This window comes from Hymenobacter sp. (assembly GCF_036387835.1).
Classification (GTDB): Bacteria; Bacteroidota; Bacteroidia; order Cytophagales; family Hymenobacteraceae; genus Hymenobacter.
Genome location: NZ_DASVSY010000030.1, coordinates 1 through 90,603 on the forward strand (window position 1 = coordinate 1; position 90,603 = coordinate 90,603).

The 90,603-nt window shown below is 53.6% G+C and carries 76 protein-coding genes; 32 read left to right on the top strand and 44 right to left on the bottom strand.

Features of this window, described 5'->3' with window-relative positions; all coding sequences use genetic code 11:
* Positions 1 to 431: 431 nt before the first annotated feature.
* Complete coding sequence (locus tag VF639_RS05915; protein WP_331144964.1) at positions 432 to 1,412, bottom strand: hypothetical protein; 981 nt, start codon at positions 1,410 to 1,412, stop codon at positions 432 to 434.
* A 403-nt stretch (positions 1,413 to 1,815) separates the two neighbouring features.
* On the opposite strand from VF639_RS05915, the gene VF639_RS05920 reads away from it, so the two are divergent.
* Entirely contained in the window at positions 1,816 to 3,300 is a 1,485-nt protein-coding gene (locus VF639_RS05920; protein ID WP_331144965.1) for an energy transducer TonB, read from the top strand.
* A 27-nt stretch (positions 3,301 to 3,327) separates the two neighbouring features.
* Here the strand turns inward: VF639_RS05920 and VF639_RS05925 are convergent, their stop codons facing one another.
* A complete protein-coding gene (locus tag VF639_RS05925) occupies positions 3,328 to 4,770 on the bottom strand; it encodes an aldehyde dehydrogenase (RefSeq protein ID WP_331144966.1) in 1,443 nt (480 codons plus the stop codon).
* A 125-nt stretch (positions 4,771 to 4,895) separates the two neighbouring features.
* Between VF639_RS05925 and VF639_RS05930 the strand changes: the two genes are divergently transcribed.
* The gene (locus VF639_RS05930) at positions 4,896 to 6,641 is read left to right on the top strand and encodes a hypothetical protein (RefSeq protein WP_331144967.1); all 1,746 of its coding nucleotides are present in this window, start codon (positions 4,896 to 4,898) and stop codon (positions 6,639 to 6,641) included.
* A gap of 36 nt (positions 6,642 to 6,677) precedes the next feature.
* Here VF639_RS05930 and VF639_RS05935 read toward each other — a convergent pair whose 3' ends face one another.
* From VF639_RS05935 to VF639_RS05945, 3 genes are all read right to left on the bottom strand, one after another.
* Positions 6,678 to 7,637: a glycosyltransferase family 2 protein gene (locus VF639_RS05935; RefSeq protein ID WP_331144968.1), complete on the bottom strand. Its 960-nt coding sequence runs from the start codon at positions 7,635 to 7,637 to the stop codon at positions 6,678 to 6,680.
* 228 nt (positions 7,638 to 7,865) lie between these two features.
* On the bottom strand, positions 7,866 to 8,606 hold the full coding sequence (locus VF639_RS05940; protein WP_331144969.1) for a class I SAM-dependent methyltransferase: 741 nt from the start codon (positions 8,604 to 8,606) through the stop codon (positions 7,866 to 7,868).
* A 385-nt stretch (positions 8,607 to 8,991) separates the two neighbouring features.
* On the bottom strand, positions 8,992 to 10,491 hold the full coding sequence (locus tag VF639_RS05945; RefSeq protein WP_331144970.1) for an ArnT family glycosyltransferase: 1,500 nt from the start codon (positions 10,489 to 10,491) through the stop codon (positions 8,992 to 8,994).
* 744 nt (positions 10,492 to 11,235) lie between these two features.
* Between VF639_RS05945 and VF639_RS05950 the strand changes: the two genes are divergently transcribed.
* From VF639_RS05950 to VF639_RS05970, 5 genes are all read left to right on the top strand, one after another.
* A complete protein-coding gene (locus VF639_RS05950) occupies positions 11,236 to 11,772 on the top strand; it encodes a carbohydrate binding domain-containing protein (protein ID WP_331144971.1) in 537 nt (178 codons plus the stop codon).
* A 470-nt stretch (positions 11,773 to 12,242) separates the two neighbouring features.
* Positions 12,243 to 12,782 (top strand): hypothetical protein, encoded by a 540-nt coding sequence (locus VF639_RS05955; protein WP_331144972.1) that lies wholly within the window; start codon positions 12,243 to 12,245, stop codon positions 12,780 to 12,782.
* 300 nt (positions 12,783 to 13,082) lie between these two features.
* Complete coding sequence (locus tag VF639_RS05960) at positions 13,083 to 13,667, top strand: carbohydrate binding domain-containing protein (protein ID WP_331144973.1); 585 nt, start codon at positions 13,083 to 13,085, stop codon at positions 13,665 to 13,667.
* Positions 13,668 to 13,882: 215 nt separating this feature from the next.
* The gene (locus VF639_RS05965) at positions 13,883 to 15,019 is read left to right on the top strand and encodes a hypothetical protein (RefSeq protein WP_331144974.1); all 1,137 of its coding nucleotides are present in this window, start codon (positions 13,883 to 13,885) and stop codon (positions 15,017 to 15,019) included.
* Between the two features lie 19 nt (positions 15,020 to 15,038).
* A complete protein-coding gene (locus VF639_RS05970) occupies positions 15,039 to 16,907 on the top strand; it encodes a hypothetical protein (protein WP_331144975.1) in 1,869 nt (622 codons plus the stop codon).
* A gap of 199 nt (positions 16,908 to 17,106) precedes the next feature.
* Here the strand turns inward: VF639_RS05970 and VF639_RS05975 are convergent, their stop codons facing one another.
* On the bottom strand, positions 17,107 to 17,829 hold the full coding sequence (locus tag VF639_RS05975) for a glycosyltransferase family 2 protein (protein WP_331144976.1): 723 nt from the start codon (positions 17,827 to 17,829) through the stop codon (positions 17,107 to 17,109).
* Between the two features lie 129 nt (positions 17,830 to 17,958).
* Positions 17,959 to 18,750 (bottom strand): SDR family oxidoreductase, encoded by a 792-nt coding sequence (locus tag VF639_RS05980; RefSeq protein WP_331144977.1) that lies wholly within the window; start codon positions 18,748 to 18,750, stop codon positions 17,959 to 17,961.
* A 330-nt stretch (positions 18,751 to 19,080) separates the two neighbouring features.
* On the opposite strand from VF639_RS05980, the gene VF639_RS05985 reads away from it, so the two are divergent.
* The 5 genes from VF639_RS05985 to VF639_RS06005 all read left to right on the top strand — a co-directional run bounded on the left by VF639_RS05985 (position 19,081) and on the right by VF639_RS06005 (position 23,557).
* Positions 19,081 to 19,620: a 3-hydroxyanthranilate 3,4-dioxygenase gene (locus VF639_RS05985; RefSeq protein ID WP_331144978.1), complete on the top strand. Its 540-nt coding sequence runs from the start codon at positions 19,081 to 19,083 to the stop codon at positions 19,618 to 19,620.
* A gap of 37 nt (positions 19,621 to 19,657) precedes the next feature.
* Positions 19,658 to 20,734: an amidohydrolase family protein gene (locus VF639_RS05990; protein WP_331144979.1), complete on the top strand. Its 1,077-nt coding sequence runs from the start codon at positions 19,658 to 19,660 to the stop codon at positions 20,732 to 20,734.
* A 27-nt stretch (positions 20,735 to 20,761) separates the two neighbouring features.
* Positions 20,762 to 22,054, top strand: coding sequence for a kynureninase (gene kynU / locus VF639_RS05995; protein WP_331144980.1), 1,293 nt, complete (start codon positions 20,762 to 20,764; stop codon positions 22,052 to 22,054).
* A 191-nt stretch (positions 22,055 to 22,245) separates the two neighbouring features.
* Complete coding sequence (locus VF639_RS06000; protein ID WP_331144981.1) at positions 22,246 to 22,896, top strand: hypothetical protein; 651 nt, start codon at positions 22,246 to 22,248, stop codon at positions 22,894 to 22,896.
* Positions 22,897 to 22,939: 43 nt separating this feature from the next.
* The gene (locus VF639_RS06005) at positions 22,940 to 23,557 is read left to right on the top strand and encodes an alpha-ketoglutarate-dependent dioxygenase AlkB family protein (RefSeq protein ID WP_331144982.1); all 618 of its coding nucleotides are present in this window, start codon (positions 22,940 to 22,942) and stop codon (positions 23,555 to 23,557) included.
* 104 nt (positions 23,558 to 23,661) lie between these two features.
* Here the strand turns inward: VF639_RS06005 and VF639_RS06010 are convergent, their stop codons facing one another.
* Both VF639_RS06010 and VF639_RS06015 read right to left on the bottom strand, forming a co-directional pair.
* Entirely contained in the window at positions 23,662 to 26,406 is a 2,745-nt protein-coding gene (locus VF639_RS06010) for a TonB-dependent receptor (RefSeq protein WP_331144983.1), read from the bottom strand.
* A gap of 474 nt (positions 26,407 to 26,880) precedes the next feature.
* Positions 26,881 to 27,042: a hypothetical protein gene (locus VF639_RS06015; RefSeq protein WP_331144984.1), complete on the bottom strand. Its 162-nt coding sequence runs from the start codon at positions 27,040 to 27,042 to the stop codon at positions 26,881 to 26,883.
* A 302-nt stretch (positions 27,043 to 27,344) separates the two neighbouring features.
* Between VF639_RS06015 and VF639_RS06020 the strand changes: the two genes are divergently transcribed.
* A complete protein-coding gene (locus tag VF639_RS06020; RefSeq protein WP_331144985.1) occupies positions 27,345 to 28,745 on the top strand; it encodes an FAD-dependent oxidoreductase in 1,401 nt (466 codons plus the stop codon).
* 74 nt (positions 28,746 to 28,819) lie between these two features.
* On the opposite strand, the gene VF639_RS06025 is transcribed toward VF639_RS06020, so the two are convergent.
* Entirely contained in the window at positions 28,820 to 29,314 is a 495-nt protein-coding gene (locus VF639_RS06025) for a hypothetical protein (protein WP_331144986.1), read from the bottom strand.
* 417 nt (positions 29,315 to 29,731) lie between these two features.
* On the opposite strand from VF639_RS06025, the gene VF639_RS06030 reads away from it, so the two are divergent.
* Positions 29,732 to 32,263, top strand: coding sequence for a T9SS type A sorting domain-containing protein (locus tag VF639_RS06030; protein WP_331144987.1), 2,532 nt, complete (start codon positions 29,732 to 29,734; stop codon positions 32,261 to 32,263).
* 110 nt (positions 32,264 to 32,373) lie between these two features.
* Here the strand turns inward: VF639_RS06030 and rpoN are convergent, their stop codons facing one another.
* The gene (rpoN, locus tag VF639_RS06035; protein WP_331144988.1) at positions 32,374 to 33,960 is read right to left on the bottom strand and encodes an RNA polymerase factor sigma-54; all 1,587 of its coding nucleotides are present in this window, start codon (positions 33,958 to 33,960) and stop codon (positions 32,374 to 32,376) included.
* A gap of 352 nt (positions 33,961 to 34,312) precedes the next feature.
* Here rpoN and asnS point away from each other — a divergent pair, with 352 nt between their 5' ends.
* Together asnS and VF639_RS06045 are read left to right on the top strand one after the other, a co-directional pair.
* Positions 34,313 to 35,725, top strand: coding sequence for an asparagine--tRNA ligase (gene asnS, locus VF639_RS06040; protein ID WP_331144989.1), 1,413 nt, complete (start codon positions 34,313 to 34,315; stop codon positions 35,723 to 35,725).
* A gap of 78 nt (positions 35,726 to 35,803) precedes the next feature.
* On the top strand, positions 35,804 to 36,478 hold the full coding sequence (locus VF639_RS06045; protein WP_331144990.1) for a hypothetical protein: 675 nt from the start codon (positions 35,804 to 35,806) through the stop codon (positions 36,476 to 36,478).
* Between the two features lie 43 nt (positions 36,479 to 36,521).
* Here VF639_RS06045 and VF639_RS06050 read toward each other — a convergent pair whose 3' ends face one another.
* The 6 genes from VF639_RS06050 to VF639_RS06075 all read right to left on the bottom strand — a co-directional run bounded on the left by VF639_RS06050 (position 36,522) and on the right by VF639_RS06075 (position 42,694).
* Positions 36,522 to 36,770, bottom strand: a complete 249-nt coding sequence (locus tag VF639_RS06050) for a hypothetical protein (RefSeq protein ID WP_331144991.1) — start codon at positions 36,768 to 36,770, stop codon at positions 36,522 to 36,524.
* A 274-nt stretch (positions 36,771 to 37,044) separates the two neighbouring features.
* Complete coding sequence (locus VF639_RS06055; protein ID WP_331144992.1) at positions 37,045 to 38,346, bottom strand: alginate O-acetyltransferase AlgX-related protein; 1,302 nt, start codon at positions 38,344 to 38,346, stop codon at positions 37,045 to 37,047.
* Positions 38,347 to 38,403: 57 nt separating this feature from the next.
* Positions 38,404 to 39,726, bottom strand: a complete 1,323-nt coding sequence (locus tag VF639_RS06060) for an alginate O-acetyltransferase AlgX-related protein (protein ID WP_331144993.1) — start codon at positions 39,724 to 39,726, stop codon at positions 38,404 to 38,406.
* A gap of 96 nt (positions 39,727 to 39,822) precedes the next feature.
* Positions 39,823 to 41,241: an MBOAT family O-acyltransferase gene (locus VF639_RS06065; protein WP_331144994.1), complete on the bottom strand. Its 1,419-nt coding sequence runs from the start codon at positions 41,239 to 41,241 to the stop codon at positions 39,823 to 39,825.
* Between the two features lie 122 nt (positions 41,242 to 41,363).
* The gene (locus tag VF639_RS06070) at positions 41,364 to 41,840 is read right to left on the bottom strand and encodes a hypothetical protein (RefSeq protein ID WP_331144995.1); all 477 of its coding nucleotides are present in this window, start codon (positions 41,838 to 41,840) and stop codon (positions 41,364 to 41,366) included.
* Between the two features lie 179 nt (positions 41,841 to 42,019).
* Positions 42,020 to 42,694: a hypothetical protein gene (locus VF639_RS06075; RefSeq protein ID WP_331144996.1), complete on the bottom strand. Its 675-nt coding sequence runs from the start codon at positions 42,692 to 42,694 to the stop codon at positions 42,020 to 42,022.
* 280 nt (positions 42,695 to 42,974) lie between these two features.
* Here VF639_RS06075 and uvrA point away from each other — a divergent pair, with 280 nt between their 5' ends.
* A complete protein-coding gene (uvrA, locus tag VF639_RS06080; RefSeq protein ID WP_331144997.1) occupies positions 42,975 to 45,995 on the top strand; it encodes an excinuclease ABC subunit UvrA in 3,021 nt (1,006 codons plus the stop codon).
* Positions 45,996 to 46,069: 74 nt separating this feature from the next.
* Here uvrA and VF639_RS06085 read toward each other — a convergent pair whose 3' ends face one another.
* From VF639_RS06085 to queA, 9 genes are all read right to left on the bottom strand, one after another.
* Positions 46,070 to 46,507 carry a hypothetical protein gene (locus VF639_RS06085; RefSeq protein WP_331144998.1) on the bottom strand — a complete coding sequence of 146 codons (438 nt, stop codon included), beginning with the start codon at positions 46,505 to 46,507 and terminating at the stop codon, positions 46,070 to 46,072.
* Between the two features lie 107 nt (positions 46,508 to 46,614).
* Entirely contained in the window at positions 46,615 to 47,214 is a 600-nt protein-coding gene (locus tag VF639_RS06090; protein ID WP_331144999.1) for a DUF4142 domain-containing protein, read from the bottom strand.
* 148 nt (positions 47,215 to 47,362) lie between these two features.
* Entirely contained in the window at positions 47,363 to 48,046 is a 684-nt protein-coding gene (locus tag VF639_RS06095) for a TMEM175 family protein (protein WP_331145000.1), read from the bottom strand.
* 134 nt (positions 48,047 to 48,180) lie between these two features.
* Positions 48,181 to 48,837, bottom strand: coding sequence for a DUF4142 domain-containing protein (locus VF639_RS06100; RefSeq protein WP_331145001.1), 657 nt, complete (start codon positions 48,835 to 48,837; stop codon positions 48,181 to 48,183).
* A 56-nt stretch (positions 48,838 to 48,893) separates the two neighbouring features.
* On the bottom strand, positions 48,894 to 49,136 hold the full coding sequence (locus VF639_RS06105; protein WP_331145002.1) for a hypothetical protein: 243 nt from the start codon (positions 49,134 to 49,136) through the stop codon (positions 48,894 to 48,896).
* Positions 49,137 to 49,171: 35 nt separating this feature from the next.
* A complete protein-coding gene (locus VF639_RS06110; protein ID WP_331145003.1) occupies positions 49,172 to 49,747 on the bottom strand; it encodes a DUF4142 domain-containing protein in 576 nt (191 codons plus the stop codon).
* A 318-nt stretch (positions 49,748 to 50,065) separates the two neighbouring features.
* Positions 50,066 to 50,788 (bottom strand): TapB family protein, encoded by a 723-nt coding sequence (locus tag VF639_RS06115; RefSeq protein WP_331145004.1) that lies wholly within the window; start codon positions 50,786 to 50,788, stop codon positions 50,066 to 50,068.
* Positions 50,789 to 50,929: 141 nt separating this feature from the next.
* Positions 50,930 to 51,640 carry a 2-C-methyl-D-erythritol 4-phosphate cytidylyltransferase gene (locus VF639_RS06120; RefSeq protein WP_331145005.1) on the bottom strand — a complete coding sequence of 237 codons (711 nt, stop codon included), beginning with the start codon at positions 51,638 to 51,640 and terminating at the stop codon, positions 50,930 to 50,932.
* 139 nt (positions 51,641 to 51,779) lie between these two features.
* Entirely contained in the window at positions 51,780 to 52,832 is a 1,053-nt protein-coding gene (gene queA / locus VF639_RS06125) for a tRNA preQ1(34) S-adenosylmethionine ribosyltransferase-isomerase QueA (protein WP_331145006.1), read from the bottom strand.
* A 208-nt stretch (positions 52,833 to 53,040) separates the two neighbouring features.
* Here queA and VF639_RS06130 point away from each other — a divergent pair, with 208 nt between their 5' ends.
* The 4 genes from VF639_RS06130 to VF639_RS06145 all read left to right on the top strand — a co-directional run bounded on the left by VF639_RS06130 (position 53,041) and on the right by VF639_RS06145 (position 57,577).
* Positions 53,041 to 54,303: an ABC transporter permease gene (locus VF639_RS06130; protein ID WP_331145007.1), complete on the top strand. Its 1,263-nt coding sequence runs from the start codon at positions 53,041 to 53,043 to the stop codon at positions 54,301 to 54,303.
* A gap of 357 nt (positions 54,304 to 54,660) precedes the next feature.
* Positions 54,661 to 55,524: an LOG family protein gene (locus tag VF639_RS06135; protein ID WP_331145008.1), complete on the top strand. Its 864-nt coding sequence runs from the start codon at positions 54,661 to 54,663 to the stop codon at positions 55,522 to 55,524.
* 164 nt (positions 55,525 to 55,688) lie between these two features.
* A complete protein-coding gene (locus tag VF639_RS06140; RefSeq protein ID WP_331145009.1) occupies positions 55,689 to 56,333 on the top strand; it encodes an RBBP9/YdeN family alpha/beta hydrolase in 645 nt (214 codons plus the stop codon).
* Positions 56,334 to 56,398: 65 nt separating this feature from the next.
* Complete coding sequence (locus tag VF639_RS06145) at positions 56,399 to 57,577, top strand: lycopene cyclase family protein (protein ID WP_331145010.1); 1,179 nt, start codon at positions 56,399 to 56,401, stop codon at positions 57,575 to 57,577.
* A gap of 49 nt (positions 57,578 to 57,626) precedes the next feature.
* On the opposite strand, the gene VF639_RS06150 is transcribed toward VF639_RS06145, so the two are convergent.
* The 4 genes from VF639_RS06150 to VF639_RS06165 form a co-directional block, all read right to left on the bottom strand.
* A complete protein-coding gene (locus tag VF639_RS06150) occupies positions 57,627 to 59,492 on the bottom strand; it encodes a PAS domain-containing sensor histidine kinase (protein ID WP_331145011.1) in 1,866 nt (621 codons plus the stop codon).
* Between the two features lie 85 nt (positions 59,493 to 59,577).
* Positions 59,578 to 60,027, bottom strand: coding sequence for a BLUF domain-containing protein (locus VF639_RS06155; RefSeq protein ID WP_331145012.1), 450 nt, complete (start codon positions 60,025 to 60,027; stop codon positions 59,578 to 59,580).
* A gap of 888 nt (positions 60,028 to 60,915) precedes the next feature.
* Complete coding sequence (locus tag VF639_RS06160) at positions 60,916 to 61,137, bottom strand: DUF2795 domain-containing protein (protein WP_022821757.1); 222 nt, start codon at positions 61,135 to 61,137, stop codon at positions 60,916 to 60,918.
* A 143-nt stretch (positions 61,138 to 61,280) separates the two neighbouring features.
* Complete coding sequence (locus tag VF639_RS06165; RefSeq protein WP_331145013.1) at positions 61,281 to 62,579, bottom strand: DUF349 domain-containing protein; 1,299 nt, start codon at positions 62,577 to 62,579, stop codon at positions 61,281 to 61,283.
* 444 nt (positions 62,580 to 63,023) lie between these two features.
* On the opposite strand from VF639_RS06165, the gene ettA reads away from it, so the two are divergent.
* Positions 63,024 to 64,691 carry an energy-dependent translational throttle protein EttA gene (gene ettA / locus VF639_RS06170; protein WP_331145014.1) on the top strand — a complete coding sequence of 556 codons (1,668 nt, stop codon included), beginning with the start codon at positions 63,024 to 63,026 and terminating at the stop codon, positions 64,689 to 64,691.
* A 95-nt stretch (positions 64,692 to 64,786) separates the two neighbouring features.
* On the opposite strand, the gene VF639_RS06175 is transcribed toward ettA, so the two are convergent.
* The 4 genes from VF639_RS06175 to VF639_RS06190 form a co-directional block, all read right to left on the bottom strand.
* Complete coding sequence (locus VF639_RS06175; RefSeq protein ID WP_331145015.1) at positions 64,787 to 66,409, bottom strand: Na+/H+ antiporter; 1,623 nt, start codon at positions 66,407 to 66,409, stop codon at positions 64,787 to 64,789.
* A gap of 357 nt (positions 66,410 to 66,766) precedes the next feature.
* Positions 66,767 to 67,153, bottom strand: coding sequence for a hypothetical protein (locus tag VF639_RS06180; RefSeq protein WP_331145016.1), 387 nt, complete (start codon positions 67,151 to 67,153; stop codon positions 66,767 to 66,769).
* Between the two features lie 270 nt (positions 67,154 to 67,423).
* Positions 67,424 to 67,951, bottom strand: coding sequence for an inorganic diphosphatase (locus VF639_RS06185; RefSeq protein WP_331145017.1), 528 nt, complete (start codon positions 67,949 to 67,951; stop codon positions 67,424 to 67,426).
* A gap of 93 nt (positions 67,952 to 68,044) precedes the next feature.
* Positions 68,045 to 68,983 carry an SMP-30/gluconolactonase/LRE family protein gene (locus tag VF639_RS06190; RefSeq protein WP_331145018.1) on the bottom strand — a complete coding sequence of 313 codons (939 nt, stop codon included), beginning with the start codon at positions 68,981 to 68,983 and terminating at the stop codon, positions 68,045 to 68,047.
* A 412-nt stretch (positions 68,984 to 69,395) separates the two neighbouring features.
* On the opposite strand from VF639_RS06190, the gene VF639_RS06195 reads away from it, so the two are divergent.
* Positions 69,396 to 70,307 (top strand): bestrophin family protein, encoded by a 912-nt coding sequence (locus VF639_RS06195; protein ID WP_331145019.1) that lies wholly within the window; start codon positions 69,396 to 69,398, stop codon positions 70,305 to 70,307.
* Between the two features lie 438 nt (positions 70,308 to 70,745).
* Positions 70,746 to 71,174 carry a carboxypeptidase-like regulatory domain-containing protein gene (locus tag VF639_RS06200; RefSeq protein ID WP_331145020.1) on the top strand — a complete coding sequence of 143 codons (429 nt, stop codon included), beginning with the start codon at positions 70,746 to 70,748 and terminating at the stop codon, positions 71,172 to 71,174.
* Between the two features lie 293 nt (positions 71,175 to 71,467).
* Here VF639_RS06200 and VF639_RS06205 read toward each other — a convergent pair whose 3' ends face one another.
* Positions 71,468 to 72,118, bottom strand: coding sequence for a response regulator transcription factor (locus VF639_RS06205; RefSeq protein WP_331145021.1), 651 nt, complete (start codon positions 72,116 to 72,118; stop codon positions 71,468 to 71,470).
* Between the two features lie 479 nt (positions 72,119 to 72,597).
* Between VF639_RS06205 and VF639_RS06210 the strand changes: the two genes are divergently transcribed.
* The 4 genes from VF639_RS06210 (at position 72,598) to VF639_RS06225 (ending at position 76,191) form a co-directional block, all read left to right on the top strand.
* Positions 72,598 to 73,032 (top strand): hypothetical protein, encoded by a 435-nt coding sequence (locus VF639_RS06210; RefSeq protein WP_331145022.1) that lies wholly within the window; start codon positions 72,598 to 72,600, stop codon positions 73,030 to 73,032.
* 184 nt (positions 73,033 to 73,216) lie between these two features.
* Positions 73,217 to 74,305 (top strand): PAS domain-containing sensor histidine kinase, encoded by a 1,089-nt coding sequence (locus VF639_RS06215; RefSeq protein ID WP_331145038.1) that lies wholly within the window; start codon positions 73,217 to 73,219, stop codon positions 74,303 to 74,305.
* Between the two features lie 165 nt (positions 74,306 to 74,470).
* The gene (locus VF639_RS06220) at positions 74,471 to 74,974 is read left to right on the top strand and encodes a cupin domain-containing protein (RefSeq protein WP_331145023.1); all 504 of its coding nucleotides are present in this window, start codon (positions 74,471 to 74,473) and stop codon (positions 74,972 to 74,974) included.
* Positions 74,975 to 75,228: 254 nt separating this feature from the next.
* Positions 75,229 to 76,191, top strand: a complete 963-nt coding sequence (locus VF639_RS06225; protein ID WP_331145024.1) for a cation diffusion facilitator family transporter — start codon at positions 75,229 to 75,231, stop codon at positions 76,189 to 76,191.
* Positions 76,192 to 76,209: 18 nt separating this feature from the next.
* On the opposite strand, the gene VF639_RS06230 is transcribed toward VF639_RS06225, so the two are convergent.
* Entirely contained in the window at positions 76,210 to 77,544 is a 1,335-nt protein-coding gene (locus VF639_RS06230) for an NAD(P)/FAD-dependent oxidoreductase (protein WP_331145025.1), read from the bottom strand.
* A gap of 221 nt (positions 77,545 to 77,765) precedes the next feature.
* Here VF639_RS06230 and VF639_RS06235 point away from each other — a divergent pair, with 221 nt between their 5' ends.
* Positions 77,766 to 78,173: a hypothetical protein gene (locus tag VF639_RS06235; RefSeq protein WP_331145026.1), complete on the top strand. Its 408-nt coding sequence runs from the start codon at positions 77,766 to 77,768 to the stop codon at positions 78,171 to 78,173.
* A 135-nt stretch (positions 78,174 to 78,308) separates the two neighbouring features.
* Here the strand turns inward: VF639_RS06235 and VF639_RS06240 are convergent, their stop codons facing one another.
* A complete protein-coding gene (locus VF639_RS06240; protein WP_331145027.1) occupies positions 78,309 to 78,440 on the bottom strand; it encodes a hypothetical protein in 132 nt (43 codons plus the stop codon).
* Positions 78,441 to 78,488: 48 nt separating this feature from the next.
* A complete protein-coding gene (locus tag VF639_RS06245; protein WP_331145028.1) occupies positions 78,489 to 78,860 on the bottom strand; it encodes a DMT family protein in 372 nt (123 codons plus the stop codon).
* A gap of 260 nt (positions 78,861 to 79,120) precedes the next feature.
* Between VF639_RS06245 and treF the strand changes: the two genes are divergently transcribed.
* Both treF and eutC read left to right on the top strand, forming a co-directional pair.
* On the top strand, positions 79,121 to 80,707 hold the full coding sequence (gene treF, locus VF639_RS06250; RefSeq protein WP_331145029.1) for an alpha,alpha-trehalase TreF: 1,587 nt from the start codon (positions 79,121 to 79,123) through the stop codon (positions 80,705 to 80,707).
* A 151-nt stretch (positions 80,708 to 80,858) separates the two neighbouring features.
* On the top strand, positions 80,859 to 81,632 hold the full coding sequence (gene eutC / locus VF639_RS06255; protein ID WP_331145030.1) for an ethanolamine ammonia-lyase subunit EutC: 774 nt from the start codon (positions 80,859 to 80,861) through the stop codon (positions 81,630 to 81,632).
* Positions 81,633 to 81,796: 164 nt separating this feature from the next.
* On the opposite strand, the gene VF639_RS06260 is transcribed toward eutC, so the two are convergent.
* Positions 81,797 to 82,642 (bottom strand): hypothetical protein, encoded by an 846-nt coding sequence (locus VF639_RS06260; protein WP_331145031.1) that lies wholly within the window; start codon positions 82,640 to 82,642, stop codon positions 81,797 to 81,799.
* Between the two features lie 465 nt (positions 82,643 to 83,107).
* On the opposite strand from VF639_RS06260, the gene VF639_RS06265 reads away from it, so the two are divergent.
* Positions 83,108 to 84,580, top strand: coding sequence for a pectate lyase family protein (locus tag VF639_RS06265; RefSeq protein WP_331145032.1), 1,473 nt, complete (start codon positions 83,108 to 83,110; stop codon positions 84,578 to 84,580).
* Between the two features lie 62 nt (positions 84,581 to 84,642).
* Here VF639_RS06265 and VF639_RS06270 read toward each other — a convergent pair whose 3' ends face one another.
* The 5 genes from VF639_RS06270 to VF639_RS06290 form a co-directional block, all read right to left on the bottom strand.
* Complete coding sequence (locus VF639_RS06270; RefSeq protein WP_331145033.1) at positions 84,643 to 85,212, bottom strand: pseudouridine synthase; 570 nt, start codon at positions 85,210 to 85,212, stop codon at positions 84,643 to 84,645.
* A 210-nt stretch (positions 85,213 to 85,422) separates the two neighbouring features.
* The gene (locus VF639_RS06275) at positions 85,423 to 86,760 is read right to left on the bottom strand and encodes a serine hydrolase domain-containing protein (RefSeq protein ID WP_331145034.1); all 1,338 of its coding nucleotides are present in this window, start codon (positions 86,758 to 86,760) and stop codon (positions 85,423 to 85,425) included.
* A 388-nt stretch (positions 86,761 to 87,148) separates the two neighbouring features.
* The gene (locus VF639_RS06280) at positions 87,149 to 87,955 is read right to left on the bottom strand and encodes a hypothetical protein (RefSeq protein WP_331145035.1); all 807 of its coding nucleotides are present in this window, start codon (positions 87,953 to 87,955) and stop codon (positions 87,149 to 87,151) included.
* 79 nt (positions 87,956 to 88,034) lie between these two features.
* Positions 88,035 to 88,694, bottom strand: a complete 660-nt coding sequence (locus VF639_RS06285) for a head GIN domain-containing protein (protein WP_331145036.1) — start codon at positions 88,692 to 88,694, stop codon at positions 88,035 to 88,037.
* 567 nt (positions 88,695 to 89,261) lie between these two features.
* Positions 89,262 to 90,434, bottom strand: a complete 1,173-nt coding sequence (locus VF639_RS06290; RefSeq protein WP_331145037.1) for an MFS transporter — start codon at positions 90,432 to 90,434, stop codon at positions 89,262 to 89,264.
* Between the last annotated feature and the right edge of the window lie 169 nt (positions 90,435 to 90,603).

Below are 90,603 nucleotides of genomic sequence, written 5' to 3' on the forward strand. Positions count from 1 at the left end.
AAGAAACTGGCCCTGATTGCCGTCTGCAACAAGCTGCTCAAACAAGCCTGCGCCATTGTTAAGTCCGGCGTGGCTTATCAGCCTGATTTCGCCCAAAAAACCGTGCCCATGACTTGACTTTTAACACAGTTCATGTTTGAGCTACGTTTTCGAGAAATCACCGAACGGTGTAGAGACGCCTCTTTGCGTCTCATCGTTCACGCCGCCTGCCTAACCATCGTTCAACGACGAGACGCAAAGAGGCGTCTCTACACCGTTCGAACCGGTTTTTGGCTAATTCAAACAGCTTCTTAAGCGTGCCAGCAATCTGGTTTACATGAAGTAAGCTACCAAAAGCAAAGCCCGCTTTCATTTGAAAGCGGGCTTTGCTTTTGGTAACTCTATTTGTAGTTGGTTGATTCCTCTCTGCCAGTTGTATAGATGGATCCGCTCTACTTCATGATGCGTACCTGCATCTTGATGGCGGCTGTGGGTACGGTGGGGAAAGATTGAATAAAAATGAGCCCATACTTTTCATCAGCAGTCCGGAAGGCGAACACGCGTTGGGTGGTTCCTCTAGCAACCAATGGGTCAGTGCGAGTAGGTACTACTGGAAGCACACCACCATTGAATGCCTGTTGAAAGGCTTCTGTGGTAGTAGAAGTAGCAAAACCAGCAGAATCCAAGGTGGAGCGGCGTAGCTGAGTGACCCGGCGGCTCGGCCAGTTACCTGCACTGAACAAAGAGTTGACTCTTATGAGTTGCTCGTCGTTAGGGGAAGCTAGCGCACGGTCTCCATTAGCCAATGGCAAATACGCCAGATCAACAAGCGCTTGGTTTTCGGGCCGGCTGCGCAAGGCATTTGGGGGGAAGGTCAGACCAGGCAACAGTGCTAAGCTGCTGCGTGAATACCGAGTGGTAGGAGCAGGCAGCAGTACGCTGTAACGATGATAAGTAAGGGTGGAGTCGATGTTACGCAGCTTTAACTGAAAGCTGCGGCTATTCTGTTTGCCCTCCGCATCGAAGGCAGTGAAAGTCCATCTCTCCCGCCCCGAGGTGGTGCGCGTATTAGTCGTAAACTGAAATGCTACCGACTGGCGTTGTTTGCCAGTAAGCACTGTATCTAAATAAATTAGAGTGGTGTTTTCTTTGTACCGCTCCACGGGGTCGTACCCTGTAGCAGGATAGATGAAGGGATTAGGGGGCGGCGTATAGTTCACCTCAATGCGCAAGCGATTCAATTCGGCTTCATCATCATTCTTTTCGGCGAAAATGCGGGTAGAGAAGGTATCACCCGGAACACTAATAATACGATCAGAACTAATCAAACGCGAACTGCCTACGAAGTCGATTCGCGGGCCAGACCCAGGGCCAAGCTCGCACGAAGAAAGTAGCACAAACGCTAGTAGAAACAGAAGCAGAGAAAGACGCATAGTAACAGCAAAGATCGGTATTCGCAGTGACGCTAAGTGGAGCGCGCTAAAAAAGTGAGTTGCAAGCTTTCAGTCCACAGTTGTGGAAGGAGCTCTAGTAGAGGCACGTTTCGGTGCTGCTTTATAAACGTGCAACTCTAGGTTTTAACATTTATTCCCGGTCATAATATTTTAGGTAAAGCGTTACCTGCATAATTAAACAAGGCACAACGAAAATACCTGCTGCTTATAACGCCCGGTTTGTGCCCACAGGCACCAGCTTGCAGTAGTACATAGGATAGCAATATCCCTAAGGAGTAGAAATCTTGGTTGAAATATGTTGGTAAAATTATTTTTCGCAGAATAGTATAAGAAAGATGCAAAAAAGAAGCAGGTCTTGTGAAATTTTGCCGTAGTTCGCGGTATGCCCACGTTTCGGACACCCTGTTTCTTTTTCCTAAGCACCTGCCTGCTAGCTGCGCTTAGCAGTTGCCAACCTGATAAACCGGTCCGCACCGAGCAAACTGCTCCCGCCCTCGCCGACACACTCGACTTGGATTCCTTAGCAAATCCCGTCGGCGCTCTTAATGCTACCCCTATTCGGCGTGATTGGCACCGCCTTACCAAACGCACCAATTCAAGGGAGCCGCTCATCGTGTATCGAAGCGTGCGGCGGGCGCCAGTTGAGCTAAACACTAGTCCACCTCTTGGCGAGGCTACCTTGCTCGATCTGACTCGCAAGGCCAGCGAGTATTTCCAAATCGACCCAAGCAAAGCGGCGGAAGTACGGGGGCGCACCGGGACGGTGCTGCGGTTAGCTGCTGGCACTCTAGTGGATGCCAACCAGCGCCCAGCAACCGGCCCTGTGTGGGTGGAGATGAAAGAGTGCTATACTCTGGCCGAAATGGTGCTTACCAATCTTACTACGCTTACCACCGATGACGAACCATTGCAAACAGCTGGCATGGTGTTCGTACGGGCTACTGCAGCCGGGCAGCCCCTGCAGGTAGCTGCCGGCCGCACCTTGCGCCTGGAAATCCCCATTGATCAAGGGCTGCCGCTTCCTGATATGCGCCTCTACTACGGCCAAGGCACCGCACCCGTACGGTGGATGGCCGCTCCCGAAGCGGCAGCGCCTGCGGCCGTCGAAACCATTTACACCGAGGCTAGCCGGATGCCTGCTTACGGCAGTGGGCCGGCCGACATCAACCGCTTGATCCGTTACCCGCACGAAGCATTAGTTAGTCAGACCCAGGGTGTTGTATTTGCTTCCTTTGTGGTCGATGAAAGCGGCCGGGTGCAGAAGCCCCACATCCTTCGCGGGCTCGGACACGGCTGCGACGAAGAGGTATTGCGGGTGTTGCGCCAAACGTCGGGTCACTGGACTCCTGGCCAGCGTGACGGAGAATTTGTGAAAGTGAAGATGGTACTCCCGATCCGTTTCTCGTTTCAGCCCGGCCAACTCACCACCGATACCAGCCGCGCAAGTTTATCAGCTCACGCAGAACCAGCACCCGAGCCAGTCGCCACCGAAGAACTTACCGAAGCAATTCCCACCGACCGGTACGTGTTTCATTGCTCACAACTAGGTTGGTTGAACGTAGACCGCCCTTTGACTGGAAGTAGCACCACGCTTGTAGCCCCCACCACTCCCGACGAGGCCACCACGGTGCGGCTGGTACTGCTAGGCGCCACGCCTACCGTGCTGGCGGGTGACGCAGGTGAAGGAGGCTATCAGTTCAAGAGTCTTCCCACGGGTCGCCGGGCAGTAGTAGTCGGGCTGCGTTATCAGGGAGGGGTGCCGTACTTGGCCTGGCAGGAAACCACTACGGGCCAAGATGCCACTGCCCCATTAGAGTTCAATGAAACCACTTTGGAAGAGCTAGAGCGACGGCTGGAACGGCTCTAGCAGAAGAACAAGCGGGTTTTTCTGCCCTTACAGCTTCATCGTAATACTTTGTGGCTCTGTGAAGAAGCGTAAAGCTTCCAAACCACCTTCGCGGCCAACTCCGGAGTTTTTCATGCCGCCGAACGGAGTGCGTAAGTCACGGTGCAGCCAGGTATTTACCCACACAATACCGCTGTGCAAAGCATGGCTTACGCGGTGAGCCCGATTCAGGTCGCTGGTCCAGATGGTGGCGGCCAAACCGTACTCGGTACTGTTCGCCCAACCAAGCACTTCTTCTTCGCTGTCAAATGGCGTGAGTGTAACTACAGGACCAAAGATTTCTTCTTGATTTACGCGGCAGTCAGGACGCAAGCCCTCAAACACAGTAGGCTGCACAAAGTAGCCGCCCGCGCACCGGCCCTCTACCTGTACGCGCTGCCCGCCGGCCAGTAGAGTACCGCCTTCTTCATGCGCTAAAGCTATGTAGCCCAATACTTTTTGCAAGTGAGCCTCACTTACCAAAGCTCCCTGCTGACTACCTGCGTCTTGTGGGTCGCCGATGGTGAGGCCCGCTACTCCTTTCAAAAAACTTTCTTTGAACTGCTCGTAAATCGACCTTTCAACGAAAATTCGCGAACCGCACAAACAAATCTGCCCCTGATTGGAGAAGCTACTGCGCAAGCTGGTGCGTACGGCTTCGGTTAGGTTGCAGTCGGCGAAGATAATGTTCGGGTTTTTACCGCCTAGCTCTAGTGAGATTTTCTTGAACAGCGGCGCGGCCGTGCGGGCAATGTGTCGGCCGGTGGCGGTTCCACCAGTAAAACTGATTGCCTTGATGGTGGGATGCTCTATTATAGCTTGTCCTGCACTCAAACCAGTGCCGTGCACAATGTTGAGGACACCCGCTGGCAATCCGGCTTCTATGCACAACTTGCTCAGCAAGAAGGCGGTATACGGCGTGAGTTCCGAGGGCTTAGCCACCACGCAACAGCCGACTGCCAAGGCCGGTGCTATCTTCCAGGTAAATAAGTACAGCGGTAGGTTCCAGGGAGAAATGCAGCCGACTACACCCAACGGGTGCCGCACAGTATAATTAAGTGCTATGCCTTCTTGAAAGTGCGTCTCCGAAGAAAAATGCTGCGCTGCTGTACCGAAAAAGGCAAAGTTGCTAGCTGCCCGCGGAATGTCAACAGTGCGTGCTAGGCTTACGGGCTTGCCATTGTCCTGGCTTTCCGCCTGTGCCAACTGCTCTAAGTCTCGCTCAATAAGTTCTGCTATGCGTACCAACAGGTGGCCCCGCTCCTCGGCTGGCAAGGCACGCCAAGCAGGGAAGGCCGCTTCCGCCGCGGCTACTGCCTGCGCTATATCGGCTGAATCAGAATCTGGCACTTGCGCATATACCTGACCTGTTGCGGGCTCAATAAGAGGCTGGTAAGAACCGCTAGCTGGTGGTGCGAACTGACCGTCTATGTAGTTTTGAAGTTGCAGCATAGCAGCAGGAATGGTGAGCCCTATAGCAAGGTAGAAAAGGCAGCCTTAATGAATAGTTACTTTTGCTCAGAGTTACTGGTCGTTGTGTGAACTAGACCATGCCCGACTTCAATCTAATTGCTTCTATGAAAACTTGGTTGCGCCTGCTGCTGGTCACAGGCTTCTATGCCTTGCTGTTTGTGCTATTTACCTGGCCGCTGGTTACTCACTTCACAACCGCTTTTCCTACCGTACCAGGACGTGATTCCTTGTTGTATGCTTGGAACTTCTGGTACTTCCGTGAAGCTGTTGTGAACGGCCACAATCCGTTCTATACTGACTGGTTGCTATACCCATGGGGTTCGTGGCTGATAATGCACACCTATATGCCACTGCTCGGGGCACTAAACCTGGTGCTCAATAACGTTCCGCTTACAATCAATAGTGGACTGCTGGTTAATTATTCTCTCTCTGGTACGGGCGCTTATTTACTGTGCCGTCGCTGGGTACGAAACCCGGTGCTGTGCCTATTGGCCGGCGTCATTTTCGCTTATTCACCTTATAAGCTTATCCGCCTGCCCGAACACTACAATTTGGTGCTAACGGCTACCGTGCCATTCTACGTTATGGCGTTTCTTGACGCTTTCACTTTTCGTTTAGGAAAGCTATTACCGCATGTGCATAGCCGAAGAGCAGTAATTTGGTGCCTCGTACTAGGCTGGATTACTTTACTCTGTGACTACTATATCACGTTCGGGCTACTGTACTTTTCCGCAGCTTATGGTCTGTGGTATTTGTTGCGGCTAGGCGAGTTGAATTGGAGCCGCTGGCAAATTTGGCTCCGCGTTGCCCTTGTATTATTAACCAGTCATTTCTTCATCAGACTACTGCGCATATTACAAGTGCCCGACAACGGTGGCCCTTGGTGGGGCGGCGATGTAGTAAGCTACTTCATGCCTCCTCCCACCAGCTATTTCCTTGATTTCGAGTGGGCACAAGAGCTCTACCTGAACCCGAAGGTATTCAATATGCCTGGTTCACTAGAGATGATTCTCTTCTCGGGCTACTCGCTATTAGCACTAGGGCTATTGGTTGTTGTATGGTCTAATCGCCAAGCGTCGGCACGGCATCTCGATCCTAGCGGGCGCCCCTTAGCTTGGGTGCTACTCTTCTTCATGATGCTCACGTTGCCCACGTTGCGCATCAATGGTCAGGAAACGCTCCATCTGCCTACCTGTGTGCTACACTTTATTCCTTTCTTCAATAATATTCGTTGCCCTACCCGCTGGGTAATGATGGTGGGGCTGTTCCTGCCATTGGTACTGTTTAGTAGGTTAGAGGCCTTATGGCAGCCTCGGTTGCGGCCCATACAGCAAATGGCGGCAAGTATGGCCTTGCTAGCAGTGATAATGATTGAGTACTGGCCAAAAGCTATGCACCTCACTACCACCGATGTTCCTATTGTGTACGAAGAGGTAGCCAAATTGCCAGGGAGCACTCTGTTCCCTATTCCTTTTGGAATGATAGATGGCTACCGCAAGATTGGGGAGGTGCAGACCGAACAGTTCTTTTACCAAGCATGGCATCGTAAAAAGCTGCCTACTGGCTACTTTTCTCGCATTGAGCCCAGAATATTTACCGCCTTTCAACAAGATATAGTAGTCAGACGCCTACTAGCGCTCCAAACTTATCCCAACGCAATACCGCCAGCTCAACCTACACCAACGCAAGTCACTGCTTTTTTGCGCAGATACGAGCCTGCCGCCTTTGTTATCGACCCTGCTTACCGTGAACTGCCCGTACACGTTTACTTACGGCAACTCTTACGGCCCTACGGTTATCGTGAACAGGTAATTGGCGACTATGTACTTCTTGCACCGCCTGCCAAGTGAGGTTCTAAAGCATACTTAATTACGTCTACTAATCTGCTAGTGTAGTTGCTCAGTTGAACGCGGTACTTTTTTAGTGGTGATGTTGGTGTCGGAAATGATATAAAGGGGACGTTGCCTTACGTTAGCGGATAGGCGAGCGATGTATTCGCCGATAATCCCTACTGAAATAAGTTGTACGCCTCCTAAAAAGAGAATGCTCATCATGAGCGAAGGCCACCCTGGCTCGTATTCACCCGTTATGAAGCGGGCATACAAGGTGTAGAGTAGTACGAGGAAAGCTACGCCAGATACTACAAACCCGCTGATCGTGGCCGCTTTAAGGGGTGCATCTGAAAAACCTGTAATGCCATCCAGCGCTAACCGAATCATTTTGCTGTATGTGTAGCCCGTTTCACCGCCAGCCCGTTCGGCTCTATCATACTCCACATAGGTCTGTCGGTAACCGATCCAGGAAATCTGTCCTCGTATAAATTTGCTTTGCTCTGGCATAAGCTTGAGCGCATCAACCACTTTCCGCGAAATAATCCGAAAGTCACCAGTGTCTACTGGAATGGAGATGTGCGTGATACTAGCCAAGAGCCGATAGAACATCTTAGCCGTAAACTTTTTGGCCGCACTCTCTCCTTTGCGTGATCGGCGCTTGGCATATACCACTTCGTAGCCCTGTTGAAGCTTCTGGTACAATAACACAATCAATTCCGGCGGATCTTGTAAGTCGGCGTCGATAATAACCACGGCTTCGCCTTCCGATAAATCCAGCCCTGCGGTTACGGCTATTTGGTGACCAAAATTGCGACTGAAATCAATATAACGAACCCGTTCGTCGCGCAGGGCCAGTTCTTGCACCAGCGCCAGCGACTTATCCCGTGAGCCATCGTTGACAAATATGAACTCGTAGCTCAAATCCATAGGCGCAATTACTTCGCGCAACCGTTTATACAACGATGGGATATTCTCTTCTTCGTTATAAATGGGAATAATAACGGAAAGGTCCATAGATGTGATGGTAAGTTAGAGCAAAGATATCGTCGCTTGAAACAAGATTAAGCGGTTCATATAACACAGACCTTTTGTCTAAAAAGGTGTGTATCAAGAACAGCAAGTTTACGTTAGCTCCTCTCTATTTGCCATGGTGTTTCAGTTTTAAAGTTTAGCGCTTTACGCATTATAACTCTTTTCTTTATGAAAGTTGGAGTTAACAGATCCAAGAATTAACAGGCACTGTCAGGGCTTTTTGGCTAAGGCAAATACACTTACTCCTACCGGCGCATTCACAGTTTGCAGTATGCTATTTTCAGCCTTAATGAAGCCAGTTAATAGACTATTGATCAGAGGAGGAGCAGAGAAAAGGTCGTCAGAAGCTGATGCATTGGTTTTGGGCAGAATGCGCTTAAGCAGCCGTACTACAGCAGTCGGGAAAAACAGACTTACATTCCAGTAAGAGCCTCGGCTCACCTCAAGCCCTGCGGCCTGCATTGCGGTTGCCAACTGATTAGCTGTGTAACGTCTAAAATGCTGATTAATGATATCATGCTTCCCCCACAGAAATTGAAAAGCGGGTACAAATATCAACAGTCGACCTCCCGGCCGCAATACCCTTGCCCACTCCCGTAAGGCTTGCGCTTCATCTTCGATGTGTTCCAATACATCCGAGGCTACTACTAGGTCGAACGAGGCATTATGAAAAGTTAGGTTTGCACCATCCATGCACGAAACATTGGGTATACCACGGCGCTCTGCCACTGCTATACCAGCCTCACTTACATCAATGCCAGTAAGGTTAGTGTAGCCAGTGCTACGCAAGCGTTGTAGTAAGGGCCCCCCCGAACAGCCAATTTCGAGAATCGGGGCGTCGGTAGCGAGCTTCAAGTCTTGCACCAGGCGGAAAACCATATCGCGCCGGGCCTGAAACCACCAATAGCTTTCCTCTATCTGGTGATACTTTATTTCGTATTCAATGTTCATTGACCTCAAAAGTAAGCAATCCTAACGCAGCAATCAGCCAAAGTATACTAGGGGAGGATTGATCAATATGTATCATATAGTTGCTTAAGGATAAGGTAGATAAGAGCATATAGGGGATGCAATAAGTGCTATTCTGTGATACCAATTAATCGTCTACTGGTGAAATTATCTGGTCCCATTGGCAAGCCTTATAACGGCGCAGTGCACCTGATTTCTGTTTTGTAAGTATGCCAAGCTACCGGTAATTTCATGTTTGACTTATCGGTGTGAACAAGTTTTGTTGAGTGCTAGGGCATCCATGTTGAACAGCTGTCAAGCTTAAGCAAATCAAGACACCAGCAATTGAATTTAACTTGATTTACACGTTGCAACGCTCCCCTCATTCCTATTTTTTCCCGACTATTAGCAGTGTAACACATTGGTCGCCTGATAAGATAGGGGTAGTCGTATAAATGCTATCCAGACGGGCACGCATGACTGGATTACAGACAACAACTGTCTCGTTTACCTTTATTTCTCTAAGCCTCCAAGAGGGTAAGGGACGAATCTTGTGGTGGTATTTTCTCATGGCAGCCAATCGATAAAACTCCATGCTTGAATTGTAGTCAAGTCCAGAAAGTAGAGTATAGTTCTCTATCTGACCAACCTCTTTAGCTTGGTATTTAATGTGCCGGCCAAACAGAAAATCAGGCTCCTGAACAGGCTGAAAGTCTTCGCTCCAAACCACGCTGAGCGGATAAGCAAAAATGCAGAGCATCAATAATAGCAGGAGCCACGGCTGTTGACCAGCGCCTAAGGCAGTTATTGTAGCTTGAAAGATGAAGGCCAAGCCAACACCAGCCAATAGAGCGCAAAAGGGATAAATAGGGGCTTCGTACCAGAAATATTTGGTTTTGGCTGAACTGATAACGAATAAGAAGAATGGCACGACAAGCGCTATTAATAAGGCTATGTGACGATAAATTCGGGGAGCGGTAGAATGTAAAAGGAGCACAAAGCCAATTGGAAAAAAACAAATCCAAGGTATAAGTTCGTCATGGATAAGCATTTGCAAGTATGCGTCCCAAGGGAAAACTTGATTATTGCCCGACAAATCGTTAAGCATACGCCCACCTAAGTCATTTTCATACATGGCGTGTAAGTAGCCGGCCCCGGCAGATTCGCGCGCTATAAAGAATAGAGCTACTGTTCCAACTATGCCCGCTACCATTACATACACTTCCTTGCGACGAAGCAGAGGCAATAGCTGTTTCCTTAATATGGTGTATAGGAGCAAGGCCGGCAAAAATATTGCTCCCGCTGCACTTTTGGTTAGTAGTGCCAAGGTTATTCCAATGCCGGTATACCATAAGTAGCGCCGATGCCCTTCTTCAAGGTACAGGTAGAAGCTGAGTACATACCACGTAGTAAAAAACACTAATAAAGAGTCGTAGTCGCCACTGCGGGTGACGTGGTTGTCTATATAGCCATTGGTAGTTAATAAAATAAGAGCACTGAATAAGCCCACTAAAGGCGATTTTAATTTGTATGTGCCAAACCAAGCTACAAGTGCAGTGGTAGCTAAGCCTGCCAGAGCTGATGGAATTCGTAACGTTATTTCATTAGCGCCAAACAGCCAGAAAAGGGAGGCCTGTATCCAGATTAAGAGAGGAGGCTTTGTGTTCCACAAATCCGGTGTGCCGAAAGCATAAGTAACTAACCAGTTTTTATTGTTCAGCATCTCCAGCGCATTCATTCCTAGTCTTGATTCATCCCAAAGAACTACAGGTGCTGAACCCAAACGGTAGAATAAGCTTATATAAGCAACTGGTAATAGAATAACAGCAAAAGCGACAAACAGCCGTCGTTGCGACCAGGAGGAGAAAAGGGAGAGTAGAGGATGCAAAGCTTAATAAATTTTAGAGAGAAGAAAGCAAGCAGTCTAAATGCTGTATTCCGTTAAACAATAGGAAATAGATGAGACAGGTCTACCTAAAAGACTTGAAAAGTGGTCGATTAGATGGCGGTATTTCTCCTTGCTCAGCTGAGCAAGGAGTATAGTAGCTATCATCATGTCCGAAAGTATAGCTGCAAATATGACGACCCCATTTAGCTGCCCTGCTAAGATCCTTACCCAAAGATGTATCATCCATCGACTTTTGCAGAATGGTTCGTAACAGCAAAGCAACTACAAAAAGACCAATCTAGTCCGGGGCGCTTGCTATTTTTGGTCTGATAGTAGGCCATTTCACTCTTATGTAGTTGTTTACCGTAGTTGAACCTCGCTGAATGGAAGTTAGAAGCAAAGGTTTAAGCTACCATTGTAAACGATTAATATAATTCAGCTTAACAAGCTACCATATAGCTGCTTGCACCTTCGAAAGCTTACTTATAGCCAGAGTGTAGTGCTTCCGGCCAACTGCAGTATCATAATCAGAGGCAATGGCAGTATTTTCTCTATTTCATTTACAACCGTTACTACTTCAATTTACCAGCTCAACTGTTAATTCATAACAGATTGGCTCTCTTATTGAGCGGAATATTGCCATCTAGCTAGTGCAGTCATAACCTTTAGACTCCAAAGCCTTAGCGCATATAAAATAAATTTCTGCTAGTTTTGACCTTTCAATTAATGATTGTTTAATCTCAAATGAAAAGAGCACTTTTTGCGTTTTTTGCATTATATCTGACTGCATGTGGTGATAAGGCTGCAGACAAGCCAGCGAATCAGCTTACGCACACTGATTTTGAATCAATTGATGGGTGGTTAGGAGACAACACGTCCAATTCGCTAACAAAGGAAAAGGCTCACTCAGGGCAGTATTCCATCAAAGTAGATCCGGCAATTGAATACAGCATCGGTTACAATAACTTACTCGGTAAGCTTAGTGCTAGCAAACTACGCAAAATTAAAGTCAGCGCTTGGGTTTACTTACCAAAAGGAAGTTCTGATGCAGTGTTGGTAACACAAGTTGTTGATCCTGCTAATGCAACTAAACCAATACTTTGGGATGGATTAAGGCTTGCAGATCAAGTAAAAACAAACGATAAGTGGGTCAATGTCGAGAAAGAAATAGCTCTACCTGATAATGTGAGTTATGCAAACAGATTTAACATATACCTATGGCGTACTTCATCCCCAGGTACCGCATTCATAGATGACTTATCGGTTGAAAAAGTAGATTAAATCTTTAGATCGATTTAACCTCGTCAGTTCCCCTTTGATAGCTATTGTACTTACCAAAAAGTGCAAGCTATTGGAGGGGAATTGTAGTAAATAGTCCAAAGTAAATTTTGAATTTGCTTTGTGTGTTGCTATTATTCCAATAGCTATATTAAGGAGGTTGTCCCACGTAAAAATTCTAACCGCGTAAAATAATTCTACAAATACGGTACGATGTCTTGGCATCATATGTAGGGCAGAATCTCAACTATTAAGAATGGTATTTGTGGTTGAGGTAGGATACTACTCCGCAAATGGTTCGACAAGAGTATACAAGTATCAATTCTACTTATATATTTTATATTTCAATCTGCTGAATAGCAAGCTAGCTTCTATAATTCCTTTCTTTTGGTCTTGCATGTAAACGTATCTGTTAGCGAGTTGAGGATTTTCTTCTAGTTTTGAAGTCACAACTACAGCTTTTCCTCACTTTTATGAACAAACTGCTCTACCTATTATTAGCAGTAAGTATGGTTTCCTGCGGCGGGAAAACAGATGAAATTTCTGTTAACCAGCTTGCAAGCAACGATTTTGAATCAGTAGATGGCTGGATGGGGGATAACACGACCCCTTCTCTTACCAAAGAGAAAGCACATTCAGGCCGCTATGCTCTCAAAGTAGGACCAGGAGTGGAATATAGTATGGGTTATAATAATGTGTTGAGTAGGCTCAGTGCCAGTAAGGTTACTAAAATAAAAGTGCGCGGCTGGGTTAATATTCCCAATGGAACATCACAACCAGTGCTGGTTACTACCATAACAGATCCTAATAATCAAGCGGCCAAACCGCTTTTGTGGGAGGGATTGAAGCTAGCGGATCAAGTAAAGTCTTTCAACAAATGGGTAGAAGTAGAGAAAACAATAACGTTTCCCGCTGCAGTTACCTATACCAATAAGATCAGCGTGTACCTGTGGCGGACTGCTGCTGCGGAAACAGCTCTGTTAGATGATCTAACTATTGAGAAAGTAGAGTAGTAGCCAAGGAATAGGACGTTACTCTATGTATGATAATAATGCCATAGTATGTACTTAAGCTCCTCGCTGTCATGAATGATGAAGTAAAGGCATCTGTTTTTCTCCGCTGCTAAACTCTATTAGTAGTAAATGAGGTAGCAAGAGGAGCACGATCTATTTACTTCGTGCTAGGTGTGGTGTGAGACGATATTGCTTCTTACTCGATTAACACTGGTTTCCTACCTAGTGCGAATTTCATAGAATGTTCGGGGCCTAATGGCTCTTGTGCAAGCATGCATCTGGGTAGGGCCAAAGATAGATATGGGTGAAATCGAAGTTGCTAACTGGCTATTGCGGGCAGGATTACGCAGTACTAGCCGCTTGTTAGCGCTCTGCGCAATAGCAGTGCTGACCTCCTGTTCTTCTCATTCCGACCAAGGAAAATGGATAGGTGACTACGTTACAGTTAATGATTTTGAATCGGTACTAGGTTGGGGAAGTGATGCGAGCAGCTTAACGCGCGACCATGCGCACTCTGGCCGCTATGCCGTGCAAGTTGGTCCCGAACATGAGTATGGCCTAACGTATGATTTGCCACTCAGCCAGGCTAGCGTGCATCAGTTGAGAGGTGTAGAAGTAGAAGCGTGGGTGTATCTTCCTAGTAGCCAAGCTTCAGCTATGCTGGCACTCCAGATCATAGATGCTGGCAGTGGAAAGGCGGTGCATACCGAGTATCTCCCATTGACGGAACAGGTGCAAGAGTACAAGGAATGGCGCCCTGTGCATAAGCGCTTTATCTTACCAGTTGGCCTATCAAACGATTTTCATTTGCGCATGTACTTGTGGCGCAACAATAGTCCAGAAACAGTTTATCTGGATGACCTGAATGTAAAGGCTTTAGAATAATCCTCCTATTTACTTTCTGATACGATAGCTCTGTGGCTAATCTCGCTAACAAGTACAGTAATTCGTCGGTTCGGCATTGGCTATGGGTGCTAGGCAGTAGCGTAGCTTTCGGACTGGAGGTGCTCTTTTTTACGAACTGGCGAGGACATTTCGGGCCCTATTACAGTCCTATTTGGTTTTATTCTGCGTCCGTATTGTTGTGTGTATTTGCTTTATTGGCGCAGATTGATCAGCCGGTGAGCACGTCTGTTGCTTGTTCTGGTTGGCGCTGGGCCGTATCTGGGGCGGCGCTTTTGCTGGGCGGTGCTGCGGTAATCTGGGTACAGCGGCCTGTTATCGCGGCAAATCCTATCAATGTTGCGCAATCTGATGTTATTCCCATCTTACAGAACTATGTGGGAAGGTTTCGGAGTGGTGAGGTGGTATACCGCTATATAACTAACCTGCCATACCCGCTTTTTCCCAACCATTTGCCTTTGCAGTGGCTGCCGTACGTGCCTGCCGACAAACTTGGCATCGATTATCGGTGGTGGGCATTAGGTATTATTTTATCGATAGGATTTGGGGCTTATCTGGTCTTTTTAAACCGGCAAGCGCTACGGTGGCCATTCTTTGTGTTGCTGGTTGGACTGCCCTGGCTGGTGTTGCGCCGCCTGATTGTAACGGACAGCTATTTGTACTCGCATACCGTTGAGTTTACTATCATCGCTTATTACTGCCTGCTAACAGCTTCTATTTTCATTCGTTCTGCTTGGCTACAGGCTGCCGCCTTGGTGTTATGCTTGCTTTCGCGCTACTCGGTTGTTTTTTGGGTGCCGCTTTTCTTGTGGATAATATGGCGGGAAACAGGTCGTCGGCATGCGGTAGCAGTGACTTTATTAACAGGTTTAGGAATTATGCTGGTGTATGTTGTGCCTTTCCTATCAAAAGATTGGACCATTTTTACGCATGCGCTCAACGAGTACCGTGTAGCTACATTAGGGGAATGGAGCCGTACTGATGCAACTAAAGAAGGGGGGCCAGTGCATTTGTTTTCTGGGCTGGGCTTTGCATCTTTCTTCTATACATATGGCCACGGGGAAATTGCTGACCGCATCGGGCTATTGCAAAAGGTACACGTGGTAGTTTCGTTGGGAGCAGTAGCAATAAGCGGACTCGTCTATTGGGTTCTGCGCCGACGCGTTGACTACCGCGTGCTACTATTGATTGCTTTGAAGTTTTACTTGGCTACATTCTACGCTTTTCTACAGATTCCTTATGCGTATCTGACATCGTTGGGGCTGTTTATTTCAATCTTCGTCTTAGCCGTAGCCTTCCGCGAACCAAAAAGGAGTGTAGCGCTGAGCACTTAAGGTCTTACTTCACTAGCCTATGCAAAGGCCCTCATTCCAGCGTCCTTATTCTCTGCTGGCGGTCCTACTCCTGTTTGTGCTTATGGTGCAGGCGCGGCTTTGGGTTCCGCGCTGGGATACACATAACGTGCTGTCTGTGCTGAGTTGGGATGTCATGGGGTACTACCTCTACTTACCTGCCCATTTCATCTACGAGGACTTATCGTACCTGCGCTTCGTGCCCGATATTATGCGGGAGTACGCCCCTAGCACCAGCTTTTACCAAGCTTTTCCGGCTCCCAATGGTCCCGACGGCGCTATGGTAATGAAATACCCGCTGGGCTTGGCAGTGCTCTATACTCCTTTTTTCTGGCTCGGCCATTGGTTTGCCGGTTTGTTGGAATACCAGCAAGACGGCTTTTCGGCACCGTATCAAGTAGCTGTGGCTTTTGGTGGGTTGCTGTACAGCCTACTTGGTTTAGCAGTGTTGCGGCGAGTGTTGCTCCGTTACTTTTCCGATGTAGTAACTGCGCTTACACTTGTGCTTATTGTGTTAGGCAGCAATTACTTCCAATATGCTGTATTCGATTCCGGCATGCCGCATACCTACGACTTTACGCTGTATGCTATACTGCTCTGGGTTACCGTGCTCTGGCATGAGCGGCCTCGGCATTGGTTGGCCGCCACCATTGGTTTCACCTTGGGCTTGCTTATTCTTACCCGCCCATCCGAAGCCGTATCCGTGGTAATACCATTGTTGTGGGGCATAAACTCAGTAGCCACAGCTCGTGCCAAGCTGCAACTGCTGTTTCGGCGCTGGCCCGACGTGCTACTGTTAGTGGTTTTTTTGTTTCTGGGCGTGCTGCCTCAACTGCTATACTGGAAATGGGCCTCCGGTTCGTTTGTCGTTTATAGTTATCAGGATCAGGGTTTTAACTTCCTGAAGCCCCACGTCTTGAGCGTGTTATTCAGCTTCAGAAAAGGCTGGTTGACGTATACCCCTTTAATGGTGTTGCCCATGATAGGACTGGTTGTGCTATGGCGACATAACAGGGGCATGGGAGTACCAGTTTTAACCTTCTTCCTGTTGAACTTATGGGTGGTTTCTGCCTGGGACGTGTGGTGGTATGGTGGCAGCATTGGGCAGCGTGCATTAGTGCAGTCCTACGCGGTGTTGAGTTTGCCACTGGCAGGGTTGCTGACGTGGGCTTTTGCTCCTCGCCGTCGGCAACTTATGCTGTGGGCACTTGTTCCAGTGCTTATACTACTTGTTGATTTGAACTTGTTTCAGCATTGGCAATACATGTACGGCATCATTCATCCCGAAAACATGACGCGCCGTTACTACTGGGCTATTTTCAACAAAACAACAATCAGCCAAGATGACTTTGCACTGCTCGATGTAGATACCAGCATCCGGCAAGTCACGCGTAACTTCACGCGCCGTACAGTGGGGCTGCTTGATTTTGAAAACCTGCCTGCTTCTGATGCCACCGGCATTACCAACGTGCGGGGCTGTGAAAGCCGACAATCCGGCAGCATCGGGGGAGGACGCCTGCGCACTCCGGCACTGGTTGTGAGGGTAGGCAATGCCCAACTTGGACCTGGCCAATGGATACGCGCGTCCTGCCAGGTATACTCGGACTTCGGGGCGTGGGAAGATCAATTAATGATGGTGATAGTGCGCGACGGTAAATTGGTGGAGAAGAAAGCCGTTCGACTTGTTACCCCCAATTCTATAAATAAAGCCTGGAGCGAGGTGCATTTCGATTTACCATTGCCCGCCGATGTTCAACCTAACGATGAGTTGCGTATTTTCGGATTTGGTAAAAACGGCTCTCTAGCCCTTGTAGATGATTTACGTGCCGAATTGCTCACACCTACTTCCTCCGCTACAGCTAATCGCTGAGATAGTACCTGCCCATCTTACAGTACAGATAGGTGTGATAAAGTAGGTTGCTTATACAACAAGAAGGAACATAGCCCACACAAGTTGTGCTCCTTCTTATATTATAATTATAGATAACCGCTTCAATAACAGGAAAAAGCTTGTTGCAAGAAGAATGAGGCTATACAGTCTGTGCTACGGGCACCATAAGTAGTTTAGACTAACCTCCAAGCCCATATTTTAGAATGCAGTATATAGCTCTGAATCCGTCGCGCCAGCCAATTTTTTTGCCCTCGGCATAGGTTCGGCCATAGTAGCTAATACCGACTTCGTAGATGCGTACATCCGGGACCCGAGATACTTTAGCAGTAACTTCAGGCTCGAAGCCAAACCGCTTTTCCTCTAATTTCAAACCCTGAATAATATCGCGACGGAAAAGCTTGTAGCAGGTTTCCATATCCGTCAAGTTCAAATCAGTGAACATATTGGAAAGGAAAGTAAGTACCGCGTTGCCGATGCTGTGCCAGAAGAAAAGGATGCGGTGCGGGTTGCCACCCATGAACCGGGACCCAAACACTACATCGGCAAAACCCTTCAGAATAGGTCTCAACAGCAGATTATACTCTTCCGGGTCATATTCTAGGTCAGCATCCTGAATGATGACGTAATCACCGGTAGCCTCGCGGATGCCGGTATGCAATGCTGCTCCCTTGCCTTGATTTACTGTGTGCTGCAGCAGCCGCAAACCCATTTCAGGATAACGTGCAGCGTACAACTGAATGGCTTCCGCCGAATTGTCGGTGGAGCAGTCATTTACTAGAATAATTTCTTTTTGAATGTTGTTAACCAACTTCAGTTCACGTAGCAAATCTAAAATTTGGTAGATGGTACGCCCCTCGTTATAAACCGGAATGACGATGGATAGCTTGTCGAAAGGAACCATGAAATAGATGAGATAGAAGAAAAGTCAGCAAAAGTAGAATCTTTTCTTAGGCTAGTTAACGGCAGGAGATGAAGCCTTCTTGTTAATCTCTCCCAAGCGCACATCCGAATGAATGAATGGCCGGTTCACTCACAGATTCCCCGTGCGTCCCCCATCTACAGGGACATTAATGCCCGTGATATAGGCAGCGGCCTTCGAAGCCAGAAATACCACGGCGGTAGCTACTTCCTGTGCTTGGGCGAAACGCTTGGCCGGAATCAGTTGCAGCATCCCGGCCTCTACTTCGGCCACCGACTGGCCGGTTGAAGCTACTTTCTTTTCGATTAGGGAGGTGTGGCGTTGCGTGACGGTGGCACCTGGCAATACATTGTTCACCGTAATACCATAGGGGCCTAGTTCGGTAGCCAGCGTTTTGGCCCAATTAGCCACGGCCCCGCGAATCGTGTTCGACACGCCGAGTCCCGGTAGAGGCTGCTTCACGGAAGTGCTAATTATGTTGATAATGCGTCCGTAGCCTCGTTCGCGCATGGCTGGTACCAGGGCCTGAGCTAGCAGATGGTTGCAAACCAAATGCTGCTCGAAAGCCTCTCGGAAGGCATCAACCGAAGCTTCCAGAATAGGCCCACCCGCGGGGCCACCCGTATTATTGATCAGAATATCAAAGCTTACTGCGTGCATGGCCAAGTAGGCGGATAGCCGCTGGGCCAGCAAAGCAGGCTGCGAAAAATCGGCTACTAGGTAATCGTGGACTTGGCCTGCTGGAGTTGGCAGCGCGGCGGCTACTCCGCGCAAGCGCGCCTCGTCACGTGCTAACAGCGTAATGGTGGCTCCTTGTTGCGCCAGTTCTTCGGCCACGGCGCGTCCTATGCCTTGCGTGCTACCGCCCACTAACGCACGTTGAGAAGAGAAGTCGTATTGCATGGGAACAACAGCTGGGTACGAAGCCAAAACTAGGCAAAATACCGTCCGCGGTGCATAAGTGAGTTAAGATCACTCCATAAACCTGTGCGTATTTTGGTGCAAATTAGCTAGTAAGACGTTTTCTTAGGCCTTTTCTAATCTGTGCAGACTACTCACGAAGCTACTGGTTGGCTGCAACACCAGATGTTGTTGTCAACAAAACTCAGGTGCTTGCAGTAAGCTGAACTAGTTACCAATGAACGTATGCCAGGCGCCTGCTTTTGCGTAAGTTCGGTCTTGTTGCCTGGCGCGGTGCTACGGCAACTCTTTTGTACTTAATCAGCCTGTGTTATGCCTGTTGCCCGGCCTTTCAACCTTGAAAAATGGATCGATGAACACCGCCACCTACTTAAGCCGCCCGTTGGCAATCAGCAGGTATACAAAGACAATCAAGATTTCATTGTGATGGTAGTGGGCGGCCCCAACGCCCGCAAAGACTACCACTTCGATGAAGGTGAGGAATTGTTCATGCAGATCGAGGGTGACATTGTGGTGAAGATCATAGAGGACGGCAAACCCATAGATATTGAAATCAAGGCCGGGGAAATGTTCTTGCTACCGCCGCGGGTACCGCACTCGCCACGTCGGCCGGCAGGTACGATAGGCCTGGTTTTGGAGCGCTATCGTACTGCCGGCGAGCTAGATGGTTTTCAGTGGTACTGCGAGAACTGCGGCAACAAGCTCTACGAGGAATATGCCGAAATCACGGATATCGTAAGCCAGTTGCCCCCCATCATGAACCGCTTCTGGCAAGACGAACACAAGCGCACGTGCCAGATGTGCGGCACCGTAATGGCCCCTCCTGCGCCGGTAGCAGTGCCCGCCGAGTGATTTTCAGGCTTTCTTCTTACGTGTAGTCGCGGCAGCCATGCTTTCACCACTTCCCTTGGTCGCCCCGCCTTCCGCGTTGCTTGCTAAGTCACTTGTCGTCGACATTCACACCCATATTCTGCCCAAGCAGTGGCCTGATTTGCGCGAGCGGTATGGCTATGGTGGCTTTATCCGGCTCGAGCACCACAAGCCTTGTTGTGCCCGCATGATACAGGACGACAAGTTCTTTCGCGAAATCCAGGACAACTGCTGGGACCCTGCGGTGCGTCTGCGCGAATACGACCAGTTTGGTGTGCAGGTACAGGTGCTAAGCACAGTGCCCGTTATGTTCAGCTACTGGGCCAAGCCCTTGGACACCCTAGACCTAAGCCAATTACTCAATGACCACATTGCCGATGTCGTGCGGCGCTACCCGGCGCGCTTCGTTGGCCTTGGCACCCTCCCGATGCAGGCGCCTGATTTAGCGGTGCAGGAGCTGGAACGGTGCATGAAAATCGGGCTGGCCGGCATCCAGATTGGCTCCCACGTCAACGACTGGAACCTGGATGCCCCAGAACTATTCGAGGTGTTTGCGGCGGCGGAAGCGTTGGGGGCTTGCGTGTTTGTGCATCCCTGGGACATGATGGCCCAGCAGAAAATGCCGAAGTACTGGCTGCCCTGGCTCGTGGGTATGCCGGCCGAGAGTACATTGGCGCTTTGCTCGTTGGTATTTGGGGGCGTGTTAGAGCGGTTGCCCCGCTTGCGGGTAGCCGTGGCGCACGGCGGCGGAACATTTGCCTCCACTATTGGCCGCATCGAGCACGGCTTTAAAGTGCGCCCTGACCTGTGCGCCGTCGACAACAACGTGAATCCGCGGGAGTACCTGGGCCGCTTTTGGGTTGATTCGTTGGTGCACGACCCACTGCTGCTCGAGTACCTAATGAAGACGCTCAGTGCCGACAAAATCGTACTTGGCACCGATTACCCATTTCCGCTGGGCGAGCTAACGCCGGGTAAGTTGATTGATTCTATGCCTTGTTCCACCGAGGTAAAGGCCCGGATGCTAGGGCAAAACGCGCTGGACTGGCTCGGGCTGCCGGCTTCACAATTAATGGAAATTCTAGCGGGACGATAGGAGCCTATCGGCGTACCTTTGTCTCCGATGACCTCTTTCGAACCCACTTCCGATTTCGCTGCTCAGCTTGATGCGCAGGATCCACTGCGCGAATTTCGCCACCAGTTTTATATTCCACCGGGGCCCGATGGACAAGAAAGCGTGTATATGTGCGGCAACTCGCTGGGGTTGCAGCCGCGCACGGCCCGCGCCGCCGCTGAGCGTCAGTTCACAAATTGGGAGCAAATGGCAGTGGAAGGTCATTTTCGCGGAGATACGCCGTGGCTGAATTTTCACGCGCGGCTCACGGAAGCCACCGCCCATATAGTGGGTGCCAAACCCCTAGAAGTGGTGGTGATGAACAACCTGACCACTAACCTGCACCTGCTGCTGATTTCGTTTTATCGGCCGACCATCTCGCGCTACAAAGTGCTGATGGAAAGTGGCGCCTTTCCTTCCGATCAGTACGCCCTAGAATCGCAGGTGAAGCTGCACGGCCTTAGCCCCGACAGCACCATTGTCGAGCTGGCGCCGCGCCCTGGTGAACACACGTTACGTACCGAAGACATCGTAGCCAAAATCAACGAGTTGGGTGGTTCTTTGGCAACGGTCATCATGGGCGGCCTTAATTACTACACCGGCCAAGTCTACGACATGGCCGCCATTACACAGGCCGGGCACGCTGTAGGGGCGAAGGTTGGGTTCGACCTGGCCCACGCCGCAGGCAACATCCCGTTGCAACTGCACGATTGGGACGTGGACTTTGCTTGCTGGTGCACATACAAATACCTGAACTCGGGTCCGGGGGGAGTGGCCGGCGCTTTCGTGCACGAGCGATATGCCAACCAGCCTGAACTCCTGCGCCTAGCCGGGTGGTGGGGCCACGACGAAGAGGAGCGGTTCAAGATGCGCAAAGGTTTCCGGCCCATGCAGGGGGCAGCGGGCTGGCAGCTTTCCAACAGCTCTATTCTCACGATGGCCGTACACGAGGCCGCCCTAGCGGTGCACGAAGCCGCGGGTGGGATGACGGCCCTACGCAGCAAAAGCGAGTTGCTCACCAGTTATCTGGAGTTCCTCATCAGGCGCCTTGCATTGCCCGAAACCCAACTCGAAATTATCACGCCCACCAATCCGGGTGAGCGGGGATGTCAACTCTCCTTGCTGGTTCACCGCAACGGTCGCGACTTATTCGACCACTTGATGGCCGCTGGCATCATCGGCGACTGGCGCGAACCCAACGTAATTCGGCTGGCTCCCGTGCCGCTCTACAATTCGTTTCAGGATGTGCAGCGCGTAGGTGCCGTGCTGGCAGAATGGGCGGCAACGCAACCGCAGCTTTAAGCGCGGGCAGTGTTTTTGCGCGGGCTTGCTGCAGTAAATTGTCGTTGGATACACTGTTAAGTGTAAAGGCAATTGCTACAGAAGTAGACTATAATCGGCGTTGTACAACATTTCGGGCATCATTCGTCAAGCGGTGGTGTTTTACGTTGTATTACGTAACTCCTGTCGTTTTTCTATTGAAGCATACTGTCATGGCTGATGAATACGCGGAGAAAATGTCCCGCAAACCTCTTTCCGAGTTGTTGCTTTACGTGCAAAACCGCATTGAGTACCGTGAGGAAGCAGTTTTGGCAGCTCTCGACGAATTAGAGCGGCGTGGTGAGCACCCTGCTAATGCCGCCGCGCTTCGCGCCGAGCTGCAACCCGTAGTTGAGTTACAGCGCCAGAAGAGCGCTGCGGCAAGTGTGGTCAAGCCAGCTCCCGTTGATTCAGTTGAGTCAGTGCCCACCGAGGAAGACGCGCCAGCTTTGTACTCGCCCGGTACTATTGTGTTGTTTTCAATGCTCTTTTCTTTCTTGGTTGGTGGCATCCTGCTGGTCATCAACATGTTCAAGCTGAAAGAGATAGGAAAAGCACTGCGCGTGATATTGTTTATCGCCTTGATGCTGGGATGTTATTACGCAATCCAAACGGCAAAAGTCCCCTATAATACCCAGGTCATTTCCAGCGTGATAGTGCAACTAGTTGCCATATTCGCTTATCTACTTTATTTCTGGCCTCGCTACGTAGGTTCACGCTCTTATGTAAGCCGGCACTGGCTGCCAGCTATGTTCATTTGTATTGTCATCATAGGGGGTATGTATTTGTTGGCATCGGCTGCCGTAACTTCAGCAACAAAATGATTACTAGGTATTTGGGCTTTGGCTGCTAACAAACGAGAATTCTGTGTCTCTTACGCTGATTCCCCTGCCGCACGCTGAGGTGCTGCTCGATCCGCATTTCCTTGCTCCTAATGTCGCGGCTGATTTGTTCAAAGAACTATCGGATATCATTGCCTGGCGACACGAGCCGATCAAGCTTTTTGGGAAGGAAGTAATGCAGCCCCGCCTCACTGCCTGGCACGGCGACCCGACTGCACGTTACTCTTACTCTGGCCTAGCACTGGAACCACAGCCCTGGACGCCCGCTTTGCAGCAGCTCCGGCAGCAAGTGCAAGATGCCACTAATGCCCACTTCAACAGCGTCTTGCTCAATCTCTACCGAACGGGGCAGGATAGCATGGGATGGCACGCCGACGATGAGCCCGCGCTAGGGCCTGCTCCTATCATTGCCTCACTAAGTTTAGGAGCAACCCGCCGGTTTCGGCTGCGGCCGCGCAATCCTAGCCAGGTGCTCCACGCGCCCATTTCATTGGATTTGTCAGGTGGGAGCTTACTGCTCATGCGCGCTCCCACGCAGCAATACTGGCTACACGCCGTTCCAAAAACTGCTCGCTCCTCTGCTCCACGTCTTAACCTAACGTTCCGATTAATAATTGACGGGTTAGCAGTAGGCGGCTCTTAAAGCTTGAGCAGAGGGCATCATTGTTTGCAGAAGGTTACAGAGAGTTAAATGAAAAAGGCCTGCGCAATTTGCGCAAGCCTTCCTTTCAGTGTTCTTCTATAGCTTTATTTGAGATTTATTAACGCACCCGCAAATACCAGTCGGCCGATGTTGGGGCCGCCGTATACCTGGGTGTTGGTCTTGTTGAGCAGATTAGAGCCACCTACCTGAAATGTAGTAAACAGCTTAGGTACTGAATACCCCACATAGGCATCAACTGAACTATAATCCTTCAGTTCGCCTACCGCAAACGGAAGCTCGTAGAGGTGTCCCTGGGCCCAGCGGTAATTAACGGCGTAATTTAAATGCCGCGCTACTAGGCCGTTGGCACCGATATTATACTTGTGCTTGGGTGTGTTAAAGAAGGTTTGGAAGTTGTCAGGCAGGTTGCTCTTGTCTAATAGGTTGAGAGAGTAATTGCCGGTGAGTGTAAGGGCTTGTGCCACGTTGTAGCTTAAGCTCACGGCCGCACCTTGCGTGCGCACTTCCTGACGGGCATTGGTCCAAACCTGTAATACGCGCGTATCGCCCGACGTGAAGCTGGATGAGCTACCCGCTAACAACTGCTGCGCCGTTGGGCGGCTACCGTCACGGTTGCCGATAAAGCGCTGGGCGCCAATAAAGTCGTTGTAGTAAGAGCGGAAGTAATCCACGTCCAAAGCTAGTTTCTCGCTCAACGTACCTTTGTAGCCCACCTCGTAAGTACTCAGGCGTTCCAGCTTCAAGGCTGCGGCAGAATACTCGAATGGAGTAAGAACAGCTGGGTTGCTTTGGGCCCCACCAATAGTAGCTGCCGTAGCCACGGTGGTGCGGTAGCCCTGGAACCCCTTTTCCACGTTACCAAGCAGTAACACCTGACCTACATCGAGACGGATGTACTGGTCTAGCTGGGCGGGTGAGCGGAAGGCGCGACCATAGGATGCACGGAAGTTGTGTTGCTTGTTGGTCCCTGCCGAATATACTGCTGAGGCCCGTGGCGAGAAGGCTGCGTTGAAGTTCTTGAAGTTGTCGATACGGCCCGCTACTGCAAGTTTGAGGCGCTCGTTGAGCAACTTCTGCGTTAGCTGGGCATAGCCACCTAATTCATGGTTCTGGATACGCTCCGCATCATCAGAGTAAAGGTTGCCATTCGAGCCTAAGCGAAATTTACGATAAGCACCGCCCACAATTAAATCGGTATTCTCAGCCAACGGCAGGTTATACTGGGCGTTGCCTTCGTTCAGCAAAGAGCTAGGGCTGAGCCGGGCACCCCGCCCCGGAGTAGCGTCGTTGATGATCTGGGTACGAAGCTGCTGGAAACGCTCACTGTTGGGATTGAGCTGCGTATCGTTAGCTCTGCTTTGCGCCGTAGTTTGTGCTTGCTCCATGCTGGCACCGGCATTGCGTGCTGCGGTGTAAGCGCCGTTGTAAGTGCCGAAATAGCGGTCAACGCTGCGTGTAGTCACACCATCAGCTACGGGAGATGTTTGGAGGAACGAACCCAAGAAGCTCAAATCGTATGATTTCGCTCCGAAGTCTTGTACCGACTGGCCGCGCAAAAACCAGCGGGCACCTTTGATTTCACCATGGAATTGGTTGGTGCCAAAATCGCGGAAACGGTAGCGGCTGCTACCTTGGTAACTGGCAGTGCTGCGGTTGTAGTTCACCCCTACGGTCATCTTCACGCTGCTCTTGAGCAGGTAAGAAAGTGAAGGATGGATTTTTAGTGATTTAGCTTGATCGTCGTTGCCGATCAACGTTTTCTCATCAAAGCCTGGCATAAATACCGATTTGCCGTACAGCTCTGGGTTAACGGTATAGGACGGAGACGTAGGAGTAGCAGCGCGATTCTGATTCGGCGCAAAGGTGTTTTTTACGTCCCCGTACCGATTTACCGCGTCGTAGCCAAGCGGAGAGCCCTCTGCGTTATTGTTGGGTTCAACAAAGAGACTAGAAGCTGAATAATTATTAGCGACCCAATCGTTAGCAGTCAAATAAGCTCCTACTACTTTAAAGGCGAGCTTCTCGTTTATCTTTTTGGCGTAGCGCACTTGTCCATCAAGGTAGCTACGCTGACCGCCGCGAACCCGTACGGTTAATCCTTCTGTAACAAAGGGGTCTTTCGAGTTAAGCAGCAATACACCGTTGAACGCGTTGGCACCATAAAGTGCCGAAGCGGGCCCGTGAATTATCTCGATGCTTTCTACATCTAATTCCGGCAAGCCCGTTAGGTTGCCCGTGTTTACGTTCAAGCTCGGCGACTGCGTATCGAAATAGTCAGTCAGCTGAATCAGGCGCTCCGACTTAGCCGAGTTGAAACCGCGCGTACTCAACGAATTCATCAGCAAGCTGCTGCTGTTTACATCGATGCCTTTGTACTGGTTGAGGCCCACTTGCAGGTCAGCTGTCGGAATACGCTCCACTTGCTGAGTGTTCAGTTTTTCAACTGTAACGGGTGCTTGCAGAATGCCTTCTTCTACCCGGGAGGCTGAGGCAATTACTTCGTTGGTAAGAGTTGCGTTCTGCTTCAACTTCACCTGTACTGCGTTGTCGGGCTGTGACAATGATACTTCTCGGCTTTCATAGCCCACAAAGGATACGGTCAGTACTACAGGCAGTTGTGAAAAATCTGCCCTGAGTATGAATTTACCTTCGTTGTTGGTGCTGCTTCCAATAAACGTTCCTTTGATAAATACTGTTGCGCCTGGCATTGATTCTCCGGCCTCATTTTGTACGGTGCCGCTAATGGTAACTGCCTCTTGCGCTTGAACACTGGTAGCAGCAAAGGCAGTAAATGCCTGAAAAGCTGCTATATGATAGAATTTAGCCATTAAAATAAATATGCAAAGGTGAGAATTAGTAAAAGATAGGTTGTGATTATCCTATAAAAGTAGGGCGGTTATAACTTAAAAACAAGAGAGTTGAACACTATAAAGTTTAATAAATACAGTTTATGTCATGATTGAATATATTTTATAATATTATGAGTGCCAGCTCAAGCTGCGGAAAAGATTAGGCATTAATTGACCAATAAAAAACGCCCGGAGGCGGTTAATTAATAGGTCACCCAGGATGGGGCGTCATTTGGTGTATGAAACTAGCTTACCTTGTTAGCGGATGCATTTTGTTTAGGTGGAATCTACAATTCAGTCTGTGGCATTACTATAGAGAAGATAGACACCAAGTGAAGCTGCATGGCCGAAAGTGCTATAGTAGATGAACAAAAGAGACTACATCTATTTGCTCTTGCCACCAAGCTGCAAGGCCTAACGTAACGAATAGATTAGAAAGGCTTTACACGAGTATTAATACCGGATTTCGGGGTGACCACCCAGGTTGGAAAACTCACCGTTGCCAATCAGGAACTCACCGATACGGAAAACTTCCTTTGGATCGAACTCACTTAAATCAAGAGCAGGCGAGGCCGCAGAGTTGCAGTCTTGAGGATCGAATACGATGATTGGCATGATAGCAACTGGTTGGCGTGGAGAAGAGGAATCAGCCACAACGAAGCAAGGACATAATAGTAGGACGCTTGATTGTTGAGCTTAACGAAGAAACGAGTGCTAAAACTTGAGATTTTGTTCAACCGCTTCGTTTTATAATTCAAATCTAAGCGGCGTATCCGCACCGATATAGGGTTTCCGATGAACCTAGGACGAAAACAAGGTGAACTACAGAGTTTATCCGTTGAACTGCCTGAGGCTCGGCAAGTCAAATTTGATGTTGAACAACTAGCTTCGCCGCTCTTACCGTATAGGTCTTCTCTATGTCTGACGCTGCAACATCTGCCATTATACCTGCTGAAGGTGCTACCGAACCCTTGACGCTTATGGGCGCGGGATTAGTTGGTTCGCTGTTGGCCTTATACTTAGCTAGGCACGGCCATTCGGTAGACATGTTTGAGCGCCGCGCCGACCCACGGTTGGCTAGCGGCCTTGAAGGCCGCTCTATCAACCTAGCTCTTTCTGACCGAGGATGGCGGGCTTTGGACGGAGTAGGTATCGGCGACGAGGTTCGTCAGGTTGGTATTCCGATGTACGGCCGGACGATGCACGACCAACATGGCCAACTCACGCACCAGCCGTACGGACAGGAAAACCAGGCTATCTATTCGGTGTCGCGGGCGGGGCTCAACCGCAAGTTGCTGGACTTAGTAGAGGCCGAACCGGGCATTAAATTGCACTTCAACCAGCAATGCCTAAACGTAGACTTACGCCACCATACTATTCAGTTGCGCGACGTAACTACGGCACAAGAACAAGTAAGGCCATTTCGGCGCTTGTTTGGTACCGATGGGGCATATTCGGCTGTGCGGGGAGCCATGCAGAAAACCGACCGTTACAATTATTCCCAGAGCTACCTCGAATACGGATACAAGGAACTTCATATTGCCCCTGGCCCGAACGGTACGTGGCAATTTGAAAAGCACGCCTTGCACATCTGGCCCCGCGGACAATACATGATGATTGCTTTGCCCAACCTGGACGGGTCGTTTACGTGCACGCTGTTCTTCCCCTACGAAGGCCCACATTCTTTTGCCGCGCTGCAAACCCCGGCGCAGGTGCAGGCTTTCTTTGAAGAAGTATTTCCTGATGCTGTGCCATTTATGCCCGAACTCGGCACCGATTTCTTTAGCAATCCTACTGGTTCGCTCGTAACCGTGCGCTGCTTTCCGTGGGCTTTCAACGATGAGGTGCTATTGATTGGCGACGCGTCGCATGCTATTGTACCGTTTTATGGGCAAGGAATGAACGCAGGGTTTGAAGATTGCTCGGTGCTTAATTCGCTCTTAACTCAGTATGGCTCTGATTGGCACGCTGTTTTTCAGTTGTTTCAAACCCAGCGCAAACCCGACGCCGACGCTATGGCCGACCTGGCTATTTATAATTTCGAAGAAATGCGCGACCGGGTAGCTGACCCCCGGTTTCTGTTGCAAAAGAAGATCGAAAGCAAAATATCGGCCCAGTACCCCGGCCAGTGGCTCCCACTGTACTCACAAGTTACTTTTTCGCACACTCCTTATGCTGAGGCTTTAGCAAATGGCCGACGGCAGGAGCAGATTATGAGTGGTTTGATGCCTTATATCCAAAAGGAATCTGATTACGAGCAAAACCAAGTGCAGGAGTTGCTGCGCGAGGCAATGAGCAAGCTACACCAGCAAATCTGACTTTTGCCGATGAGGTTCACTCAATGCTCCGGACCTACTGCTCCAGGAGGTTATGAGGGTGGGAAAGTGTTTGCTTAAGCCACCGTCAGGCCTATACTAAGTCCTAACACCAACCCTGCTCCTAATGCAAAGCCGGCCCATACCTGGGCTGGCGTATGGGCATTCAGTGCTAGCCGGGCGCTAAGCACTGCGCCTGCCAGCAGAATGCTAAGCAGCAGCCACCCCAGCGTAGACATATTGGAAGCATCGCGTACGTAGAGTACAGCTAGCAAGCCGACTGCGCCACCAACACCTACACCGTGGGCACTTATTTTCCAGCGCAGCGACACGGCTAGCGTAAGCCCAACGGCCAAAGTCATACCCACGAGCATGTGTCCTAGCAAAGCATCAATTGCATTGGGGCCGCTAGTTAACAGCACATTAGCGGCTCCAAAGCACAGCGTTGCCAGTAGGAGAGGCAACGGGCGCTGCTGTCGCTCCCGCAATTCTATGCTGCCTCTAATCACGCCTGTCCATAGCAGCACGGCGGTGCCTACCGACGGTAGCACGAACGTGAAGAGTGCCACCAAACCAGTTAGCTGCAAGCGATTAGGCTGTACGGGATATTGAACTATGCCTGGGAGCTGGTAGCATACCAGGTAGAATAGGTAGCTAGGGAGCAACAGCGGGTGACACGCTGCGGAAAAAAAAAGAGCAATAGAGCGGTTCAAGGAATCAATAGAACCTTAGTAAGACCAAGACCAAAATCAAAGCTAACAACTTAGCTGACTTTTGCGGCTACTTATCTTATCTTTAGCAACCTCGTGCATACGGCATACGCCTTGTGGATGATACAGCAAATTTTCACTTTACCCTATGATATGATGCGTACGATACTCGGGCCCCGAGGGCGAAAACTTTTACTTGGACTAACCACGACTTGCACGCTAGCGGGTGGGGCGTGGTGGTGGCAGCAACACCCTAGCAGCACGAGCGCGCTGCAAGAGATGCGCCAAGAACGGTCTGCAGAAGAAGAGGAGGAGGAAGAAAGAGATAGAGAGGACCGGCCAGATTTGGCGATTGAGCAAGAGGTGGCACGCACCATGGACCCGGCTACGGGTACCGTGCCGCGCGAGCGGTTGGCGGTTGCTCAGGAATATGCGCAGCGGTTGCTGGCCGAGCGTGCGAACCAGCGGCCTGCATCGGGCAGCCTCACCCTAACGCAATGGGCGGAACGTGGGCCAGCTAACATCGGCGGCCGTACGCGCGCCCTTCTCGTAGATGCCGCCGACCCGAGTGGTAACACCGTTTGGTGCGGCTCGGTGGGCGGCGGCCTCTGGAAAACCACCAATGGGTTGAACGCAAATGCCACTTGGCAGAGTGTAGACAACTTTTTCTCTAACCTGGCTATTACGACGCTGGCCGCCGACCCGCGTAATGCCAACACCATGTACTTCGGCACGGGTGAAGGATATCTGAATGCCGACGCCATTCGGGGCGAAGGCATCTGGAAGAGCAGCAACCACGGCCAAACCTGGGAGCAACTAGCTAGCACTGTTGGAGTTAATTTCCAGTACGTGCAAAAGCTAGTGGTACACCCAACCACCGGCGACGTATATGCAGGCACCCGCGCCGGCTTGTTCCGCAGCACTAATGGCGGCGCAACCTGGATCAAAGTATTAGGCGCAGGGCTAGGAGCCGTAGTTGACCGCATTGCCGACATCGAAATTGCGGCCGATGGGAAGTTGTTTGCCACTGCTGGCATCGGGCAAACCGATGGTATCTACCGCTCTCCTACTGGTGATGCCAACTCCTGGACCAAACTCAATACGCTAACCGACTCTGGCCTACCTACCACTGGCTACGAACGTATTGAACTGGCCTGCGCCCCTAGCCGGGCCCGCCGCGTATACGCCATTATGGAGAGTACCAGCACCGGCGGACTGCTGAACCTGTATCGCTCTGACGATTGGGGCGACACCTGGGTAACCATGACAATGCCAGGTGGCAACGCCACGGCATTGGCCAGCGCTCAAGCTTGGTACGACCTACTAGCGGGCGTGTCGCCCACTAATCCCGACCTGATTTATGTGGGAGGGTTGGATGTGTTTCGCTCTACTACGGCCGCTGATGACCCGGTTATTTGGACGAAGGTGTCGAACTGGACGGCGGCTGTCACTTCGGCGGGGTACCTGCACGCCGACCACCACGCTATTGCCTTCGCCACTCCCGACATTTGCTATTTCGGCAACGACGGGGGCGTGTCTATAACACAGAACGCTTCGGTGGAAAGTCCGGCTACTCCAATTTTTAGTACGCGTGTGGGTGGTCTCAACATCACGCAGTTTTACGCCTGTGCGGTTCACCCCACCAACGTAAACTATTTCCTGGCGGGCGCGCAAGACAACGGCACTCAACTCTTCAACGGCGCCGGTGTGGTGCGCACCACCACCGCCACTGGCGGCGATGGTGCCTTCTGCTTTATCGACGAAAACGAGCCGCAGTATCAGTTCACGAGCTACATCTACGCACAGTATCGTCGCTCCATCAACGGCGGGACTAGCTTTGCCACTACCAACATCAGTACTACGCTCGGCTCGTTCATCAACCCTACCGACTATGACAGCCGCTCCAACGCCATGTATGGCGGCTACGGTAACAACCAGATGTTCCGTTGGCTCGATGCCACCACCACGGCGGCTACTACGGCTACGGCCGTGCCACTGCCTGGCGCGGGCACGGTTACGCACGTAACGGTGTCGCCGAGTGTCCTCAACCGAGTGTACGTGGGTACCAACTCGGGTCGGGTGCTACGCGTCGATTCAACGTTAAACTTAGCGCCACGCGCACCGGTCGTTACCGAAATCAAGGCTCCAATGACAGGCTCGGTTTCCTGCGTGGCCATCGACCGCACCAACGAGCAGCACCTAGTGGTTACCTATTCCAACTACGGCGTGACGAGTGTGTGGGAAACCACCAATGGCGGCACGGCATGGCGCAACGTGGAAGGCAACCTGCCCGATATGCCTATTCGATGGGCCCTGTTTGACCCTACCGATGGCACTCGTATTATGCTTGCTACCGAACTCGGCGTATGGGTAACCGACAACCTCAGCGCCGCTACCGTCAACTGGCAACCCGCCAATACGGGCCTCGCCAATGTGCGCGTAGATATGCTACGCATGCGGACCGTCGACAAACAAGTTGCTGCCGCCACGCACGGCCGCGGCCTGTATACCACCGATGCCCTGCGGGTGTTGGCTACCCGCGGTGCTGCCGTAGCCGCCAACGGCTTCGTGCGTAACGCTTACCCTAACCCCTTCCGCGAGAAACTGAACGTGGAACTAGACCGCCCCGCTGCGGCTGGTACCGTGCTTACGCTCACCGATATGCAGGGCCGGGTTGTGCACCGTACTACCGCTCGGACCGCCGCACAACAGCTTGAGGTGCAGCCACCTGCTACTCTAGCGGCTGGTGCTTACATTCTGCAAGTGAAAGGCAACGGACAAACAGCTACCCGCCGCGTAATCAAGCAGTAAGCTGCTTTGATTAGCACCCAAAATAAAAGGCCCGAAGCGCATTGCTTCGGGCCTTTTTGTTGTCTGGATAGCAGAGCAAAAGGGAGCTGCTTCCGCATATAGTAGAATTTCTACAATTCCTTACGCAGTCGGGCTACCGGAATGTTGAGCTGCTCCCGGTACTTGGCTACGGTGCGGCGGGCAATGTTGTAGCCACGGGCGTTGAGCATTTTTTCCAGCTTATCGTCGGAGAGGGGCCGGTCTTTCTTCTCGCCCTCAATGATTTCCTTGAGAATGTGCTTCACCTCCCGGCTCGAGGCATCCTCGCCCGAATCGGTGGCAATGCCCTCCGAGAAGAAGTACTTGAGCGGGTAAATGCCAAACTCCGTCTGCACCGATTTCGAGTTGGCTACCCGGCTCACGGTGCTGATGTCCATGTTGATTTCCTGCGCAATATCTTTCAAGATCATCGGGCGCAGCTTGCTTTCGTCGCCGTCCTGAAAGAATTCGCGCTGGTACCGCACAATGGCATCCATGGTGCGCAACAGCGTGTTTTGGCGCTGCCGGATGGCGTCGATAAACCACTTGGCCGAGTCCAGCTTCTGCTTCACGAAGGTTACGGCTTCCTTCAGCTTCTTGTCTTTCTTCGAGCCCTTGTCGTAGGCCCGGAACATGTCGGTGTACGCCGGAGATACGCGCAAGTCGGGGGCGTTGCGCGAGTTAAGCGTGAGGTTGAAAACACCGTTATCGTTGGTGAGAATGAAGTCGGGAATGATGTACTGCACCTTACCGCCACCTACCGGACCACTACCGCCGGGCTTGGGATTGAGCTTCAGAATGAGGGCAATAGCTTCCTTTAGCTCGTCGTCTTCCAAGTCGAGCCGCTGCTGAATGCGCTGGTAGTGTTTCTTGGTAAACTCATCGAACGTTTCGTTCAGAATCCGCTCGGCGTGTTCCGTCACCTCGTCCTGCGGGCGACGCTCCAACTGCAGCAGCAGGCACTCTTGTAAGTCGCGCGCCCCAATACCGGGTGGGTCGAAGCTTTGCACCAGATGCAGCACGGCCTCTATTTCTGGTACTGCGGCTTCAATGTTTTGGGAGAAAGCCAAGTCATTGGCAATGGCCGACAAGTCGCGGCGGATGTAGCCGTCGTTGTCGATAGAGCCGATCAGCTGGCGGCCGATGGCTTCTTGCTTTTCATCGAGGTCGGCGAAGCCAAGTTGGTCGATCAGGCTGTCGATGAGGGAGCCGCTGGTGTCGGCCAGCGGCATTTCCCGATCGTCCTCGTCTTCGCCCGGGCCGTCGCCCTGCATTTTGTAGCCGGCTATTTCGTCGTCATTAAGATAGTCGCTTAGGTCAAGGTCGTCGTTGCTGGCCTCGCCCTGCTCCGAGGGTTCGTCCTTGGCCGATAAGTCTATTTCGGGTTGTTCTTCGATTTGGGTGTCGTTGTCGAAGTCTTCTTCCAGCGTATTATCAGGGTTGTCAAACTCGGCATCGGGGTCGTCGAAATCTTCAGTATCGTCCGCGTCGTCTTCACGTTCCTGATCTTCTGCGTCGTCGGCCTCGTCTTCGCCTTCTTCCAAAGCCGGATTAGCCTCCAACTCCTCCTTGATGCGAGCTTCCAGCTCCGCCGTCGGGATTTGCAGCAGTTTAATGAATTGTATCTGTTGAGGCGACAGCTTCTGCGAGAGAAGCTGCTTCATGTCCAGTCTTTGCATACTCTAAAAACTCGTGCGCCCTGTTAAGATGAAAACGGGCGCTGTTAAGTCAAATATAGGCCTTTCTGTACTTGCGTTTCAGGTAAAATGTTGGGATGGAGTCAGCTTCCACCTACAAATAGCTCGTCTGAAAACTTGCCAATAAGATGGAAGCAAGGATAAATAGGGCATAGCTAATTTGTAGGGTGTGTTGCGCCGATTAGGCTTTGCTTGCTTCTTGCCCGAAGAAGGTTGGATTGTTGGGTTTGCGATGCTGGAGAGGCGTACTGACCCGGAAGATTTCACTGCCTTTCCAAAAGTTCTACCTTTACCGGTTCTACACCGAGTATCAACCCCGAGAAGTAACGTTTCAATGTCCGACCTCCGAAAGACCAGTGTGCAGGATCTGCTCCGCAGCACCGACCTGGACCGTGAAGTGCTGGTTCGTGGCTGGGTGCGCACCCGCCGCGGCAACAAATACGTGCAATTCATTGCCCTCAACGACGGCTCCACCATCCACAACCTGCAAGTGGTGGCCGATGCCGAGAAATTTCCGGAGGAGAATCTGAAAGAAGTCACTACCGGCTCTTGCCTGGCAGTGCGTGGTAAGCTGGTCGCCTCGCAAGGCAAAGGCCAAGCCGTGGAAATACAGGCTTCGGAAATTGAAGTACTTGGTACTGCCAACCCGGAGGAATACCCCTTGCAGAAGCGCGGCAGCGACCAGAAAGGTATTTCCTTGGAAGCGTTGCGCGAAATTGCCCACTTGCGTCCGCGCACCAACACGTTTGGGGCGGTGCTACGCATCCGGCACGCCATGGCGTTTGCCATTCATAAGTACTTCAACGACCACGGCTACTTCTACGTTCACACGCCCATTATCACCGGTTCTGATGCCGAGGGCGCGGGCCAGATGTTTCGCGTGACCATACTGCCCGAGTTGAATCCGCCACTCGATGAAGCTGGCCAAGTAGATTACAAGCAGGATTTCTTCGGCAAAGCCACCAATCTCACCGTGTCGGGTCAGCTCGAAGGCGAGTTGGCCGCTATGGCCTTAGGGAAAATCTACACGTTTGGGCCCACTTTCCGCGCCGAAAATTCCAACACGGCCCGTCACCTGGCCGAGTTCTGGATGATCGAGCCCGAAGTGGCCTTCAACGACCTGCACGACAACATGGACCTGGCCGAGGACTTCCTCCGCAGCCTGGTCCGCTACGCCCTCGAGCATTGCCCTGACGACCTACAATTCCTCAACGACCAGTATGACAAGGAACTGCTAAGCCGCCTGAGGTTTGTAGTCGACAACGAGTTCCAGCGTCTTACATACACTGAGGCCGTTGAAATCCTGAAGTCGGCCAAGCAGAAGTTCGAGTTTCCGGTGGACTGGGGTACCGATCTGCAGTCGGAGCACGAGCGGTATTTGGTGGAGAAGCACTTCAAGAAGCCCGTCATCCTGACCAACTACCCCAAGGAAATCAAGGCGTTTTACATGAAGCTGGACGAGGACGGCCGCACTGTGCGCGCCATGGACGTCCTCTTTCCTGGCATTGGCGAAATCATCGGTGGCTCGCAGCGCGAAGAAGACCTTGAGAAGCTCACCACCCGGATGCGGGAAATGCACGTGCCCGAAGAAGACCTGTGGTGGTACCTCGATACCCGCCGCTACGGCACCGCGCCGCACGCCGGCTTCGGCCTTGGCTTCGAGCGTCTCATTCTTTTCGTCACCGGCATGTCCAACATCCGCGACGTTATTCCGTTCCCCCGCTTCCCGAAAAGCGCGGAGTTCTAAGAACTTGCGGTCTGGTTTGACACCAACGCTCGGCTACATTAGCTGGGCGTTGGTGTTGACGCTCTAACCTTATCCGCTATGCTTCCCCGCCAGCAAATATTGAAGTGGTTGAAAAAAGCCATTGCAGGTGCGCTGGGCTGGAGCTGGGCTGGCAGTGTAAGCCTACTTTTGCTTAGTACTTTCTCTTGGTTTGAATTTACTAGACTCAAGTATGGATTATGGCTTGGAGTTACAGCTGTCTTACTGACGCTTACAGGTCTTGGTCCGCGCTACTTCATTACCGATGCGCCGCCGCTGTTCAGTCGGCAAACGTTGCGCGTGTTGCAAGATCGGTTTGAATATATCGTGTCGCGGCTGATCAAGCTGGTTATAGGTTACTTCTTAGTAGCGTTTGTGCTGTTTTTCTCCATGGTGGGCATGCCCTTAGCTGCTTATATGATAATGGGGCCTATGTATGCTTATGATTGGTGGAAGCAGCAAGACAGAGAAAACTCGCGTCAAGTTCTGTTTGCAGGGGAATTGGGCAATGTACAACTCAGGCCTGCACGACCTGAATATGGATATCCGTCGCCTAGGCCCAACACGTTTATTGTTCGACCACTGTCACCATTTATTAATCTCGTCACCAAGTTGCCGCCCAACCAGCCTGATAATACTTGGAGGCGAGTTAGACCCTACACACCATTAATTGAGCAATGGCAGGATACGCTGCTGTCTGAAAGCAGAGCTTATAAGTATGTGGTGCCAAGATGACTATGGAGAAGCCACGGAGGTCAAGTCTGTTGTGTTATTCTACTCAGCAGTAATTCCGCAGCTCCTTGTCGTCTACGGCCACTAGCGCATCCAGGCGCAGCTCGAAGCCGTCGGCGAGGCGCAGGTATTCCACTTTATCTTTGATGAACAGGTTCTGGATGGTGCCTTGGTAGGTGCTGGGTGGGGTGTCGGGCTCGGTGCGGTAGGTGAGGGTGCAGGGCTGGCCGGTGGTGGCGCGGGCCTCAAGCTCGTCGTAGAACGAGCAGCTAATGGGTTGGTAGGAAGCAGGCATGGCAGCGGGATACGAGTGTGCGGCTTATACGAGAACCGACGCGCCGGTGGTGAAGAAGCTCGTTCCGGGTAAGCTGAACGTACTTTTACTCAGCGCTTGGTGTAGTCATACACGCCGCGGGCACGGGCAAAAGCCCTTATGCGACCGGTTTCCTTATTGACCTGCACCTAAACACTGCCCACAATAGTTGGTTTGCGTGGCAGGTATAGTCCGGTTAGGTGCAGCAAACAGTAAGCCACTCAGAATCTGAAGCTTAATTGAATAAACCCGCTTTTTATCGTTCTCTGTCTGATATATATTGCGCTTCAGCATGAATCGTCTCGAACAGGTCTCGATTCTGCTCGGCTGCTTTGCGGGCAATCTGATCTGCCCAGTCAGGAGAAGCAAGAATCTGCTTTTCCAGCTCTTGCGTGCGAAGGGTGTCTTTGGCCGTGCGCGGCACATATAGGTCGAACGCATCGTCTATGAATCCGAAGCCGAACTGCGTTAGGTTTTGCTCGGTAGCCAACAAAATTACCAAATCGCGGCCCGCGTACTGCTCCCGCAGGTTTAGTTCGTGCACGTTCCAGCCTTCGGGCGCGTGCTCGGGCCAGTAAATGTTCTGGTTGTAGCTCCAGAAGCGGGAGCGAGGTGCAAGCAGTTTATCATAGAATGGGTAGAAGCCGTACAGACTTTGAGCAAAACTGTCGCCGATAATCAGGGCATCTAAGGGATGCTTACTGGTAGTTGGCTCGAACACCACCTCCGGATAATACATAGGGTGGGGCTGAATATCTTTCACTAAATTCAGCAAAGAGCCGAGGTCATTATCGGTATAGCGTAAATCCTGGATGCGCGTGCCAACTACCCCTTTTTGCAGGTGAAAATCCGGCAAATCCCGATTGGTTAGCGCTTCGGCGCGCCGGAAAAGTGTATCCGCTAGCAAACTCACCGCGTAGCCGCTCCAGTGCGTACCAGTGCGCGGAAAGAGGGGATACCGCGTGGTGTCTTTCCAGCGGAGCAGCAATTGACCGGCATTCAGCACGGGGATGCCAGCTTCCGGTAGGCGTCGTGCTAGCACATCGAGGTTAGATGGATTGCTGGGCAGCACCTGCTGGATAGAGTCAGGAAGAAACTCGGGGAGAATGCGGGCCTTGCCCGGCGCCAGCACCACCAGCAGCTGGGTGCCGTGAGCCCGAAGCGTATCCTGTACGCGCCGGAGCTGCCGAAGCCGCAAACTGATTTCGTCGTTGCCTAGAAAATCGCGGCCCAGGTACGAATTGATAGCCGCAAACTGATACAGCTGTTGGTCGTGGCCTATGCAGATGGTGTTAGGGGTTTTGTTGAACACTGAAAACCGCATTTGGCTATATAAGCGAACAAGCCACGGCCGAAAGCCTAGCCGAAAGTCGGCATAGCGCTCCATGGCCGGCTGGAAGGTGTTGTCGATCAGAGCTTCCTTGCTAAATGCCGGAAACGGTACCACGTCCTCGTTGCCTCCCAACGGGTTCAGTTCCACTAAATGAAATTCAGCTTGCAGGGCCGGCAGCAGTAGCAGCGCCAATAGGCAACATAAAAAGGCGCGTTTCAAGGGCATTTCTGGTACTAATAAGGCAAGAGGGCAGAAGACGCTAAGAAGTAAGCAAATGAGCCGTTATGGCCGCTGGGCTTCGTATTCCTCTACGGCCATTTGATGAAGCATCAGGTCGTAGTTACCGTTGGTGGCATTGGCCTGCTGCCACAGTTTTTCTTGCACGGTAGGCATTTGTTTCAGCTTTTGCTCAATAGCTCGTATGTGTGCCTGATCGGCAGCGGTAGTCGGGAAAAACAAATTATAAGCAGTGGCACTAAACCCATTGTCGAAGCTACCAAGGTTGTGCTGGGTGTATAACAACAGGATAACTTTTTGCGTCAACATCTCAGCTTTACGATCAAGCAGGTGCACCTCCTGACTTGGGGGCATATCATCGCGTGCACCAACCTGTACTTGATTGTTGTAGTACCAAAACTGCGTTTTGTTGCTGAACAAGTTTGAAATATAGGGATAGAACCCAATTAATCCCCAGCTGAAACTGTCCCCGACTATCAGCAGATTAGGCTTTTGCTGATTGGGCTTCAACGGTTCAAATTTTATGGTGGGGTAAACCAGCTTAAATTCTTCCGGCTTTTGGAGTAAGTTCAAGGACCTGAAAATATCGTCGTCACTATCACGGGCTTCATCAGTGACCGTACGGCCAGTTACAGTGAAATCGGGTAAGTCGAACTGTCCTCGGTGCTCGATATACTTGAAGAGGGTATCAGCAGCTAACGTGATACCATAACCGCTCCAATGAATCCCACCGCGCGTAAACAAAGGATAGGAAACTGTGTCTTTCCACTGCTGGAATACCTGGGCCAAATCAATCAAATTAACTCCCTGCTGCTGCATTTGCTGCACGTAAGTAGTGTAATTGGACTGCGTGTGAGGTTGATTACGAAAGTAATCAGGGTGATATTCTGGGTAGAAACTAGCCTTAGATGGCGCAATAGCAAATACTAGTGATATACCCCGCTTGGCCAGCATATTCTGCACTGCTTTCAGCTTGTACACATTTTTGCGGATGATAGTCTCGCCCTTGAAATCTTGTCCTAAATAGGCACGAATTGCTATTTCGTCGAGCAAGATGTTGTTTTTCCCAATAAGCACGTCATCGGCTTTGCATATACCGAACACCGAAAAGGCTATCTGATTGCGCACGCGGATCAGCAGTTCCCGGAAGCCAATGCGGTCTTCCGCATACTTCTCCAACGCAGGCTGGTAGCTGTTGTCAAGCAACGTAGGCAAGGTCAGGTCGGGGTAGGACGCTCGTTCGGCATAGCCTCCAATGCTTCCCATCTTGAACAGTCGAAAACGGGTTTGGATAGCTGGCAAAATCAGGATAGCTAGGATTATACCCAAAAACCCCCTCTTGATAAGCTTAAAAACGTCTGCTTTCACTCAGTTGGGTAGAACGGGAGGCACAGGGTTGAAACAAAGGATGATGGAGCAACCCATACCCGACAAGAGAGCCGAGGGCACGGTGGCAAGTCTCGCTTAAAAACGGAAGTAGATAAAGGGATTAAACGAGTTGCCCAGGATGGCGCCAGCACTCAATATCAGCAGGGCTGCCGTGACTAGAGTGAGGCTAGCGGCGCGGGGTAAGCTAAGCTTTTCGCCAAACAGCATGCCCACCTCCCAGCGCTCCACCCGCGGCAAAGCGGCCATAAAGGCAAAGAGAATTGCCAGGGCCAGCGTAATCCAGAATTCGTTGCTGAAGTAAGGCAACTCTTCCAGGCCGCCGCTAAACATGCGCTTCATGTAAGCTAAAGCGCCGGCTAACGTTTCGGCCCGGAACAGCACCCAACCTATTACTGTGACCAAGAACGTAGGGACGATACTGAGGACACCCAAACGCTTGGAGATACGCAGCAGAAACAGCCGGTCGAGCACCAGGAATAAGCCGTGGAAAGCGCCCCAGGCAATGAAATTCCAAGCCGCCCCGTGCCAAAAGCCCGAGAGAATAAACACGGTCCAGAGGTTGATATAGAGCCGACTGGGTTTCACTCGGTTGCCGCCCAGGGGAATGTACAGATAGTCGCGCATCCAGCGGCCAAGCGTGATGTGCCAGCGCTGCCAGAACTCCGTGATGCTGCGCGAAATATAGGGGTTATTGAAGTTCTCAGGAAACTGAAAGCCCATAATCCGGCCTAGCCCGATAGCCATATCGGAATAGCCCGAGAAGTCGAAGTAGATCTGGAAAGTGTACGCTAGCGCCCCCAGCCACGCCATTGGCGCCGATACTTCATCTAGGTTCAGCCCGAAAATACGGTCGGCTTCCTGGCCCAGCACATTGGCAATAAGCACCTTCTTTGATAAGCCAATGACAAAGCGAAACAAGCCTGCCAACTTATGGTCGACAGTGTCGAAGGCTCGGCGGTCGGTGAGTTGGCCGGCTATTTCGTGGAAGCGCACGATAGGTCCAGCAATCATCTTCGGGAACAGCATGATGTAAAGCATGAAGTCCCAGAAGCTGCGCAAGGGCTTGTTCACGCCGCGGTACACATCAATGGTGTAGGTAAGCTTCTCGAAAGTGAAAAAGGAAATGCCAATTGGCAGCACCACCTTCTCCCAGGTCAGCTCCGACCCACCCAACGACGTTTTTACGGCGCTAAAATTCTCTAGGAAGAAGTTGGCGTACTTGAAGTAAAACAGCATCGCCACGTTAATGATGATGCTCATGGTCAAGTAAATGCGTTTTTGCCAGCCTTCGGCCCGGTCCATGAGCCGGATCAGAAAGAAGTTGACTACAACGGAGGCTACAAACAAAGCCAAAAAGTTGAGGCCGCCCCACGCATAGAAGGCTATGCTGGCAACCAAGGCCACCGTGTTTTTGAATCGGTTGGGAGCCAGAAAATAGAGCGCCAGAAAGCCCGGCAGGAAGTAGAAAAGAAAGAGTGTACTGCTAAATACCATAGGAAGCGGAATCTGTGGAGTTGTAAGCTGGTCCGAAATTACGGGTTTACCCATTGGCTACCACAAAAAAGGCCGGACTCCGCTAGGGAGTCCGGCCTTGTGCTGGCAGGGGCAGAAGAAGCCTAGTGCTTGCCGTGGCCTTTGCCATGGCCATTGTTTCCTTTATCCTTGCCTCCAACTACATATACTCCACCCGGAGCAGCACCTAGCTTCTTGGCTTGTCCGGGAGGCAGGCCTTTGCCATTTTCCAGACGCTTCACTTGGCCGGGTGGTAAGCTGGCCGGGTATAGCGTGCGGTGCTGGCTGATCTGTCCCCAAGGCTGTGCGCCTGTATAGTCAATAACAACAGGATGGAAAGTGGAGGGTGAATAACCGCTCAGGTTGGCTACGCGCACCCATTGGTTGTCGCGCTGCACGATGTAGCGTTGGGCGCTGAGATCATAGTAGCCTCCAACTTCTGGGATGTAGTAATACTGTTTGCCGGCTGGCACAGCTGGGCCCCAAGAAGGCCGCGCGGCATTGCCGCGGCCTTGCGCTTGCGTGGAAAAAGAAAGACCCGTGAGTGACAGCGCCAAGGTAAGTTTGAGGATAGTTTTCATGGAAAGTGATTTAGGATTTAGCTATGGTGCCTGAACAAAAGCAAGAAAGGGGCCAAACTATGGTTGTGCTCTTTCTTGCTTTTGTTCAGGCACCAAAGCCACCAACTGCACTAGGCGCAAAAAAAGAGCGTCTTCAAAGTGAGGACGCTCTTTTGGAAGTTGCCTGACGGAAGCTGGCTTTATCGGCCCCGGCCGCGACCACCAGAGTTGCTCCGCTCGTCGCGGCCTCCTTCAAAGCCACGGTCGTTACGGCCGGGACTGTTCTGGTTGTCCCGGCTGCTCCGTTCGTCGCGGTGGTAGTTGTCACGGTCATTACGGTCGTCGCGGCTATAGTTGCCGCGGTTGTTACGGTCGTAGTCGTTGCCGCGGGCATAACCCCGGTTGCTGTAGGGCGAGTTGTCGTAGCGGCCAGGGGGCTGGCGGTAGCCTGGTGCTGGCGCATAGCTGCCCCGGCCGTTGCCATAGTAGTTGTTGTTGCCGTAGTAGCGGCCCGGTTGCCAGCCGCGCTGGTTGCAGTAGGCCCGGTGGTCGCGGATATAGCCCCATGGCTGCCGGCCTACATAATTAATTACTACAGGGTGGAAAAAGCGCGGGTCGTAATTGGCGTAGTAAGAAGGCAGATACGGCGTGCTAACCCAGTAGCCATACGGGTCGAGGTACACGTACTGCTGCGTATACAAGTCATAATACCCATCAATTTCCGGGATGTAGTAGTATTCCACGCCGGGGCCAACAGTCGGCCCCCAGGCAGGAGGGCCTACGTTGACGCTGACCCGCACCTGTGCCTGAGCAGCGCCGCTTTGTAGCAGCAACCCCAGCAGCAAAAGCAAGCCTGATTTTATTAAGAGTTTCATGATTTCAGAAGGGAAATGTTTCTAGACTACACCATGCAATAACAGCGCCATTTCTTGTTGATTTGATAACGTAAACTGCACACTTTCAGTGCTTGATATGGAACTTTAGTTGCGCTGAGACTTTTACGCCATCATCGTTGTTATAGGCAGTCTGCCCACAACTATTGTCGGCTGGTTGTTCCGAATTATGTTAGCCAAACCCCTTGGCAAATAAGCTATTCGGGATAGTAAGAAGGTCGGGTTTTACCTACCTTTGCAGACTTATTCGCATCGCTAGTGCATGGCCAAAAAATCAACCGCGGCATCAACTGCTGCATCGCCTAAAGCTCCTAAAACACCCAAGGCCCCCAAGGCTACGGCAGCACCACAGAAAGCATCGACGGTGGCAGTAGCTCCGGTTTCGTTGCCTGCACTGGCGCCCTCCGCTTTGGCCAACGGGCAGCTGGCTGGTTCCGCTAGCAGCATCGAGTCGCCTTTCATTGAAGTGTACGGTGCCCGGGAGCACAACTTGAAGAACGTTTCCATCAAGATTCCGCGTGGGCGGCTCGTGGTGTTCACCGGTATTTCGGGCTCTGGCAAGTCATCGTTGGCTTTCGATACGATTTATGCCGAGGGACAGCGTCGCTACATGGAGACGTTTTCGGCCTACGCGCGGAGCTTCATGGGCGGGCTGGAGCGGCCCGATGTCGATAAGATTGAAGGCTTGTCGCCGGTTATCAGCATCGAGCAGAAAACCACCTCGCGCAACCCTCGCTCCACGGTCGGCACCATCACCGAGATATACGACTTCCTGCGTCTGCTCTACGCCCGCACGGCCGAAGCCTTCAGCTATGCCACCGGCGCCAAGATGATTCGGCAGAGCGACGACCAGATCATCAATTACATTCTGCAGCACTTCGATGGCAAGAAGCTGGTGGTGCTGGCACCCGTGGTGAAGGGCCGCAAAGGCCATTACCGCGAGCTGTTCCAACAAATTGCCAAGCTTGGCTTCACCAAAGTGCGCGTCGATGGTGAACTGCTCGACCTCACGGCCAAAATGCAGGTGGACCGCTACAAGATTCACGACATCGAAATCGTAATCGATAGGCTGGTGGTGAAGGAGGAAGACCGGTTCCGCCTGTCGGGCTCGGTGCAGAACGCCCTGACGCACGGCAAGGGCACGATGCTGGTGCTGGACCCCGACGAGAAAAACGCCGCCAAGAAAACGCAGTTCTTCTCGCGCTTCCTCATGGACCCCGTCACGGGTATCGCCTACGACGACCCGGCCCCAAACACGTTCAGCTTCAACTCACCCTACGGCGCGTGCCCGGTGTGCAACGGCTTGGGCGAAGTGCAGGAAATAACCGAGGAATCGGTGATGCCGGACCGCAAGCTGAGCGTCAGCCGCGGCGGTATCGCCCCACTTGGCGAGTACCGCGACATCTGGATTTTTCAGCAACTCAGCGCCATCCTGAAACGGCAGAAGCTAAGTTTGAGCACGCCGCTAGAGAAACTGCCCGACGACCTGATCGAGCGGCTGCTCTACGGTATACCCGAAGACGACGAAGCCGACCCCAAGAAGGCCAACTACGCCGAGCCGTTCGAGGGCATCATCCCGTTTTTGCGCCGGCAGATGGAATCCGATTCCGAGAACATCCGGGAGTGGATCCAGCAGTACACCCAAGCCAAAGAATGCCCCGAATGCCACGGCTACCGCCTCAAGAAGGAGTCGTTGCACTTCAAGATGGACAACAAGCACATCGGCGAGTTGTCGGTGATGGACTTGAACGATTTAGCGGATTGGTTTGAAGGCCTGGAGACGCGCCTTACCGACCGCCAGAACCTGATTGCGCGCGAGCTGCTCAAGGAAATCCGTAAGCGCATCGGCTTTCTGCTGGAAGTAGGCCTCGATTACCTGAACCTGCACCGCTCGGTACGGACCCTGAGCGGCGGCGAAAGCCAGCGCATCCGCCTCGCCACTCAGATTGGCACTCAGCTCGTGGGCGTGCTCTACATCATGGACGAGCCTAGCATTGGCCTGCACCAGCGCGACAACGAGCGGCTAATCAAGGCCTTGCAGCACCTGCGCGACATCGGCAACTCGGTGATTGTAGTGGAGCACGACAAGGATATGATTCTGCACGCCGATTACGTGCTCGATATTGGTCCGGGCGCGGGCATCCACGGCGGGCATATTGTAGCATCGGGTACACCGCAGGAAATATTTAATTCGGGCAGCCTTACCTCGCAGTACCTCAGCGGGCAGAAGCACATCGAGCTGCGCAAGAAAAAGCGGGTTGGTGAAGGCAATGAGCTGGTGCTGAAAGGTGCCAAAGGCCACAATCTGAAGAATGTGACGGTGAAGTTTCCGCTCGGCAAGCTCATCGCCATTACAGGCGTGTCGGGCTCCGGCAAGTCGTCGCTCATCCACGACACGCTTTATCCCATCCTCAACCAGCACTTCTTCAACGCCAAGCGCGAGCCGCTACCCTACGGTAGCATCGAAGGGCTGGACCTAATTGACAAGGTGATTGAGGTAGATCAGTCGCCGATTGGCCGTACGCCCCGCTCGAACCCGGCTACTTATACCGGTGTGTTCACTGAAATCCGGCAGTTGTTTTCGTCGTTACCGGAAGCCAAGATTCGGGGTTACGGACCAGGGCGCTTCTCGTTCAACGTGAAAGGTGGGCGCTGTGAAACCTGCGAAGGTGCCGGTATCCGAACCATCGAAATGAACTTCCTGCCCGACGTGCACGTGCCCTGCGAAACCTGCAAAGGCCGCCGCTACAACCGCGAAACACTGGAAGTTCGCTTCAAAGGCAAGTCCATTACCGATGTGCTCGACATGACTGTGGAAAAGGCTGTGGACTTCTTCGAGTTCCAGCCCCGCATTCTGCGTAAGATTCAGACGCTGAACGAAGTAGGCTTAGGTTACCTCACGCTCGGCCAGCAGGCTACCACGCTTTCGGGCGGTGAAGCGCAGCGCGTGAAACTAGCTACGGAACTCAGCAAAAAGGACACCGGCAAAACGTTTTACATCCTTGACGAGCCGACCACCGGCCTGCACTTCGAAGACATCAGCCACCTCGCCGACGTACTCCAAAAGCTAGCCGACAAAGGCAATACCGTCCTGATCATCGAGCATAATCTTGATCTGATAAAAGTAGCCGACTACGTCATCGATATTGGGCCTGAAGGTGGCGCGGCCGGTGGTAGTATTGTGGCCCAAGGCACGCCAGAGCAGGTAGCCAAGTCAGGAAAAGGGCATACGAGCCGCTTCCTGGCCGAGGAGTTGCGCACCAGCAAGTACGCCGAGGCATAGCAGCGCCTACCATTGGAGTCACAACGCCTGCCCTCAAACGTGAGAGCAGGCGTTGTGGCGTTGTGGCATATCGGCTAGTTACTTGTTACAGGTGCTTCTTCGATACGGCCGAAACGGAATTTGATGCCCCAACTCCCACGTAGCACAGTGCCATTTTCGCCGATACCAATTAGGGCTAGCTCGGAGTGAAAGCCTAACCGCTTCTTAGCAAATGGGAATACCACCGCTCCTACTGGCAGTACGCCGCCAGCCAAGCCGTTGGTGCGCGCGCCGAGGCCAGCGTACACGTAGTAATCTTCCTTGTTCACAAATTTGTAGTTCAGTGTCAGCTCTGGATTTAGGCTGGAGGTGAAAGCGTCGGTGCTCACCCGAAAGTCGGGGTGGAAGCGCCCGAAGTCGTAAGACGCCGCCACAAAGGGCAGGTTGGACTGGTGATACGCGACGTTGAATTGAGCGTGTGCTGCTATGCCGGGAGAGCCGACGAGCAGCATAGAGTAAAATAGTTTTTTCATGCTTACAAGCTAGGCAATACGGTGCTGTATAGTTTGTTGTGATATTATAAAAAAGCGCTTCGGCACAAGCTGAGGCGCTTTATAGTGTAAATATTTTGTGCCGACGGCTACTTCAGCGCGTTAACCTGCTCGAAGAGCACGGCCGTCTGGCTTTCATGCGCGCGAAGTATCGGCAGCATTTCCGTGACGTAAGCTAGCAACTCGGGGTTGGCTAGCTTGGTAGTAGCTTCAGCGTAGCGCTTCACAGTGCGTTGGTGCAGCGCCTTCAAGTCGCGCAAGTATTTTTTGTCGAAGCCTAAGTATTTCCGGTCGTCGATGTCGTCGTAGGTGGCGCGGTCTTCGGGGCTCATCATGGTGGGTAGAGCGATGCTGTTGCGGCTGGCAATGGCTTCTAGTTTCGTGCCGGCTTCACTGTGTTCCTGGTTCATCTTCTTGCCCCATTCCTTTACTTCCAACTCAATGGCTTTCTGTTGGGCCAGCTTGCCTAGCGATACTTCCAGCATGTTGGCACTGGCGGCAGCTACCGCAAACTCGGAATCGTATTTCAGCTGCTCTTTGGTGTAGGTCGAATTGGGCGCCAGGTTTTTGCTGCGCTTCTTGTTAAGCTTTTCGGCTTGCTTGGTTTGCGCCTGCGCGGGAGAGAAGCCCCCTATAATACTGCTAACAAGTAGCAGCAAGCTAAAGAACCAGTTCAATTGCTTTTTCATGGAAGCGAAAAATCAGGCGAAAAGACGAAGCAGTACAACGAAACAGACCTGCTAATAAGCAGACCGCTTTGTGCCTTATACTCAACAATAAGTCAGGAGTTTTGGCCTCGCCAATACCTCTTTACCTGCGCTTATTTTCCGTGGGTGCTCAGGCGGCCTGCGCTTGCAGTTCCTGCTGCTGATACTCCCGCTCCAGCCGCCGGTAGCGCCGACCGTACAACACCATGCAAACCACGGTAAGCATGGGCACTGGCCGTAGCAAGCTTGGATGCCAGAACGGTAGAAACGCCAGTCCTATGCTCAGCAGAAACACCAGCGGCGAGAGCAACGGCCGCAACGGGTCGAGGTCGGGGTGCTGCTGCTCGGCGGGGGCAACCACGCCGGCGGCCGGGCTGCGGAGGTAGGCCTGCATACGCGCCTGCATCAGCCCACTGAAAATGATATTCAAGGAATAAAGCACCCACGGCGTACGCAGCATAGGATACTCACTTTGGTAAGCGGTGGTAAACGGCATGAGTACGATGCTGAGCAGAAACACAATGTTCAGCCACAACATCCGGGGGCTGGTGCGCACCACAAACCGAAAAATGCGGTGGTGCGCTACCCAATACACAGCAATGATGAAAAAGCTGATCAGAAAGCCGATAAACTGGCCCGTAAGCTGTAGCAAGCCGCTGAGGGCCGCGTGTTCAGTGGCGTGGTGCAATTCCGGCACCTTCAACTCGATGGCGAGCAGCGTAATGGCAATGGCAAATACGGCATCCGTAAAGAGTATTACCCGCTCTAGCTGAAACGCCTCCCGTTCGTGCAAGGGTTTTTCGTTACCATCCATCCAGAAATAGAATCAGGCGGGAAGAGAAACCACCTCGATCCACTAAAGATAGCCCGCTAGCTATGTGCCAACCAAAAAAGCCGCTGCCTTATTGGGCAGCGGCTTTCTATACTAGCAGTATTGAAATCAAGAGCTTACATCATGCCTGAGTGTTCTTTCGACATGGTTAGGTGCTTCTCAATGACGGGCGTCGTCTTCGTAATGAAAGTTTGCAGGTCCGTGTCCTTGGTCATTTTCTGATGCGCGGCCATGGTATTCAGCGTTTTCTGGTGGTCAACTACCATCTGGTCCATGAACTTCTTTTCCAGCTCCTTACCCGAGAGCTTGCGCATTTGCTCGGCTATAGCCTTGTGCTCGGCGTCCATGTCGGTGGGCAGCGTCACGCTCTTTTTCTGCGCTATAGCTTTCAGGTCGGCCGTCGAGTTAGTGTGGTCGGTAATCATCATGTCGGCGTGGGTTTTGGCCATGCCGGTGGCGCCTTTCTCAAGCACAAGCTTGCTGAGCTGCATTTCGTTCTGGTCGCTGTGCGCCGCCGACTTCATGAAGGTGGGGTCGTCGGTGTGGGGAGCGGTAGGGCCGCTGGGGTCGGCCATGGCACCGCCGCCCGCTGCGCTGGCCGCCGCCGTGTCGCCGCCCATAGCGCCGGTGGCGGTAGAGTCCATCCCGTCGGTGTTGGTTGGGGCACTGCCCGTGGCAGTATCAGTGGTAGTGGAAGAGGTGTCGGCCGACTGACTACAAGCGCCGAGGGCCAGAAGGCCAAGGCAAGAGGCACTAAAAAAGAAGCGTTTCATAGCAGGATGCTGTTGAGATGTCGAAAGTAGAAGGTACTCGCTTTGACGAGCTTAGGTTATGGACGAGCTTGGCCCGTAGTGTCGGTAGCGGCCGCCGAATCGGCATCGGCCGACACCGTTGGGCCCGCATCGTTGTCGATAACCGTGGCATCGGCTTCTACTCCGCCTTCATCGGCCGCTTTGTCGATATCACTTACTGCTTCGCCAGCGGTACCATCGGTCCGCTTCTCGGCATTGCCGCAGCTACTAAACGAAAGAACGGCGGCCAGCGCCAGCAAGGAAAAAAAGTTGGTTTTCATGGGTGTAGTGGTGGTAGGTGGTAAGGGAAACAAGGTTATTTAGGCAGCTTATCGGCCGCTTGCTCGGCGGCCTCCCGGTGCCTTTTCAAGATGGGGAGATACTTAGCGGCAAAGGCCCGGATGTCGCCATCGTAGGCGTCGTCGCTCATGTCGTCGAAGTCATCGATGCTGCGCTTGTGGCCATCTTCCAGCAGGTCGAGGTACTTACGGTCGAAGGCCGGGCCATTCAGAGCGGATAGCTCACCAACAAGCCCAGCTTGCTCTTTACCTAGGCTGTTGGGTAACACAATATTCTTTTTGCCAGCTATAGCTTGTAAGTCGGTTTGCATGGGGCCATGCTCGCCAACTATAGTTTGAGCCACATATTTCACGTCGGGCGAAGTGGCTTTGCGCTGCGCTATCTGGCCTAGCTCTACATCGAGCATACCCATGCTGGCGGACGTTACCATGAATTCAGCGTCACGCTCCTGCTTTTCGGTTATGGCTTCATCGCCAATGCGCTTTTCATTCTGGAACTTGGCTTCGGCAACCGGGTCCTTGTTGCTTTCTCCTCCTGAGCAAGCCGTAAGTAGGGGCAAAGCCAGTAATCCAACTAATTGGAAACAACGCATGATTTCAGGTTTTAGTACAAGAGTGGGTGTTCAAGGATATACGGTAGGTTCAGCTAGCGGTTGGGGTGCAAGCGGAATAGAACCTGCCAGACTGAATCTGTTGGGATAAAACGCCTGCGGATAGAAGCCAGTACGCACTAGATTGTCACTCAAGGGGGCCAACAACGAGGGGCCCAATCCACATGGATTGGGCCCCTCGTTGTTGGCCCCCTTGAGTGACAGGTACTAATTATAAACTAAAGGATAAGTTGAAAAATGCAGTGGCCGATAGTAATACACACTGTTCTAATACTGGTTTATCGATAAAATACTTGGGGTTCATTTTGGCAGTGCTGTTAACAAGGTGTAGCTCATTAGCTTGTCTTTGCGGTAGGTTTCAGAGCGTACTACCCCCACGCCGGGTGCGTACCAATCTGCGGTGCGCATGTTCACCGGAATAGCTAGTCCGCCTATGCCTACCTTCACTTGCATGTCTTGCACCACTTTGGTGCAAGCGAAGCTGCCGGCCGCCGTTTTTATGGTTTCGGTGCTCTCCACGTGGCGGTTGCTGATGTTGATGGTAGTTGTGGAAATGGCAACACCACTTTTTTCGTCGCGCAAAACAGCCGTCATACTACCATTTTTGAGCTGTGTTCCGGGCTTGAGCACTGCTGGCAATTCCAGAAAGTCGCCGGTTACCTCTGCTTGCATGGTATTTTGTGGGCTACCCAAGGTCATTTGCGGGCTGAGCATGGTGCGCATATCGAGGCGTACTACACCAGCCTCACATTCCACGGTGTAATCACTGCTGCTACCCGCTTTGCCTTTCTTGTCGGTAACCTGCTGGTGAATAACTGCGGTGGTCTTGCCTTTGCTGGTCTTGGCTTGGCGTACCTCCTGCATGATCCGACCCGTAAGTTGGTCGTGGTTGTCATAAGCGGTTAACTCGTACACTCCGCCTTTACGCAAGTCGTAGTATAAACCACAATCCTGACCTTTTACAGCAGGAGCCACCACAACTGTAACGAGCAGCAAAAACGAAAGAAGCAGTGGTTTTTTCATGATCAGGCGCCCGGCTAAGTACCTACAGGCAACGCTGCTAAGGTACTTTGTCCAACAGCGCAGCGGTATCGCATATACATGTGAGGAAGTTAGTTGCCTAACGCCACGGGCTATTTCACCTACGCCGTACGAGACGAAAGTCTACTTGCTTTCTTGCCGCAGGAGCACTTCTGCCAGCAGCAAATCTTCGGGCGTAGTGATTTTGAGGTTGCGGTAGTCACCCGGTACCAAGCGAATGGGGTGGAGGTCTTCCACTACGCTGGCATCATCAGTAAAAGTAGCCAGCTCGGGTAGTTGGTAGGCACGGCGCAGCAACCCAATTTCAAAGCACTGCGGCGTCTGTACCAATCGTAGCCGGGCGCGGTCCAGCGCATAAGAGCCCTGCTGGCTTAGGCCCCTCACCGAATCTTTGGGCGGCACCGCGGCAATGGCCGCGCCGTGCTCTGCAGCGGCCGCAAAGGTGTTTTCAATAACCGCCAGCGGTGTCAGTGGCCGCACGCCATCATGCACAGCCACTACGCCCGTTTCATATCCGGCCAGCTGCCCCAACCCGTTGCGCACCGAAGCCCACCGCGAAGCGCCGCCCGCCACTACAAGGTGCGGAATCTGCACTTGATAGTCGGCACAGAGTTGTTCCCACGTTTCGAATTGGTCGGCGGGCAATACCACGACTATAGCGTCTACCCTCAGTTGGGGTTCAGCAAACCGGCGTAACGTATGGAGCAGCACAGGTTCACCATTCAATTCTAAAAACTGCTTGGGCCGGTCGGCTCGCATGCGTGTGCCACTGCCGCCCGCCACCAGAATAGCATAGCGTTGTAAGGGAGAAGGGGAAGAAGTGACGGGTAGCAAGTGCGCTGCGATGATAAAGTGAGAAGCGAAAATCGAAAGGCAGTCCGCTGGTAAAAACAAAGGCCCGGCCGTTTTCAGGGGCCGGGCCTTCGAGTAGCCAGTAAAAGGTAAGGCGACGTAACGTTGTCACCTACAGGCCTTACAAAATCAGCATAGCGTCGCCGTAACTGAAGAATTTGTACTTCTCTTTGATGGCTAAATTATAGGCTTCAATAAGCAAGTCATAGCCAGCAAAAGCGGCGGCCATCATCATCAGGGTGCTTTCCGGGGTATGGAAGTTGGTGAGCAGCGTATTGGCAATCTTGAAATCGTAAGGAGGGAAGATAAACCGATCAGTCCAGCCTTCGTTGGCCTTCAAGCGCGAATTAGCCGACACCGACGACTCCATAGCGCGCATCGAGGTAGTACCTACTGCGCACACGCGCTTTTTAGCATCGAGCGCGCGATTCACTACCGTGGCCGAAGTGCCAGGCACAATGAAATTCTCGGAATCCATCTTGTGCTTGGTCAGGTCTTCCACATCCACGGTGCGGAAAGTGCCCAAGCCCACGTGCAGCGTAACGGGTACTACTTCCACCCCTCTGATTTCGAGGCGCTTCAATACCTCGCGGGTGAAGTGCAAACCAGCCGATGGCGCGGCTACCGCACCTGTGTGCTTGGCGTAGATGGTTTGGTACCGCTCTTTGTCGGCTGGCTCAGCGTCGCGGGTGATGGATTCGCGGGGCAGAGGAGTTTCCCCCAAATTGTGCAGCGCTTTGTAGAACTCCTCGTCGGAACCGTCGAACAAGAACTTGATGGTCCGGCCGCGGGAGGTGGTGTTGTCGATAACTTCGGCTACCACTTCGCCTTCGTCATCGAAGTAGAGCTTGTTGCCAACCCGGATTTTACGCGCAGGGTCAACGAGTACGTCCCATAGGTGAATTTCTTTATTGAGCTCGCGCAGCAGGAACACTTCAATCTTAGCGCCGGTTTTCTCTTTGTTGCCGTAGAGGCGAGCCGGAAACACTTTCGTGTCATTCACCACGAATACGTCGCCTTCGCCGAAGTACTCGATAATTTCCTTGAACATGCGATGCTCAATTTTGCCACTGTCGCGGTGCAGCACCATCAGGCGCGATTCGTCGCGGTTCTTAGCCGGGTGCTGAGCAACCAAGGCTTCGGGCAAATCAAACTTAAACTCGGAAAGCTTCATAGAGGCGGGTAGGCAAAGGCAATAGCTAGGGAAGCTAAAGAAAATTTGAGTCGGCGAAAGTACGTAACCTAGCTTGATTTATCGTTACTTTTCGCCTGGAAAGGTGAAATTGTGAAGTTGTGAAATGGTGAATCGGATGTTCTGTCGGTGCCATTTGTGTTGACCAAAAAATCAAGCTCACCATTTCACAACTTCACAATCTCACCTTATGAAAGCTCTGCGTCTGACTTTAGAAAGCTTCCGCTTCGCGTGGCAAGCCCTCAAAGCGAATTTGCTGCGGACTGTGCTTTCCCTGCTTGGCGTGACGGTCGGTATTTTCGCCATCATTGCCGTTTTCACCGTGGTTGATTCTCTCGAAGCCAACGTGCGCCAAAGCATGAGCTTTGTGGGCGACAAGGTGATTTACGTCATGAAAATGCCTTGGACCTTCGACCAGCCTGATTATCCGTGGTGGCGCTACTTCCAGCGGCCCGCGCCCACCGTGCGCGAGTTCGATCTGTTGCAGCGTAGCCTCTCCAACAACCAGCGCGGAGTAGCTATTTACGCCGCTACGGGCGGCAATACTTTGCGGGTGGGCTCCAACAGCATGCAGGATTGTGCGCTCATGGGCGTCACCTACGACTACCGCAACATATCGGACCTGCCCATTGCTGAAGGCCGCTACTTTACCACCCAGGAAATGGAGTCGGCTCGCAACGTGGCCGTTGTCGGTGCCGATATTGCCGACAATCTGTTCCCAAACGGCTCGGCGCTAGGCCAGGAGTTCAAAGCGCGCGGGCTGACGTTCACAATTATCGGCGTCGTGAAAAAAGAAGGCAAAAAGCTTCTCGATACGCCCAGCAATGATACCAACTGCGTTATTCCCTTTGGCTCCTTTACCAAAATGTTCACCCTGAGTAGCAATGGCCTAACCGGCGTGACGCCTACCATTGCCGTGAAAGGACGTGAGGAAGATGCCGGGTTGCTGGATCTGGAGTACGAAATGAAGGGCTTGATGCGCAATATCCGCACCCTAAAGCCCCGCGAGGAAGACAACTTTGCCCTCAACCGCCCCGAAATGCTAACCAACATGATCGGTAAGCTCTTTTCGGTGATTGGGGTAGCCGGAGGCGTGATTGGTTCGTTTGCTATGTTGGTGGGCGGCTTTGGCATTGCCAATATCATGTTCGTGTCGGTGAAGGAGCGCACCAATATTATAGGCATTCAAAAGTCATTGGGGGCTAAGAACTACTTTATTCTGTTTCAGTTCCTGTTCGAGGCCATTTTCCTGTGCTTGATTGGTGGCGCGGCCGGTATCTTGTTGGTGTGGCTGCTTACCCTCGTGCCCCAGGATATTACACCTATCAAGCTCTCTGGCGCCAACATCACTTTGGGCCTCACCGTATCAGTGGTGATTGGGGTGCTGGCGGGTATTATTCCGGCGGTGCTGGCCGCTAATCTTGATCCGGTTATCGCTATCCGAAGCAAATAAGCGGGAGCAAACAATCATTTTTCTTAAGTTGACATCCGCTGACCGAGCGCTTTACTATGCCTGGCCAGCCGAGCATCTTGGGTGTTGCTGCCGGACCGGTAGCTCACGAATTTGGGCGCATTGCGTTAGTTCATGGTACAATGGGTACTGTGGCTAAGCAGCAAAAGCAACTTGTGGCTTAAGCGGGGCAAGCTTTTTTGAAAGCACAACCATCACGCTATGTTAACAAATTGTTAATTTGCACGCCTGTACTTTTGGCCGCTCTGTTTGCGTGGAGCGGCTTTCTCTTTTTCAAATTCCCCAATCGTAGCAACCTGGGTTTCCGCCAGTCTTGCCGTTTTATGTAAGTAAGCAGTAATGTCTAAGCTCAAAAAAACCAGCCGTACCAAGGACTCCGACGAGGCGCTGAATGCCGGTAGCGGCCAAACCATCCGGCAGCCGGATGTCAACAATAATAAGGTCACCAGCATTAGCGACATCCGGGAGCAAACCCACGGCGTACGGACCTTGCAGCTCGACGACGAGCAGCGCATCCGCAAAGCCTTTGTCGACAAAGACTGGAATGAAATCAAGATTGCCGACTCCTGGCAGATCTTTAAAGTAATGGCCGAGTTCGTAGAAGGCTTCGAGAAGATGTCGAAAATAGGGCCGTGCGTGTCTATTTTCGGTTCGGCTCGCACCAAGCCAGAGAATCCCTATTACCAGATGGCCGAGGAAATTGCGGCCAAGCTGGTCCGCCACGGCTACGGCGTTATCACGGGGGGCGGCCCCGGCATTATGGAGGCCGGCAACAAAGGCGCTCGTTCGGAGGGTGGCCGTTCTGTGGGCTTGAACATCGAGCTTCCCTTCGAGCAGTTCAACAACATCTACATCGACCCCGACAAAATCATCAACTTCGACTACTTTTTTGTGCGCAAGGTGATGTTTGTTAAGTATGCCCAGGGCTTTATTGGGATGCCCGGCGGTTTCGGGACCCTTGATGAGCTGTTTGAAGCCATTACACTCATTCAAACCAAAAAGATCGGGCGCTTCCCTATCGTGCTGGTGGGCACTGCTTATTGGAAAGGGATGTTCGAGTGGATAGAACAAGTGATGCTAAACGAAGAGCACAATATTTCGGCCGAGGACATGCACTTGGTGCAGCTGGTAGACGACGCGGCGTCGGCCGTAAAAATCATTGACGACTTCTATTCAAAATACTTGCTTTCCCCCAACTTCTAAGAACACGATACGTGTTGCTAAAAAGCCAGCTCTCCATAAGGAAGAGTTGGCTTTTATGTTTATATTCAATGTATTATATGAATTATGTTTCAATCCTGTTCAGAGAAAAATTTGATTAAATCAAATAAATAGTATTTTAGAGCCCACCCTAAAACTTCCAAATCATGGAGCATGCTTCTACCATCAAAGAGGTTCGAGACGTGTTTATAGTGCCGCGTTGGGCTGGCGCGCCTGACGATGACTGGTATCCCTGGCTAGCTGAGCAACTGGCGTCGGTAGCCGCCGAGGATGGTTTCGACTATCGAATTCATAAGTTGGCTATGCCCGCGTGGGAGCTGCCCGTTATCGGACAAGCAATCGAGTATCTGCAGCAAGTGCTACCAGCTACTTCGCTGAATTCTAAAGTGATACTGGTGGGCCATAGTGTAGGCTGCCTGGCTATTCTGCACTACTTGGCCAGCGTAGCCAAGGAGAATCCAAATGCTGAGCAAGTGGGCGGGGTGCTGTGCGTGGCCGGCTGGTTTTCTGTAGACAGCCCTTGGCAGGATATCCTTAATTGGATGGATGCGCCTATCGACTATGAAGCAGCGCGCCGCCTCATTCCTCGCAACAAGCTGGTTGTGCTGCTCTCCGATGATGACCCGTACACCTCGGGCTACCAGGAAAACGAGCGCCTTTGGGTGGAGCGGTTGCATTCGCAAGTCAGTATTCTACCGGGCCGGCAGCATTTCAGCGCTCAGCTCGACTTTGATGTGCGCGATGCGGTGCGCGACTTGGCCGGCGCTACGGCGGCTTTAACGCCAACCTAGCCAAGTGAGAAGTACGGTTGCTCTGCTACCTTGCAACAACCACTACTTTCAAGCGGTTACCTTCTGTGGCAGCATCTTTCGAATACGATTATCTGATAGCCGGGGGCGGGGCAGCAGGGCTAAGTTTGGCTTATTATATCAGCCAGGAGCCTCGGCTAGCCGACAAGCGCGTGCTGATACTAGAGCCTGAAACCAAAAACCGGAACGACCGAACCTGGTCGTTTTGGACCGATGCGCCCACGCCGTTTGATTCTATTGTGGCCCACGAATGGGGGCAGCTGGCTTTTAGAAGTCCCGGGTACGAGCAAGTTTTCAACTTGACGCGGCACCGCTATAAAATGATTCGGGGGCTGGATTTCTACAATTTTGTGGGGCAGGCGCTAGCAGATACGCCGCAAATCGTGCGGATGCAAGGCACAGTAGAAACGCTGAACAACACACCTACGGGCATAACGGCCGAAACCAGTGCGGGCACCTTTACGGCTCGCTATGCTTTCGACAGCCGCCCGCCGCAGTTTCAGAAACGTCCGGATAAGTACCGCTACCTGCTTCAGCACTTTGTGGGGTGGGAGGTGGAAACCTCTCGCGACGTTTTCAACCCGCAAACGGTGGAGTTTATGGATTTCCGGGGTGAGCAACAGCGCGAAGCCCGGTTCATGTACGTGCTGCCGTTCAGTGAGCGGCGCGCCTTGGTGGAGTACACCCTGTTTTCGGCCGAAATACTGCCCAAAGTTGAGTACGAGGCGGCCATGCGCAAGTACCTGGGAGAGCTAGGCATAACGGATTTCCGCATCGAGGCCGAAGAAGTGGGCGCCATTCCCATGACTGATCATCCTTTGCCGCCAGCAGAAGGGCGCCACATCATCAACCTCGGTACCCGAGCCGGCCGGGCCAAACCGAGCACGGGCTATGCGTTCAAGCGGATTCACGCCCATTCTGCCCACTTAGTCCGGGCGCTGGCGGCTACCGGCCACCCGCCCACCAACCTAACCGGCGACCAGTGGCAGTTCAGTTTCTTCGATACGCTGCTCCTCGACATTATGCAGCGCCAAGGCGAACACACGCGCAACGTGTTCACCGAACTGTTCACCCGCAATACCCCCGAGCGGCTCTTCGACTTTCTGGACGAGCGCACCTCTAGCTGGGAAAACCTGCAAGTTCTGAACTCGGTAACGCCGGGCCCTTTCCTGCAGTCGATTGCGCACGTGCTCCGCGGCCGGCCGGGTCGGAGAACAACCGAGTAAGTGGCAACTATGTAGCTAAGTGAGGGTTGCGAGCTGCTTGTAGCGTGGCTTATCCCTCGAACCAATGCACCGTGAAGGTAGTGCCTTCGCCTATTGTGCTCTTCACCTCCAAGTGGCCGTTCCGGCTGGTGATGATGCGCTGCACCAGATAGATGCCGACCCCGGCGCCTACCACGTGCGGATGCTGGCGCGCAAATGGTTGGAAAACGGGCGTTGGCACATCAGGCAGTATCATGCCCAGGCCATTGTCTTGCACGGTCAGGATAGGCTGGTTGGTAGTTGAGAGGCTGCTTTGTACCGTGACGTGCGGCGGCCGGTCGGGGTGGGAGAATTTGAGGGCGTTGCTAAGCAGGTTGTGCAACACAGAGCGGAGGTTGGCCCGGCCGTAAGTGAGCATGGGGGCCGCCTCGAAGTTTAACTCCACCTTGGCTTCCGATTCCAGTACCTGTGCGCGCAAGCCGAGCAGTACTTCATCGGCCACGCTGCGCAAATCCAGCGCCTCGGTGGGCGCGGAGAGGCCCCGCTGGTCTTGTACAGTTGCCGCCAGGTCTTGCAGGGTAAGATCGAGCTGCCGCAGTGCTTCGTCTACCATCGTCAGGATCTGGCTTTCCTGCGGGTCGTTGAACGAGGCACTGCGCCGTAGCTCGTCGAAGAGGCCGCGCAGGTTGAGTAGGGGCTGCTTTAGGTCGTGAGAAGCGGTGTACACAAACGTATCCAGGTCGCGGTTGGTGCGGGCTAGCTCGTCGTATTGGGTTTGAAGCACCTCGCGCAGACGGTGCTGGTCGTCTACGTCGGTGCAGGCCCCAAACCAGCGCAGGCCACGCCCGTCGGTGAGTTGCCGGGCCCGGATGATGTGCCACCGGTAACGCCCGTCGTGGCGGCGCATCCGATACAGGCCCTCGTACGGCTCGCCGGTAGCGACGCTGTGCACCCATCGGCGGGCGGCGCCGGCCTGCTCGCTTGGGTCCAGCAAACTGATCCAGCCGGTGGGGCCCAAGTCCTGGCCCGGCTGCCCCGAATACTCTTCTGAGTACTGATTGTAGTAATCAACAAAGCCTTCGGCGGTAGCCGTCCAGATCAACTCGGGAATACTATCGGCCAAAAACCGTAGCTCGGCTTCGCCGCGGCGTAAGGCCTCGGCTAACTCGCGCTGGTCGTGAACTTCGGTAAGGGCTCCGTGCCAGAACACCGGTTTATCGGGGGCATGCAGTTCAGGCAGAGCGCGACTTAGCACCCAGCGGTATTGGCCGTCGTGGCGGCGCAAGCGGTATTCGTAGCTCCAGCCGATGCCAGCGGTGCGGGCGGCTTCTGTTTGGTAGAGTACCCGCAGCCGGTCGTCGGGATGAATAAGCAACGGCCACATGGCATTGAGGTCGGCAGTAGGCGGCTGGCCGGTGAAGTAGTACCACTGGGGGCTTACGTATTCGTAGTTGCCCCTGGCATCAACGGTAAACGTAATTTGGGGCACCGTTTCGGTTAGTACCCGTAAGCGCGTGTCGAGGCGCCGGGTTTCGATGGCCAACTCGTGGGTGCGTTGCCGCGCCTCTTCCTGCCCCGTCACATCGACGGCAAACAGCAGCAGACCGCTCACTGCGCCGCCTCCTTCGCGCACGGGTTCCAGCGCAATATCGAAGTAGCGGGGGCGGGGCGGTTCGTTGTTTACGCCCGGTAAAGGCAGGCCATAGGCTTTGGCTACATACGGCTGACCACGGCGGTAGACTTCCTGCATTACCTCCAGCAGATCAGCCGGCAAGTTACCTGGCTGCTGGGCCACTAGCTGACCTTCCGCGACAGATGCGCCTAGAACCGCCTGCATGGCTTCGTTCACGAAACCATACCGCAACTCGGGGCCTTGCAGCGTAGCGACACCGGCCGGCATGTGCCGAAGGATGTCCTGCAGTTGCTGTTCACGCATAATCAGTAATTGAATAAGCAAAAAGGTACACCGCTGCCAACATTAAGTGCAGCGTGTAGGCAAGGCCTTGATAGGTAAAGGCCATCTACGCTTGCGGCACGGCCGAGTTGAAAGCGGAATCGGCCCCAAATACGGCCATCCGCACTAAATCTACCAGGGTGGCATCCGCAATGGTAAGGGTGCTAGGGGCCGGAGGAATATTGTGGGGGTGAAAGAAACCTTGTAGGGTCTCAAATCCGGTGGATTCCAGGGGGTGAAAGGCCATCGACCAGTCCGAAAAGCTGCGCACACTAATAGGTTTGCTTACCAGCTTAACCACGTTGGAATGGCGACCATCACGGGCAATTTTCTCGAACAAGGGCTCCAGCATTTCGGCTTCGCCCTCAATGAGCTGGGCAATATTGCCGTGGCTATAAAACAACACCCCCGTTACGTTGTGCCGGGCATTGTCGCGGCGGCATTGGTCGAGCAACAACTGCAGGTCTTGGTCGGAGAGCGGACGCACAGCCCGGCTGATATAAACAATGTGAATCATGCGGAAATTAACTGCGCAACTTTGTCTGCAGAATTGTACGAGGTTCTAGGGAATAAGTAGAAGCTCGTCAGTGGAGGGTCTAAAAAAAGTGACGTGCTGCCGACGGATTTGAGAAAGATGACTGTTAAGTGTTAGGAGCTTGATGAATTCATTATGAAGCACAGCTTCTCGAAATGCACTTTCATCTCTTGATGCCATACACGCACGGCCTGCTTGGTTGCCACTGCCCCGGCCACTTTCTCTTCAATGAGCAAGGATGCACCGGATGAGGTTGGCAAATTTAAGCCTGAAATAGCTACGACAAAACCACAGGACGCCTTACACACCAATAACTATTGTGAAGTTAGCCGGCAGAGGCACTGGTTAAGCTCCCGGAAAGCCTGTGGCGGCCTGTATGGGGTCAGTCCTAAGGGGCTGCACGGAGAGCCGAGGACACGACAAGCCGGCAGCATAGCTCGGGTAGGAGAACAGGCGCTAATGGGCTTGCTGTAGCGGCCCGGCATACTAGCTCACGCCTCTGAGCGAAAAGCTGACAATGGTGCGTCGAGGCAAACAGATTAGCCACAGCTAGTTTACCAGGCCACGCGGGTATTGGCACGCTAGGCTATTGTGGCCGCTGAGAGGCAAGTTGCATGACGGTCAGGTGTCCTTACCTACTCGAACCGGCTCTTATCAGGGCCCGAAATAACGTGTTTTCGCCCCGGCCAGTAGGGCCCACCGCGGCTATAAAAGAAGGCGAGACGGAGCGGGTACCACCAAAAAAAGATTGCGGAGTAGAACGTGTCGTTCGTACTCCGCAATCAAATCTTTCGTGCTTCGTGATGAAGGCTTAGGCCTTAGAAGTCAAAACACACTACGTGTTATAATCTTCTTCCTAGGCACTAAATACTAGTATTCGTCTTCGTTGAACATGAAGTCTTCCTTGGTCGGATAATCCGGCCATACTTCTTCGATGCTCTCGTACGGCTGGCCGTCGTCTTCCAGGGCTTGCAGGTTTTCCACTACCTCCATGGGCGCGCCCGAGCGGATAGAATAGTCAATAAGTTCATCCTTGGTGGCGGGCCAGGGAGCATCTTCCAGGTACGAAGCGAGTTCCAGCGTCCAGTACATAAGCGTGTGGGGTACTTAAAAAGGTGGTCAAAAGAAAGGTACTTACGGCTATCAAAAATCCGGCCGAGGCATTTTAACTGACAACGTGACCAGAAGCCGCTTGTTGTAGTTGCCAGCAACGTAAGATAGCCGCGAAGGTTGGGCTACGCAACTAAGCGCTGGCGCAACATCTCAATTAGGTCGTTTTTGGTGCGAATTTTTCGTTCGAAAGCGCGGATTTTGCCTTGCAGCATCTGCCGAAACGCATCATTGGCGGGAGCGGAACTGAGCTTGCCTAGGTTTTCTTCCAGGGTCAGCTGCTCTTGTTGGTCGTATTTGATGAAGTCGCGCAGGGCTTGCACGCGCATGTTCACTTGTTCCTCGGGTTTGGCGGTGGCATTTTCGGGGCGCTTGCGGATGTAGTGCTCCAGTGCGCTTAGTTCGAACACCCGGTCGCAGGCCAAAATGAACTGCTCCCACACCCGGTCCGATTCCGGGCCACGCACGGGACCCACCTTTTTCCAGGCGGCCTGCAGCTCTTTGGCGCGGGACACCGCCTCCGACATGGGCCGGTTGAGCAGTTCCACGGCTTCGGCTACCAAGGCGCGCTTGCGGGTAAGGTTGTCATCGGTGGAACTGTCTTTCGACTCGGTGCGCTTGCTCTCGATGTGCACCTTCAGGCGCTCGAAAAAGTGGTTGTGCGCGGCACGGAACTGCGTCCAAAGGTCGTTGGCTTGCTTGCGCGGCAAGGAGCCGCCCACTTCCTTCCAGTCCTGCTGCAGCTTTTTGAGCTTGGCCGTAGTGCCTTCGAAATCGGTGGAATCTTGCAGGCCTTCCGACTGTCGAATCAGGCTCCGGAACTGGTCGGCGGCCCGGTTGGTCATGGCCTTCTTCTCGTTCTGGAAGGCCTTGCGCCGCACAAAAAACTCGTCGGCTGCCACCCGGAACCGGTTTTCCAGCTCGTCGGTGAGTTGCTTTTCTACGGGGCCGGTTTTGATCCAGGCTTGGCGTAGCTCCTGCAACTCGTCGCCGGCGGTGGTCCAGTCGAGGGCGTTGTGCAGGGCTTCTACCTGCTGGATAAGGCTAATTTTAGTGGCTAGATTTTTCTCGCGGTTGCGGGCCACCGTTACTTTAACGGCCTCCTCGGCGTCGGTGAGGCGACGGTGCAGGCTCTCGAAGTCGCCGAGGGCGTCGTAGCTGGCTACCAGCTCTTTGAGGTGCAGCGCCTTCATCAAAAACGAACCCTTGTTCTCGGATTCTTCAATTTTCTGCAGCAGATCTTCTACTTTACCCCGGAAAAGCTCGAAGCGGTTGGCAAAATATAGCAAGGAAGCATCAGCCGATTCTTTTACTTGCCCCACTTTGCGGGCCGGCAGATTCATAAAGGATTTGAGCCACACCTCGTCGCCCTCAATGTAGCCGTAGCGGCGGGCTTCTGCCAGCAGGTGGTCTTGTTGTTCCATAAACTCAAATAACGCGAAGGCGAATCGGTGGTGGTGGGATGAAAGGGCGCGGTAGTAGTACCTAAAATCGAAAGATGTGCAAGTTTACGTCTTGTTGCAATATATGCTGCATTCCGCATAGGTGGCAAACCAAGCGGCGGCTGGTTACCTTTGGCAACCCTGGCATTGGTGAAATACCTGTTCAGCCGAACGTAAGCCCGGTTCGGAAGGTTGAGCGCAGTTTTGCAGTGGGATGCCAGTCCTCTTAAAAATAGCACTTTTGAAAATGAGTTGCGAGTTGTCAGTTATGAGTTGCCAGACACGTGCTTACCCTTTGGCTCGCAACTGGCAACTCATAACTGGCAACTGACAACCCCAACGCCCCACACTTTTCTTTCCTATATGCTTCCAAGCTGATTTCTGGTACAAGCCGAAGCGTATGACTTATCCTCAATCCCTTTTTGCATGAGCGACCAACCTACCATTATCTTCTCCATGGAGAGGGTAAGTAAGATTTTCCCCCCGCAAAAGCAGGTTCTCAAAAACATATACCTCTCGTTTTTCTACGGCGCCAAAATTGGGGTGCTCGGCCTCAATGGTTCCGGTAAGTCGAGCTTGCTGAAAATCATTGCCGGCGTCGACAAGCAGATTCAGGGCAACGTGGTGTTCTCGCCGGGCTACTCGGTGGGCTACCTAGAGCAGGAACCGCAGCTCGACCCCACCAAAACCGTACTGGAAGTGGTGCAGGAAGGGGTGGCCGAAACGGTAGCCTTGCTCAAGGAGTTCGACGAAATCAACGAGGCCTTCGGAGCCGAATATGCCGACTTCGATAAACTGCTGGAGCGCCAGGGCACTGTGCAAGAGCGCCTCGACCAGCTAGACGCCTGGAACCTCGATACCAAGCTGGAGCGCGCCATGGACGCCCTTCGCACGCCCGATGCCGAGGCCATCATCGGCAACCTGTCGGGTGGGGAAAAGCGCCGCGTGGCCCTGTGCCGCCTCTTGCTGCAAGAGCCCGACGTGCTGCTGCTCGACGAACCCACCAACCACCTCGACGCCGAAAGCGTGCTGTGGCTAGAGCAGCACTTGCAGCAATACAAAGGCACTGTAATAGCTGTAACCCACGACCGGTACTTCCTCGACAACGTGGCCGGCTGGATTCTGGAGCTGGACCGCGGCGAAGGTATTCCGTGGAAAGGCAACTATAGCAGCTGGCTGGAGCAGAAATCCAACCGCTTGGCGCAGGAAGAGAAAACCGAAAGCAAGCGCCAGAAAACCTTGCAGCGCGAGCTGGAATGGGTACGCATGGCTCCCAAAGCCCGCCAAGCCAAAAGCAAGGCTCGTATTGCTGGCTACGACAAGATGGTGAACGAAGATGCCCGGGAGAAAGAGCAGAAGCTGGAGCTGTTCATCCCGGACGGCCCACGCCTTGGCGGTCAAGTAATAGAAGCTGAGGGGCTTACCAAGGCCTTCGGCGACAAGCTGCTGTTCGAGAACTTGAGCTTTGCCTTGCCGCAAGGTGGTATCGTGGGTATCATTGGGCCGAACGGCGCCGGCAAAACCACGCTCTTCCGCCTCATTACGGGGCAGGTAACGCCTGATGCCGGCAGCTTCGTGGTAGGACCAACCGTGCAAGCCGCTTATGTAGATCAGCAGCACGAAAGCCTGGACCCCAACAAATCGGTGTTCGAAACTATTTCGGGCGGTACCGAAACTATGCTGCTGGCGGGCCGGCCGGTGAACTCACGCGCCTTCGTGAGCAACTTCAACTTCCGTGGCGGCGACCAGGAAAAGAAGGTAGCCATGCTCTCGGGCGGTGAGAAAAACCGCGTCAACCTGGCTACTACCCTCAAGCAAGGCGCCAACCTGCTGCTGCTCGACGAGCCCACCAACGATTTGGACGTGAATGCCATCCGAGCCCTGGAAGACGCGCTGGAGAACTTTGCCGGTTGCGCCGTTATCATCAGCCACGACCGGTGGTTCCTCGACCGGTTGGCCACCCACATCCTCGCCTTCGAAGGCAACTCGGAAGTGGTGTGGTTTGAGGGTAACTTCTCGGACTACGAAGAAGCCAAGAAGAAGCGCCTCGGCGACGTAGAACCCAAGCGCGTGCGCTACAAGAAGCTCGGTTAAGTTATTGTTAACAAGTGAAAAAGGTGCGGTTGGAGCAATTCCGGCCGCACCTTTTTTATGGCTGCGGCTCTGCCCGCCCCGCTTGCTCTTGTGCCTCAGTGCGGCATGTGGTTGATTTTCGACTCGTCCAAGTCAAGCTGCGCTTCTTGGTGGCGGAGCATCTCTTCTTCAAATACATCCTCGCGGCGCAAAACAAACAATTCCTCCCGCTGCACTTGCAGCACGTCGAGTAGCACTTGGTGGTAGCGCTGCAAGGCCAAGCGCTTGGATTCGTCGTAGTCGAGGGATTCGAGTAGGTTACCTGTGCGCTGGGCTTCGGCCTGCATGCGGTGCTGCAAGGCGCCAATTAGCTCGTTGTCCTGCACGTCCGACCCGTAGTTCTTGGCCAGATGAGCCAGGGCTACGCGGCGCAGGCGGAGCCGAATGCCGGCTTCTTGCTCTTCGGGCGGTATGCGCTCTTCTAGGTCTGCTACGCCGGTAAGGCGGATGATGGCGGGCAGCGTGAGGCCTTGAAACACCAGCGTGACGAGAATTACAATGAAGGTGATAAACAAAATCAGGTTGCGCTGCGGAAACGCCTGCCCGTTGCTCAGCAGCAATGGCACCGACAGCGCCGAGGCCAACGACACCACGCCCCGCATTCCGGCCCAACCTAAAATCAAAGTGCCTTGCCAACCAGGGCTCGTTTCGGAGGTGCGAATGCTGCGAAACAACCAGCGCGGTATAAAGGCGGCCGGATACATCCACACCAAGCGGATAACGATGACGATGACGCTAATCGTGAGGCCATACATAATGGCCTGCTGAATAGAATAGCCATCTAAGCCTTTCACCACTACCGGTAGTTCTAAGCCAATCAGAATAAAAACCAGCCCGTTGAGCACAAAGCCCACGCTATTCCAAACGCTAACGGCTTGCAGGCGAGTTTCGGCATCAAATACACGGTGGGAGTGAAACGACAAAAGCAGCCCCCCGCTGACCACTGCCAGTACGCCCGAGTAGTGAAATTCCTCGGCCAAGAGGTACATCACGTACGGCGCAATAAAAGTGAGTACCGTGTTGATGCTGGGCGTGGTGGGAAAGTAGCGGTGAATCAGGTAGAACAGGTGCGCCACTGCCAACCCAATAACTAAACCCATTCCACTGGCCAGCAGAAAGCTGGTAGCCGCTTCCTGCCACACAAACGTGCCCGACACTACGGCTGCCAAAGCAAAGCGGAACACAATCAAGCTGCTGGCATCGTTGATCAGGCTCTCGCCTTCCAGAATGCTCGTTACCCGACGGGGCACCTTGATGCCCTTCAGAACGGAGGTAGCAGCTACGGCGTCGGGTGGGGAAATGATGCCGCCTAACAGAAACCCTAAGGACAAGGTGAAGCCTGGAATCATAGCCCTGGATACGTAGGCCACAATGGTGGACGTAAAGATTACCAAGCCGAAAGCCAGTAGCATAATAGGCCGCCGCCACCGCCAGAAGTCCCGCCACGATGTATCCCAAGCGGCTTGGTAGAGCAGGGGCGGCAGGAAAATCAGGAAAATCAAATCCGGGTCAATGGTGATAACTGGTAGGCCCGGTATGAAACTGAGTGCCAAGCCGGCCAGCACCAGAAAAATGGGGTAGGAGATGCGCAGCTTCTGGCTCAGCATAACGAGCAGCAGCATGGTAAACAGCAGACCCAAGACCAATAAAACAGTTTCGTGCAGCGCGTTGTCGTGCATTCGATAGAAGAAGCTAGAGCGAAGCAGCCCACCAACGGACCACAACCGGAAGGTAGCCGCTCATCAGCAAAAAGTCTACGATTGGGTGAAACCCCGCTTTCATTCCGGCCTTTGTCGCTGTACTGTGTAAGCCACGCGCTTGTAGCCACCGGGCAATGAGCTATAGCGGCGAAACTCCGCTTCGCGTATCGTGGCACGATTCCGTTGCCACGGCGCAGCTTCACTCGTTTAGCGCAGCGCGGAGCAGCTACAGTTAACTTGGCAGAAACCCTTGACACAGACAAGGCCCGCTGGAATGCATCAGCGGGCCTTGTTCGGGTTGGAAATCTGTGTGTGACTAGGGCAGTAAGAACTGACTTAGGATTGGTTGTCGGCGTCGTCTATTTTGCCACCATCGTTGGCGGTGCTAGGGGTTGCGCCGCCGTTGTTGTAGGCCGTACGGTCTTTGGTGTTGTGTTGCGTGTGGTGCTTGCCGGTGTTATCGTCGCCGCCACCGGTGTTTTTGGATTCGGCATTGGGTTCGTCGCCGCGGTGGCTGCTGCCTTTGGCGTCGCGCACCAGCTCGCCGCCGTCGTTGCCGTGGTTACCGCCGTGGCGGCCGGTGGTATCGTTGGGTTTGTCGGGCGTGAGGCCAGCGGCGCCTTGCTGCTGGCCGGCCACGCCGTGCGCGTTTTCAACCCGGGGAGTATCGGAGCCGTCGTTGGCTATCTGGGCCTGGGTGCGGCGGTGCTCGTTCTGTTCCATGAGTAGGGTGGTTAAAAGGATAGGAGGGAAACGCTAAACAGTCTCCTTGTCTATACGTGCTGGCTGCTAGGTAGTTAATGGTCGAGGTGGGCTCTTGCTACGGCTAGCTCGGCAGTTGCATCGCCTGTTTGGCGTGGTGCAGCGCTCCGTAGTCAGTGGCCAAACCTACGGGTCTCTTGGTTTCAGCTAGCGCGGCCTCGCGTGAGGAAAGCTTTAAGGCTAAATGTTACAAGCCGCACTCCTGGCCAACGTTTTCCAATAACCAGTAAACTAGTGTAGCGCCTGCGTTAGTAAGGCATGCGCTTTCTTGGACCCTACTCGGTGCAGTACTTTAATCTCGCCCCCCTTAACGGCGTTGTAGGAGCTAAAAAAGTGCTCGATTTCGTGGAGCATCTCGTTGGAGAGGTCGGTAATTTCCTTGATGCCTTTGTGTAAGCGGGCATTGGCTGCTACCGCCAGCAGCCGGTCGTTGCGCAGCATGGAACCATCCTCTTCACGTTGCTCGATTTCCAGCGCCCCAATCAGGCGAGCCTCCACTACGCAGCCCGCAAACGTGGGCGCATCGAGCAGCAACAGCACATCAAGCGGGTCGCCGTCTTCGGCCAGAGTGGATGGCACAAAACCAAAATCGAAGGGGAAGCTATGGCCTTCGGGTAGCACACCTTTCAGCACGAAAACCCCCAGGTCAGGATCGAATGCCACTTTGTTGCGCCCACCCTTAGGCGTTTCAACCACGACATGAACAAGGGTACGCGAGTGCGCCACAAGCGCCGGCAGTTGGTGGAAAGGAGTAGCCATGAGCAAAACAAAAGGTTGCTAGGCTCTACGGCGCGGGGTGGGGGCAGTGTTATGGTCGGGGTGGGTGGTGTACTGAACGGTTGGCTGCTCGAATCACTGCACGCCCCGTACCTGCATGGGCAGCACGAACACCGACTCCGACGCCGTGATAAACAATGTCTTGCGGTCTTTGCCGCCGAAGCAGACATTGCCGGTCCACTCGGCAGGTACGGGGATGTGCTGGATTTTTTGGCCAGCGGGGTTATAAACCGTAACGCCTTTGCCGGTGAGGTACACGTTGCCTTGGTTGTCGATGGTCATGCCATCCGAGCCTTGCTCTACGAAGAGTTGGCGGTTGGTCAGTTTGCCGTCGGCCCCAATTTGGTAGCGGTAGGTTTTGTTGGCTTTGATGTCGGCTACGTAGAGCTGCCGGCCGTCGGGCGTGCCGATGATACCGTTGGGCTGCTGTAGCTGGTCGTCGGCTACCTGGGGTTGCTGCTGGCCTTTGGGCAGATAATACAGTTTCTGGCCCCCAATATTGGGGTCGGGCGCTTTGCGGGTCCAGTAGTCGCGCTGGTAGTAGGGGTCGGTGAAGTAGATGGCCTGGCTGGTGGGGTGAATCCAGAGGTCATTGGGGCCGTTGAAATGGTGGCCTTGCACGTCTTGCAGAAGCACCGTTACTTTCCCGTTTGGCGCTATCGACCAGAGCTGGTTTAACTCGTCGGCGCAGGCTAGTAGGTTGCCTTGCTTGTCGAAGTAAAGACCATTGGCGCGGCCCGATTTTTCAAGAAACACGCTGAGCTTGCCGTCGGTGCTGTACTTCCAGATTTTATCGTTGGGCTGGTCGGTGAAATACACGTTGCCGGCTTTGTCTACGGCGGGGCCTTCCGTGAATTTGAACTGCTTTGCCACCAGTTTGGGGGTGGCGTCACCGGCTACAATGCCATTGCTCGGTTGGCTTTGGCCCAGAGCGACGGAAGCAATAAAGGTGAAACCAACAGCGGCCACAAGACTAGCAAGCACAAAGGTAGACCGAAAGGTGCAGAAGCTCATAGAGAAGATTAGATAAGGCAATGCAACTAGATTTTGGAATACGCCGCCCTGCTGGTCTGGTTGGCATTGCTCTAACGAGTTCCTGTTAAAAAGTTACTCCTCAGGGAAGCCCTGTCCATAGAAAAACTAGTTTCAGGGATAGTGGCGGGGCTCTGCAAGCAATAGAAAACAAGCTTCCAGATAACTGAAAGCCTTATCAAGGAATATAATATTACATTGTTGATAAAGGGTTCAGGTGCGCCATAGAGTACGCAAATAGAATTAAAATAAGATTAATTATCGTAAAAGGTAAACTGTGGGTCGCTATTAAAGTTTAAGGAGTTGTTGCATGCCAATTGGCAAAACAAAAAACCAAGTGTTCCGAAGGCCGAGCGGCTAACGGCTAGACTAAGTACAGTTTACATTGCAAAGTATGCTCACGGACAAGAAGATTCCTCTCCCTTATATTTTCAAGCAGGTTCGCGTTGACGTAGCCAGAGTTTTTCTCTTCTCGGTTTTTTTCCAGTTGCTGGAGTGGTTTTTTGCCAAGTACCTGCCACTGGTTCCGGGGTTGCTGCCTACCATTCTGGGTAGCGCTATTTCCTTGATTCTGGCGTTCAAAATCAACCAGTCCTACGACCGATGGTGGGAAGCGCGCAAAGTGTGGGGCGCCATCGTCAACGACTCCCGCTCGTTGGTGTTGCAGCTACAGGGGTTCCTAGAAGACGACTTGGTAGGTGCCAATACGGTGCGGGAAGCTATCCGACGAATTGGCTACCGGCAAATTGGGTGGTGCTACAGCTTGGGTCAGTCCTTGCGGGGCCAAAACCCCTTAGCTACTCTAGAAGAGTTTGTATCAACTGCAGAAATAGCTTATCTGCGCAAGCACAGCAACAAGCCGTTGGCTTTGCTGGCCTTGCATACCGAAGACCTAAAAGCACTGCGCCAGCAACGGGCGCTCAATGCCTTCGAGCATGTGCAACTCGATAGCACGCTGGTGCGCCTCTGCGATTCCATGGGCAAAGCCGAGCGCATCAACAGCACCGTATTCCCGGTCACGTACCGGATATTTGTTCACATGTTTATCTACTTGTTTCTCATTGTGTTGTCGTTGGCCTTGGTTGAAACCGTGGGCCTGCTGGAACTGCCTATTCTCCTGGTGTCTGCTACGTCTTTCTTCCTACTCGAAAAAACGGCTACCTACCTGCAGGACCCCTTCCGCAACCGTCCCACCGACACGCCGGTTACCGCTATTGCCCGCACCATCGAAATCAATCTAAAGCAACTACTCAACGATACGGAGATTCCGAAACCCGTGGCACCCGAGGAGTTCTACCTGATGTAGAAGTGCAACTCGTGGCAGCGCAGGACTTATAAGCCAGTTGCGAATCTGGACAATAGTTCGCCATGTAGCTCAACCAAAGGCCCTAAGCTTGGCTTGTTCGCTTGTCTTTCAGGCGCACTTCTTTCGGGACTTCGGCCATTGCGCGCAGGTAGTGGCACCAATCAACTATGCTTTGTTGCAGCAGCTAAATAGCTGATGAAAGCGAGATGACACCGACAAAAGTAGTGGCGTAGCTGTGTGGTCGAGCTAGACTTAAAAGCTCGTTAGAATTGCAAATGTTATATAAACTATAAACGGATTTATTTAGGATATAATTAATCTATAAATGACTTAAATACATAATTCAGGTGTAATATTTTGTGTTATTTGGTCGTTGGCTAAAATAGCAATAGCTTACTCTGCTTAATAAAGTTGTATACGCCTATAGTTTTTCATTTTATGCAGCGTTTTCTTCCTTACCTACTTGCTTTTGGCTTGCTAACTATATCGGGTACAGCCATGGCGCAACAGCCAGCCACAATGCCCGCCGATTCGGTTGCGAAGCCTGCTCCGCCGTTGGGTTGTGAATCTTTGACGGGTTTGGTGACCGATGAGAACTTCCACCCTTTGCTAGGCGCTACGGTCCAGATTCAGGGCATCAACGACGCCTTTAGTACCAACTCGGAGGGCCGTTACATTATCACGTCGAAAAAGCCACTCCCGCGTCCTGCTCGCCTAAAAATCAGTGCTGTAGGCTACGAAACCGAGGAATTTGCCTTGAACCCGTGCACTCCTCCTGACGTGGCCCTGCGCCTGGTGCCCGGTACCCGTTTCAAGCGCGACGGGCGCATCAAAAAAACCACCTCAACTGGCAAGGTGAAGTGGTAAGGTGAGTTTATCATTGAAACAGTTAAACCTGTTCGGCTTTGCGCTTTCAGTTGCCAGTAATGCAGGAAGCTAGGCTACCAGCAACGCGAACAGGTTGAGGTTAAGCGTTACATAAGCCAGCAGCGCGGACGCGACAATGCACCTGGTATTTCGCGGGCCACTGCCGCAACAGCAGTGCTTTCAGCTATTGCTTGCCGTCTGCTCAGGCTTGGAGCACGGAAACATGTACCACCTCGCCTAGCCGCGAATTTCATGTATTCCGCCTGATGATGGGGAAGCAAACTACAAGCGCCTTACGCCACGCCTACCCACCCCTCCCGAACAGCTTGCACAACCAGGCCTACCAGAGTTTTGGCGCCAGTTTTTTGCAGCAGGGCCCGGCGGTGACTTTCCACAGTGCGCACGCTTAAGCACAGCATATCAGCTATTTCCTGGTTGCAATGGTCGGCCACAACCAGGCGCAGCACTTCTACCTCGCGGTTGCTGAAGGGCGTAGGCGGCGCTAGGCGAGCCGGACTGCCAGAGGGCGGTAGCGTCCAGTTGATGGCATTATGTACGAACGGCGTAATAGTAGCCAGCAGCGCTGTTGGCGCCACGTTGTGAGGGAGCAAGGTCAGGGTCCCGGCGCCAGCTTGTACCAGCTGCTGTCGTTGAATAGGAGTGAAGCGCGGGCCAGTAAGCACGAGCATGGCCTGGCAACTGCGGATGCTGCGAATCTGCCGAAGCAATTCCAGTACTGGCAAGCCACTCAGGGTGCTGTCTAGCACAATCAGCGCGTACGGCTGCTGCCGCACCAGTAGCGGGAGTTGACTGGCATCGGCCGTGACGCTACACGTAAGTAGTGGCCATTTTTCGTATAAAGTGGCCAACAGCCCTTGGCGCTGCAAGGAGGGCAGGGCGGCTACAAGCAAGTTTGCGGTGGGGAAAGAAGGACTCGGAAGCATGACGTTGGCTTGGTAGATAAAACAACAATAAACACACAGGGAGGCAGCGTAAGCAGCCAGCAGGTAGCAATACAATAAGTGTGGTAGTAGATGACAGCTACCGGCTTGCCCAGATAACTGCCCGAGCAGCTTGTCGAAACTACTAGATGCAGAAGGTGATGTCAATACCTAGTTCTAGGTATATTATAAGTAAATATTGGAACAATTATTATACATAAAAGAAGCTATTTGAAGGCTGATGCAGCCCATCAGAGTTCTTGCCGCCGTTCCAAGAGCCTGCCCGCGGGCTTACGTTGTTGCTGGAAGGGTGCCCAACGAGTTCAATTACGTGCAGGAGCCGGGCGTAACGGCGTTCTGCCAATAGGTTAGGCGGAGGCCGGGCCGGCTACTAAAACTTATGGCGAAAATTCAGGCGGAAGTAGTGCCGGAGAAGTTACTTTGTTGCTTTACTTAGCCTTTTCTAGTTCACTGAAAGCTATATGCTGGCTTTGCCCTCCTCCGACTATTTGCAACTCGTGTATCGGCCCGACCTGATGGTGCTGGTGGGACGCTGGATGCGGCAAACGACACCTCAAGAAATGCGCCATGGCTATGCGCTGCTGCTGAACGGGGGCGAGGCGCAGAACTGCTGCTACTGGCTGATGGATGCCCGGCGCCGCGACCAAGCCGCGAGTGAGCAGGATGTGAGCTGGATGATGGAAACGTTTTTTCCGCAGGTAGCTGCGCGCCTAGGGCAGCCAGTATTTATAGCTTACTTGTTCGCGCCCACTCATCTCATCGACATCGAAACCAACCCGGCTATTCCGCCCCTCACGTATTTCGATAACCGCCCTTATCGAATTGGGCGGTTCATTGAGGAGCGTACGGCCCTGGAGTGGCTGACGGCCTGTCGAACCGTGGCATCTCAGCAATAAAGTAGGTTGAACAGCTAAACATTCCTTTATTCGAACAGAACAATACTTCAGCCTAACTGCGGAGCTCGCGCGTAGAAGGGGAGGTGCCAGCTTCTGGTTCTAAAATTCACTTCCGTCGAGGGCCTGTTCGCCGAACGGCTCCTGGTACCCCGGCTAAACTCACCTTTTATTATTAACCTTGGCTGTGCTACCTGACCACGTCGATCAGTTTCAGTACCTGATAGAAGAAATACCTTCAGTCTTCTTCGTCTACGACCTGGAAAGCCAGCGTATTACATACGTGAATAAGGCCTACGAGCAGCTGTGGAACGGCCATCGGGAACAAGTGAACGAGGAATTCCCCAACCTGCTGGCGCGCCTGCACCCCGACGACCAAGAGTACGCCGCCGATTGTTTCAGCCGGCTAGCGGCGGGGCGCTTGCGCGAAAACGTGGAGTTGCGGCTGCTCACCCCCAACGAGCAAGTGCAGTGGATTTGTGTCCGCGCCTCTTCTTATCAGCCCACGGACGCCCCAACTAGCGTGGCCGGCTTCATCGATGATATTACGGTTGAGAAGGCCTACTACCAGAACGCCGAGAAGTTCAACACTAAAAAGAACTCCACCCTCGAAATTCTTTCGCACGACCTGGCAGGTCCGCTGCGCCTGATGCAAAGCCTGACCGAACAGCTAAGCGAGCAGCTACGAACGTATGCCGACCCCCATCTGCACGAGTTGCTTCGCATTATTACAACCACCTGCCGGGAAAGCGCCGACCTGATTCACGACTTTGTGGACAACGAGTTTTTCGAGTCGTCGAACGTGGAGCTGCGGCGCGAGCGGGTGAATCTGGTGGAGCGGGTGGGCATCATGGTGGATAACTATATCCGCACCGAAAAGACGATAGCGTTGAGCTTCAGCCTGGAAACTTCTGCTCCGGCTATTTATGCCAGCATCGACGAAAACAAGTTTCTGCAAGTGCTCAACAACCTAGTGGGCAACGCCATCAAGTTCACCCCCAACGGCGGCCACATTCGGGTAGGGCTGAGCGAAAGTCCCGACCACGTGCTGGTAACGGTAGCCGACAACGGCATTGGTATTCCGGTTGAGCTACAGGCGGGCTTGTTCGACAAGTTTACCAAGGCCCGCCGCACTGGCTTGCGCGGCGAAAAAAGCACCGGGCTGGGCATGTCCATTGTGCAAACTATAGTGTTGCTGCACGAGGGGCGGATCTGGTTTGAAAGCCAGCCAGGGCAAGGCACTACCTTCTATATCGAGCTGCCCAAAGGCTTGTGAAACGAGGCGTGGCGTGCGAACTACGGAAGCGAAAACAAGGGGCGAGTTAGCTGCAATTCAATATAGGGCACCCTTAATTGCTTAGGATACGTACTTTTGAAGCTTACAAGGTAAGATGCGCTTGGCGCAGTATCCCTTTCACCACACCACACTTTCATCCGGAGTATGAGTAGCGAAGATCAAAAGCAAATGCTGTTTCAGGACATGGAGCAACGGCTTATGCGGTTAGGCTTCTCCATCGACAAGCAGGACCAAACCCGGCCATGGGGTGGTTTTTTCGTGATTGATGAGACGCAGGCTCCCGCCTTTGCCGACACGTATTTCGAAGGACTAGCCGTTGAGAATTTGCGGATTTCGGGAAAGCTGAGTCCCAAGATTCTGATTGTGGCCCCGCAAAAGCGGTTGTCGTGGCAGTACCACCATCGGCGCGCCGAGGTATGGAAGGTGCTGCAAGGCCCCGTGGGCGTGGTAACGAGCCAGACCGACGAAGAAGGCGAACTTCGAATTTATGAGCCCGGCGAGCTAATCACGCTGCAGCAAGGCGAGCGGCATCGTCTTGTTGGCCTCGATTCTTGGGGCGTGCTGGCCGAAATATGGCAGCACACTGACGCGGCCAACCCTTCCGACGAAGACGACATCGTGCGCGTGCAGGATGATTTCGGTCGATAAGAGCGGCATTATTTGCAAAGTTGTTGTGCTGAGTGCGACGAAGTAGCCTGCCCATGGGGCCGGATGCTTCGCCGCACTCAGCACGACGTTTTTCCGGGTGTAGTCTATTTAATGCCGTGACGCGCTAATAAGAGTGGGGCCAAACGCCACCGTCGAAATACCAACTCGGCAATACCTGTCAGGCGGTGGGAGCCGTAATAGCCTGATACGGGGCCGCAGCTCCCCACTTTCAGGTACTCTCTTCCCGTTGTTTCGTGTCCGACGCGCCCGTTTCTGCTACCACTGCCGAGCCGCCTTCTTCCAAAGTTGCTATTATGGCAGCGCTGGCGGCCAATCTGGCCATTGCGGTTATCAAGTTTATAGCGGCCGGCTTCACGGGAAGTTCGGCCATGCTGGCTGAGGGCATTCACTCGGTGGTAGATACGGCCAATGAGTGGCTGCTGCTGCTGGGTTTGCGCAAAAGCCAGCGGCCGGCCCACGAGGGTCGGCCTTTCGGCTACGGCAAGGAGCTGTACTTCTGGTCGTTTATCGTCTCGATCTGCATTTTCGCCATCGGCGGCGGTATTTCCTTGTACGAAGGCATCGAGCACCTCCGGCACCCGGCGCCCATGGGCGAACCTACCTGGAACTACGTGGTGCTCGGTCTGGCCTTTCTTTTCGATGGGGCCTCGTTCCTAGTGGCCCGGCGCACTTTCAATGCCCAACGGCGCGGGCGCAGCTTTTGGCAGGCGTTTCGCGGCAGCAAGGACCCTTCCATCTTTGTGGTGCTCTTCGAAGACGCCGCCGACTTATTAGGGCTGATTGTAGCTTTTCTGGGCGTGTTCCTGAGTCATTATTTTCAGAGCCCCGTTCTCGACGGGGTGGCGTCGCTGCTCATTGGCGTGATTTTGCTGGTAGTGGCAGGCTTGCTGCTGCGCGAAAACAAAAGCCTCTTGCTCGGAGAGCCAGCCGAACCTTCCTTACTGAAGCAGATAACTACCTTGGTGCGCACTGATGCTGCCGTAGTAGCGACTGATACGCCGCTTTCCTCGTACTTGGGTCCGCACGAGATTCTGCTCGTGGTGCGCGTCGAGTTTCAACCAACCTTGTCGGCGGTGCAGCTTACCGAAGCCGTGGGCCGGCTGCAGACGGCTGTGCGCGACCAATTCCCCGATATCCGGCACGTATTTGTTGAGCCCGGTTTTGTTGAACAGACTCAGCCCGTGCCTGTAGCGTAGGCGGCACTATGCCGCACGCTAAACGGCTACTTTGGTGGCCGCCGTGTCCTCGGTGGGCACTGGTTCGCGCCGTTTGCCCATAATAAACCGTGAGCCGCGCTCCTGGCTGAAGTAGCTGAACGTCCAGTTCATAAACACCGCCAGCCTGTTGCGGAACCCAACCAAGGCGATAAGGTGCACAAACACCCACATCACCCACGCCAGGAATCCCTGCGTCTTCCATTCCTTGCCGATAAGCTTGAGGTCGGCAACGGCGTGGTTGCGGCCAATGGTGGCCATGGCGCCCTGGTCATGGTAATGGAACGGGCGCATAGCCTCGCCGGCCAGTTGGCGCGTTAGATTCTCGCCGAGCAGCTTGCCTTGCTGCATAGCGGGTTGGGCCACCATGGGGTGCCCCTCCGGGTAGTCGTTGGTAACCATGGCGGCTATGTCGCCAATGGCGTAGATGTTGGGGTAGCCGGCTACCCGGTTGTAGACGTCCACTTCGTAGCGGTTGCCCTTGCGGATACTTTCCGGGCGGATGCCTTCAATGGGGGCCCCGGCCACGCCCGCCGCCCAAATCAGGGTGCGGGTAATCAGCTTTTCGCCGGTATTGAGCGTGACCGTGTAGCCGTCGTACGACTTCACCCGCCGGTCGAGCAGCACCTTCACCCCAAACTTCTGCAGGTATTCCAGCGCCTTCTGCGACGCCTCCTTGGACATGCCTTTCAGCAGGGCATCGCCACTCTGAATCAGACAGATATCCATTTCCCGAAAATCTATTTCGCGGTAGTCTTCGGGGAAAATATGCTTGCGCAGTTCGCTTAGCGCCCCGGCCACTTCCACGCCCGTTGGGCCGCCGCCCACAATCACGAAATCGAGCAAGCTGTTGAGTTGCTCCCGGTCGCCGACTTGCAGGGCCTTTTCGAAGTTGGAAAGCACGGTATTGCGCAGTTCCACGGCGTCTTCCACGCTCTTGATGGCAATAGCGTGCCGCGCCATTTCCTCGTCGCCGAAGTAGTTGGTGGTGGCGCCGGTAGCAATAACCAAGTGGTCGTAGTGGATTAGGCCAATCGAGGTTTTCAGGGTCTGCGCCGCCGTATCCACCTGCAGCACCTCGGCCATGCGGAAACTAAGGTTGGTTTGGTTTTGCAGAATCTTGCGAAACGGCGAGATAATATCGGCGGCTTCCAGGCCCGATGTAGCCACCTGGTACATCAGGGGCTGAAAGGTGTGGTAATTCTGCTTGTCAACCAGCACCACTTGTACGTTGGTGTCGCGCAGCGCTTTAGCTAGCTCCAAGCCGCCGAAGCCGCCCCCTACAATTACCACCCGGGGTTTGCCAACGTGTTCTATTTTGGCTAGTTCTTCCATTGAGCTGCGCATTAGTTGCTATTTCATACTTAACAGCTAACAGAATAGTTGTTTCAAAGCGCCAGGCGAACAAAGGAAATAATAGAAAATAAGGTTCCACCCACCGGCCTGGTGCTTTAAAGAACGTATTGGTCTGGAATGCTACTTTTTGCAAGCTCAACTTTTACCTTTGCCCGCGCCGCGTCAGCTCAACAGTAGTAGCTGGCTCGTAAGAGCACTTTATGCAGCTTCAACCAGTACTTGCCACCGAGGGAATTGCCATCAGTTTTGATTTCAGCAATCAATGGCTCTATGTTGATTGGCAAGGGGAACACAATCAGGAAACTTCGCAGGCCGCCTGCCTGCTGATGCTGGAGGCCCTGCGAGCATGGCCTTGCAACAGAATTCTCAACGACAATTCCAGCATCACCCGCACCACCATGGAGCTGTCGTTGTGGGGGGCGTGGTGGCTGGAGGAAATGGTGCGCGCTGGTTTGCAGCACATTGCCTGGGTGTTTCCGCGCAACTTTGCCGCCCGGCAAAGCACCGAGAGCGTGTTGCTAACGATTGAGCGCCCCATTGTTGGCACGTTCGATGACGTGGCCTCGGCCTACGTGTGGCTGCAACAGCAGCACAATTTAGAGCTGTAAGGCCACCAGGCTAGGGGTCTTCTGCCACAAGGAAGCATCTCGCCCGCAGTGTTGCTGATGCCAGAACTAGCTTGGTGGCAGAGATACTTCGGCCGGCGCAGTAAGGCTGTGCTTTTTCAGCCGTTCAATTACTGTTTAGGGCGTGGGTGCCGCAACTGGGGCGGCGCCCGTTGCCAGGGCCGGATTCGCTTCTTCGACGCAAAACCAGGAAAACGCCAGGGCCCGAATGCTTCGCTGCTTGGCAGCGGCCAGCTCAGGTGTAGCCATGATGCAGCCGGGAAACGGCCATCGGTCATGCCCGCAGCACAGCAAAACCTACCATTTCTTGAAAATGAAAAACACGGCCAGCACAATCAGCGCGAAACCTACCAGGTGGTTCCAGGCGAGCTTGTCGGTTTTAAAGAAGTACACGGTAATCAGCGTAAACACAATCAGAGACACCGCCTCCTGAATGGTTTTCAGCTCGAACATCGAGAAAGGGCCACCATCTTCCTTGTAGCCGATGCGGTTGGCCGGCACCTGGAAGATGTACTCGAAAAAGGCCAGTCCCCAGCTAATCATAATCACCCCGAACAGGGTCACGTTGCGGAAGGCCGGCATGGTCTTGAACTGTAGGTGTCCGTACCAGGCCAGGGTCATGAAAATATTGGAGAGAACAAGCAGGCCAATGGTGTACAGGCTTTTCATGCGGCAAAGAAAAAGGCAGTTATCAGCCGCAATACTCGCCTGGTCCGCAGAAAGTTGGCTAAGGATGAGGTTAATTTTTTCTGGTACAGTCGGCGGGGGCCAGCGGCCGGCTCCCGGGGGGCGGAAGCACCTGAAGTTTTCCAGACAATTGTTGTTCCTTAGGTACCCGTTTGTTGCTGCGCCCAACAAGTTCAACCTGGTTCCGGCTGCCCGCCGCTCCGCTTCGTAGGCGCAGTTACCCCACCATTCCCCCCTGTGCCGTGCGAAACCTATTGCTGATTTGCTACTGCTGTTGCTGCATCTGTTTGCAGGCCGCCGCCCAACTGCCGCCCACTCCCCGGCAGCTTTATCCTGGCTTGTTTGAGGCGGTGCAGCTAGGCCGCATATTCCCCGACAATAAAACGTTTGTGGATATGGTGCCCCGCCGCGATACGCCCGCCCGCATTGTGGCCGACTATGAGCAGCAACGCACTCAACCAGGCTTCAACCTGACCACCTTCGTAAAGGCCCGTTTCCAGCTGCCCACCACCGATACCACCACCTACCGCAGCAACATAGCAACCGGCTTGCGCCTGCACCTCGATACCCTGTGGCGGGTGCTCCAACGACGCCCCCTCGATTCGGTGTCCCGTTATTCGTCGTTGCTGCTGCTGCCGCGGCCGTATCTGGTGCCGGGCGGCCGGTTCCGGGAGGTGTACTACTGGGACTCGTACTTCACCATGCTCGGCTTGCGCGAAGCCCACCGGACGGTCCTGATCCGCAACATGACCGACAACTTCGCTTACCTGCTCAACCGCTACGGCTTCATCCCGAACGGCAACCGCACCTACTACCTGACCCGTTCGCAGCCCCCGTTTTTCTCGCTCATGGTGCAGCTGCTGGCCCAGGAGCAGGGCGATTCGGTGCTGGTGCGCTACCAGCCGCAGCTGCTGCGCGAGTACGCCTACTGGATGGCGGGCGCCGACTCGCTGGCGCCCGGCAACGCCACGCGCCGCGTGATGCGGATGCCCGGCGGCGAGCTGCTGAACCGGTACTGGGACGAAAGCACCGAGCCGCGCGAAGAGTCGTATGGCATTGATGTGGACGCGGCTCGCAAAACCACCCGCCCCCCCTCCCAGTTCTACCGCGACGTTCGGGCCGCGGCGGCCTCTGGCTGGGACTTCAGTACCCGCTGGTTTGGCGCCGACGGTACGCTGGGCTCGATCCGCACCACCGAGTTGGTGCCCGTCGATTTGAATTGCTTGCTGCTGGCGCTGGAAGAAACGCTGGCCCGCTCCTATAGCGCACAGGGCCAGAGCACGGCCGCCCGCACCTGGCAGCAAAAAGCAAAACAGCGTCGCAGTGCCATTCAGCGCTACCACTGGAACAAGGCCGTTGGCTGGTACACCGACTACGATTTCGCGCAGAAGCGCCCGGCGGCTATTCGCACGTTGGCGGGGGTATTTCCGCTGGCTTTTGGAGTGGCTACCCCGCGCCAGGCAAGCCAAATAGCCGCCGGCCTCAAAGCTGATTTCCTGAAAGATGGTGGACTGCTTACCACCCTCAACACCAGCGGCCAGCAGTGGGATGCCCCCAATGCCTGGGCGCCCTTGCAGTATATGGCCGTGCAGGGGCTCACTCGCTACAACCAAAAGCCCCTTGCCGATACCATTGCCGTCCGTTGGGTGCGCCTGAATACGCGCGTATTTCAGCAAACTGGTAAGCTGCTGGAGAAATACAACGTCACCAACACGCACCTTCCCGCCGGGGGCGGCGAGTACCCTCTCCAAGATGGCTTCGGCTGGACCAACGGAGTGCTACTTAACCTGCTCAACCGCTCTGCCCGCCCGCAATCCAACAACCAGTAGGTCAGGGAGCTGAGGCCTGTAGCACGTAGCGCTACGGGCCACACAGCCTAGCATACCAGGTTTTTTATTTTGTCTGCTGTCACTTTTAGAAATTTCAAGCAGTTCCTCTTCAATTCGATTGTCAAATAGTAGAAAATTGCTACTAGTCTCAATGGCCGAACTACCCGCGTCTCAGCAACCCGAAAATCCGGCTCCCGACCCGTGGGCGACGCTAAAAGCGCACACGGCTGCTCGCATAGCGCTGGGCCGAACCGGTACCAGCGTGCCTCTGCGCGAGGCGCTGGCTTTTCGGTTGGCCCACGCCCACGCCCGCGACGCTGTGTACTCGGCGCTGAATTCCAACAAGCTGCTCGCGGACTTAGCGCCCTTGCAGTTGCCGGTGCTGCAAGTCCACAGCAAAGCCCACGACCGCCAAGAGTATCTGCAGCGCCCCGACCTGGGCCGGCAACTACACGAAGAAGCTCATGCGCTGTTGAAAGAGCATGGTACGCAAGATGCTGATCTGGTTTTGATTCTAGCCGATGGCTTATCGGCCGAGGCGGTGAACGAGCATGCCGTGCCGTTGCTGCAACGCCTGCTGCCGAAGCTGCGGCAAGCCGGGTTTCGGGTGGCGCCGCTGGTGGTAGCCGCACAGGCCCGGGTGGCTATCGGTGATGAGATAGGCAAGCTGCTGCGGGCGCAGGTGGCCCTAATTCTGATTGGAGAGCGGCCCGGCCTCAGCTCCCCCGACAGCTTGGGCGCCTACTTCACGTACGGCCCCCGGCCCGGCCTCACCGACGAGGCGCGCAATTGCGTTTCCAACATTCGACCCGAAGGCCTCAACTACGATTTGGCCGCGGACCGGCTGTTTTTTCTGTTGAGCGAATCGCTCCGCCGGAAGCTGTCGGGAGTTCAGTTGAAAGACGACACGCAACTTTTAAGCTAGGCTATCCAAGGAGTGTAGCGCGAAAATCTGTTTCGCGCCGCGCCACGCGAGTATCCGATATTGCACCAACGCGTAGAAACCCGCTGCGCTCGTCGCGGAACAGGTTTCCCATGGTTTCTTGTGGTTTCTTATGGTTTCCTGTGGTTTCCGCACTACCTCGTGCCCTACTGCCGATTGTTGCCGCTCGTGGTTTTGTAGAGGTACCAGCCTTTGCTGATGGTCCTGACAACAATCAGCCGGTCGGGGTTCATCTTGGGTACCTCGGCGGCTTTAGGCTGGTAGAGGAGCCCAACGGTGTTGTCGATGCGGCCCCCGATGATAAACTTGATGCAAGAGTTGCAGTCGGTTTCTTGTTGGGTAACGCGACTGATGTAGAGCTTCCGGAGTAGGGGACGTATTTCCGGGTCAGTGTTAGCTGCTTCTTCGTTGTCGGCAGTGGTATCGGCAGGGAAGTACTTGCGCGCCTGTACTAAGCGCAGGGCTTTTTGGAAGTCGGCTTGGTGGTGCGTGAAGTGGTCGATGATGTCGGCGTCGGCCCCAATCCAGAGCTTGAGGTTGCCAACGGTGAAGTCGTGGTTGGCATCGGGGTGCTTCTGGTTGTACTGCGCTACTTCGGCGGGTGGCATGGCGGTCAGCAGCTTGAGCATGGGCGACCCCAACTGCGTCATCGACAAGCTGCGGATGGCTTGCAGTTTCCACGTATCATTTTCTTTGGCAAAATGCAGGTAGAAGTCGTTGCGGCTCACGGAGTCGCGCAGCTCTACGGCTACCACGGCGGTGCTGGCGCCTTGCTGCAGGAGCTGGCAGCTGCGTTGCAGGCGGGCCGGAATCTGTTGGCCGAGTGTTTGATTTTTGGCTTGCTGCTCGGCCTCGCAGCAGAGGTGCTCTTTCATTTCCGGCCAGCCATCAGTGTCCACAAATTCGCGGGCAATTTGCAGCGGCTCTAGTGGCCGATGGGCTGAGAGTGCCTGCGGCAATCCTAGTAAAAGGAAAAAGAGAAAATACTTCATCGAATAAGCCAAAACAACTGTCTGGTAGCCCACAAACGCAGCGGCTAACTTCCAAGGTAAGCAGAATGTTGGCATTGGCCTACCCCCTCAAATGGCTATATAGAGCCTTAAGAGCACCACTTCCAACGCACGTATTCAACACATTCCTACTGCTTGCCTCGCCAAAATCTGCGACAAAAAACTCCTGCTGCTGCTTCCGCTAACTGGCGTAAACTCGAACAGCAGGCCGCCCTTGCCATGTCACCCTGTTCTTCTGAACACGATAGGGCCGCTATTAACTCCCTAACCTGAAAATCTGACAAGCAAAGCGTTAATTGGCAACGTTGCCGACATCGATTGCGCAAAGAAATACGGGTTTTAGTGTCTTCTCAGTCCGGCATTTCAGTAATATCATGCTGCGCTTATAAGCCGGAATGCGGCTTGATGCTTGATTTATCTTCTTTTCTTGCTTGTTGATTGGTGTTCATGTTTCTTGATTCCAGGTTTCGCCAGCCATATCGGGCTTATTACTTATCTGCAGTAGCTCTGGGCTTAGGCGCGTTGGCAATTACGGGAGCGGGGCCGGAGGCTGCCTCGCCGCTGGCGTTTCCGGGGGCCGAGGGCGCCGGCCGCTTCACATCGGGCGGGCGCGGCACGGCCGCCATGCCAACTACCGTTTTCCAAGTCACTAATCTTAAGGACGATAACCAGCCCGGCAGTTTGCGCTACGCCCTCACTAAGCCAGCGGCGGCGCGCACCATTGTGTTTCGGGTGTCGGGTACCATACACTTGGCTTCGCCGCTTACCATCAGCAAGTCCAACACCACCATTGCCGGGCAAACGGCACCCGGCGATGGTATTTGTTTAACTGATTATCCGGTGGGGTTGAAGGCCAACAACGTTGTTATCCGGTTCATTCGCTTCCGCATGGGCGACAAAAACCAGAACCAAGGCCAAGTGCCCGGTGCAGGCGGCGACGACGCGTTTGGCGGGCTCCGAAATAGCCGCATCGTGGTGGACCATTGTACCATGAGCTGGTCGACGGACGAGTGCTTCTCGGTGTACGAGGGCGACAGTACCACCTTGCAGTGGAACCTGATCAGCGAGCCGCTCAACTACTCCTACCACTTCGAAACCGGCGACAAAGATTTCGAGCAGCACGGATTCGGGGGCATTTGGGGTGGGCAGCACGCCACCATGCACCACAACCTGTTTGCCAGCTGCAAAAACCGCACGCCCCGCTTCAATGGCAGCCGCTACACGCACTCAGCTGGTTACGAAAACGTGGATTTCCGCAACAACGTGCTCTACAATTGGGGCGAAAACAACGTGTACGCCGGCGAAGGCGGCAACTACAACATCGTCAACAACTACTACAAATACGGCCCGAGTACCAAAGACAACGTGAAGGCGCGGGTGCTGAATCCTTACAAAATTGAAAAAGGCGCCAACCCGCTGCCCTACGGCAAGTTCTACCTAAGCGGCAACTACGTGGACGCCAGCGCCGACGTGACCCGTCATAACTGGCGCGGCGTGGTCATGAACGACGGTACCGCCGCCGACACGCTGCAAGCCAAAGCCCCGGCGCCCTTCGACTTAGGCCCCGTCGCCACCCAAACTGCCGCTGAGGCCTACAAAGTGGTATTGCAGCACGCGGGAGCCAGCCTGCCCAAGCGCGACACCCTCGACCAGCGCATCATCCGCAACGTAGTCAACCGCACGGGCCGCATTATCGACGTGCAGGGCGGTTACCCGCACGGCACGCCCTACACGGTGTCGCAGAAAGCCTGGCCAGCCCTGGTTTCCAAACCCGCCCCCACCGATACCGACCACGACGGCATGCCCGACGCGTGGGAAACAAAGCAGCGCCTCAACCCCAAGGACCCCGCCGACCGGGCTAAGCTAGACGCCAGCGGCTACACCATGCTGGAATTGTATCTAAACAGCCTCGTATTTTAAGCCGCAAGCTTTTCGTTGAACGGTAGCTTGCAGCTTGAAACTTGTAGCTCATCACTTGCAATTCAGAGCGTGACTTCTCGCACCTCGCCGGGCGCTAAATCTGCCAGCCAGATGGTACCGACGCGCATGCGCACTAGGCGGAGCGTGGGGAAGCCGACGGCAGCCGTCATTTTGCGCACTTGCCGGTATTTGCCTTCCGTGACGGTGATGCTCACCCAACTGGTAGGGCCGTGCCGGTCGGAGCGGATGTGGCGGGTGCGGGGCGGCAGGTCGGGGGGAGCGGAGAGGCGGTAGGCGGCGCAAGGCAGCGTTTGATATTTGCCTTCGGAGAGGCCGATTTCCACGCCTTGCTGGAGTTGCGCCACGGCTTCGTCGGTGATAATACCGTCCACCTGGGCGTAGTACTCTTTCTCCACGTCTTTCCGCCGGATTAACTCACTCACACTGCCATCGGTGGTAAGCAGGAGCAGCCCTTCGCTGTGCTCATCGAGGCGCCCTATAGACATGGTACCGGGCGGAAAGTCGTGCAGCTCACCTAAGAAGCGCTTTTTACGGGCTTCACTAGGATTATTGCTGGTAAACTGGCTAAGGTAGCCGTAAGGCTTATGAACGAGGAAATGACGATGGAGCATGAGCAGGGCCAACAAGCCGACGTGGGTGTTTGGGCAGTCAGTGAAAAGTGATTTACGTTGAAAAAGTCCGTCATGCTTCGACTGCGCCTCCGGCTTCGCTCTGCATGACGGACTTTTCCGCGCATTTCAAGCAAAAACCGCCTTTGTGCAGCTAAGAGCCCAAAGGTACAAAAGCTGGCGCCTGGCACTAAATGGCGGTACGAGTTGGCCTTACTCCCTCGTAAACAGGAATGTACCGCCGCCTTGCTTGAGCAGCAGCTCCTGGCGCGCCGGCGCAAACTCCATCCGAACACCAGCTTGGTCGAACGTAAAAGCATCTTTGCCCGCTGGCGTGAGCTGAAACGCCGGCTGGCCAGTAGCCTGCGCCTGCAAGGCCGAGCCGTTGGCAGTTACCGTGATTTTCAGGGGCATCTTCAGGCTGGCGTAGGTGCCCGCGTACTGCGTAAGCTCGGCCGCCGAAAGCTTGATGGCAGCAGCTTTGAAGTCGGGGATGCGGTACGGGGCTCCGAAGTAGATACTTAGCGCCCCGAGCAGGATATCGTTCATCGGGTAGGCCAGGCCGTTGCTGCAAAACGCCACGGCTAGCTTGTCGTCGGGGAAATAGGCGAGCGAGCTGGAAAACTCGTCGATGCCGCCGTTGTGCCCGTAGGCGCGCTTGCTACCGAGCGGGAACTGCATCAGGCCGTAGCCGTAGCCATCGGTCATGGTTTTCATTTGGCTCAAGCTCTTTTCCGATACCAGCTTACCCGCAAACAGGGCCTCAATAAAACGAGCTAAATCGGCGGGAGTAGACACCACGGCACCGGCGCCACCGGGAATACTCATGTCGGTTTCGGTGGAGGGCTGCCAGTAGCCGGCAAACCGGTAAGAAGCGCTTTCGTGGCGTTTCGCATCGATTTTGCCGCCGTAGTAAGTGTCTTTCAGGTTGGCTTTGGCGGCAATGCGCTGCTGTAGCGCCTGGTTATAGGTGTGCTTGGTGATTTTCTCGATAATGTAGCCGAGCAGTACGTAGTTGGAGTTGCTGTACCCAAACCGGGCGTTCGGCTCGAAGTCGGGCTTGCTCTGCCCAATGAGCTTCACCATCTCGGCCTGCGTTTGGGGCTGCGTAAGGTAGGTCTGGTAGGTGGCGTCGGCGGTGAAATTGTGCAGGCCGCTGCGCTGGTTGAGCAGGTTGCCAATGGTGATGCGCTTAGCGTTGGGCAGCTCCGGGAAATACGTGGCCAGCGGCGTGGTCAAGGTCAGTTTGCCTTCGTCAATCAGCTGGAACGCCATAGTGGCCGTGAATACCTTCGACACCGAGCCCACCCGGTAGCGCGTGGCGGTGGTGGCCGGTGTTTTGGCGGTGGCACCAATAGCCTCGTACCCAATGGCCCGGCTGTACACCACCACGCCGTTCTGCGAGAGAGTCAGGCTGCCCATGGCCTTGTCGTTGGTGGCCAGCGCCGTAAACAGGCTGTCGAGCTTGGCTTTGTTGACGGTTTGGGCGGAGCTGCTGAAGCTTAGGCTGCAAAGCAGCAGCAAAAGACTGGTGTAGTTCTTCATGGGCATACCGTGGAAGTATTGAGAAGTAGATATTTAGAGTACTTATCGTTGGAGTTTCTGCTGCATTACAGCTTGTTCGTTCAAACTTCCAGGTTGCTAAGCAGCGCCTTCAAGAAACCGTCGCAACCCCAGGTTGCGGAGTAGCCGCGTAGTGGCTGAAGGTTTGTAGCCCTACGGTTCGAAGGACGTCCCGCGCCGCGTAGCGGTGCCAGACCAGCAGGCGCTTCTGGCACCGCTACGCGGCGCAGCGCCACGAACAGCACGGGTTTCTTGAAACCTTTAGCCGCGTAGCGGCTACTCCGCAACCTGGGTTTGCAACTAAACTGTGCTTGCTATTCCATTTCGTTGAAAGCTCGGGCTAAACTTCTAATCAAAAAGCCTAGTAGCTTTTTGATTAGAAGTTCGTCGGCTGCTGCAAGTGCTCCTGCCGCATCATTTCCATAGCATCTATAATGCTGAAGCTGTTGCTATCATACGTCAGGAACTTACCGGCGCCAATACCTCGTATCCGAGCAGCTAGCTCAAAATGACCGAAACGCTGCACCTGGTCCTTCCTATTCCACCAAAAGAAACTGGTTTTGTCTTTGTAGGAAGAATAGAAAACGACATTGCCACGGTCGAAGGTTAAAGCGTGGGCCCCTTCGAAGTCGCTAGGGGTTGGCTGCCGTGACAGGCGGTAATCGGTAAGCCTAAGTTCAAGCAAGGGAAAATCGGTATAGATGTAGGCCAGAATGCTATCCTTGCCCAACTTACATAGGCAGTAGCATTCCAGGATAAAGTCTTGCTGATTTGATCTAAAGCCAAAAACCTGTTGGCCCATAAAGTTGAATACCGCTATACCTTCTCCAGTAGGCGACCGTTCTCCCGCCGCCTGGTCGAAGTAGGAAATAACAATCTGGTTGGCTTGCACCAGCACATCGGCAATGTATTCGCCGGCATCAAAGGTTAGGAGCTTGCGGCCCGTATAGTCGAAAATGTGGCCGGTGTCTGATGCGCCTATCTGTTCTCCGATTATCAAGAACCGCTCGGCATCCAACTCCCTAATACAGCCATAGCGAAACTGGTGCGGTAGAGCCAACCGCCCGCCATTCCACCAGACTTCCATGTTGCTGAGCAGCGCAATAAAGTTGCCATATTCATCAGCATCCAGGTCCAGTATTTCAAGTTTGCCACAGTCGAGAGGATAGATAGTGATGGGCATAAGGCTACAAAACGAAAAAGCAGAAAGGCCGCCGTCAAGCTAGCACTTTCTGCTTCTGTGCAATTGAGGTAGGCAGCAATTACCGCTCACTGCGGGCGCGGCCTTTGTTGTGCACGTCGCTGGCGCCGGAGCTGCGCGAGGTAAGTTCCTCGTCTACATACACGTAGGCATCGGAGGCACCGCTGGCGTCCACGTCGGCTTTGTCGCTGCGGAGGTCGGAGGCGCGGTAGTCGCTGCTGCCGCTGATTTGTACTTGCTGGCGCTCCACGCGGCCGTCGAGGCGGATGTCGGAGGCGCCGCTGGCGTCGGTGCTGACGGAATTGGCGTTGAGGGTGAGCGTAACGTCGGAGGCGCCGCTGGCATTGATGCGGAAGTTGTTGGCCTTGATGGGCGTTTCGCCTTTCACGTCGCAGGCGCCGCTGACTTCAAGGGCTTCCAGCTTGGGCGTAGTGATATACACCTTCACCGATTTGCTACGCATCAGCTCACTCAAGGAAAACTTCTTATCCCGGTAAATCGTGAGCGTGTTGCCAGATACATCGGTTTTTATGTGTTCCAGTATTTCGGGTGCCGCATCCACTTTCACTTCGGTAGTGGAACCTTGGCGCAGATAGATGTTCAAGGCGCCGCTGGCTTTTACGTTTTCGAAAGTGCCGACGCGTCGCACTTGCTGCGCCTCCGAAGTAGAACAAGCAGACAAACCAACCAGCGACGATACGGCCAAGGCATTGAGAAGCATACTAGATTTCATCGGATTCAAGCTTACAAGTGAAACAAAGGCTTTTGCTCCTTCAGATGCGCAACACCGGCAAGGCGTTGCCTGCCACTGCATATATATTGATTTATAAATAGTTTGCAAAGCACTTATCCATGAAAAGCAGTGCAATAAGCCTGAAGCTCAGCCAGCTAACTTAATTTCTTCTGGTAGTAGCGTCCAGAGGCAATGGCGCAGGCTTCGCGCTACCGCCTCTGGACACCAACTTGAAAGCAACTGATTCACAAGTGAATTAGCTAACTCAAGTTGCGAGGTAGCCGCGTAGCGGCTTCAGGTTTGTAGTTTTAAATTCGTAAGACGAGACGTTCTGCGCCGCGTAGCGGTGCCAGACTGGCGGGCGTTTCTGGCACCGCTACGCGGCGCGGGTCCTCTTTCTGACTCCCTTTCTACAAACCTGAAGCTGCTACGCGGCTACCTCGCAACTTGAGTTAGCTATAAAAAGCACGTAGTCCCGGCCGTACGACGTTCATCTTTACAATGACGGTCGTACGGCCGGGACTACTTTGCGACCAACCAGCGCGTAATAGCAGCTTACGATACCTGCGCCTCAGGTTCCTGCACCCGCTGCACCAGGGCTACCACTACGGCCCCAAGTAGGGCAACTAACCCAAACGACCACCGCAAGCTGGCGGCCTTGGCCACAAAACCTACTACCGGCGGCACCACCAAAAAACCGAAATAGCCCACCATCGAAACGGCGGCAATGGCCGAGCCCGAACTCAGCGCCGATGTGCGGCCGGCCATGCTGAACACCATCGGAATCACGCACGAAACGCCAAGACCCACCAGCACAAAGCCGAGGCCCGCCACCAACGGCGCTGGAAATAGCGCCGCCAGAGTCAGGCCCGCCGTCATGAGTAAGCCACTGTAGTGCAGCATAGGCTTTACACCGTAGCGGTTGGCCAGCCAGTCGCCGCTGAAGCGGCCGGTGGTCATGGCCGCCATATACACGGCAAAACCGATGGTGGCGGTTTCCTTGGGCAACTGCACGGCCTTCTCGAAGTAAATACCACTCCAGTCGTACATGGTGCCCTCGCAGGCCATGGAGGCGAAGGCAATAATGCCGAATTTCAGCAGGGTTTTGTCGGGCCACGATAAGCCGGCCTTGCGCTTCTCCGGGTCGGGCGGGATGTCCAGGCTGTTCGGAAAGAAATACACGGCCACGGCCGTAAGCACCACGGCCACGGCCACAAAGTGGTACTTAGGTAGTATGCCGTTAACTACCAGGCGCGCGCCCACCGCCGCGGCAGCAAAGCCCGCCACACTCCACACCCCATGAAAGCGGGCAATAATCGACCGATCATAGAGTGCCTGCACCCCCACCGACTGCGCGTTGACGGAAATATTGAGCAGGTTGCGCGAAGAGCCGAAGCAAAACAGCAAGGCCACTAGCTGCCAGGTTTCCTGCGCAAAGCCCAACAAACCCAGCGCCACATTGTAAAGCACCGCGCCCACCAGCATGACCTGCCGGCTATTAAAGCGCTGCAGCAGCATACCAGTGACAGGCAGCGTCAGCATCAAGCCTATGGGCAAGGCCAGCAACACACCGCCAAGCTGCGCCTCATCGAGTTCTAGTTGGCGCTGAATAGTTGGAATTCGTGAAGCCCACGTGGCAAACCCGAAGCCGGACACAAAGAAATACAGCGCAACAGCCAGGCGTGCCCGTTGGGCCGTAGGGTTTTCCGATACTTCTGTTTTTATCATGCGATGCAGCCGGCTAGATTATAAAGCTACCAGCCGTTTGCTGCCTTTTAGTGATCAAGAAAAAGTAGTGCTACCGAGGCTGACCCAAAGTGGTTAAGGCAAAGTAGCGCGGAAATCCTGTGGCTTCCGTTCCGCGACGAGCAGCGCGAGTATCCGGAACCGCGCCATT

Bases quoted from the DNA above. Each gene is read 5' to 3' on its own strand.
- kynU (WP_331144980.1), top strand. From the start codon at position 20,762: ATGACCTCTTTCGAACCCACTTCCGATTTCGCTGCTCAGCTTGATGCG.
- VF639_RS06185 (WP_331145017.1), bottom strand. From the start codon at position 67,951: ATGGCTACTCCTTTCCACCAACTGCCGGCGCTTGTGGCGCACTCGCGT.
- asnS (WP_331144989.1), top strand. From the start codon at position 34,313: ATGTCCGACCTCCGAAAGACCAGTGTGCAGGATCTGCTCCGCAGCACC.
- VF639_RS06240 (WP_331145027.1), bottom strand. From the start codon at position 78,440: ATGGCTACACCTGAGCTGGCCGCTGCCAAGCAGCGAAGCATTCGGGCC.
- VF639_RS06090 (WP_331144999.1), bottom strand. From the start codon at position 47,214: ATGAAAAAGCAATTGAACTGGTTCTTTAGCTTGCTGCTACTTGTTAGC.
- VF639_RS06275 (WP_331145034.1), bottom strand. From the start codon at position 86,760: ATGCCCATGAAGAACTACACCAGTCTTTTGCTGCTGCTTTGCAGCCTA.
- VF639_RS06165 (WP_331145013.1), bottom strand. From the start codon at position 62,579: ATGGAACAACAAGACCACCTGCTGGCAGAAGCCCGCCGCTACGGCTAC.
- VF639_RS06280 (WP_331145035.1), bottom strand. From the start codon at position 87,955: ATGCCCATCACTATCTATCCTCTCGACTGTGGCAAACTTGAAATACTG.
- VF639_RS05935 (WP_331144968.1), bottom strand. From the start codon at position 7,637: ATGGACCTTTCCGTTATTATTCCCATTTATAACGAAGAAGAGAATATC.
- VF639_RS06155 (WP_331145012.1), bottom strand. From the start codon at position 60,027: ATGATTCACATTGTTTATATCAGCCGGGCTGTGCGTCCGCTCTCCGAC.
- VF639_RS06085 (WP_331144998.1), bottom strand. From the start codon at position 46,507: ATGAAAAAACTATTTTACTCTATGCTGCTCGTCGGCTCTCCCGGCATA.
- VF639_RS06020 (WP_331144985.1), top strand. From the start codon at position 27,345: ATGTCTGACGCTGCAACATCTGCCATTATACCTGCTGAAGGTGCTACC.
- VF639_RS06200 (WP_331145020.1), top strand. From the start codon at position 70,746: ATGCAGCGTTTTCTTCCTTACCTACTTGCTTTTGGCTTGCTAACTATA.
- VF639_RS06030 (WP_331144987.1), top strand. From the start codon at position 29,732: ATGCGCCAAGAACGGTCTGCAGAAGAAGAGGAGGAGGAAGAAAGAGAT.
- VF639_RS06175 (WP_331145015.1), bottom strand. From the start codon at position 66,409: ATGCACGACAACGCGCTGCACGAAACTGTTTTATTGGTCTTGGGTCTG.
- VF639_RS06130 (WP_331145007.1), top strand. From the start codon at position 53,041: ATGAAAGCTCTGCGTCTGACTTTAGAAAGCTTCCGCTTCGCGTGGCAA.
- queA (WP_331145006.1), bottom strand. From the start codon at position 52,832: ATGAAGCTTTCCGAGTTTAAGTTTGATTTGCCCGAAGCCTTGGTTGCT.
- VF639_RS06015 (WP_331144984.1), bottom strand. From the start codon at position 27,042: ATGCCAATCATCGTATTCGATCCTCAAGACTGCAACTCTGCGGCCTCG.
- VF639_RS06160 (WP_022821757.1), bottom strand. From the start codon at position 61,137: ATGTACTGGACGCTGGAACTCGCTTCGTACCTGGAAGATGCTCCCTGG.
- VF639_RS06195 (WP_331145019.1), top strand. From the start codon at position 69,396: ATGCTCACGGACAAGAAGATTCCTCTCCCTTATATTTTCAAGCAGGTT.
- VF639_RS05920 (WP_331144965.1), top strand. From the start codon at position 1,816: ATGCCCACGTTTCGGACACCCTGTTTCTTTTTCCTAAGCACCTGCCTG.
- VF639_RS05915 (WP_331144964.1), bottom strand. From the start codon at position 1,412: ATGCGTCTTTCTCTGCTTCTGTTTCTACTAGCGTTTGTGCTACTTTCT.
- VF639_RS05960 (WP_331144973.1), top strand. From the start codon at position 13,083: ATGGGTGAAATCGAAGTTGCTAACTGGCTATTGCGGGCAGGATTACGC.
- VF639_RS06290 (WP_331145037.1), bottom strand. From the start codon at position 90,434: ATGATAAAAACAGAAGTATCGGAAAACCCTACGGCCCAACGGGCACGC.
- VF639_RS06210 (WP_331145022.1), top strand. From the start codon at position 72,598: ATGCTGGCTTTGCCCTCCTCCGACTATTTGCAACTCGTGTATCGGCCC.
- VF639_RS05975 (WP_331144976.1), bottom strand. From the start codon at position 17,829: ATGGTTCCTTTCGACAAGCTATCCATCGTCATTCCGGTTTATAACGAG.
- VF639_RS05950 (WP_331144971.1), top strand. From the start codon at position 11,236: ATGAAAAGAGCACTTTTTGCGTTTTTTGCATTATATCTGACTGCATGT.
- VF639_RS06095 (WP_331145000.1), bottom strand. From the start codon at position 48,046: ATGGATGGTAACGAAAAACCCTTGCACGAACGGGAGGCGTTTCAGCTA.
- VF639_RS06000 (WP_331144981.1), top strand. From the start codon at position 22,246: ATGGCTGATGAATACGCGGAGAAAATGTCCCGCAAACCTCTTTCCGAG.
- rpoN (WP_331144988.1), bottom strand. From the start codon at position 33,960: ATGCAAAGACTGGACATGAAGCAGCTTCTCTCGCAGAAGCTGTCGCCT.
- VF639_RS05955 (WP_331144972.1), top strand. From the start codon at position 12,243: ATGAACAAACTGCTCTACCTATTATTAGCAGTAAGTATGGTTTCCTGC.
- VF639_RS06055 (WP_331144992.1), bottom strand. From the start codon at position 38,346: ATGCCCTTGAAACGCGCCTTTTTATGTTGCCTATTGGCGCTGCTACTG.
- VF639_RS06220 (WP_331145023.1), top strand. From the start codon at position 74,471: ATGAGTAGCGAAGATCAAAAGCAAATGCTGTTTCAGGACATGGAGCAA.
- VF639_RS05930 (WP_331144967.1), top strand. From the start codon at position 4,896: ATGAAAACTTGGTTGCGCCTGCTGCTGGTCACAGGCTTCTATGCCTTG.
- VF639_RS06010 (WP_331144983.1), bottom strand. From the start codon at position 26,406: ATGGCTAAATTCTATCATATAGCAGCTTTTCAGGCATTTACTGCCTTT.
- VF639_RS06110 (WP_331145003.1), bottom strand. From the start codon at position 49,747: ATGCGTTGTTTCCAATTAGTTGGATTACTGGCTTTGCCCCTACTTACG.
- VF639_RS06140 (WP_331145009.1), top strand. From the start codon at position 55,689: ATGGAGCATGCTTCTACCATCAAAGAGGTTCGAGACGTGTTTATAGTG.
- VF639_RS05970 (WP_331144975.1), top strand. From the start codon at position 15,039: ATGCAAAGGCCCTCATTCCAGCGTCCTTATTCTCTGCTGGCGGTCCTA.
- VF639_RS06205 (WP_331145021.1), bottom strand. From the start codon at position 72,118: ATGCTTCCGAGTCCTTCTTTCCCCACCGCAAACTTGCTTGTAGCCGCC.
- VF639_RS05980 (WP_331144977.1), bottom strand. From the start codon at position 18,750: ATGCAATACGACTTCTCTTCTCAACGTGCGTTAGTGGGCGGTAGCACG.
- VF639_RS06065 (WP_331144994.1), bottom strand. From the start codon at position 41,241: ATGGTATTTAGCAGTACACTCTTTCTTTTCTACTTCCTGCCGGGCTTT.
- VF639_RS06265 (WP_331145032.1), top strand. From the start codon at position 83,108: ATGTTTCTTGATTCCAGGTTTCGCCAGCCATATCGGGCTTATTACTTA.
- VF639_RS06230 (WP_331145025.1), bottom strand. From the start codon at position 77,544: ATGGAAGAACTAGCCAAAATAGAACACGTTGGCAAACCCCGGGTGGTA.
- VF639_RS06270 (WP_331145033.1), bottom strand. From the start codon at position 85,212: ATGCTCCATCGTCATTTCCTCGTTCATAAGCCTTACGGCTACCTTAGC.
- eutC (WP_331145030.1), top strand. From the start codon at position 80,859: ATGGCCGAACTACCCGCGTCTCAGCAACCCGAAAATCCGGCTCCCGAC.
- VF639_RS06245 (WP_331145028.1), bottom strand. From the start codon at position 78,860: ATGAAAAGCCTGTACACCATTGGCCTGCTTGTTCTCTCCAATATTTTC.
- VF639_RS06105 (WP_331145002.1), bottom strand. From the start codon at position 49,136: ATGAAAACCAACTTTTTTTCCTTGCTGGCGCTGGCCGCCGTTCTTTCG.
- VF639_RS06285 (WP_331145036.1), bottom strand. From the start codon at position 88,694: ATGCTTCTCAATGCCTTGGCCGTATCGTCGCTGGTTGGTTTGTCTGCT.
- VF639_RS05985 (WP_331144978.1), top strand. From the start codon at position 19,081: ATGCCTGTTGCCCGGCCTTTCAACCTTGAAAAATGGATCGATGAACAC.
- VF639_RS06100 (WP_331145001.1), bottom strand. From the start codon at position 48,837: ATGAAACGCTTCTTTTTTAGTGCCTCTTGCCTTGGCCTTCTGGCCCTC.
- VF639_RS06135 (WP_331145008.1), top strand. From the start codon at position 54,661: ATGTCTAAGCTCAAAAAAACCAGCCGTACCAAGGACTCCGACGAGGCG.
- VF639_RS06180 (WP_331145016.1), bottom strand. From the start codon at position 67,153: ATGGAACAGAACGAGCACCGCCGCACCCAGGCCCAGATAGCCAACGAC.
- VF639_RS06115 (WP_331145004.1), bottom strand. From the start codon at position 50,788: ATGAAAAAACCACTGCTTCTTTCGTTTTTGCTGCTCGTTACAGTTGTG.
- VF639_RS06235 (WP_331145026.1), top strand. From the start codon at position 77,766: ATGCAGCTTCAACCAGTACTTGCCACCGAGGGAATTGCCATCAGTTTT.
- VF639_RS06050 (WP_331144991.1), bottom strand. From the start codon at position 36,770: ATGCCTGCTTCCTACCAACCCATTAGCTGCTCGTTCTACGACGAGCTT.
- ettA (WP_331145014.1), top strand. From the start codon at position 63,024: ATGAGCGACCAACCTACCATTATCTTCTCCATGGAGAGGGTAAGTAAG.
- uvrA (WP_331144997.1), top strand. From the start codon at position 42,975: ATGGCCAAAAAATCAACCGCGGCATCAACTGCTGCATCGCCTAAAGCT.
- VF639_RS05925 (WP_331144966.1), bottom strand. From the start codon at position 4,770: ATGCTGCAACTTCAAAACTACATAGACGGTCAGTTCGCACCACCAGCT.
- VF639_RS06190 (WP_331145018.1), bottom strand. From the start codon at position 68,983: ATGAGCTTCTGCACCTTTCGGTCTACCTTTGTGCTTGCTAGTCTTGTG.
- VF639_RS06075 (WP_331144996.1), bottom strand. From the start codon at position 42,694: ATGAAACTCTTAATAAAATCAGGCTTGCTTTTGCTGCTGGGGTTGCTG.
- VF639_RS06260 (WP_331145031.1), bottom strand. From the start codon at position 82,642: ATGAAGTATTTTCTCTTTTTCCTTTTACTAGGATTGCCGCAGGCACTC.
- VF639_RS05940 (WP_331144969.1), bottom strand. From the start codon at position 8,606: ATGAACATTGAATACGAAATAAAGTATCACCAGATAGAGGAAAGCTAT.
- VF639_RS06070 (WP_331144995.1), bottom strand. From the start codon at position 41,840: ATGAAAACTATCCTCAAACTTACCTTGGCGCTGTCACTCACGGGTCTT.
- VF639_RS05990 (WP_331144979.1), top strand. From the start codon at position 19,658: ATGCTTTCACCACTTCCCTTGGTCGCCCCGCCTTCCGCGTTGCTTGCT.
- VF639_RS06150 (WP_331145011.1), bottom strand. From the start codon at position 59,492: ATGCGTGAACAGCAACTGCAGGACATCCTTCGGCACATGCCGGCCGGT.
- VF639_RS06045 (WP_331144990.1), top strand. From the start codon at position 35,804: ATGCTTCCCCGCCAGCAAATATTGAAGTGGTTGAAAAAAGCCATTGCA.